Consider the following 115,343-nt stretch of genomic DNA (forward strand, 5'->3'; position numbering starts at 1 on the left):
CGGGTCTTGGTCAGGTTGAGCTTGATGCGGCCATCTTGCGGCACGCGGCGTTCGGCGATGTCCAGGCCGCTCATGACCTTGATGCGCGAGGCGATCCGGTTGCCCAGCTTGATCGGCGCAGTGGCTACGATGCGCAGGATGCCGTCCATTCGCAGGCGCACGCGATAAACCGTTTCGAACGGCTCGAAGTGGATATCCGAGGCGCCGCGCTTGATGGCGTCCACCAGGATCTTGTTCACGAACTTGACGACCGGGGCGTCGTCGTTGGCGTTCGCGTCGATGCCGGTGGTGCCTTCGCCGTCGTCGTCGCCCGTTTCCATTACCAGTTCGTCGAGCCCGCCGTCCTCGAAACCGGGCACGTTGGCGTTCATCGCCGAAAGGGCGCTATCGATCACCCGGCGCAACTGCCCACGCTCGACCAGTACCGGCTCGACCATGTGGTTCGAGTGGAACTTGATCTCGTCGAGCGCGTGCGACTGCATCGGGTCGGCGATGCCGACGAACAGCCGCTTGCCGCGCTTGAACAGGGGAAGTGCCTGGTGCTTCGTGATCAAAGCCTCGGTCACCAGGTCCAGTGGCATCGCGCCCGGCGCCATGGAACCGATGTCCATCAACGGCATGCCGAATTCCGACGAGGCCACCTGAGACAGCTTGCCGCTGTCGACCAGATTGTGGTCAACCAGCCAGGCTGAGAGAGAAACACGTTTCTCGGCGGCATCCTGCACGGCCTTGCGCACGTCCGCCTCTGGCAGCACACCTTCACTGACGAGGCGCCGTGCCATGCCGGTCAAGCCGGCGAGCATGGGCTGATGCATTTGTGATGCCATCTTGAATCCCGAATCCCCGAGGTATGGTCCTGAATCTACTCTAGATTGTGTTCCCGGTCACGCGCAGCGCGGTGAAGGCGCGCGTCATTCGCTTTCCTTCCGCTATCATGCCGCAGCCCTTGGGGCGCATACCGGAACGCCCGGTGTCCCGTTGTATTCCTGCCCGCTCCAGGGGGAGCTAGGTGCTTTTCAACTCGCTGAGTTTCCTGGTCTTTTTTTCGCTGGTTTTCCCGATCTATCTGGCGCTGCGCGGTTGGGGCGCGAAGCGGACGTTTCTGCTCCTGGCGAGTTACGTGTTCTACGCCGCCTGGAATCCTGCCTATGTCTTCATCCTGGCTTTCTCCACGGGATTGGACTGGTGGCTTGCGCGTCGACTCGGTCAAGAAACATCGGAGGGGCGCAGGAAAGCGCTCCTCGTGGTCAGTCTGCTCGCCAATCTGGGCTTGCTGGGGTTCTTCAAGTACGGCGGCTTTGCGTTGCAGACGGCCCAGGACGTCATGAGTGCGTTCGGGGTGTCTTACATGCCGCCGGCCTGGAACATCGTCTTGCCGGTAGGTATTTCTTTCTACACCTTCGCCTCGCTCTCCTACACGATCGATGTTTATCGCCGTGAAATTCCTGGCGATGCGTCGCTGCGCGATTACGCCTTGTTCGTTGCTTTTTTTCCCCATTTGGTGGCGGGCCCGATCGTTCGTGCCCGCGCACTGTTACCCCAGATCGCAACGCCGCGTAACGTAACGCCTGAACACGTGGCCTACGGCATGGTGCTGGTGCTCATCGGGCTGTTCTGCAAGGACGTCCTTGCCGACCGGCTTTTTGCGCCCGTGGTGGATGCGGTCTACGGCACGCCGTCGGCGTTCGGTATCGTCGGTGGCTTGGCTGCGTTCTTCGGTTTTGCGGGCCAGATCTATTTCGATTTTGGCGGTTATTCGCTGTGCGCTATCGGTCTTGCGATGTGCTTTGGTTTCGCGTTCCCCGATAACTTTCGTTTCCCGTATGGGGCAAGAGGTTTCTCGGACTTCTGGCGTCGTTGGCACATATCCTTGTCCACTTGGTTGCGCGACTATCTCTACGTTCCGTTAGGCGGGAATCGCGGCGGCCGGTGGCGGACACATCGCAATCTGTTGATCACGATGCTGCTGGGCGGGTTATGGCATGGCGCGTCCTGGATGTTCGTGATCTGGGGCGCCCTGCATGGGCTGTACCTTGTTGCAGAGAGAGCGCTCAGGTCGCGTTGGACAGGTAGGACGAACGTAGCCTTGGACGCCATGGTGACAATCCTGACGTTCGTTCTGGTGTGCGTGGCCTGGGTGGCTTTTCGCGCACCCAATCTTTCTTCGGCATGGGCCTACCTGGGCACATTCGCACGCTGGAGGGATGGGTATGCGGATGAATGGTTGGCTCTCGCTGCGGCACTGTGCATGTTCGCCTGGCACTGGCGCATGCGCGACCGCTCTCTGGACGAATGGCTGGCAACGCTCGGGACCGGATCGCGCGCCGTCGTTGCTGCAGCATGCATGATCGGCATTTTCCTGGCGTCGGGGGGCGATGAGCGTGCGTTCATCTACTTCCAATTCTGATATTCACCTGGTCCAGCGATACATACCCGGCGGCCGCTGGGTGATCCCCCTGGTGCTGGCAGGGTGCCTGAGCCTGCTCGCGATCGCCGCCGAAGAATGGGCGCTCGCGAGGCGCGGATTCGAGCCAACGATCGTCGACTCGGCGCCCATCTGGGCGCGTGAGCGCGAGCGGGCCAGCAGCCTTGGAGATCGCGCGCTTATCCTGATCGGCGCATCGCGGATGCAACTGGATGTCGATCTCGACACCATGCGCCGGATGACGGGACACGAGCCCGTTCAACTGGCGATCGACGGCAGCTCGTTCGTACCCGTGTTGCAAGATCTCGCGAACGATGAACGGGTGACGGGAACGATCCTCGTCGATTACCAGGATCATGTAGTCGACGATTTGAACAGGGAAGACGGCGCTGTCGCCTATCTTGCCGAATGGCGACGCGTGAACCATCGCCGCGCCATACCCGATTTTGCTACGGTCGAGGCCTGGCTGGACGACTTGCTGCATCGACATCTACGGAGTTTCGCCGACGGGTCCGGGCCATTTAAGTCACTGGCTTTACGGGTCTTCGACTCTACAGCCACGCCCCAGTATCTTGTGACGCTTCCCGATCGCGAGCGCCGCGCGGACTATGGCAAGGTAGCCATGCCTCAGTTTTACTACGCCAGAGTGCTCCGCAATGCGGGGATCACGGAGGTGCCATCTGCGCAGGGGTGGGCGGCTTTCGATGCGGAAGTTGCCGGGCGCATCCGGACACTGCGAATGGCGAATCTTTCGCATTTCGAGCAAAACGCACGGGCGATCGAGCAAATGGTCCGGAAGATCGAGCAGCGGGGAGGTCAGGTGGTCTTTATCATGTTTCCCCGCAGTGGCCTGGTCCGAGAGGCGGACGAGCGGATGTTCCCTCGCCAAAGGTATTGGAACCGATTCATGCAGATCGTCAAGGCTCCTGGGCTCCACTACGAAGACGTCCCTGTATTGGCAGCTTTCGTCTGTCCTGACGGTGCCCATCTGGACATGCGCGACCAGCAGGCCTTCACTCGCGATCTGATGCAGAACTTGTTCAAGGTGAACGATCCTTCTGTATCTGCCACGACATTCCCTTCGACCGACACACCCGACAAAGAACGCCAGGAGCGACTCCGTTGACACGTCTGACTGTGGTTATTCCTGCGAAGAACGAGGCGGCGGCACTCGTTGAGCTTCTGCCACGCGTGCGCTCGGTACTGCCGGACGCGGAGATCATCGTCGTCGATGATGGATCCTCCGACGACACGAAGGGCGTTTGCGCGAACGCGGGTGTCATTTGCCTGTCTTCTCCCTATTCGATGGGTAATGGTGCTGCCATCAAGCGTGGGGCGCGCGCAGCCTCCGGCGAGATCCTTGCGTTCATGGATGGCGACGGTCAGCACGATCCCGCTGACGTATTGCGCCTGCTCGCGCGGCTGGACCAGGGTTTCGACATGGTGGTGGGAGCGAGGGATTGGGGCAGTCAGGCGGGCGTCGGTCGCGGGTTGGCCAACACGCTGTACAACTGGCTCGCTACCCGCATGACCGGTCACGTCGTGGAGGATCTGACGTCCGGCTTCCGCGTTGTGCGTGCGGCGCGTTTTCGGGAATTCCTGCACCTTCTTCCCAACGGCTTTTCGTACCCTACGACCAGCACCATGGCATTCTTTCGCAGCGCCTACGGCGTGGCCTATGAACCGATCAAAGCGGCGCAACGCATCGGCAAGAGCCACATTCGTCCGTTGAAAGATGGCGTGCGCTTCCTGCTCATCATCTTCAAGATTGCGACGCTGTACTCGCCGCTAAAGCTATTTGCTCCGGTGAGCTTTGCGTTCTTTGCTCTGGGCTGCCTCAATTATCTTTACACCTATCTTTCCTACGGACGCCTTACCAATGGAAGCACCTTGATGTGGAGTGCCGCAGTCATCGTGTTCCTCATCGGTCTGGTATCTGAGCAGATCACCGCGCTGACCTATCGCCGTGACGGATGAGCAGGCTCGAAAGCCCCGCCTCGTCGTGCTGGCGTCGACGTATCCGAGGTGGAAGGACGATCACGAACCTTCGTTCGTGCATGAACTCGCGCGCCGCCTGACGGAGTGGTTTGATGTCTTCGTCGTGTGCCCTCACGCTGTCGGGGCGGTGCGTAGCGAGATGATGGACGGCGTGCAGGTCGAACGGTATCGCTACGCGCCGGACTCCTTGGAAACGCTGGTCAATGACGGGGGTATCACGACGAACCTTCGGCGGTCTTCGTGGAAATGGCTACTCGTGCCCACGTTTATCCTGAGCCATTGGATCGTCGCACGGCGTCTCGTGACGTCCGGTGCGGTGGTGCATGCCCATTGGATACTGACGCCAGGCCTTGTTGCTCGCTGTCTGAACGCACCCTACGTGATCACTTCGCACGGCGCCGATCTCTTTGCCCTGCGAGGACGCCTACCGACCGCCATAAAGCGTTGGGTTCTCAGGCGCAGTGCCGGTATGACGGTAGTCAGTCGGGCGATGTTGCCGTTGGCGCAAGCATTGCGCGATGGAAGCCCGGCCTTAGTGGCGCCCATGGGCGTGGATCTTCAGCATGTCTTCACGCCAGACGAGCAGGTGGCTAGGGAGGCGTTCCGGCTGCTGTTCGTTGGTCGCTTGGTCGAAAAGAAAGGGTTGGATGTTCTGCTTCGTGCCCTGCCCATTGTCCTGAGTGTTCGCCCTGAAGTAAGGCTGACAGTGGTCGGGTTCGGGCCTCTCGAAGGAGAACTGAGATCTCAATGCACTCATCTGGGGCTGGACGGTGTCGTAACGTTCGCAGGTGCCAAGCCATCGTCCGCTTTGGTGAATGAATACCGTTCGGCCGCTGCGTTTGTGGCGCCGTTCCGTACGGCCCATTCGGGCGACCAGGAGGGCCTTGGACTGGTTCTCGTGGAAGCGCTCGGTTGCGGCTGTCCAGTCGTCGCTTCGGATCTTCCGGCGGTACGTGACGTGCTGACAGACATGCCAGGAGTAGTCCGCGTGCCGGAAGCAGACGCTCCTGCATTGGCGTCGGGGATTCTGCAGATACTCACCAGCAACGCTCCCGCCGAGGTGCGCCTGGGGCGATCACGCCTCGTGGAGCAATTCGACTGGGACGCGGTCGCCAGGCGTTATGCCGATATCCTGCTTGCCGCACACAGAGACGCGGCCGATGGAAGGGGCTAGCGATGTCGACGGAGCGTCCCGCGAAGGTAGCTCACCGCCACCATGATTCGCACGATACCCGCCCGTAACTTGAACGGAACGAGTCGCCATTGAAGCCACGCGTCGTGCTGCGTCCATGGCTGAAATACGGGCCATAGGAGTTTCGCCAGTACACCACGCCAGGGATGGCGTTGGCCGTCTATCGCCTCGTAACCAAGCGTGCGATATTCGAATGGATAACGCGAGGCGAATATCTGGGACGTCGTTGCCCCGGCTTCGCCCATTTTTCGGCAGACCTGTGCGAGATCGAGCGTGTCACGATGGATGACGCGGGCTCCGGGCGCTATGGTGAAGCGCGCGCCGGCTCTAGCCAGGCGTATGGCGAGATCCCTGTCCTCAAAACCATAGCCCTTGAATGCTTCGTCGAACCCACCGACCGAGTTGAATAGCCTTGCATCGATCATGACGTTCTGGGTCGTGAAATGCGCGACGAACGTACGGCGCGCCAGTCGGTCGCGGCGAACCCGTGCGGCCTGCTGATACGCGTGCCAGAACCCGTCGTCCTGGCCTTCGACGACTCCCATGGAAACGTCGGCTTCCCGGATGGATAGGAGGTGAGCAGCGAGGAAGCGGTCGTCGCTCGGTTCGCAGTCGGCATCGACGAAAAGTAGTAGATCGGCACTGATATTCGTCGCGCCCGCATTGCGAGCGGCCGATCTCCCTAGGTTTTCGGGAAGCCCGATGATTTCGATGCGTCCACCGAATTGTTCAGAAAGGCGCTCGGCCGTGCCGTCGCCGGAGCCATCGTCCACAACATGCACACGGACCGAGAACGGTGACGGGACCGAGCACCGCAGAATCGCCGCCACGGTCTGTCTAGCCCGGTCATAGTCGCGGAAAACCGGGATAATGACGACCACGTGTTTGGGCGCCATGTTCAGAAGGGAATATCCAACGCTCGGGCGATCGGGTATCGCCACATCTTGTCGGCCCAGACGGCCCACGCGCGTATCGGCCCGAAGCGCGGGCAGGTCGCCAGCGCGCGCCGCTGCTCGCGCAGCCTGCGTATCACCTGGGCACGGCTTATGCCCGCGATCTCCACATTCACCGTGATGCGCTCCACATGCAGGGCATTTGTGGACTCAGGGAGGCGCAGTAGAAAATCGAGATCACCAGTGATTTTGTAACTGGCTTCGAAATGGCCGTACCGCTCGAACAAACTGCGGGCGTGCCAAAGTCCGGGATGACACATCGGCATTCGTCTGCCGATCTTGGCAAAATTCCAGGCACCTCCGCCTTCGCCGACGGCGTCTCCGTTAGCGTTCACCCAACGGCAACGGGACGATACGAGATCAAAGGACTTGCCTGCGGTCGCATCCGCCAGCGCCGAAACAGCGTCGGCGTCCGAGAACGCGTCATCGGCACCGAGAAAACACACGTATTGACCGCTAGCGCGGGCGAGAGCCTTGTTCCATGCGTCATAGATACCGTCGTCGGGCTCTGACGCGCCATACGCGATGTGTGGAGCAAAGCGTTCGACGATCGCCATCGTGCCATCGGAGGACATTCCATCGATGACGATCAGTTCCCAGTCACGGCAGGATTGGCTCACGACCGAGGCGAGGCAGCGCTCTATCGTTCGCGCAGCGTTATACGTGGCGACGATGATGCTGAGGACGGGGCGCGAAGCTGGCGATTGATCTGGCATGGCGGCATTATGGCGGCGTCCTGCTGCCTGAGGAAGGCGTGGCAGGTAAGGGGTGTATGTTCGTCGAAGGCTCTGGGGGGTGTACCCCCTCGAAGGGTAGTCCATTGATACCACGGGTTATTTTCGATCACGGGATTTTCGTGACCCAGCGGTTCGGCGGTGTGTCGCGGTATTTCTCGGAGCTGGCGCGCGGCATAGCGCGTGCGGGCGTGGCGGTCGAAATCCACAGCCCGATCTACGTTACGGATGCCGTGAGAGGGCTCGCAGGAGACGGCGTCGCGGTCAAGGGTCGGCATGTCCCCGTGTTCCCGGGTGTCACGTGGCTCGGTCATGGTCTGGCGAAGTTCGGCACGCGACGCGAGAAGGGTGCCGTAGTCCACGAGACCTGGTACCTGGAGCGACATCGTCGCGCACTCGGCGGGGCACCCCGTGCCTTGACCGTGCATGACATGATCTGCGAGCGATTTCCCCGAGACGTAAGAGGCGCCGATGTCCAGGCGCGTCGAAAACGGCAGGCTGTAGAACGTGCCGATCTGATTTTCTGCGTTTCCGAAACGACGCGCGCCGATGCGGCGGACCTCTGGAGCATCGCGGCTGATCGCATGATCGTAACGCCCTTGGCCGCTTCGCTCCCGGTGTATCCGCGATCGAGACCCTCCAAGCCCTTTATTCTGTATGTCGGCCACCGGGCCGGCTACAAGAACTTCGAGCTGCTGCTCCAGGCCTATCAGAGGAGCGCGCGCCTTCGCTCGGACTTCGCATTGGTCTGTTTTGGCGGGCCGCGCTTCGATGACGGGGAGAAGCAGGCTGCGCTCCGCGCGGGTGACGTTCAGCATGTCGCCGGTAGCGATGCCGTTCTGGCGAATCTTTACGCGCGCGCCGATGTACTGGTATGCACGTCCCTGTATGAAGGCTTTGGTCTGCCGCTGCTGGAAGCGATGGCGGCAGGGTGTCCGGTCGTCGCCGTCCGAGGCGGTTCGACCCCGGAGGTGGGCGGACCAGCGGCTCGCTATGTCGGGGGTGCCGACTCGGCCGAACTGGCGTACGCACTCGAGACGCTTCTCTATGACGAATCGGCTTTGATGGACCTCAGCGAGCGTGGACGTGCCCGAAGTCGTTCCTTCTCCTGGGATCGAACGGCAGCTCTCACGGTACATGGCTACATGGAACTTTGGTCATGAGCGCATCGTGGGAAATGTGCTTCCTGCGCTATGGAGTTCCCACACGCTGAGTTTCGTCGATGGATTCCACGTCGACATGATCGCGAGCGATACGGTCGCCTGGCTGCGCTGTTGAGCAGCCAATTCGCGAATCCTCGCATCGATTACCACCACTTCCCGGTCGCGCCATCCGAGGACAAGCTTTCGGGTCTCATCGCGCATCTGCGGGGGAAGAGTTGGCCCGGTGCAGAAATGCCGGTAGCCGGATGATGGTGGGAATGAGGCTGGTCAATGTATAGGCAACGAACGTGCACCAGGGCACAAGCGACGCGTCCCATAAGATAAGTGCGGCAAGTTTCAGTCCGATAGACAATATGGCGAGCAGAACGGCTACGGCCACCTGGAACCTGAGAATGCCGGCTGCGTTGAGAAACGTAGCCAACGCCTGCCCGACGGCTTCGATTGACGACCACGCGACGAATCCGCCGAGTAGTACCCACGACACGGAAAGTGGCTTGTGCAGCCAAATATGGGTTATTGCCGCGAACGCCAGCGAAAAAAACAAGGCGGCCGCCACGGCAAAACCGCCTGCACCGATCACGGACCTGGCGAGCGTTCTGCGTACCCAGCCGAAATCGTAAGCCGCCAGGGCAGTCCGATAGATTGGCCACAGCGGCACCCAAAGCAGCGACAGCGTAAGGGGGATCACCGAAAACAATCGCTGCACGACAGCGTATTCGCCTGCCTCCACGGGACCACGTATGGCTGTGATCAAGGGAAGGTCGATCGTGAACGCCACGGCTCCACCCAGTTGCAGCACGAAAAACAGAAACCCATCGCGGCGTATCCTCTGGCGCACATCCGGCCGCCGAGATGGGGCGGGTCGCTGCGCCATGCCGTGTACGGGGTGGCGCCATAACGAAACGGCATTCAATACAGCGGGTACTGCCGTCGATGAGAGCGCTGCCGCCACCAGCCAGGCCAGTCCTGCATGAAGTAGCGCGGCCGTGATCGTGGCAATCAAGGAGAAAACTTGCCCGAATGCCTGCCAGCGAAAGGCGATGTGGCCCAGGCCGAGGCCCAATTGCGTACGCGTGGCGAGACTCAAGGGCACGCCGCAGGCCACGATCGCGAGAGCAATGAGCGCGGCCGACGTGGCTTGCGTATCAGCGGCCTGTGAAAGCCCGAGCATCCGCCACCAGGGAAGCCATGCCATCGCGACAGCGGCAACGAGCATGATGAGCGCGATGCGAACGAGTACCGATGAAGCTTCGCGGAGGACTATACGGACTTCATCCAGTCGCCCTCGCCCTAGCGCATCGGCGATCATGTTCATGGCACCGTTGCCGATGCCGAAATCCAGAAAGCCGGCAAATGTCATGACCGACACCAATGTCGCCCAGACACCGAATTCGGCAGGTCCCAGTGATCGCATGACAAAGGGCAGGGCAACGAACAGGTTGATCGCCGCTACGCACTTCGCGATAAGCGACCAGCTACCGGTGCGCAATACGGACTGACCACGCGGGCCCAGCCACTGTGACCAGTGCCATCGCCTGGTGCCCATGGTCATGCAGCGTGCTGGCGGAACCAGGCGACTGCATCGTCGATACCTTCGCGTAGGGGTACGACCGGCTTCCATCCCAGGTCAAGGAGTCGCGACGAATCGAGGCGCTTTCGGGGTGTGCCGTCCGGTTTGGTCGTATCCCAGGCGAGCTGACCTTTGAAGCCTGCACCCTGCGCGACTGTCTTTGCCAGATCCGCAATGCTTACTTCGTCGTTACTGCCAATGTTGATGGGTGCGACATCGGAGTAGTGGTTCATGAGGAAGTACGAGGCGTCAGCCATGTCATCCGCGTGCATGAATTCCCGTAGCGGTTTGCCGCTCCCCCACACCGTGACGACGCCTGCCTGGGTATCTGCTGCTTCGACGAAACGACGTATCAGCGCCGGTAGGACGTGGGAATGCTCGGGGTGGAAATTATCGTTCGGGCCGTAAAGGTTTGTCGGCATGGCGCTGATGGCATCGAATCCATGCTGTCGCCGATATGCCTGGCACATTGCCAGGCCCGCGATCTTGGCGATGGCATACGCCTCGTTCGTCGGTTCGAGGGGGCCGGTGAGCAGGTACTCCTCCTTGATCGGCTGGGGGCAATCCCGTGGGTAGATGCATGACGAGCCCAGGAAAAGGAGCTTGCGCACGCCGTGCTTCCATGCCGAGTGGATGACATTCGTCTGGATAGCGAGGTTATCGCGAATGAAATCCGCGGGATAAGTCGCATTGGCAAGGATGCCGCCGACCTTCGCCGCAGCCAGGAACACGTATGCCGGTCTCACCGTTCTGAAGAATGCATCGGTGGCGTCCTGGTCGCGCAAGTCCAGTTCCGCGCTGCTCCGCACGACGATGTCTCTTGCGCCAGCCCGTTGCAGCCGTCTGACAATGGCTGAGCCCGCAAGCCCGCGATGGCCGGCGACATAGATGGGGAGTTCAAGATCCATGCTCGTCATTCGTAGCGCTCCGAGGTGGCAAAGCCAGCCTTCTTGACCAAGGCGTCCCGCCGGGCGTCCTGGAGGTCGTTTGCCATCATTTCGGAGATCAGTTCGGCAAAGGACGTTCTTGGTGACCAGCGCAGTTTGTCTCGCGCCTTGCTTGCATCTCCCAGAAGTGTTTCCACCTCCGCCGGGCGGAAGTAGTGGGGATCCACTTCTACAATTGTCTGGCCCGACTTGATGGCGGAGTCAGGTGGAGCATTCAGCACGCGCGCATGTTCCTGTGTGCCGGTTCCCTGCCATTCGAGCTCCATACCAAGTTCGGCAGCGGCTAGGGTGACGAATTCCCGGACGGAATGCTGTTCGCCGGTGGCGATGACGAAGTCGTCCGGCTGATCCTGCTGCAGCATCAGCCATTGCGCCTCGACGAAGTCGCGGGCGTGGCCCCAGTCGCGACGTGCGTCCAGATTTCCGAGATAGAGCCGATCCTGAAGTCCTGCAAAGATGCGGGTAAGGCCTCGCGTGATCTTTCGCGTGACGAACGTTTCCCCTCGGCGAGGCGACTCATGGTTGAAGAGGATGCCGTTGCAGGCGTACATGCCGTAGGACTCGCGATAGTTGACTACGATCCAGTACGCATAGAGTTTGGCGACACCGTAGGGCGACCGCGGATAGAAAGGTGTTTGCTCGTTCTGCGGTGTCTGAGCGACCTTGCCGTAAAGCTCGGAGGTCGATGCCTGGTAGAGGCGCGTCGTCTTTTCCATGCCCAGGATCCGAATGGCCTCCAGCAGCCGCAAGGTGCCCAGAGCATCCGCGTCAGCCGTGTATTCGGGCGTTTCGAACGACACCTGCACGTGGCTTTGCGCGCCGAGATTGTAGATTTCGGTGGGTTGAACCTGTTGGATGATGCGAATGAGGTTTGTCGCGTCGGTAAGGTCGCCATAGTGCAAGACGAAGCGGCGGTCGCCTTCGTGGGGATCGCGATACAAGTGGTCCACGCGTTCCGTGTTGAACGAAGAGGCACGGCGTTTGATGCCATGCACCTCATAGCCTTTTTCGAGCAGGAACTCCGCCAGGTAAGCGCCGTCCTGACCTGTAATTCCTGAAATAAGTGCTCGTTTCACGACATGTTCCAGATAGGCTTGATTCGTCTGCCGGCTTTGGAGGCCCGGATCAGGCAGAAGTGTAATACGGCAGCTCAATCGTCTCGCATCGGCTGTGCTGTAGGTGCCCTTGTCTCTAGCTGACTTCTGAGGGATGAGATGTCCCTGTCCAGGCGGCCGCCAATGTTCATCTTGTCGAGGGCGTTGAGCTGTCGCTTGGCCTCATCGACATTGCCGCGCGCAATCAACAAGCGGGCGTAATGGATGCGGTAGGCAGGTTCATTCGGTGCAGATGCAACAGCGTTGTCGGCCATTTCGAGTGCCAGCGGGTAGTCATGGAGTATCTGAGCGGCGAAAGCCCCATATGCCGCCTTCAGGCGGGCGCTTGCGCCCGGTTTGCCGAGGGCGGTCCGGAAGGTATCGTTCAGTTCGTCTGCGTCGAAATGGCAAAGATCGTCTTCGATGCAGGAAGCAAGAGCCAGGAGAGAGCTGTCATCCTGGACGGTCACAGGTCGCCGAGATAGCTTGTCTCGCATGCTCGTCCACCAGCTTTGCCGCACGGGCAGGTCCATTCGCCCGTAGAGAAAAACGAGCGCCTGCTCCGGAAGGATCGAGGATCCGGGAAGGGCGGCGGCGCGTTCCAGGGCCTCGCCCGCTTTCGCCACATAAGGCGAATCAGGCTTGTAGTGCGAAGCAATGATGTATGCCCTGCCCAACTCGTATTGGGCGCGAGGTGATGTCGGCCCTCGCGCGGCCAATTCCTCGGCAAGCGATAACGGAGTCCCCCATGCCTGTGCGGTCTGCGCCGAAAGTGCTGCTGCCCATCCTGTCAGTGCAACGCCGATAGCGAGAGGGACCGTTCTCAGGCCGCTATACCCATTTCTGGATAGCCAGGCGAATGCTATTTGCAGGACTTCCGTCACCGCGAGCACGATGCCAATGCTCGCAAAGTAGTTCCGGTGCTCGTAGATGAGCTCCAGAGGAAGCACCGTGCCGGTCAAGGTGTGACAAGCAAAGAACCAAAAGCCCCCGAGGCAGATGAGGGGGGCCTTTTTCCTTATCCACCACAGCATGCTTACGATAACGATGAGTCCAACGGTGCAGAAAAGCGTGCTGGGCGGCGACAGCCATCCCGTGCTTTGCGTGAAATCGTCGTGGTAGAAACTCAGATGGTCGGGCGTGGGGACGAGAATCCAGCCTATGTAGTTGATTACCACCCGGGCCTCACTGAGGAGTCGGGTCTGTAGCGTGAAGTCGCGTGTTCCCCATGTCCGTGCATCGAGAAGGCCGGGGCCGATCCATGCCATGCCCAAAAGGAACGGCAGGCCAAGGCTCAATGCGTAGAACCATACGAGGCGTCGGTCCTTTCCCGGTAAGTCTTGTCGCCACTGGAAGCGGAACACGAAGGCCTCGACGCAAAGGCCGTAGAGCGGCAGCAGGATCGAGGTTTCCTTCGCCATGGTGCCCAGCAGTGCAGGTACGACAATCCAAGCCATGGCCCTGAGAAGGCCAGACTCACCTCGTTGCATGCGCTCCCGCGTGCGGACGTAGCCCAGCAGCCCTATCAGCACGAATAGATTGGCCAGCGACTCCATGCGCTGGACGACATAAAGCACAGCGGTCAGGTTGATAGGAAGAAGCAGCCATGCAAGCGCCGCGGCGGCGGCGATGAACGTGCCTGTCTTTTCCGTATACGTTTCGTTTCGATCAAGGCGAAACAGGGCGGCGAACAGCAGATAGACGAGCAAGCCGTTGATCGCGTGCAAGGCGATGTTCGTTGCCTTCATGGAAGCTGCATTCAGCCCCCCATTCATGAAGTAATCGAGCGCGAACGTCAGCGATGCCAATGGGCGCTTCAGTTCACTGGATGGTGAAGACAAGGCTGCTGCAGCCAACGACCCGATAGAAAGCTCGTGCGGTTGAACCTGGGGGTTGTCGACGATGTTGGGGTAGTCGTCGAAGAAGAAGCCGCCTCCGAGCCCGGGCGCATAGACGGCTACCGTGATGGCGATCAGCGTCGCGATGATGGTGAGTTGTCGCCACTTCGCCTTAGAAACCAAGGCTTCCATCATTTTTCGCTACCGTCGATCTGGCCGCGATCGAGCGCCTGACGAAACGTCTGGATCGCTAGGGTGAGGCGACGATCCGCCCCGCCTTCGGCACGCGAGAGTGATGCCAGGACTTCACGGCATCCCGCGATGTCACCAAGCGAAGCGTCCAGCTGAAAGAGCAGGACGCCGATGCCGTTGTTGCGATCACTATCCAGCCAAGCTTGCTTCACGACGTCGCGAGCTTCAGCGATGCGGCCGGCCTCCGCCATCATACGACCGGTGTTGTAGCGGGTCCGCCAGACGGGTTGATCGCGCGTTGCCTGGCCGCTTCCGTTCAACCAGGTCAGACTGACCATTGCCAGCCGCGCGGAATCCACGGACTTGCATCCCTCGGACACCTTTTGCGCCAGCAGCTCCCAACCGACCATGGCGTATGTCGTGATGCGTCCCTTGGCCCGTTGTTCGAATTCGTCATACAGCGCCTCGGGTGCCGGCTGGGTGTCGACGGCGCAATAGGCGACGAACCGCCATATGGTCGATGTGATGTGTTCGGACGCAGGTTCGGATTTTTCGCCTTGATTGATGTACGAGAGTGCGCCCTCAAGGTCTCCGGCAGCCAGGGCCTCTCCGGTGAAATTTGACAGCAATCGCGGCGAGTCAGCGTTGTAGCTGTACTGAACGGCATAAAAGGTCCGTGCGTCCTTCCATCCTTCGGCTTGGCTCCAGGTTCCAAGGCCATAGATCGCCACGCACGCTATGGCACATGCGATCAAGGCATGGCGTACGCGGGGCTTCTCCGTACGTGACGCCAGGAAGTGGTGGAGAAGGCCAACAAGACCGATGAGCGCAAACAGGGCGGCCCCGTAGTTGCGATGGTCGAAGTAGAGTTCGAGGCCAATCGGGCCCGCTTCCAGCGCATGCGTTACCAGATAACCTGCTACGCCTAAGGCAAGGAGTGGGACACGACGACGCCAGACGACTGCGACCGCAATGGTGAGAATCCATGCTCCCAGGCTGAGGAGCGTCGTTCCTGGGCTGGTAAGCGATGTGGAGACCGGGTAGTTGTCGTGAAAAAGGCCCATGCGTGGGCCTACTGGTAAAAAGGTGGTTTGCAGGTAGCTCCACAGGACACGTGGCTCGGTTAGAAGCCGCTGCGGCAAGGTGAAATCGCGGTTCGCGTAGCCTCCAAGAATCCAATCAGGGCGCAGCAGGGCGAAGGCAATCGCGCAGATCGCGGGGATGCCCACGGTTACGGTGAAGAAGATGTCGATCTGACGGGGGCGCTGTCGTTTTTGAAAAAGCGTGTACTCAAGAACCGCAGCCAATGGCAGGGCAAGCGCGCCCGTCTCTTTTGCCGCTACCGCGAGCAAGGTCAGCGCGGGAACGCCTATCCACAAAGCCAAAGTGGCTGCGCGCGACCCTTGCTGTACGCCACGCCGTGCCGCCATGAATGCGACCAAGGTGGCGAATGTCAGTAAGGTGGCCAGCTGCGCCATACGTTGTATGACGTAGAGCACTGTGCTCACCTGCATGGGCAGCCACAGCCAGGCGACAGCGACGAACGCGGCAAGCCAACCGACATGCTTCGGCTGGATGCCTGCTTGTCGAAATACCTGCACGCCGAGCACGAAGGCGAGCGCGCCACATGCCAGATGGACGGCGAGGTTGGTCGCCTTGAAGGCAAACGTCCCCAGGGCGGGGTCCGACGACGCGTTGGCCAGGAACGTGAGCATGCTCAACGGCCGGCCACCCGGACCGGACCGATTGTCGAACACGACACCTTGCCACGCGAGGTTACCGTCGACCCAGCGCTTCAACGGTTCGAGATTGCCGATATCGTCGAGTAGGAAGGGGCCGTGCAGCCCCGGCGCGTACATCGCAATCGTCAGGCACAGAATGGCGAGGACGATTAGCCATGCGAAGTTGCGCCGAGAAGCGACGCCGAATGCTATTTCAGTGGACAAGTGGACTCCGAGTGGCAAGGCACGTCGGAGTCAGCGATCAGCTGCGACAGGTGCCGGGAAGGAATTTAGCTGCAAGATTGCCAGGTGTGCCGAAGCCCGCCGCGCCGTTGCAGCTCCACGTGATGATGCCACCGGAAGCCGTGGGCGTCAGCGTGAAGTTTTTCCCATCGACCTTGCTCGCGTCGATGTTCCGGAAGGTGACCTCGATCACCCCTTTGTTTTTGATGATGACCTGGCTCACGTAAGTACTGGCACCCGTCTGGTAGCCCGCCTCTGCGGGGGTGCCCGGGAAGGCGCCTCGCGAACCATACGTCTCGGCGACGGCGTATTTCGCCGCGTCAGCGAGAACCAACCCCTCCGATACCTTGGCGCGCCGGGTGTAGTCTTGGTATTGCGGGATGGCGATGGCCGCCAGGATGGCAATGATCGCCACCACGATCATCAGTTCGATGAGCGTGAAACCCTTGATCCCCTTCATGGCCATATGCCCCCCTTAAAGCATGGTCCGGGATAAAAAGAAGGCTCCCGAGGGAGCCTTCTTCGCGACGCTCCAACCTGACGGCTAGCGAGCGATGCCTTGCGCAAGCATTATTACTTGCGGCAGTTGGCCGGGACGAACTTCGAGCCAATCGTGCCGCTGGTGCCGCCGAGACCGGCCGCGCCGTTGCAATCCCACTGGATCGAGCCCTGGGTGGCGGTCGGGGTCAGAATGACCGTCTTGTTGTCGATGTTGGCATCCTTGATGTTCCGGTAGGTCACAGTGATCACGCCGTTAGCGATGCCTACGCTTGAAACAAAGGTGCTCTTCGCCGTCTGATAGCCAGCAGCAGCTTCGTCCTTCGGCCAAGCGCCTTTAGCCTGATACGTTTCCGAAACAGCCAGCTTGGCGGCGTCAGCCAGCACGAGGCCTTCCGACACCTTGGCGCGCTTGGTGTAGTCCTGGTACTGCGGGATGGCGATGGCGGCCAGGATCGCGATGATCGCGACGACGATCATCAGTTCGATGAGCGTAAAGCCCTTCTGCATGGTCTTCATGGATGTTCCTCGAATGGTTAGCTAACCGTGGTGTTTTGACGCCCCCTGAGCCCTAGCACCGGACCTCCTAGGCTGGCCCGGTTCCCCCCTCGTCACACACTGAGGAAAAAACGACCAGGAAGCTCGCCGCGAAAACAAGCACGTTATGTGCCACGTTTCGGGCGGCTTGCCCTGAACAGCAGGCGGGGCAGATTTTCCATACCGGCGGCGGTTACACAATAGCTGTCGTTACAGGAATGCCGAGCGCGTCACGGACGTTGTGCCGATAGTGACAAACCGCGTCACTATGTGACGCGCCTGGGCACTCTTCTTTTGTCGATTCAAGCGGATGCGCGCACCGATCGGTGCTTCCACACCTGCCAGAGCATCCTTGCGCCGTTTACCGCCAGGAGTATTTCCAAGCCTCGATACGGTACGGCGTAGCGCGGTTCGGCCTGTAGCAGGGTGAAGGTCAGCGTTGCGAGGATGCCTATGGCTGCCATCCAGCGAAGCGCCAACGGGCGGTTTCTCGAAAGCAATGCATCAAGGGTGCCTATGAGGGCCAGCAGGGCGATCCATGGGTTGAGCACGTAGCAGATGCCTTCCCACGCATGCAGCACGGCACTGTCCTCGAACAGGGAGTGCGCTGTGGGGAAGACATAGATGTCGCCTTGACCTACGGCGACGTTCCAGCCCCACAGCAGAGCGGGTTTGCTTGCGTACCAACCCATATAGCGCCACGGATCTGCGGAGAGGCGGCGCCATAGCAAGGGCAGCCCTTCGGTCCACCCTGCCTGCATGGCCCGGGATTCCTGGTCGATCGCCGCCATGATGGCTTGTGCCTGGGGATCGTCTCTCTGGATCGCGTCGAACGCGGCCCGGTGGTATTCCGGCCATGCTCCTTGCACCAGGTTGATGGAAACCCTGGCGCTGGCATCCGTCGTTGGAGGCAGCATGGCGTTGCGAACGATCCAGGCGGCAGGGGGAAGTGCGCAAGCCACTAGGAGAGCCAGCCAGAGACGGCGGCGCGGCACGTCTTTCCAAAGCATGAGCGCACCCAGAAGCGGAGCCATGGGCAACACAACCGCGTTTGTTAGTGCGGCGGCCGAGAAGGCGAGACCGGCCATGGCAGCCAGCGGGATCGAACGCCGACGCAAGGACGTGTCGAGCAGCCATAGGGCTAGCGCGATCAAAAAGCCAAGCAGGGTTTCACTGAGGACGTAGCCTGCGAAGCCGACCAGGTGCGGCCAGAAGGCAAGGAGGATGCCGGCCGCGACGGCTGCCGCCATGCCCCCATAGCGGCGCGCGAGCGACATACACAAGCCCACGGTGGCCGTGCCGAGCACGCATTGCGTAAACAGAATGGCATCGTAGACCGCGGGACCGGTACCCCGAAGCGCCATCAATCCAGCCAGGAACGCCGGATAGCCGGGATCGCGGAAGCTGTCGGGAGCTACCATGGTGGCCATGGGGCGAGCTAGCGAAAACGTGCCGTGGTTCAGCAGGTTCCACGCATAGCAGAAGTATTGCCATGCGTCGCCTCGAAGCGGATCGTCGACCACCGCCGTGCGCACGTAAGCATAGCGAAGCACGAATGCGGCAATGCAGATCGCCGCTAGGAAGAGTGCTGAGCCTCGCGGCACTCGCGCAACGGTTTCGCTGGCCAATCGACATTCCCCTTTGCCCGTGCGCTTGCCGGGCGACGCACCAGCTTAGCCGATGGCAGCTACGGCCTCACACCACGGTGCCGCGCGTGGAACGGTCGGCCAGGGTACCTCATGTGCAGACCCGGACAGCCGCCGATTCGCTTACATTAGGCGGAGTTATCCCGTCTCCACTGCCGAGGTGTCGTCTTGTCCAACCGTATTCTGCGTCGGCTTCGCGACAGCGTGCAGCGGTTTCTCCACCTTCAGGAGCGCCTCGACGCGATCGCCGTCCTGCAAGGCAGGGCGCTGGCTCAGGCCAATCGGCGGGAAGCTTTTACCATCCTGGGGGACTACGGCTTCAAAGTGTTCTCCCAGTGGGGAGAAGACGGCATCCTGCAGTTTCTGATCGGCGAGGTGGAGATCGCCAACAAGACCTTCATCGAGTTCGGCGTGGAGGACTTCACGGAGTCGAACTGCCGGTTCCTGATGATGAACGACCAATGGCAGGGATTCGTCATTGATGGATCGGCACGGAATGTGGCGCGAATTCGCAGCTCTTATTATTTCTGGCGGCATGATCTGAATGCCCTCGCGGCGTTCATTACTCGCGACAACATCAACGATCTTCTTGCGCAAAGCGGAATGGATGAAGACCTCGGCATCCTCTCCGTGGACATCGACGGCAGCGATTATCACGTGCTCGACGCGATCGTCGGATACAGGCCGCGCATACTTGTCTGCGAGTACAACCCGCTTTTTCCGTTGGATCGTGCCGTCACGATTCCCTACGCCAGTGATTTCCAAAGAACGCGGGTACACTACTCGAACCTCTATTTCGGAGCGTCACTTCCGGCTTTCCGCGCGCTTGCGGAAGGCAGAGGGTATGCCTTCGTGGGAACGAACGATGCTGGAAACAATGCCTTTTTCGTGCGAGACGACCTGCTGACCGAGCGCCTACGGCGGATGGCCGAGCACCCGGGAATCGCGCCTGCTCGATTTCGCGAATCCAGGACTCGCGACGGAAGCCTGTCTTACCTCTCTCCGCCGAAAGCAAAGGCGCTGATCGCAGGTCTTCCTGTCGTGGACTTGGATACCGGTCAACTGATAGCCCTCTGACAGCACAAGTTTCCTGCCGCGGTCAGGCGTAGCGCGACTTGCAGGCACGGTCGCCTGGCCTTACCGTGCCCGTCCAAAGCACACCCAAGGGAGCCCCACCATGAAACCCCTCTTCGCCGCGCTGGCCCTCGCGCTGGCGTCCGGCCCCGTCCTGGCCGCCGACGCCGATAGCGCCGCCCCGCATCCGTTCTCTATCCGCGACCTGGTCATGATGGATCGCGTGAGCGATCCGCAGTTGTCGCCGGATGGGCGTTACGCCCTGTTCTCGGTGCGATCCACCGATTACGCGGCCAACAAGGGGTCGACTGCCATCTATGTGGTGGACCTCAACAAGCCCCCGCAGCCGGTGGAGGTCGTGGAGAAGGGTTCCTCGCCGCGCTGGGCGCCGGATGGGCAGTCCATCTATTACACCGCGCCGAAGGACGGCACCGCCCAGGTCTGGCATCGTCGTTTCGACGCCGATGCGTCGGGTAAAGGGCTCGCGCTGACCGTTCGCGCTGGCGAGGTGGTGACGGATGCGCCTCTGGACGTCAATGCATTCAAGCTGTCGCCCGACGGTGCGAAGCTGCTGCTGAGCTACGACGTCTTCACCGATTGCGCGGACCTGGCCTGCACCAAGGAGCGCCTGGACGGTCGCGAAAAGGACAAGTCCACCGGTACGGTGTACGACAAGCTGTTCGTTCGTCACTGGGACACCTGGGCCGATGGCCGGCGCTCGCAGCTCTTCGTCGCGGACGCCAATGCACCGTCGCAGCCGGTACTGCTGACCCGCGGCATCGACGGCGATGTGCCGAGCAAGCCCTTTGGCGGCGATGACGAGTTCACCTTCTCGCCCGATGGCAAGACCGTGTATTTCGATGTGCGCATTGCCGGCAAGACCGAGCCGTGGTCCACCAACTTCGACATCTATAGCGTGCCCGCCGATGGCTCGGCGGCACCGACCAATCTCACCGCGGACAACCTCGCGTGGGACGCCAATCCGCTCGTGTCGCCGGACGGCCGCACGCTGTTCTATACGGCGATGAAGGAGCCGGGTTCGGAAGCGGATCGCTTTGCCATCATGGCGATGGATCTGGCGTCGGGAAGCAAGCGCGAAGTGGCGCCGTCGTGGGATCGCACTGCCAGCGCGCTGCAGCTTTCGGCCGATGGCAAGACGCTGTACACCACCACCGACGATAACGGCCAGCATCCGCTGTTCGGCATCGATGTCGCAACGGGCAAAGTCAGCACCCTCGTCACCGATGGTGCGGTCAGCGCCTTCTCCGTCGGCAAGACGAAGATCCTGCTGTCGCGCGACGATCTGAAGCGCCCGGCCGATCTGTACACCGCCGATGCGAAGGGCAAGGGCCTGAAGCAGGTCACGCACTTCAATGCCAAGCGCATCAAGTCCGCGCAGACCGGCGATTTTGAGTTCTTCACCTTCAAGGGCTGGAACAACGAAACGGTACAGGGCTATGTCGTGAAGCCGGTGGGCTTCAAGCGCGGCAAGACCTACCCGGTGGCTTTCATCATTCACGGTGGCCCGCAGGGCGCCATGACCAACAGCTGGAGCTATCGCTGGAATGCGCAGACGTACGCCGGCCAGGGCTTTGCTGTCGTCACCGTCAACTTCCATGGTTCCACGGGCTACGGTCAGGCCTTCACCGAATCCATCTCGGGTGACTGGGGCGGCAAGCCGCTGGAGGATCTGAAGGCCGGCTGGACCGCCGCACTGTCGAAATACAGCTTCCTCGATGGCGATCGTGCCTGCGCGCTCGGCGCCAGCTACGGTGGCTACATGGTCTACTGGATGGCCGGTAACTGGAACCAGCCGTGGAAGTGCTTCGTCGACCACGACGGCGTCTTCGACGCCCGCGCGATGTACTACGACACGGACGAACTCTGGTTCGAGGAAAAGGAAAACGGCGGCACGCAGTTCGACCATCCGGAGAACTACGAGCGCTTCAATCCGATCAATCACGTGAAGGATTGGCGCGTGCCGATGCTCGTCATCCACGGCGGCAAGGACTTCCGCATTCCCGACACGCAGGGCATGGGCGCGTTCACCGCGCTGCAGCGTCGCGGCATCCCCAGCCAGTTCCTGCACTTCCCGGACGAGAACCACTGGGTGCTCAAGCCGCAGAACAGCGTGCAGTGGCATGAGACGGTCAATGCGTGGCTGAAGGAGTGGACGGCTCCGCAGGCTAAGTGATCAAGGCAATCGGTGGTGGCCATGGGGCCACCACCGATTGCAAGTCGCTGGTGTGAAGGTGTGCTTTAGTCTGTGCAGCAGCGGGGGCGATGCGTGAGTCAAGAACTCAAAACCACCGATTCCGCTTCAACGCAATGAATATCCCACCCACAATACAAGCCACCAGACACGTGATCGCCGGATAAGCCCAGGGCTTGTCCAACTCCGGCATGTGCACGAAGTTCATGCCGTACCAACTGGTGATCAAGGTGGGCGCCGCCAGCATGGCGGCCCAGCCTGCAAGCTTCTTCATCACCTCGTTCTGGCCGAAGGTGACCAGGGAGAGGTTGACGCTGATCGCTGCGCCGAGCATTTCGCGCATGGCCGAGATGGACTCGTTGACGCGGAATACGTGGTCGTAGATGTCGCGGAAGTAGGCGCGCAGTTCGTCGTGGATGAGGTGCGGGTGCAGGCGAACCAGCTGTGCCACTACGTCCTGTAGTGGCGCGACCGCCAGGCGCAGCGTCATCAGTTCGCGCTGCATGTCGTACAGGCGCTTGATCGTCTGGCGGTTGTACGTTTCCGCGAAGATGTCGTTTTCGAGCTCGTGCAGCTCTTCTCGGAAGTCGCGGACGATGGGCAGGAAGTTGTCCACGATGAAGTCGAGTACGGCATACAGCGCGTAGCTCGGTCCCATGGCGAGTAATTCGGGGCTCTGTTCGCAACTGCGCCGTGCGGGCGCGTACGAGAGCGAGGCGCCGTGGCGCACCGTCACGAAATAGCGCTGGCCCACGAAAATCTGCGTTTCGCCGAAGGCGATGTTGCCGCCCACGAGCTGACCGGTCTGCGCCACGATGAAGAGGGAGTCGCCATAGGCCTCGATCTTCGTGCGTTGGTGCGCGTGCTGCGCATCCTCGATCGCCAGATCGTGCAGGTTGAACTCTTCCTGCAGCTTCAGCAGCAGGGCCTCGTCGGGCTCGTGCAGGCCCACCCACACGAACACATCCGGTTCCTTCAGCACATCGCTGATGGCGTCGATGGTGATGTCGCCGATGCGTTGGCCGTTCGTCCGGTACGCCACGCAGTTGATGACCATGCCATGGGACGGCTGGGTGGGGGTGCTTTCGGGAAGGGTCGATACGGAGGCCATGGCGGCATGATGCCGGGGCCGGCGTGACGCGGCAATTGCAGGCGTGGGTGAGGCACGTTCACACGATCTTGCTGGGCGGGTTCCTTTCCCCTGAGGCCGCGAGCTCAGTCCGGCGGTAGGCGCGCACCGATGGGCGGAGACGCATATCGGCGCGGCCCCGATGTTTTGCCCCGGGGGCGTCGATATAGCTTTGAGGGGCGGAGGACGCACGGCATCGGAACGGCGGTGCGCCCTTGCGCCAAGGACGCTATTTCAAGGAGAAGAGCATGGCATCTGCGACACCGCTTCCTACGCTTCCATTCGATTACAAGACGTGGAAAGCCGGCACCTCGATCACTCTGCCGCCCCTGTTCGACAAGACCGCCCGGGCGAAATTCGACGCGCTGGACCGCGCCGTCGATGTCTATACGACCAAGGCCACACCGAGCGCGCTCGTGGTACTTCGTGCGGCGCTGCGGGACTGGATGGATCACAAGGACGACAAGGATGGCCCGGGCGCCTGGGCGGAGAGCAAGCGCAACCGCAAGTACCTCATCGCGCATCTGAACGCCGCGATCCATGGCGATACCGATGTCTCCCTCGGCATGCCTGAGATGATGTCGCCCGGCATGATCAACGCGCGGCTCGGCATTCTCTACCTGTTTGCCAATACCACCTGGGACGAGGGCGTCTTCCGTTTCGTCACCAGCGGCGTGCTGGACTTCGCGGGCAAGGGCGATGGCAAGCCGGCCGTTCGCGCCCTGAAGGCGAGCGACTGGTTGGTCAAGCCGGGTCCCGCGCCAACCGACGCGGTTCGCAAGGGGGCTCGCGACCGACTCGTAGCGCACTTGTCATCGCTGCACGACAAGCTCGCCATCGCCATCGAAGCGCAGTTGCCGAAACAGGACGCCGACAAGGATCAGGCGAAGAGCCTTCGGGACATGTGGGACGCCGTGCCGGGCGGCATGCAGGCGGCCTGCCGCTACCTGGTCGATAAGGCTCTCGATCAGATCGCGCCCTTCCTCGCCAACGGCGTCGGTACCGTGGAGGGCCTCATCAAGGCCACGTCCGCGGGCGTGGACCGCTATGTCGTGCATACGAAGGGCAAGGGCGTGTCCATCGTGCCGGGTACGCCGCGCAGTACCGTCGACGGCATCAAGCACGCCATGAATCTCGCCTTGGCATCGGAAACCTACGGCGTACTGCGCAGCGCTGGCGCGCTGACGCTGGAAGGTATCAGTGCGGGTATCGCGGGCACGATCATCGACGTGGCCTTCTCGGTGATCGAGGCGTTCGTTGCGCTCATCTGGCGCGTGCGCGACTTCTACCACCTTCGCGTGTTTCGGAAGGAGGCGAAGCAATACTGGGAAACGCGCGAAGATGCGAGCCCGATCCACGAGCGCCCGGCCGCATTCAACGCGTGGTACCGACGCGTGGCGCTCAAGGTGCCTGCGGTGCCGTGTCTCACGCTCACCAGTGGCATCTGTGGCGACAAGATGCGTCTGCTGCGCATGTTCGACAAGGAAGGCGAAGTCATCACCCCGGCAGCGTTCACGGCCGGCGTGGCCTACCTCGACAACCTCAAGGCATGGGGTGCGAAGTATCTGGCCGATCTCGGCTATGACTTCGGCAGCGAGGATCCCATGATCGCCAAGTTGATCGCGACGCGCTGACGCGCCACGCCGGCATCAGTCGTGTCGGCGGCAGAAGGTCCAGGTCAAAGCGGCCCAGCAGGGAAGGGCGAAAAGGAGCCAGGGAAGGTTCCGCTGGGGGAAGTCGGGCCACAGATGCAGCAACAGCGCGATCGCGCATGCGGCAAACGATATCGCCGTGACGCGGGAGGTGGCACGACTGATCGGGCGTCCCGCGCGGCGAATCCGCCAGATGCCCGGGAGAATCGCAAACGCCAGCGGCGAGAACGCAAGCAGGTTGAAGTTGCCCCAGGCGGAGCGATGGAGTGTCAACGTCCACAGGGCCAGCATCAGCAGCCCCGCGAGGCCTGCAAACAACGCGTACAGCGTGCCTGCCGCCACGAACACGCCACGCGCACCACCACGTCGGGTGAGCGCAGGCAGGGCGAGCGGAACGGCGAACAGAAGGCCAGCGGCGAGCAACGGCCAGCGCAGATCCGGCGCACGATCCGGGGGCGGAGTCAGCTTCGCCGGCACCAGCAAAGTGTCTTCGGCCACCAGGGGGCGGCCATCGACGGAGATGCTGCGCAACTGGTCTTCGAGCGTCATCGGCAGGAAGCTCTCCTTCCAGGCCGTCATGGGCTGATCGGCGTACGGTCCCAGGCCCAGGTCCATGCCAAGCATCAGCAGCGGCTGGTTGCTCATGAGTCGCGCGGTCTGCTCGCGGAACGTCATGCCGCCGGGTTGGTTGATCCACGCGGTGCTCAGCACGCCGCCGAGCGCATCGTCGAGTGCATCGCGCACGCGGGTGGTGCAGTTGTCGACGTAGTAGTCGTAGTGATAGCCCGCGTTCTCGGGGCGAATGTTCCAGAGCAGAAAGCGCCGCAGCCGTTCCTTCTGCGCGTCGTCCAGCGCCAACCGTTGGCGCCGCACGTAGCGGCCTTCGCTGGCGTAGAAATCGATGTCCGACTGCGTGCTCTCGGCATCCATGCGATAGGCCATGATGCCGCGCGCAAAATTCAGCAGGAAACCTTTCTGATCGAAATCGAACACGCCGTAATTGAAAGCGATGGATTCGCCGCTGACGGTGTCGCGCACTTCCAGTGCATCGTGGCCGAAGCGCTCCCAGTAGATGTCGCCGGGCCCGTAGGTCATCAGCGAGATTTCCAGGTTCGCCGCAGGCGCGTCGACGATGCCCGCGCGAACGGCAGGAGCGAGGCACACGGCCAGGACGAGAAGCAGAATTCGACACATGGGTTCGGTCAGGGGTCCGTCTAGGTAACGCACCACTTGTAGGAGCCGCCATGGCGGCGAGGGGAGATTGCCTCGAGGTGGGGTGATGCGAAAGCTTCACCGCTTCGTTGGCCTCTCGCCGCTATAGCGGCTCCCACAGGTGGGTGTATGGGTCAGCCCGAGCCGTTTGCCGGAGCCACGTGAAACTGTTGTACGCGACGGTCGTCCGCTTCCGTGACGCGGAACACGAAGTTGCCCACGGTGATCTCTTCGCCGGCAGCGGGCAGGTGACCGAACTCCGACGTGATCATGCCGCCGACGGTGTCGAACTCCTCGTCGGAGAAGTGCGCGCCAGCGACCTCGTTGAAATCGGCGATCGGCGTGAGCGCGCTTACGGCGAAACCGCCTTCGGGCAGCGGCTGCATCAGCACGGGCTCTTCCTCGTCATCGTGCTCGTCGTCGATCTCGCCGACGATCTGCTCGAGGACGTCCTCGATGGTGATGAGGCCGGCAACGCCGCCGTACTCGTCGACCACCAGGGCCATGTGATTGCGGGTGAGGCGGAACTCCGCGAGCAGCACGTTGAGGCGCATCGACTCGGGGATCAGTACGGCGGGGCGGAGCAGGGCGCGCACGTCGCAGCCATCGCTCTGACCGAAATACTTCAGGAGATCCTTGGCGAGAAGGATGCCGAGGACTTCGTCCTTGTCTTCGCCATGTACGGGAAAGCGGGAGTGCCCCGATTCCACCACGGCGGCAAGGATGTCGGGCAGCGGCGCGTCGGCGGGAAGGCTGACGATCTGGGCGCGAGGCACCATGACGTCGTCGACGCTGAGTTCGGTGACCTTGATCGCACCCTCGACCATGGTCAGGGTGTCGTTCGACAGCAGGCCGTTGGCCTGGGCGGCGCGCAGTTCCTCGATCAGTTCGTCGCGGTTGCGTGGCTCGCCGGAAAACATATGGCCCAGGCGGTCCCACCACGATCGGTGAGCCGGGCCGTTGGTACTACCAGGGTCCTCGTTCATTCTCTTTTGGGTTCGGCCCAAGTGGGCGGAACAAGCAGTCTACTGGAATTCGTGTGACGGTTCAGGTGAGCGATCCGCGTACCCCCGTGGAGATCGCTGTGGGAGCGGGTTCTTGCCGGTGGAGCCAGCCTGCTGGCGAGAGCAAGCTCGCCGGTGGGAGCCAGCCTGCTGGCGATAAGCCAACGGAGCGGTATGGCTGCGAGGCAAGCTCACATCGCCAGCAGGCTGGCTCCCACCGGCTTTTCGCCGCCATGGCGGCTCCCACAGGCGGCCGCTACGGAGCGGCTTCGTACGGATCGGGGATGCCCAGGCCGGCCAGGATGCGGGTTTCCAGGGCCTCCATGGCTTCTGCCTCGGCATCGTCGATGTGGTCGTAGCCGAGAAGGTGCAAGGTGCCGTGCACGGTCATGTGTGCCCAATGGTGGGCGGCCGTCTTGCCCTGCTCGGCGGCTTCGCGAGCCACCACCGGCGCGCAGATGACGAGGTCGCCGATCAGCGGCAGGTTCACCCCGGGCGGCAGGTCGGCGGGGAAGGAAAGCACATTGGTGGCGTAGTCACGGCCACGGTACTGAAGATTGAGGGCCTGCCCCTCGTCGGCATCGACGATACGGATGGCCACCTCGGTAGCCTTGCGTCGGCGGGCGCCCTTGAGCGCGGCCTCCACCCAGCGGCGGAAGCTGGCCGACGCGGGCACGCCTTTTCGCGACGCGGTGGCGTAGCCCACCGCGACATCCACCTGACTCACCGTTCTTCGTCCTGCTTCTGCTCGAAGGCTTCGTAGGCGCGCACGATCTTCGCCACCAGCGGGTGGCGCACCACGTCGCGCGAGGTGAAGAAGGTGAAGCTGATGCCGTCCACGCCGCGCAGCACCTCGATGGCGTGGCGCAGGCCGGAACGCACGTTGCGCGGCAGGTCCACCTGGGAGACGTCGCCCGTGATCACCGCCACCGAGCCGAAGCCGATGCGGGTGAGGAACATCTTCATCTGCTCCACGGTGGTGTTCTGCGCTTCGTCGAGGATCACGTAGGCATCGTTGAGCGTGCGGCCGCGCATGTAGGCCAGCGGTGCGATCTCGATGACGTTGCGCTCGATGAGCTTGGACACCTTCTCGAAGCCGACCATCTCGTACAGTGCGTCGTAGAGCGGGCGCAGATACGGATCGATCTTCTGACTCAGGTCGCCAGGCAGGAAGCCCAGCTTTTCACCTGCTTCCACCGCCGGGCGCACGAGCAGCACGCGCTGCACGCGGTTGGCTTCCAGCGCTTCCACTGCACTGGCAACGGCGAGATAGGTCTTGCCGGTGCCGGCGGGGCCGACGCCAAAGTTGATGTCGTGTGTGGTGATGGCGTGCAGGTAGCGCGCCTGGTTCGGTCCGCGGCCCTTGATGACGCCGCGCTTCACCTTGATCACGACGTCCTGGGCCGACTCCGCCGCCTGTTCGTTCAAGGCGTCGATGCCGGACTCCGCCAGGCGCACGTTGATCGTCTGCCCGTTGAGCGTTTCGTGTTCGGTGGCGTCGTACAGCGCACGCAGCACCTGCTCGCCGGCCTTGGACGATGCTTCGTCGCCAATGACACGGAACAGGCTGCCGCGGTGGTCGATCTCGATACCGAGGCGCAACTCAATCTGGCGGATATGCTCGTCGAGCGGGCCGCAGAGATTGGCGAGGCGAACGTTGTCTTCGGGATCGAGGGCGAAATCGCGCTGGGAAAGTTGGGTCATGGCATTCACGAGGCTAACGCGACCTCATCGTCCATCCGGACGCGGCCGCGCAGCGAGTTGGACATGGCCTCGGTGATCACGACGTCGACGAACTGCCCGATCATCCGTGGATGGCCGGGGAAGTTCACGTAGCGCATGTTCTCGGTGCGGCCGGTCATTTCGTTCGGATTCTTGCGGCTGGGCTTTTCCACCAGCACGCGCTGCACGGTGCCGACCATCGCCTCGTTGATCCGGCGAGCGTTCTCGTTCAATACGGCCTGCAGGCGCGACAGGCGAGCATGCTTCACCTCGGCTGGCGTCTCGTCGGCGAGGTTGGCCGCAGGCGTGCCGGGGCGCGACGAGAAAATGAAGGAGAAGCTCTGGTCGAAGCCGACGTCGTCGATCAGCTTCATGGTCTTTTCGAAATCCTCGTCCGTCTCGCCAGGGAAGCCGACGATGAAGTCCGAGGAAATGCAGATGTCCGGGCGCACTGCGCGCAGCTTGCGGATGCGCTGCTTGAATTCCAGCGCCGTGTAACCGCGCTTCATGGCAGCGAGGATGCGGTCGGAACCGGCCTGCACCGGAAGATGCAGGTAGTTGGCCAGTTGCGGCACGTTCGCATAGGCCTCGATCAGCGAGTCGGAGAACTCCAGCGGATGCGAGGTGGTGAAGCGGATGCGGCCGATGCCTTCGATCTGGGCAATGGCGTGGATCAGCACGGCAAGGTCGGCGGTTTCGCCGTCATGCGTCGGGCCGCGGTAGGCGTTGACGTTCTGGCCGAGCAGGTTGACCTCGCGCACGCCCTGTTCGGCGAGCTGGGCCACTTCGACGATCACGTCGTCGAACGGACGGCTGATTTCCTCGCCGCGGGTGTACGGCACCACGCAGTAAGAGCAGTACTTCGAGCAGCCTTCCATGATCGAGACGAAGGCGGTGGGGCCTTCCGCGCGCGGCTCGGGCAGGCGGTCGAACTTCTCGATCTCGGGGAAGCTGATGTCCACCTGCGCCTTGCCGCTGGCGCGCTGGGCTTCGATCATTTCGGGCAAGCGGTGCAGCGTCTGCGGGCCGAACACGAGGTCGACGTAGGGCGCGCGTTTGATGATGGCGTCGCCTTCCTGCGAGGCCACGCAACCGCCGACGCCGATCAGCACGGGCTTGCCGCCCTGCTTGTGCGCCTTCCAGCGACCCAACTGGCTGAAGACCTTTTCCTGCGCCTTCTCGCGGATCGAGCAGGTATTGACCAGGATGACGTCGGCTTCCGATTCGTCCTGGGTCAGCTCCAGACCATGCGATGCCCGCAGCACGTCGGCCATCTTGGCCGAGTCGTACTCGTTCATCTGGCAGCCGTGGGTCTTGATGAATAGCTTGCCGCTCATGGGCCGGGGCACCGTGTTGCTGGGGGAATACCGAACCGCGTAGTTTACGCCGGGGCCGGCGCCCGTGCCACATCGGCGCGATGGATCAAGGACTTGCGTGAAGGCGGTCACGCTTGGGGTTCTTGGCAGGGCGAGGGGCCTCGGGCACACTCGCGCCCATGGTTCACGACGCGATGCCAGGGGACAGCGCCGGCCATCCCGCCCGCCGGTTCCCACGTGCTCGAACGATGCCTCGACGGGTCGCGGCGTCGTGCGTCCTGCTGCTGGCCTTGGTCGCCGGCCCCGCGACCGCGGGCTCGCTATATCGCTGCGTCGGCAGTACCGGCGAGACGGTATTTTCTGGCAGCACGGCCGGCTATCGGGACTGCAAACGCATTGGCAGCACGCCGCCGGCTCGTCCGGCACGTCCCGCTGCGCCCGCGCCGTCGAAAAGTCCCGTGTTCGAGCCGGTCGAGGAAGCGCCGTCGCTGCGGGGTGTGATCGGGTCCGTGGTATCCGCGCCGTCGTCCGCCGCCTCGTTGGTCGGTGTCACCGGCGGGGTAGTGGGCAACGCTGCCGATGAAGTCGCGCCTCCCTCATTGCCCCCCGTCACCGCGCCCAAGGGCACGTGGGATTACCGGGAGTCGTCCACGGCCGACCTCACTGTGGCCGAGGCGCCGCCGTCGCCCAAGGGATCACGTGTGCTGCGCGGCGCCGTCTACCGGATCACCCGGGCGGATGGCGGTGTGGAATACACCAACATCCCGCCAGGCGGCAGTGGGAAGGGGCAGAGCATCAAGATGCTCTTTACTTATATAGCGACCTGCGCTGCCTGCGACGTCCATTCGAAGATCGACTGGAACAGCGTGGCACTCAATATCTCGTCGTACGGCGAGGCCATTCATGCCGCCAGCAGCGAGTTCGGCGTCGACGAGGCGCTGCTGCGTGCCGTGATCCATGCCGAGAGCGCGTTCAATCCGCGCGCCTTGTCGGTTGCCGGGGCGCAGGGCCTGATGCAGTTGATTCCCGGCACGGCCCGGGACATGGGCGTGCTCGATGCCTTCGACGCCAACCAGAACATTCGCGGCGGCGCGCGCTACCTCGCGCTCTTGCTGCGGAACTTCAACGGAAACGAGCGCCTGGCAGCGGCCGCGTACAACGCCGGTCCGGGCGCGGTGCAGAAGTACAACGGCGTGCCGCCGTACGACGAAACGCAGGTCTACGTCGAGCGAGTGGGCGTGCTGCGCAAGCGTTACGCCGAGACCTTGAAACAACGGCCGAGCACCGGCGTGCCGCTGGCCGCCCGCGGGGCCTGACCGACCCTACGACCGGTGCCAGTGGGCCCTTGCCGGTGGGAGTTCGCTGGTGGGGGCCAGCCTGCTGGCGATGAGGGCTTGCCTCACCGCGACACCGCTTCGTTGGCTTATCGCCACCAGGGTGGCTCCCACCGGTGCCTTGGCTTATCGCCGCCATAGTGTGGCGATGGGGAGCTTGCTGGTGGGAGCCAGCCTGCTGGCGATGGGAGCCTGCCTCACTGCTACACCGCTTCGTGGGCTTCTCGCCGCCATGGCGGCTCCCACAATGGGGCACTGATTACGGCTGCCGCAGTGCCTGCATCGGTGCGCTCGGCGGCCTTTGCGCAGGGGTGACGGTCGCGCTGAAAGGCGCGCCGTAGCGAAGACCGGAGATCTTCACGGGGACCCCCGGCTTCAACGACGCTTCGTGCCGACGAAGGTCCGAGGGATCGAGAATGTCTTCGTCGCCGATGCGCAGCAGCACGTCGCGCTGCTGGATGCCTGCGAGCGCGGCAGGACCACCCGGAGAGACCTCGTTCACGACGACACCGCGGGCCGCGGAAGGCAGGCCGCTATCGGCCGACACCGGCACGGCGCCGTAGTCCGCGCCAATCCAACCGCGCACCACGTGGCCGGTCTGCACGATCTGGTCGAGCACATCGCGGGCGCTCTGCACCGGAATGGCAAAGCCGATGCCTTCCGCGCCCACGGCCTGTCCGATCAGTGAGGTGTTGATGCCGACCAGTTCGCCATGGGCGTTGACCAGCGCACCGCCCGAGTTGCCGAAGTTGATCGCGGCGTCGGTCTGGATGAAATTCTCGAGGCTCGACAGGTTGAGCTGCCGCCCGATGGCGCTGACGATGCCCATCGTCACGGTCTGCCCGATGCCGAAGGGATTGCCGATCGCCAGGACCACGTCGCCCACGCGGGGACGGCTTTCCGCATCGGTCATGTGGATGGCAGGGAGGTTGCCTGCATCCACCTTGAGCACCGCGAGGTCGGTCTCGTCGTCCGAACCCACCACGCGCGCCTTGGCGACCCGGCCGTCGTACAGCAGCAACTGGATGTCGTCCGCGTTGGCGATTACGTGGTTGTTGGTCAGTACGTAGCCATCGTCGCTGACGATCACGCCGGAGCCGAGGTTCTGCTGGCGACGTGTTCGCGCCGGGCCGGTGGGTACGCTGAAGATGCGCTGGAGCACCGGGTCCGAATAGAGCTCGCGCGGCTGCTCGGTGACCAGCTTGTTCGCATAGATGTTGACCACCGACGGCGCGGCCTTGGCCACGGCGTCGGCATAGGAGGCCGGGGCTGAGCCGGGCGCGTTCGCGGGTGCGGTCACCTGACCGCCTGCGGAGGCGGGCGCGAGACGCTGGCGAAGGAAGGCACCGCTGCCCGGCCAGAACAGGCCGATCACGAAGGCGACGGCGAGGCCGAGCACGACAAAGCGGGCGACGAAGGCGAGCGTGCGGGCGGCGTGTTTCATGAAAGAGCGCTGTGGTCCTGTCGTCGTCGCGTCGCCTTGCCCACGAAGCGCAACCTGTTGCCCGCGGTTCGGGCCGTTCCGTGGTGCCCCAGTCCCTACGAGATAGGGGGCGATGTCAGTTTATTGTACGTGGCTGGTGCTGACGTTACACTGACGCGATTTTGCGGAAGCCGATTTCCGAAAGAACCGGCGATGGGGTCCGCACCTCAATGGCATAAGTTCCGGAGAGCCTGATGGCGAACGAAGTCGTCGATCACGGGCGCCGTCGCTTCCTAACCGTTACGACAGCAGTTGTCGGCGGTGCGGGAGTGGTCGCGGCGGTCGTGCCCTTCATCAAGTCGTGGGAACCGAGCGCAAGGGCAAAGGCAGCAGGAGCGCCTGTCACGGTCGATATCAGTGCCATCGAGGCCGGCCAGAAGGTCACCTTCGCGTGGCGCAGCCTTCCGGTCTTCGTCGTCAACCGCACCAAGGACCAGCTGGCCCAGTTGAAGGGCCTCGAGCCCCGTTTGCTGGACCCGCAGTCGTCCGACGCGGCACAGCAGCCGAAGTACGCCACCAACGAGACCCGCTCGATCAAGCCCGAATGGCTGGTCGTCATCGGTCTGTGCACCCATCTGGGCTGCGTGCCCGACTTCGTGCCGGACATCAAGCCCGAGCCGTTCGACGCCAACTGGAAGGGTGGTTTCTACTGCCCCTGCCATAAGTCACGGTACGACCTCTCCGGCCGTGTCTTCAGCGGCGTGCCCGCACCGAAGAACCTGCCCGTGCCGCCGTACCACTTCGTCGACGACACGCACATTCAGATCGGCGTGGATCCGAAGGAGGCAGGCTGATGGCTAAGGTCTTTACCCGCATCGGTGACTGGGTCAACGAGCGTGCCCCGAGCCTGGCGCCGATGTACCGGAAGCACATGACGGAGTACTTCGCGCCGAAGAACTTCAACCTCTGGTACTACTTCGGTTCGCTGGCGCTGCTGGTCCTGGTCAACCAGATCATCACCGGCATCTTCCTCACCATGAACTACAAGACGAGTGCGGCGGAAGCCTTCAACTCGGTCGAGTACATCATGCGCGACGTGGAGTGGGGCTGGCTGATCCGCTACATGCACTCCACCGGTGCGTCGCTGTTCTTCGTGGTGGTTTTCCTGCACATGTTCCGCGGGATCATGTACGGCTCGTTCAAGCGTCCGCGCGAGCTGGTCTGGATCCTCGGCATGCTGATCTTCCTCGTGCTGATGGCCGAGGCGTTCATGGGCTACGTGCTGCCGTGGGGCAACATGTCGTTCTGGGGTGCCAAGGTGATCATCTCGCTGTTCGGCACCATTCCCTACATCGGCGGTTCGCTGGTGGAGTGGATCATGGGCGACTTCCTGCCCGCCGACGCCACGCTCAACCGCTTCTTCGCGCTGCACGTGATCGCGCTGCCGCTGGTGCTGCTGCTCCTGGTGGTGCTGCATCTCGCGGCACTGCATGAAGTGGGTTCGAACAACCCCGATGGCGTCGACGTGAAGCACGGCCCGAAGGGCAACAAGTGGAACCCCGAGAAGCCCATCGATGCCATCCCGTTCCATCCGTACTACACGGTGAAGGACCTGGTGGGCGTCGGCTTCTTCCTCACGATCGCCGCGTTCATCATCTTCTTCGCGCCGACGTTCGGCGGCTGGTTCCTGGAGCACGACAACTTCACGCCGGCCAACAACCTCGTCACGCCGAGCCACATCAAACCGTCGTGGTACTTCACGCCGTTCTACGCGATTCTGCGCATGATCCCGTCGTTCTTCGGTACGGCGATCTGGGGCGTGATCGGCATGTTCGGCGCGATCCTGCTGCTGGCACTGCTGCCTTGGCTCGACAAGGGCGCCGTTCGCTCGGTCCGCTACCGCGGCCTCGGTTTCCGCATTGCCCTGGGCGTGCTCGTGGTGTCCTTCCTTGCCCTGGGCCTGGTCGGTGCGGGCGTCACCGCCGAGCTGATTCCGGTGTGGTTCCCGGGCGCTGACGTCACCACCGTGGAGAACGCCTTCGGCCGACTCATGGTGCTGGGCTACTTCGGGTTCTTCGTATTCGTATGGGTCTATACGCGCTTTGGGTTCGAGAAGACCAAGCCGGTTCCGGAACGGGTGACGATGCATGATTAAGCGCTCTATCTCCGCCATCGCCCTGGCGCTGGGCCTCGCGGTCGCCACGCTTCCCGCCCTGGCCTCCGAAGGTGAGGGGCTCGCGTCGGCCGGCACCAACGTGTCGGATCGCGCGTCCCTGCAGCGCGGCGCCAAGTTGTTCTTCAACTACTGCGTGGGTTGCCACTCGCTGAAGTACGTGCGCTATTCGCGCCTCGCTTCCGACCTCGGCCTGTCCGAGGAAGAGGTGATGACGAACTTCAACTTCACGGGAGCGAAGTTCGGCGAGCCGGTGATCTCGCACATGCCGGCCGAGGACGCCAAGGCCTGGTTCGGCAAGGATCCGCCGGATCTCTCGCTGGAAGCGCGCGCCAAGGGCGTGGACTTCATCTACAACTATCTGAACTCGTTCTACCTCGACCCGAGCCGGCCGGTAGGCTGGAACAACACCGTGTTCCCGAATGCGTCCATGCCCAATCCCCTGTGGGAGTTGCAGGGCCTGCAGACGGCGGTGCACGGCGAGGCGGCGCCGGGGCAGGAAGCGGCGGTGGAAAAGCTGGAAATCTCCACGCCGGGTCGCATGACGCCGGAGGAATTCCACAGCGCCACACGCGACCTCACCACCTTCCTCGAATACACCGCAGAGCCCGCTGCGCTCGAGCGGCAGTCGGTGGGCGTCTGGGTCATCCTGTTCCTGGCTGGCCTGACCTTCCTCCTGTACCTTCTGAAACATGAGTACTGGAAGGACGTTCACGAAAGTCACTGACTGACGTCCCCACGGGGCGGCCCCGGCGGGTCGCCCCGTTTTCGTTGAGGCAGCAGGGAGGGAGATCGAAAGCATGGTCCAGAACGCACGTTCGCGCTCGGCTCTGACGCTGTACACCAGCGCCGACGACATCCATTGCCATCGCACACGTCTCGTACTGGCCGCCAAAGGCGTCGCCTACGACCGGATCATCGTGAAAGCCGATGAGCCGACGCCCGATCTCCTCGAACTGAATCCCTACGGCACCCTGCCGACCCTGGTCGACCGGGACCTCACGCTCTACGACCCGGCCGTGGTCGTCGAGTACCTCGACGAGCGCTATCCGCACCCGCCATTGATGCCGATCGATCCGCTATCCCGGGCGCGTCTGCGTTTGGGCACCTGGCGCATCGAAAACGACTGGCTGCCCGAGATCGAGGCCATCGGCGAGGGTGGCAAGGTCGCGGAGGGTGCCCGTAAGCGCTTGCGCGAGCAGCTGTTGATGTCGGTGCCGCTGTTCAAGGCATCGCGGTTCTTCCTCAACCCGGAAATGAGCCTCATCGACTGCCTGGTGGCGCCAGTGGTGTGGCGCTTGCCGCACTTGGGCGTGGATCTGGGCAAGGAAGGCAAGCCGATCATCGATTACGGCGAGCGCCTGTTCCATAGCCAGGGCTTCGCCCGCAGCCTCACGCCCGAAGAGCGCGATATGCGCCCGGACTTCAATTTCAGCCCGGGTTAGCCCCGCGCAGGCGCGTATCGCTTAAACTCTCCTCTGGCCTTGCCCTGCCGGGGCTCTTGGTGATCCCCGACCAACCGGCGGGTACGACGAGGACGGTTCCATGGATACGAACGAAAATGCGGGCATGACTTCGAATCGCCCCTACCTGCTGCGCGCCATCTACGACTGGATCAGCGACAACGGCCTGACGCCGTACGTGCTGGTGGACGCCGCCAAGCCGGGCGTCAAGGTGCCGGCTCATGTCGTGAAGAACGGTCAGGTGGTGCTCAACCTGGCGATGCGCGCAGTGGGCAATCTCGACCTCGGCAACGACCGGATTGCTTTCCAGGCGCGCTTCTCGGGCGTCAGCCAGTCCATCGTCATCCCGGTGCAGGCCGTGCTGGCGCTCTACGCGCAGGAAAACGGCCAGGGCATGATGTTCCCGGCCGACGAGAACGATGCGCTGCCGTCCAATGGGCCCGAAGCGGCCGACGAGGCCAATGAAGCCAACGAGACGCCGCCGAACGTGGGTGGCGACGACGATCGGCCGAAGCGCGGTGCTCCGCATCTGCGCGTGGTGAAGTAACGACGCGGTGTTTCGGGTGACGGCGAGGCCCTAGTGCAGCCGTCGCCGATCCGCGAGTGACACCACGTTGCCCGAGTGGACCACCGAATCGGTGGCGACCACGGTCTCCAGTTCCGGCGAACCTGACAGCGGCAACGAAAAACTCGCCACGTCGTTGCCCGCCATCCACAGGCGTGCAGGTTGGCGGGATTGCCCGTCCTCGCTCACTTCGAACGCGTAGCAGCGCTCCAGCCGGCGCACGCCATCCACGCCCTGCAGGCGGATAGCGCGCAGGCCGACGCTCTGGTCGAGCAGTTGCAGGCTGTGGCGTTTGCACAGGGCGGTGGCGGCACGCACCGCGACCTCGCGCGCACGCGTCAGCCGGTACCAGCAGGCGACGGTCGCAGCCAGGACGAAGAGCCAGAAGAGATCGGTGAAGGAAGACATGGGGTCAGTGTGTGGCCGAGCAGCGCTTGCCACAAGTCCCGTACGGCGCCGGTCGCTACGCGGCCACGTCGAGCCGCAACGACAGGTCGATGGCGCGCACGTGCTTGGTCAGCGCCCCGCTGGAAATGAAGTCGACGCCGGTCTCCGCGATGGCGCGGATGGTGTCGAGTTCGACGTTGCCGGACACTTCGAGCGGAATACGTCCCGCTGCGAGCGCCACGGCGTCGGTCAGCATGGCGGGCGTGAAGTTGTCCAGCAAGGCGCGGTCGGCGCCCGCGGCGATGGCCTGCGCCAGCTCGTCGAGTGTTTCCACCTCGACGATCAACGGCAGGTTCGGGTGGATGGTACGCGCTGCACGCACCGCGGCGGGGATGCCGCCCGCGGCGATGATGTGGTTTTCCTTGAGCATCATCGCGTCGAACAAGCCGATGCGGTGATTCGTGCCGCCACCGCATCGCACGGCGTATTTCTGAGCCAGGCGCAGGCCAGGAATCGTCTTGCGCGTATCGAGCACGCGGGTGCGCGTACCGGCAATGGCATCCACGTAGCGCGCCGTGACGGTTGCGGTGGCCGAGAGCATCTGCAGGAAATTCAGTGCCGACCGTTCGGCCGTCACCAGAGCCCGTGCCTTGCCGGCCATGCGACAGATGGCGCTGCCAGCGGCAACGCGATCGCCGTCATGCGCGAGCCACTCGATGCGTACATCGGCATCGAGCGTGCGGAAGCAGGCGTCGAACCAGGCGGTGCCACACAGCACGGCGTTCTCGCGGCAGGTGAGTACCGCGGTAGCGGTGGCCTGCGGATCGAGCAGGTCGGCTGTGGCATCGCCAGGACCGATGTCCTCAGCGAACGCACGTGACACATCGGACTGAATCGCTTCGGCCGACGGCAATGCGCTGGCCAGGTCGCGCAAATCGGCAGGACTCATTCGGCTTCCGGCTGGCGGAGGCGTTCCACGATGGCATCCATCGCGCGATCAAAGAGCAGCGTCGAATCGAGCACGCGACCGGTGCCCGCGGCGAAGGCCTGAGCGAGGCCCGCGAGACTGTGGTCTGCGACCTTGAGTCCGCGACGATTGACGAACAGGTAGCGTCCGCTGATCGGGCTGATCCACGACAGCTTGGCGCGATCGGTGGTGCCGTCCGGTGCGGTGAATTCAAGCCACTGGCCGACCTTCAGCTCGCGTGCCTGCGCCAGGAACCGTTCGTCGAAGGCGTCGTCGCTCAGGGCCTCCACTTCGTCGTCGGGCTCGGGCTCGGCGACGGGTTCCTCGATCGCTTGAATGGCTTCCGGCAACGGCATGACGCTGGAGACAATGGTGCCCGATGCGGTTTCCGGTGCTGCCTCGCCCAACTGCTGGCGATAGAACGCATGCAACTGGCCGAGCAATTGCTCGGTGTCCGTCTCCTGGAACGCGACAGCCGCGAGCCCGCGACGAAGCGAGCGCTCGATACCGGGCAGCGTGGCGCGCAGCTCGCGCCGTGCGTTCGCGTCGTGCGCGGGACGTGCGCTGGTAATGAAGTCGTCGATGAAGCGGACGGACTCACGGAACTCGGGCGATTCCTCGCCCTGGCGGAGCAGGGTGAGCACGATGTAGTTCGCCCAGGCACGCGTCAGCACGCCATAGATAAGCGGTGGCAGCGAGGCGCCGCCGATGCGACCGACGATCTCCTGCGCCGCGCGACGGCGGGCCTGCTCGAGCTTCTCGCGACCACGGGTCGATTCCGCAACGCGTTGCTCGGCCAGCTCCGCGCGTTTGCGGCTGATGTCGAGGAAGTCCTGCAGTTCGCCGGCAAGCCGCGTGAAGATGGCAACGTCGTCGTCGAAGTCGTGCAGCAGACGCTCGACGATGGACTTCACCTTGTCGAACAGGCGTCCGTCGCGATCCGCTTCGGTCGACCAGCCCTTCGCGGCATCGGCGAGCGCATCGAGCAACTGGCGTGCCGGGTGCGATTTGTGCGCGAACAGGCGGCGGTCGAGCAGGGCGACCTTGAGATAAGGAATCTGCAGGCGTGCCAGCATGACCTGCATCTCGGCCGGCAGGTTGTGGTCTTCGAGGATGAACTCGAACAGCATGCCGACGAGATCGATCGTGTCCTCGTCCATGCCCGATACGTGGGCCGTCTGCTGGCCGCGCAACTGGCCGATCTGCGCGAGCAGTTGCTCCTTGAGCTGAGCCACGTCGCGCGTGACGTCGGCCTGCGTCGCGAGCGGCGCCGCATTGCTCGGCAGCACCGCGATCTGGCTTTGCAGCAGCGTCAACGCACCGAGCAACTCGGCCGCGCTCGGCAGCGGTCCGGTGGGCATCGGCGTGCCGCTGGCCGAACCACCCATGCCAGGGCTTGCGGTGTCGCCACGCCGCGCAGAAAACAACGCGTGCAGCGACTGCATGAACTCGGCCGCGGCAGCATCGGTTACCGGCACCGCAGGCCCGCCCGGCGTGCCGGGGACGGTATTGGACACGGGGCCGATCGGTGCCGGTGCATCGCTGCGCCGGGTGGGAATCTCGTGGCGCAACTGCGGAAGGACGCCGGCTGCCGCGAGTTCGTTGTTGATGTCGTCGTAGAGCTCGTCGATGCCGGCGAGCACGTAACGATCGAACAGCTTGTAGATGATGAGCTTGACCCGGACCTCGACCATCAACTCGCGCATGGCCTGACGGAAGGCGCTGGCGAGCGACGCCGGTCCGACCGGATTCGTGGCGTCGTCCATCCGTGCGCCGCCGCAGATGACCGACAGGCGCTGGTTCACGGCGAAGAGCGCGCGGGCGAGGCGCTGCTCGTTCTTGCCGATCATGCTCGTGATGGCGAGCGATTCTTCGAGTTCGTTTTCGCCGACGAGGCTGAGCTCGATGTTGGCGAGCGGCCGGCTGACCGTTTCCGTCTCCGGCGCGTGCGTGCGGCCGGCCGAGAAATCGGCGAGGTCGCGGGCCACCTGACCGAGAAAGGTACGCTCCACGATCGCGCGCTTCTTGCGCACTTCGCGCATGCCGTCGAAGAACTGGGTCTGCGCCGCGTTGTTCTCTGCCTTTTCAGCGAGATCGAACAACGCGTCGTCGATGTTCTCGAACATGTTCGAGGCCAGCGCGTGCAGGCGCTTGGTCGCCAGACCGCGGACCGTGACCAGCAGCGCGCCCACGCGCTCGCTGCGCGGATCCAGGCGCTGACTGAGATCGACGACGTTGGATGGCTCGCTCGCGTTGTTCATCGCGCATCCTGGATGAGTACTAGGCCCCCGCCCGAAGGGCCATTGTGCGGGAACCAATGCTTTATAGCGTGACCTGCGTCACGGATTTTGCGCGAGAGCCGGGTTCCCTGGGAAGCCCTGGAGCTGCACGGTGCCGATGCCGGCCTCGGGGAGCATGACCGGAATGCCGTCCTCCACGCGATAGACGACCTGGCCGTCGGTGGTGATCAGCCCTTCGGCGATCGGCTCGGCGACCTTTTCACCCGCCACGGTGTCCAGCGAGCCGGCACGGATGGCGTTGTTGAGTTGATCGCGCTCGGCCGACGTAAGCGGGCGCAGCGGACGCTTGCTGACCGGGCAGCAGAGAATGTCGAGGAGACGCTTGTCCATGGGGCAACGGCCGCAGAGGGCCAACCTGATAAACGGGAATGCCTTTACAATAGCGACTTTTGGGTGCTCCGGCCATGATTTCCAACGGCGGCAACGAAGCGGGCGCGCCACGCGTAGGCGTGGTGATGGGCTCGCGCTCGGACTGGGAAACGATGGAACATGCCTCGGCCACGTTGGCCCGGATGGGCATCGTGCATGAGGTTCGCGTGGTCTCCGCGCACCGCACTCCCGACCTGCTGTTCGACTATGCCGCCACGGCTCGCGATCGCGGTATCCAGGTCATCGTGGCCGGTGCCGGTGGCGCTGCGCATCTCCCGGGCATGCTCGCGGCGAAGACACCGCTGCCGGTGTTCGGCGTGCCGGTGCAGTCCAAGGCCTTGAATGGCATGGATTCCTTACTGTCGATCGCGCAGATGCCGGCCGGCATTCCCGTGGGCACGCTGGCGATCGGCCGTGCAGGGGCGACCAACGCCGCGTTGCTCGCGGCCTCGGTGCTGGCCCTGCACGACAGCGCGGTCGCCGCGGCGCTCGACGCCTTCCGTGCCGAGCAGACCCGTACGGTGCTCGACAACCCGGACCCGCGCGCATGAACCGGACGCTCCCTACGGTAGGCATCCTCGGCGGCGGGCAGCTTGCGCGGATGCTCGCGCTGGCCGCGGCACCGCTGGGCATCCGTACGCTTGCGCTGGACCCGGCCGCGGATGCCTGCGCGGGGCAGGTGGCCGAGTTGATCGCGGCGGGCTGGAACGATGAAGCCGCCTTGGCAGCCCTCGCCAGTCGCGTGGATGCGATCACCTTCGATTTCGAGAACGTCCCGGCCACGACGGCGGAGCGCCTTGCGGACCAGGTAGAGGTCCATCCCAATCCTCGCGCGCTGGCCGTGGCTCAGGACCGCATGGCCGAGAAGACGCTGTTCCGCGAGACGGGCTTGAACACGCCGGAGTTCGCCGCGGTCGATACGCAGGCCGATCTCGTGGCCGCCGTCGAGCGCATCGGTCTTCCCGCCATTCTCAAGACGCGTCGGCTGGGTTACGACGGCAAGGGTCAGTTTCGACTCAAGGTGCCGGCGGATATCGACGCCGCCTGGTCCGCTCTAGGCGAGGCAGCGGCCGAGCATGGGCTGATCCTCGAGGCTTTCGTTCCGTTCGATCGCGAGCTGTCGGTCGTGGCCGTGCGTGCGCGCGACGGCGAGTTCCGTACCTGGCCGTTGACCCGCAACTGGCATGTGGACGGCGTGCTCTCGCTGAGCCTCGCGCCTGCGCCCGATACGTCGGACGAGCTGGAACAGGCCGCGGTCGCGCAGGCCAAGGCGATTGCGGAGCGGCTCGATTATGTCGGCGTGTTCGCGCTCGAGCTGTTCGTCCGAGGCGGAGAGCTGCTCGGTAACGAAATGGCGCCGCGCGTGCACAACTCCGGTCACTGGACCATCGAAGGCGCGCACACCAGCCAGTTCGAAAACCACATTCGTGCGGTGCTGGGTCTGCCGCTGGGCGATACCGGTGTCCGTGGCGCCAGCGCGATGCTCAACTGGATTGGCGACATGCCCGAGGCGACGCCCGTGCTTGCGGTGGCCGACGGCCATTGGCACGACTACGGAAAGGATGCGCGCCCGGGTCGCAAGGTGGGCCATGCCACGATCTGCGCCAGCGATGCGGGCAGCCTGCGTGCGAAGCTGGTGGAGGTGGGTGCGGCGCTGAATCGCGAGGCGCAGGTAGCGCCGGCGATCGAGGTGCTTGGCTAATCACGTGCCAGCTCGATCAGGCGCCGGGCTCAGCCGGCGCCTGATCGAAGACGACCTCAGGCCATGTTCTTGGCAGCGAAGTCCCAATTCACCACGCTCCAGAAGGCTTCGAGATACTTCGGGCGCGCGTTGCGGTAATCGATGTAATAGGCGTGTTCCCACACGTCGGCCGTGAACAGCGGCTTGTCGCTGCCGGTGATCGGCGTGGCCGCGTTGGAGGTATTCACGATCGCCAGCGAGCCATCCGGACGCTGCACCAGCCAGGTCCAGCCCGAGCCGAAGTTGCCGGCGGCCTGCTTGCTGAACTCTTCCTTGAACTTGTCGACCGAGCCGAAGGCCTTGGTCAGGGCGTCTGCCAGCTTGGCCGGCGGCTCGGCAGCCTGCGTCGCCGGGCGCATCGAGTGCCAGTAGAACGTGTGGTTCCAGATCTGCGCGGCATTGTTGAAGATGCCGCCGGACGAGGTCTTGACGATCTCTTCCAGGCTCTTGCCCTCGAACTCCGTGCCCTTGATCAGGTTGTTGAGGTTCGTGACGTAGGTCTGGTGATGCTTGCCGTAGTGAAACTCGAGGGTCTCGGCGGAGATGGCCGGCTCCAGCGCATTCTTTTCATAGGGGAGCGGGGGAAGTTCGAACGCCATTGCGGGACTCCTTAGCGGTTGGCTGGGGGGAAAGGGTGCGGGCAGGAGGCGCGAGGCCCGGCGCTGCTACACTATGCAATCACTCGCATTCTAATGATGAAACCCGAGCTATGGACGTCGCAGACGAGATCAAGGCCATCGTTCAGGCCCACCCGATCGTGCTTTTCATGAAAGGCACACCGGAATATCCCACCTGCGGATTCTCCGATCGCGCGGCGAAGGCCTTGGAGGCGGCGGGTGCCGTGTTCCATTCGGTGAACGTGCTGGCGGATCCTCGGATTCGCGCGGGGCTGCCGCAGCTGTCGAACTGGCCGACGTTCCCGCAGTTGTTCCTGCTGGGCGAGTTCATCGGCGGATGCGACATCGTTGAGGATCTGCATGCGGCGGGCGAGCTGGAGCGCATGGCGGCCGACGTCGCGGGGGCGAATACGTGAGCAGCCTGCCGTCGGCGCACCTGCCGTCCGGCTGGGCGCCGGTCCCGGGCAGTCTCGCGGGGCGCGTGGTCATCGTCACCGGTGCCACCGGTGGCTTGGGCGGCGAGACGGCTAAAGCGGCGGTGCTCGCCGGTGCCACGGTCGTCATCACTGGCCGCAAGGTGCGTGCGCTGGAAAAACGCTACGACGAACTCGTGGCGCTGGGTGGCAGCGAGCCTGTGATCCACCCGCTCGATCTCGAAAGCGCCACGCCCGCCGACTACGCCGCGCTGGCCGAAGGCATCGAGAATGAATTCGGTCGGCTGGACGGCATCGTGCATGCGGCCGCCCATTTCAACGAACTCACGCCGATCGCCATGCACAAGCCGGACGACTGGCTGCGTGCCATGCAAGTCAACGTATCGGCGCCGTTCGCGCTGACCCAGGCGTGCATGCCGCTGCTGACGAAAGCCGACGACAGCGCGGTGATCTTCGTGCTCGACGACCCGGAGCTGCTTTCTCGCGCGCACTGGGGCGGCTACGGCGTATCCAAAGCGGCCGTGGAACGCATGGCCGCCGTGCTGCATGCGGAGAACGGCCGCAACGCCATGCGTGTGCATGCCGTGCTGCCGGCGCCGATGCGTACGGCACTGCGTCGTGCCGCCTACTACGGCGAGAACACGCTGGAACGGCCGCTACCCACGGCCTCGGCGGATGCCATCGTTTATCTGCTTTCCCGTGCCGGTGCGGAAGCGCGCGGTACCGTGCTCGACCTTCGCCACACCCACTGACCCACGTCGCCTGCATGATGCGGGCAAACCACGCTTAGAAGGAGCTCTTCTCCATGGAAACGCAGATGACGACGTTATCCGCGGGCATCCTGCTGTTCCTGATCATGGACCCGCTGGGCAACATTCCGTTGTTCCTCGCCCTGTTGAAGGACGTGCCGCCGCAGCGCCGCCGCAAGGTCATGATTCGCGAGCTGCTGATCGCGCTGGCGGTGCTGGTCGCGTTCCTGCTCGGCGGGCAGTACATCCTGAAGGTGCTGCAGCTGCGCCAGGAGTCGGTGAGCATTGCCGGCGGTATCGTCCTGTTCCTGATCGGCATTCGCATGGTCTTCCCTCCGGTGGAGGGCGGCGTCTTCGGCAAGCCCGGTGAGGGCGAGCCGTTCATCGTGCCGATGGCGATTCCCGGCGTTGCCGGCCCCTCGGCCATGGCGGCCCTGCTGCTGCTCACCAATTCGCAGCCCGGCCGCACGGCGGAGTGGGGTATCGCGCTGTTCCTGGCCTGGCTTGCCACGGCGATCATCCTGCTCAGCTCCACCTTCCTCTTCCGTTGGCTGGGCGAGAGCGTGCTCACGGCCATGGAGCGCCTGATGGGTATGCTCCTGATTGCCCTTTCGGTGCAGATGTTCCTGAGCGGCCTGTCCGCTTACCTGCATATCGCCACCTAGCGTATGCCTAGGCTTGTTGCCGCAAGAACATACGCGACGGTAGGGTTACTGTCATAATTGCCCGCGAGCATGGTCAGGGGATGGGAATGTCCTATTCCCCGGGCATGGGGCAAGCCCCAAGGGGCAACGAGATGTTCGAAGGCGATATGAGAAAACACGACTCCGCACCGGCCCGGCAAGGTAGCCACCGTTCGACGTCAAAGGGAGCCTAAGTCATGTTGAGCATCGATCGCGCGCTGCTGGACCGGATGCCCTGGCTTGCGCAGCATCCGCGCCTGCGCAAACCCCTCGTCGGCATGCTGGAAAGCCTGGCCCACGAAGACCGGTTCAATCGCACACTCGCGTTTGCGGGCCCGGCGCAGGGCTTCGAGTTCTGCGAAAAGACGCTTGACTATCTCGGCGTGAGTTGCCGCGTCACCGAACGCGAACGCGAGAACATTCCGGTGGAGGGACCGCTCATCGTCGTGGCCAATCATCCGTTGGGCATGGTCGACGCCATCGCGCTCATCCAGTTGATCGGCTCGGTACGCCGTGACGTTCGCATCCTCGGTAACGACGTGCTCGCGGCCGTACCCCAGTTGGGCTCGCTGCTGCTGCCCGTGGACGTGTTCGGCAAGGGTGCCACCTCGAAGATGCGCGCGGTGTTCCGCGCCGTCGAGGCCGGCGAAGTGCTGATCATGTTCCCCGCGGGCGAAGTGTCGCGCGTGCGCCCGGGTGGCGTGCGTGACGGCAAGTGGTCCGACGGTTTCGCGCGCATCGCCATGCGTGCCGGTGTGCCGGTGCTTCCCGTGCATATCGCCGCGCGCAATTCGGTCGCCTTCTATGGCCTTTCCATGCTCGCCAAGCCGCTCAGCACCGCCATGCTGCCGCGCGAAGCGACCTCGGGCCGGCAGCGCGTGGGCTTCCGCATTGGCAAGCTGGTCGATGCGGATGAGCTGAAACAGACCAGCGGCGGCTCGTCGGAGCAGGCCGCGAAGCTGATGCGTCGGCATGTCTATCGACTTGCACGCCAGCGCGGTCTCGTGTTCGGCGGCCAGACGCCGCTGGCTCATCCGGAGCCGGTGGAGCGCGTTGTCGCGGAACTCGACAAGGCCGAACTGCTCGCCGAACTCGCCGATGGCAAGAAGATCCTGCTGATGCAGGGCTCGTCCGACAGCTATGCCATGCGCGAGATCGGGCGTCTGCGCGAACTCACGTTCCGCCGCGTGGGCGAGGGCACCGGCAAGCGCCGCGATCTCGACGCCTACGATGCGCTCTACGAACACCTTGTGCTGTGGGACGCGAAAGCTTTGCGCATCGTCGGTGCGTATCGCTTTGGCCATGGCGGTCGCTTGATCGCCGAGCACGGCATGAGCGCCCTGTACACATCCAGCCTGTTCGATTACTCGCCTGCACTGGAATCGCGCCTCGCTCAGGGTCTTGAACTCGGGCGTAGCTTCATCGCGCCTGCGTACTGGCGCTCGCGTGCGCTCGACCAGCTCTGGCAGGGCATCGGCCTGTACCTCCAGCGTCACCGCGAACTGCGTTATTTGTTCGGTCCTGTGAGCATGTCGGTCAGCATGCCGCGTGAAGCACGCGAGTGGATCGCGGCGGCTCACCAGCACTTCTTCGGTGTACAGGGTCTCGCCGCCGCGCGGCAGCCCTTCGTCATTCCGGAGGCCACCATCGATTCGGTGCGCCGCGAACTCGAAGGGCTCGATCCCGCAACCGGGCTGGGCAAGCTGAAGCATCGTCTCGATGCGCTCGGCGTCACGCTGCCGGTGCTCTATCGCCAGTACGTCGATCTCGTGGAACCGGAAGGTGTGCAGTTCCTTGCCTTCGGCGAAGACCCCGATTTCTCCGGCTGCGTGGACGGCCTGGTGATGCTCGACCTGGCCTCGCTCAAGCCGGCCAAGCGTTCGCGCTACCTCGGCAAGGTGTGACCACTTTCGGGCCGGCCGGAATATCTTCCGGCCGGTATCCCGGTGAGGCTGGAAAAATACCTATTTCCTGCTGATAAAAAATCGTCAGATAATCGCTAAACTGTCATTCGGCAGTGCTACGGTACTGCCTCGTTAGGTCACAACATCCCTCGTGGCATTGGCTTGAGGGGTTCAGTGGGTCACTCGGTGTTTTTTCGTCCCGGCAAAGATGCTGGGCGATTCGCTGTGTCTGGAGAAAACGTTTTTTCTTGCGTAGACGTAATAAATATCGATGCAGAGATAATCGCCAATTAATTACGAAAACCATTATTTCAAACGACGGATCGAATGATTTCACGTGGTCAGGAGAGACCGCCATTAACTAGACAAATTTTCAGGAAACCTGTCGATGAACCGCAATTCCCTTTCGGCCGCGATCGCCGTGACCCTTTTCGTGGCCGCAGGCGCCGCACTGGCCCAGGACGCCAGTCCCCAGACCAACGCCACGCAGCCGCAGCGTTCCAACGTGGCGAGCAGCTCGAACACGACGAATGACAACGCCACGCGCCGCGCCACGCAGCAGATGAGCGCAGTGCAGGTGAAGGCCAACTCGCTGGCGTTGGGCGGTGGCCTGATGTCCATCCAGGACGCGCCGAAAGCGGTTTCGACCGTGTCCCGCGAGGCCATCGTCAAGGCGGCGCCGGGTGCCACCTTCGTGCAGGCGATCAATTCGATTCCGGGCGTGGTGTCGTCTACCGACGACTACACCGGCCTCAATGACGGCAACGCCAGTGTCCGTGGCTTTCCGCTCGACGAAATCGGCGTCACGGTCAACGGTGCGCCGATCAACGACAGCGGCAACTACAAGATCTACTCGTCCGAGTACGGCGACACCGAGAACATGGGCGACATCACCGTCCAGCAGGGCTATCCGGACAATGACTCACCGATCGCAGGCGCGGCGGGTGGTTCCATCGCCTGGGTGACCGTCGATCCGTCGCACCAGGCCGGCCTGGACTTCAGCCAGACCCTTGGCGACAACAGCTACCACCGCACGTTCATGCGCCTCAATACGGGCGACCTGGGTCCTGTGCGTTCGTGGCTGTCGTACTCCAATAACGAAACGAACCTGTGGCGCGGCCGCGGCAAGTCGAAGGTGACCAAGGTCGACGGCAAGTCGGTCTGGCAGATCGACGACAAGAACTCGATCTCGTTCTCGTTGCAGTACAACCGCGAGGTCAAGACCAACTACGAGTCACTGACCAAGGCTCAGGCCGCCGCGGACTACAAGCAGAGCTACCTCGGCACCTACACCCGTGGCAGCACCAGCAGCAACTACTACGCGCTGCATCAGAATCCGTTCCGCAACTACCTCGCCAGCCTCGATGGTGAGTTCACCCTCACCGACAGCATGCGCCTGTCCGTGGTGCCGTACTTCCAGTATGGCTACGGCGGTGGCGGCAGCGGCAGCACGGTCACCGAGAACCCGCTGGCCAACGACAACTACTTCAAGTCGGTGAACGTCGACCTCGATGGTGACGGCAAGATCAGCGGCACGAAGCTGGTCAACTCGCTGAGCTATTCGTACACCTACCGTCCCGGCGTGATCGCCAAGCTCAATCAGGATCTGAGCGACAACAACAGCCTGGAATACGGCGTGTGGTACGAGCGGCCGCGTCAGCAGCAGGGTCAGGTACTCGTGCCCGTGGATCCTGCCACCGGCGTGCCCGTCGACACCTGGGGCAAGGACGTGCTGATCCGCTACCCGGATGGCAAGGTGCAGAAGGTGTACGACCAGTACACCACCACCACGAACGAGAAGGCCTTCATCACCGACAACTGGACGCCGAACGACCAGTGGACGTTCTCCGGCAGCCTCGCCTACGTATGGACCAAGCGTGACGGCTATATCGCTGAGTATCCGAATTCCATCGGCTCGATCAGCGCAGCAGGGAAGGTGACCACGACGAATGCGCAGTTCGACGCGTCGCCGACGGCGACCTTCCACAAGTTCACGCCCACGGCGGGCGCGAAATATCAGCTCAATGACGAGAACCAGTTCTATTTCGGTATCGGCAAGACGTTCCGTGCACCGATCAACGGCGCACTGCTGAGCAACGCCCTTTACGGTTACGGCTCGTCGGCCGCTGCCGCGCTGCCGAACAAGCCGGAGACCTCGACCACCGCCGATCTGGGCTGGCGTTTCTATGGCGAACGCATCTCGGCGAACATCGATGCCTATGCGTCGAATCTCAACAACAAGCAGGTTTCGGGCTTCGACCAGACGACCGGGCTGACGGTCTATACACAGTTGCAGAAGGTGCACATGCGCGGCCTCAACGCCGAGAGCAGCTTCAAGCTGGATGACCAGTGGACGGTGTATGCAAACTATTCGTACACGCGTGCCCTGATGCAGGACGACCTCAACTCGCTGGGCGACGGCATCTACAACACGAAGGGCAAGACCCTGCTCAACGTGCCGAAGAACTCGGGTTACGTCGCAGTCGACTACCACAACGGGCCGTTCTGGGCTTCGCTGAGTGCCAAATACCAGGGCGCGATCTGGGGCGACTGGTCGAATACCGAACGCGTGGGCGGGTACGCAACGATCGACCTGGGCACCGGCTGGAATTTCGACGACTTCTCGCCGTGGTTCCGCAAGCCGTACATCAAGGTCAACGTGTTCAACCTGGCCGACCGCAAGGCGCTTACCTATGCGAGCAACGTCTCCGCATTCCTGGCCAGCAACCCGGGCAAGATCAAGGATGCGAACGGAACGACGCTCTACGCCACGGCGCCGTACTACTCGATCCTGCAGGAACGCACCTTCATGGTGACCTTCGGCGCCTCGTTCTTCTGACGAAAACGTAGCGCGCAGGACCTAAGGCCTGAGTCCGGCATGGCGCCGGACTCAGGCCTTTTTGTTTGCGCTTGGTGGGAGCCGGCCTGCCGGCGATGGGTGCTCGCGCCGCACCTGCCCTCTGGCGCGGGATCGCCGCCAGGACGCGGCTCCCACCCGAGTGCCCATGCGAGGTTTCACTCCCTCGCGGGCTCCCACATTGGCTCCCGCAGTTAAAAAGGGCGCGCCACAAATGTCTGCGAGTGAGCCGCGAAACCTCGTGGCATGGCGGGGGACCTTGCGACAGGCCTCAACGTGAAGTCCTGCGATGGTGCGCCGGTGGCTTCTCCGTCTCCGACAGCACTTCCTCTTGGTAAAAATAAATATCTTTAAATAACAATAAGATGAGCCGAAAACCAGTCCGCGTAGGAAAAAGTGGTATTTATGAATCCGGCGTGAAAACGTTACAAATCTGTCATACAATGCCGTTAAAGTTGGCTTAACAACTGTCGCCACCGGGTCCATGGATGTGACCGGGATCACACGAGACGACACAGCCAAGAAGATTGGGGAACGCTCGAACGGAATCCACTGCCCGGCTTAGCCAGGCGCCCTCCGTTCGGCCGAAATTTTTCGTTGCAAGCCACAGGGTCGACCATTGATGAATAGCCGAGTCCGCGCCAAACTTTTGCCGTTTGCGATCGCATCGCTGCTCGCGGCACCTGCCTTCGCGCAGGAGACGTCCTCCACGATCAGCGGTCGCGTCGTTGACGCCAGCGGCCAGCCGGTCGCCAATGCCACCGTCGTCATCGTGCATGAGCCGTCGGGCACCACGAAGACCACCACCACCGACGTCAACGGCCGCTACTCGGCCCAGGGTCTGCGCGTGGGCGGTCCGTTCGACGTGACCGCCACCAAGGACGGCATGCCGTCGGTTCGCCAGGACAATGTCTACCTGCAGCTCGGTAGCGACACAGCCGTGAACCTCAGCGCCTCCGCTGCCAGCGCCGCCGACGCGACCGCGCTGGGCGCCGTCACCGTGTCGGCCGTGTCGGGCCAGTTCACCTCGGAGAACAAGGGTCTCGGCACCAACATCTCGCAGGCTCAGCTCAAGGCGGCACCGTCGCCGAGCCGTAACATCGCGGACATCGCGCGCCTCGATCCGCGCGTGACCGTCGACCACGGTACGGGCGCCATCTCGGCCAACGGCCAGAACACCCGCCTCAACAGCATCAAGGTCGACGGCCTGGGCGTGGGCGACCCGTTCGGTCTGAACTCCACCGGCATGCCGACGGTCGGCTCGCCGGTGTCGATGGACACCATCGACTCGTTCAACATCTCCACCGCCAACTACGACGTCGCTTCCGACACCGTCGGCGCCGACATCAATGCGGTGACGAAGTCCGGTACCAACGAGTTCCATGGCTCGGTGTACTACGGCTTCAAGAACGCCAGCAGCATGGTCGGCAAGGCCGGCTGGCTCGACAACAACCGCGACTACACCGAGTTCGACCGTAACTGGACGGCCGGTGCGACCGTCGGTGGCCCGATCATCAAGGACAAGCTGTTCTTCTTCGCGGGCTACGAGAAGGAAGAAGTCACGGGTCTCAGCTCGGGTGCCGTCAACGGTCTCGATCCGACCCTCAGCCGCTCGACGATCAACAAGGTCTCGCCGGGCGACCTGCAGAGCATCATCAATGCGGCGAACGGTCTCGGCCTGCAGCCGGGCTCGACCGGTGCCAACGCCGGTACGCTGACCGACAAGCGCTACATCGCCAAGCTCGACTGGAACATCACCGACGGCCACCGCATGAACCTTGCGTACTCGCGTACCAAGGAAGTGAAGCCCAATCCGCAGGGCAACGGTACCTCGTCGATCGGCCTGTCCAGCTACTGGTACACCGTCAATTCCGACATCAAGAACTACACCCTGCAGTCGTTCGACGACTGGAGCGACATCTTCTCGTCGGAAACCAAGATCGGCTACAGCGACTACCAGCTCAACCGCTCGGTGCCGTACCAGCAGCCGCAGATCACCGTGCGCCTGAACAATACCGGCTTCGGTACCAGCGCCACCGGTCCGACGATCAACCTCGGCGAAGACCAGTTCAGCCACTACAACTCCGCGTCGGTGAAGAGCCTGAACGCGATGTGGGCGGGCACGCTGTACCTCGACGACCACACCATCAAGGGTGGCTTCGAGTGGGAGCGCAACCGCATCTACAACCTGTTCGGTCGTACCGAGTTCGGTGCGTACACCTTCGGCAACAACGGCCTGAACAACTTCGGTCCGGGCCTGTACAGCAACTACTCGCTGTACCAGCCGGCACCCGGTTACTCGCTCGACGACATCGCTGCGAAGTGGGAGCTGCGTCGTCACACGTTCTTCCTGCAGGACACCTGGCAGGCGACCGATCAGTTGTCGATCCAGTACGGCTTCCGCGTCAACAAGTACCTGACCGACGACAAGCCGCTGTACAACGCTGACTTCCAGCGCACCTTCGGCTTCAGCAACGCCAACACGATCAACGGCAGCAAGCTCGTCGAGCCGCGCCTGTCGTTCAACTACAGCTTCGACAGCGAGTACAAGACGCAGCTGCGTGGTGGCGTTGGCCTGTTCCAGTCCGATCCGCCGACCGTGTGGATGACGAACCCGTACCAGAACAACGGTATCAACATCGTCACCTACTCGTACGACCGTCAGCCGGACGGCATCACGTGTAAGCTCGGTTCGCAGACGCTTCCGTGCCCCCCGTTCAGCTCGAACCCGTTCAAGCAGCCGACCAGCGGCCCGGGTACGGTGCCGCAGCAGGCCGTCGACACCGTCGACAAGAACTTCAAGCTGCCGAGCGTGTGGAAGTCGTCGATCGCGTTCGATCGTGAGCTGCCGTGGCAGGGCATCATCGCCAGCATCGAGTGGCAGCACCTCGACGTGCAGGACGGCATCCTGTACCAGAACCTCAACCTGGGCGCCCCGACGGGCGTCATGCCGGACGGTCGCTACACCTATGCCGGTTGCATTGGTGGCTCCACGCCGGTGGGTGGTGCGACGGGTGCCAACTGCCGCACTAACTTGACGGGTTCCAACACGGGTGGCTCATTCGCCCGTGCTCGCCAGAACGGCCGCTTCGCCCAGGGCGTGACCTACCTGACCAACACCCACAAGGGTGGTGCCGACACCGTGACGCTGTCGTTCTCGAAGCCGATGGCCGACGGTTGGTCCTGGAGCGTCGCCGCGACGGGCGGTCACTCGACCGAAGTGAACCCGGGCACCTCCAGCCAGGCGACCTCGAACTACTCGAACAGCGCCTGGTACAACCCGAACGAAGACGTCGCATCGACGGCGAACACCAACATCTCCAAGCGCCTCAACGCGTCGCTCACCTGGCAGCACAACTTCTTCGGTGACTACGCCACGAGCGTCAGCGTGTTCTACGACGGCCACACCGGCGTGCCGTACAGCTGGATCTTCGGCAACGACTCGAACGGCGACAGCTACTCCAAGGATCTGGCGTACATTCCGAAGCGCGGCGACGGTACGATCTTCCGCAATTCGGGTGGCACGGCCGCGGCCTCGCAGCAGTTGGTCGACCAGTTCTACAACTACATCCAGAACGACAACTACCTGCGCAAGGAACAGGGCAAGGTTGCCAAGCGCAACGGCGCCACGTCGGCCTGGGTCAACCAGATCGACCTGAGCCTGAGCCAGGAAGTGCCCGGCATCTTCAAGGGCAACAAGGGCGAGATCCGTCTCGACATCTACAACTTCCTGAACCTGGTGAACAAGAACCTGGGCCAGCAGTCGTACATCGGCTTCCCGTACACCCGCACCCTCGCCAACTTCGGTGGCGTGGACCCGACCACGGGCAAGTACATCTACAACCTGCCGACCGACGCCAACGGCAACTACCAGCCGGGCCTGAAGGGCATCTACGACGCCCCGACCGACAACAGCGCGACCAAGGTCAACCCGGTCTCCCGCTGGTCGGCCATGCTGACCCTGCGCTACACGTTCTAAGCGAAAGATTCGCTTGCTACACGACCGGCACCCGCGAGGGTGCCGGTTTTTTTGTGCGCCGACTGGGGCGGCCACGTCGCCGAGCCGCGGCTCTTGACCCCCGCCGACCTGTCGCGTGATGCTAGGCGGTCCGCTCCCGGGTGGGGGCGGGGTTCGCCGCTAATTCGCGGTCAGAAGGACAGTAACTCCATGAATGCCATCCACTTCGGGGAGCCGGTCAACGGCAAGACCGTCAGCGCTCGCGTATCGCCGGCCGGCGGCCTCGACATCCTTTCCCGCAACGAAGTCGCGCGTCTGCGCGACGCGAGCGGGTCCGGGCTGCACCAGTTGTTGCGCCGTTGCGCGCTCGCGGTGCTCACCTCGGGCAATCTTTCCGACGATCCGGGCTCGATCTTCGAGCAGTATCCGGACTTCGACATCCAGGTGCTGCAGGAAGACCGCGGCATCAAGATCGAGCTGAAGAACGCGCCCGAGCAGGCGTTCGTCGACGGTCGCATCATTCGCGGCATCAACGAACTGCTGGTCGCCGTGGTGCGCGACATCGTGTACGTGTCCACGCAGTTGGAAACCGGCGCGTTCGATCTCGACGATACCGTCGGCATTACGCATGCGGTGTTCGAGATCCTGCGCAATTCGCGCATTCTGCGCCCGCAGGTCGATCCCAACCTCGTGGTCTGCTGGGGTGGTCACTCCATCTCGCGCGACGAGTACGAATACACCAAGCGTGTGGGTTACCAGCTCGGTCTGCGCAGCCTGGACATCTGCACGGGCTGCGGTCCGGGTGCGATGAAGGGCCCGATGAAGGGCGCGACCATTGCGCACGCGAAGCAGCGCCGCAAGGGCAACCGCTACATCGGCGTGACCGAGCCGGGGATCATCGCGGCGGAATCGCCGAACCCGATCGTCAACAACCTCGTGATCATGCCGGACATCGAGAAGCGTCTCGAGGCGTTCGTTCGCCTCGGCCACGGCATCATCGTGTTCCCGGGCGGTGTGGGCACGGCGGAAGAAATCCTCTACATGCTCGGCATCCTGCTGCTGCCGCAGAACAAGGGCATTCCGTTCCCGCTGATCTTCACCGGTCCGCAGAACTCGGCGTCGTACTTCGAGCAGATCGATCGCTTCCTGCGTCTCGCGCTCGGCGACGAAGTGGCGAGCCACTACAAGATCATCATCGACGATCCCGCTGCCGTGGCGCACGCGATGGTGGCCGGCATCGACAAGGTGCGCAATCACCGTCTGGACAACAAGGACGCCTTCTTCTTCAACTGGGCCCTGGACATCCCGCTGCCGTTCCAGCAGCCATTCCGTCCGACCCACGAAGCGATGGCCGGCCTCGCGTTGCATCGCGGCCGTCCGCGTCACGAGCTTGCAGCCGATCTGCGTCGCGCGTTCTCCGGCATCGTCGCCGGCAACGTGAAGGAAGAGGGCGTCAAGGCGATCGCGGAGCACGGCCCGTTCGTGATCGACGGCGAGACCGAGATCATGTTGGCGCTCGACGATCTGCTGAAGGCCTTCGTGGAGCAGCACCGCATGAAGCTCCCCGGCGGCACCGCTTACGAGCCGTGCTACGTGGTGCGTACGTAAGTCGAGCAGGACGGGACGGGCGATGCATCGCCCGTCCCGATGCTGAATGTGATGCGAGAGCACGTATCTCGCGTCACAAGGTCTAGACGGCCCCGCGGGCGAGGATGCGGCCACCAGCCACTGGCGGAGAGCCTCATGCTTATCACCATCCTTCTCATTGTCCTGATCATTGCCCTCATCGGCGGCCTGCCGACCTGGGGCTATTCCAGCTCCTGGGGTTACGGTCCCAGCGGTGGTATCGGTGTCATTCTCGCGATTGTCCTGATCTGCTGGCTGCTTGGCGTATTCTGAGCGTCCCGCCCCGGGGTGGCACCCATGTGGTGCGACCCCGGGGCCGATGACGCGTAAGCGTCTCTGGAGCCGCCATGCCTCGACCCCACCGTCCCGTGCCCGACACTGACAAAAGCCTTCCCGGCACGTCGCCGCCGCCCTTCGACCATGAACCGATCGAGCGCCCCGGGCCGGATCCGGATACCGACGGCGAGCCCCTGGAGCCTTGATGGCGGGGCGTTCTCGCTGGCCCGGCAGCATCCTGCCCCGTGCGTTCTTCCAGCGCGATCCGCGCGTGGTCGGTCCCGAGTTGCTCAACAAGGTGCTCGCCTGTGCTGACGGGCGTGCGGGGCGCATCGTGGAAGTGGAAGCCTATTGCGGCGCCTTCGACCCCGCTGCGCACACCTATCGCGGTAAGACCAAGCGCAATGCCGTCATGTTCGGTCCGCCCGGGCATATGTATGTCTACTTCACCTACGGGATGCACTGGTGCTGCAACACGGTCTGCGGCGAGGACGGCGAGGGCTCCGGCGTGCTCATTCGCGCGTTGGACCCGTTGGCCGGTATCGAGCGGATGCGCGAAGCGCGGCCCAAGGTGCGCCGCGATCGCGAGCTGTGCAGCGGACCCGCCCGCCTGACCCAGGCCATGGGCATCACGGGTGCGCAGAACGGGATCGATCTCGTGCGGGCTCGGGATGGGTACACTGTCGTCGACGACGGAACCCCCGCTCCGGAGAACGTGCCGGGTTCGGCACGCATCGGTATCCGCGAAGGCACCGATCTCCTCTGGCGCTGGTTCGTTGCCGGCAACCCGAACGTCTCGCGACCCTGAATTCCGCGACGAGCTGAGTGAAGACGTCTTCACGTCTCCATGAGGGGTGCGCCGTTAGGTTGCCACCGCGGCCGAGGACATCCATGAAAAGTGACGACATCGACGAGCTAAGACGCAGCCGTGAGCAGTTCCGGCTGCTGGTCCAGGGTGTCGCGGACTACGCGATCTACATGCTCGATCCCGAAGGAAACGTTTCCAGCTGGAACTCCGGCGCGGAGCGCATCAAGGGCTATCGGCCGGACGAGATCATCGGGCTGCATTACTCGACGTTCTTCGCCCCCGAGGACGTGGAGCGCCGCGAACCGTGGTCGAACCTGGCGGCAGCCAAGGCGTCCGGGCGGCTGGAAACGGAAGGCTGGCGGGTGCGCAAGGACGGCAGCCGTTTCTGGGCTCACGTGGTCCTCGATCGCATCGACGACGACGATGGGCAATTCGTCGGATTCGCCAAGGTGACGCGCGACGTCACCGAGCAGAGGAACACCGCCCTTGCCCTGGAGCAGGCGCGCAATGCGCTGTTCCAATCACAGAAGCTCGAGGCGGTCGGCCAGCTTACGGGCGGCGTGGCACACGACTTCAACAACTTGTTGATGGCGATCCACGGCAATCTGGACCTGCTCACCCAGCGTGACGACCTCCCCGATCGCGCGCGCCCGCTGGTGGCGAATGCGTTGAGTGGCGTGCGTCGTGGCGTGGCGCTGGTGCAGCGCATGCTGGCCTTCGCGCGACGCCAGCAGCTTCATCTCGCCCCCGTGCTGCTGCCCGACCTCGTGCACGGCATGGCCGATCTCGTGCGTACGTCGCTGGGGCCGTCGGTGCTGGTGGAGGCGAGCTTTCCGTTGTCCTTGCCGCCGGTCATGGCGGACGCCAACCAGTTGGAGCTGTGCCTGCTGAACCTCGCGGTGAATGCGCGCGATGCGATGCCGGATGGGGGCACCCTGACCATCTCGGCCCGCGCGGAAAGTGTCCAGGATGGGCGTGCGCTCGGGATCGGCCCGGGGCAGTACGTCCGCCTGTCGCTGGCCGATACCGGCGAAGGCATGGATGAGGCCACGTTGAGCCGGGCCACCGAGCCGTTTTTCACCACCAAGGGCGTCGGCAAGGGGACGGGTCTGGGCCTGTCGATGGTGCACGGCATCGTGCAGCAGTGTGGCGGCGCTCTACGTCTGAGCAGCACGCGCCCGGGCGGCACGACCGTGGACATCTGGCTGCCCGTTGCCGGCGCCCTCGGTCTCGGAGCTGACGCTCCCCCGGCCATCGCGCCATCGACGCATTACGCCGCGCCCATGGATGGGCGGGCGACGTCGATCCTTGTGGTCGACGACGACCCTCTGGTGCTCTCGACCACGGTCGAGATGCTTTGCTTTGCCGGCTACGAAGCCATAGGTGCGTCGTCCGGTGCGCAGGCGCTCAAAATGCTCGATGAATCACCCTCGGTGTCCGTAGTGCTTACCGACCACGCCATGCCCGGCATGACGGGCGTGGAACTGGCCTCGCGGCTGGCGAAGACGCGTCCCGACCTGCATGTCGTCCTGGCCAGTGGCTACGCCGAATTGCCCGACCACACGCCCGGCATCCACGCGCGGCTGCAGAAACCGTACGGGCGGGAGGAACTGCTCGCCGCATTGCGCTTCGCGTGAGAAGCATCCGTGGCAGCGCTGCCAATGCTTGACAGCCCTACGGTACTTGCACAAAATACGTGGCTCCCCGCCCGAATAGCTCAGCCGGTTAGAGCACTTGACTGTTAATCAGGGGGTCGTTGGTTCGAGTCCAACTTCGGGCGCCAGATTGAGAAAGCCGTGCAGCGATGCACGGCTTTTTTCGTTTTAGAACTGGCCCACAGCAGGTCGTCAGCGGCGCGTACCCGCCAGCGCGCAGGCGGTGGCGTCATCGTCCTTGGCGCGTTCTCGCCGAGCAACGCCTGATTTGGGCACCACGATCGAGACCGCCGTGGCGGCGCGGCCGCGAACGCACAGCGTTATCCTCTGGTTGTCGGCCGTCGTGCCGTCCTCGTCGAAGCGCACGGCAAGGCGGTGGCCGCGGTGGGCCGAGAGGGCGGCATCGAGTGCATCCACGCGGTCGAACACCGTGTGTCGTTCCTCGTCGTAGGCGATCCAGCCGCGGGTCCAGTCCACCCAGTCCTGGCACGTATGGCCGTTGGCGCTCGCGCAGGTGCGTGTGGCGTGGTTGCGCCTCACCGCAGCCGTGCGTGCGCGCTCCAGCGTGTCCAGCAGCGCCTCGGCGGAGGCCCCCAGGCGATGGCGCGCCATGGCTTCGGCCAGGCGGGGCAGGGCAATGGCCCCGACCAGGGCGACGATGAGCAGCACCGTCACCAGTTCGATCAACGTGAAACCACGGGGGCGCGGCGGCATGATTCATTCCGTAGTGGCCGGGGCCAAGGGATGATCGCGGCCGGGCCCGACGCCGCCCATCGGGGAGATACATCACGGCGTGTAGGCGTTCGCCGTTTAAACTCGACCTTCGAACCTGCATATAGCCGTCATGACCGATCGCTTCCAGCTCGTTTCACCGTACAAGCCCTCTGGCGACCAGCCGGAGGCCATCCGCCGTCTCACCGAGGGTTTCGAGGCGGGTCTTGCCGCCCAGACCCTGCTCGGCGTCACCGGTTCGGGCAAGACCTTCACGATCGCCAACGTGGTCGAAAAGGTGCAGAAGCCCACCATCGTGCTCGCGCCCAACAAGACGCTGGCGGCGCAGTTGTATGGCGAGTTCAAGGAGTTCTTCCCGCATAACGCGGTGGAATACTTCGTCAGCTATTACGACTACTACCAGCCGGAAGCCTACGTCGTGGCCTCGGATACCTTCATCGAGAAGGATTCGAGCATCAACGACCATATCGAGCAGATGCGTCTGGCAGCGACGAAGGCGCTGCTGTCCCGCCGCGATTCGCTGATCGTGGCGACGGTCTCGGCCATCTACGGCCTCGGCGATCCCGAAGACTACATGAGCCTGCGCCTCATTCTTTCGCGTGGCGAGCACATCGAGCAGCGGGCACTGATCCGCCAGCTCACCGAGCTGCAGTACGTGCGCAACGAGATGGAACTGCGTCGCGGTACCTATCGCGTGCGCGGCGAAGTGGTGGACGTGTTCCCGGCGGAATCGGAATCCGAAGCGCTGCGCATCGAGCTGTTCGACGGCGATGTGGAGAACCTGTCGCTGTTCGACCCGCTGACGGGCGAGGTGCTGCGCAAGGTGCCGCGCTATACGGTGTACCCGAAGACCCATTACGCCAGCACGCGACAGAGCGTGCTGAATGCGATGGAGACGATCAAGATCGAATTGTCCGAGCGCCTCGAACAGCTCTATCGCGACAACAAGCTCGTGGAAGCCCAGCGGCTCGAGCAGCGCACGCGCTTCGATCTGGAAATGATGGCCGAGGTGGGCTTCTGCCAGGGCATCGAAAACTATTCGCGACACATGACCCGCCGCGGTCCCGGCGAGCCGCCGCCCACCTTGTTCGACTATCTGCCGCCGGATGCGTTGATGGTGGTGGACGAATCGCACGTGACCGTGCCGCAGCTCGGTGCCATGTACAAGGGCGATCGTTCACGCAAGGAGACCCTCGTGGAGTTCGGTTTCCGCTTGCCGTCCGCGATGGATAACCGTCCGCTGCGTTTCGAGGAATGGGAGCGTCGTGCACCGCGTGCGATCTACGTATCCGCCACGCCTGCGAAGTACGAACTGGAGCGCTCCGACAGCAACGTCGTGGAGCTGGTGGTGCGCCCGACCGGGTTGATCGATCCGGAAGTGGAGGTGCGTCCCGTGCGCACGCAGGTCGACGACCTGCTCGGCGAGATCCACAAGCGCGTCGCCATGGGCGATCGTGTGCTGGTCACCACGCTGACCAAGCGCATGGCCGAGAACCTCACGGATTACCTGTCCGAGCACGATGTGAAGGTGCGCTACCTGCACGCGGACATCGACACCGTGGAGCGCACCGAGATCATCCGAGACCTGCGTCTCGGCGAATTCGATGTGCTGGTGGGCATCAACCTGCTGCGCGAAGGCCTGGACATGCCCGAGGTCTCGCTGGTGGCGGTGCTCGATGCCGACAAGGAAGGCTTCCTCCGTTCGACCCGTAGCCTGATCCAGACGATCGGTCGAGCCGCCCGTAATGTGCGCGGCAAGGCGATCCTCTACGCCGACGAGATCACCGGCTCGATGAAGGAAGCCATGGAGGAGACGGCCCGCCGTCGCGAAAAGCAGGTGGAATACAACACGGCGCACGGGATCACGCCGAAGACCGTGGTTCGCCGCATTGCAGACATCATGGAAGGCGCACGCGCGGACGTCGGTTCGCGCGGTGGCAAGGGCAAGAAGGGAAGGGACGCGAAGAAGGTAGCCGAGGAAGCGCCGGACTACGGTTCGCTTACCCCGGAGCAGGTCGGCTCCACCATCAAGAAACTCGAGGCGCGCATGTACAAGCACGCGCAGAACCTCGAGTTCGAAGAGGCCGGAAAGCTGCGCGACGAGATCCACCGCCTGCGCGAGCGGGCCCTGCGCTGACGCCAGGGCGCCGGATTTCCGGCCGACCTCTTGCAGGGGCGGGCGGTGGCCGGTAAACTGCGCAGCTCTTCGGGCGGTTAGCTCAGCGGTAGAGCACTACCTTGACATGGTAGGGGTCACAAGTTCGATCCTTGTACCGCCCACCACTTTCCCACAAGCGAAAAGTGGCCTGAAGACAAAGACTAAGGAGCCCGCAAGGCTCCTTTTTTCTTGCCTGGAGCCCGAGCAAGAGGCCGTTCCTGACATGTCACCCAGCACGCGGGCCGTATGCCTGCCTGGGCTACACTGACGTCTTTTGGTGGAGCGTCGCCAGTGGCCTACCTGCTGACCAAGTCCCTGCACATCGTCTTTGTCATCGCCTGGATGGCCACGGTGTTCTACCTGCCGCGGATTCTCGTCAACATCGCGGAGGCTGGCGCGGAGCCTGCCGTGAAGGCGCGTCTCGAGTTGATGGGGCGCCGGCTCTACAAGTTCGGCCACAGCATGTTCGGCCTGGCCTTTCTGTTCGGCCTCGTGCTCTGGCTCTACTTCCACATCAGCGGCGGCTGGCTGCATGCCAAGATCGCGCTGGTCCTCGTGATGCTCGGCTACTTCATCTGGTCCGGCCGGTTGCTGAAGCGCAGCATGGCCGGCGGCAGCCTCCCGCCGTCGCGCACACTGAGGTTGTTCAACGAATTGCCGGTGCTGGTGCTGCTCGCCATCGTCTATCTCGTCGTCGCCAAGCCGTTCTGAGGTCTCGTCCGGCGAGACGGGGATCGGCGATGATGCGAGCCGACGTATTTCGTCCTGGAGGCGCTCGTTGAGCGACGCGCACGACATCGTGCCGGGCCTGATGGTCCTGCACGGCAATCGCCTTGAAGAACTGCGCGATGTGCTGGTTGGCTGGCTGGCGCGCACGCCGTTGCGTCCGCTCGAAGACGAGTGGGTACTGGTGCAATCCAACGGCATTGCGCAGTGGTTTCGCATGGCGCTGGCGCGCGGTCGGGACGAGGGCGGCCTGGGCATCGCCGCGGCAGTGAATGTCGAGCTGCCGGGCCGTTTCCTGTGGGTTGCCTATCGCGCCGTGCTGGGTCGCGACGCCGTGCCGCCCGAATCTCCCTTCGATAAATCACGCCTCGTGTGGCGCTTGATGCGGCTCTTGCCCGCGGTGTCGCACGAGGCGGGTTTCGAGCCGCTCGCGGCATTTCTCGGTGCTGGCGACGACGCTCGCAAATGTCACCAACTGGCCGAGCGACTGGCCGACCTGTACGACCAGTACCAGGTCTACCGCGCTGACTGGCTCGACGATTGGGCCGCGGGGCGCGACGTGATGCGCGACGCGCGCGGTGGCGCACCGGACCTCGATGCGGGCGACCGCTGGCAGGCCGAACTCTGGCGACGCCTCCTGGCCGACGTCGGCGACGCGGATGCCGATGGCCATCGCGCGGCCGTGCACGAGCGCTTTCTCGACGCGGTCGCCCGTGCCGTGGAGCGCCCGGCCGGGCTGCCTCGGCGGATCGTGGTGTTCGGCATGTCGTCGCTTCCGCGGCAGACCCTGGAAGCGCTATCGGCGCTGTCGCGCTGGTCGCAGGTGCTGCTCGTGGTGATGAATCCGTGCCGCCACTACTGGGCCGACATCGTCGACGATCGCGAGCTGCTGCGCGCAGAACGTCGCCGGCAAAGCGCGAAGCCCGGCATGCCGGTGCAACTGTCGGACGAGGAATTGCACCTGCACGCCCACCCGTTGCTGGCGGCGTGGGGCAAGCAGGGACGCGACTATATTCGGCTGCTGGACGAATTCGATCACCCGGACAGTTACCGCGAACGCTTCACCGCGTGGGACCAGCGCATCGACCTGTTCGTCGAGCCGCGCACGGAAACGCTACTGGGCCAGGTGCAGGCGGCGATCCTGGATCTGGAGCCGCTGCCGGCGACGCCACGCACGCTGGACGCCGACGACACCTCCATCGCCTTCCACGTGGCGCACGGTCCCCAGCGCGAGGTAGAGATACTGCACGACCAGTTGCTCGCGCGTTTCGAGGACGCCGCCCGTCGCGGCGCTCCGATCCTGCCGCGCGACGTGATCGTGATGGTGCCTGACATCGAGACCTACGGGCCGCACATCGACGCGGTCTTCGGCCGCGTACCGCGCGACGACGCGCGTTTCATTCCCTACAGCATCGCGGACCGCACGGCGCGCGGCACGGCGCCGATGATCATGGCGCTCGACATGCTGCTGGCGCTGCCCGAATCGCGCTTCGGCATCGGCGACATGGCCGACATGCTGGACGTGCCGGCCGTGCGCCAGCGCTTCGACCTTGGCGAGGACGACCTGCCGCTCCTGCAGCGCTGGATCAACGGCGCAGGGGTTCGCTGGGGCCTCGACGCATCGCAGCGCGCATCGCTGGACCTGCCGCCCCTCGAACAGAACACCTGGACCTTCGGCCTCCGCCGCATGCTCCTCGGCTACGCTGCGGGTCAGGGCGAGGCGTGGGGCGACATCGAGCCCTACGGTGAAATCGGAGGCCTGGATGCGCGCCTCGTCGGGCCGCTGGCGGATCTGCTCGATTCCCTGGGGCATCACTGGCGCGAACTCGCGCAACCGGCGCCGCCGGCCGTGTGGGGCGAGCGCCTGCGTGCATTGCTGCGCGATCTGTTCGCACCGTCCGAGCCCGAGGACCGCATGTTGCACATGCGGCTGCTCGATACGCTGGAAGCGTGGGAGCGCGCCTGCGCCGAGGCCTCGTTCGAACAGCCGCTACCGGTGGACGTCGTGCGCGAGGCGTGGCTCGCACCATTCGACGACAACGGGCTATCCAAACGCTTTCTTGCTGGCGCCGTGAGCTTCGGCACGTTGATGCCGATGCGCGCCATTCCGTTTCGCCTCGTCTGCCTGCTGGGCATGAACGATGGCGCCTATCCGCGCGCGCGGCCGCCGATGGATTTCGACCTGATGGCGCGCGGCGGCGCATGGCGTCCTGGCGATCGCTCGCGTCGAGAGGACGACCGCTATCTGTTCCTGGAAGCGCTGCTTTCCGCGCGCGATGCATTGCACGTCGGCTGGGTGGGCCGCAGTGCGCGGGACAATGCCGAGCTGGCACCGTCCGTCTTGGTCGGCCAATTGCGCGATTACCTCGCTGCGGGCTGGCGCGCAGCGGGCGGTGGCGACGCCTTGCCGGCGCTGACCGTCGAACATCCGCTGCAGCCATTCAGTCGCGCGTACTTCCAGGCGGGCGACCGGCGGTTGTTCACCTATGCCGGCGAGTGGCGCAGTGCACACGATACGCGCGACGAACATCGCGACGCGCCGCTCGAGCCGCTCGTCGTCGAGCGGCCGCTGGCGATCGCCACGCTTCGCCGCTTCCTGCGCCATCCGGTGAGGGAGTTCTTCAACAGTCGCCTCGGTGTCCGCTTCGACGTGGCGGAAGCCGCGGCGGATGACAACGAACCATTCTCGCTGGGCGGGCTCGATCGCTACGGCATGACCGACATCCTCTTGCGCGCCGCCCTGCGCGAGACGGAAAGCGATCCTCTCGCCGCCATCGGTGCCGCCAGTGCGCGCCTGCGCCGCAGCGGTGTGCTGCCCATGGGCGGCTTCGCCGACATGGCCGCGCAGACGCTGGAGGAAGGGGCACTGGCCGTCCATGCGCGCTACGTCGCCGAGCGCGCGCGTTGGCCCGTGGATGCCGGCAAACGAGAACTGAGCGTCGCCATCGATGGCCTGTTCATCGAGGACTGGCTGACGGGCCTCCACGCGGACGACAACGGCAGGCTGGCAGCGCTGCGCGCGTCGCCGACGGCCGTGCTGGACAAGGACGGCCGGCCACTCGCCCATCGCATGGTGGAGCCCTGGGTCGAACATCTCGTGGCGCAGGCGGGCGGATTTGCGGTGGAAACGCGCTACGTCGGTCCGGATGCCACGGTCGTCATACCGCCGCTTCCGCTCGACAGCGCGCACGTCGCTCTCCTGCGCGTGGTACGCATGTGGCGAGAAGGCATGTGCCGTCCGCTGCCTGTCGCGTTGCGCGCGGCGCTGGCGTGGTTGGCCGAGGACGAGGCACGGGCAGAGACCGCGGCGCGGCTGGCCTATGGCCCGGCAGTGCCGGGCAGTCTGGTGCCTGGCGAGGTCGACAAGGATGCGTATCTGCGTCGGGCGTATCCGTCGTTCGGTGCGCTGCTGGCGGCGGGGTTCGTCGACTGGTTGCCAGCTTACGCGGAGTTCCTGGCGGCATTGCAGGTGGAGGCCGCATGAGCACGCCGATGCAGCCACTGCAGCCTGTGACCATGCCATTGCATGGCGTGCGCCTCATCGAGGCGAGCGCAGGCACCGGCAAGACCTGGACCATCGCGGCGCTCTATGTGCGCGCCGTGTTGGGTCACGACATGCCGCAGCCCTTGCTTCCGCCGCAGTTGCTCGTGGTCACGTTCACCGAAGCCGCCACGCAGGAGCTGCGCGAGCGCATCCGTGCACGTCTCGTGGAGGCGGCTCGCGCGTTCCGCGCGTCGGCATCCGACGAGCCGTTCCTGGCCGAGCTGATCGCGACCTATCCCGTCGACGCGCACGCGTCATGTGCCCGACGTCTCGAACTGGCCGCGCAGTGGATGGACGAAGCGGCGATCTTCACCATCCACGGCTGGAGCCAGCGCATGCTCACCCAGCATGCCTTCGGCAGCGGACACGCATTCGCGCTCACGCTGGAACCGGACGAAAGCGAGTTGCTGGCCGATTGCGTTCGCGACTACTGGCGTCAGACGTTCTATCCGTTGCCGCCACGGCAGGCCGAGATGGTGCTGGAAGAATGGCGCTCGCCCGACGACTTGCTGCGTGCGCTGAAACCACTGTTCTACGGCGGCGAAGTCACGCTGCGTGTCGCGGGTGAGGTGCTTGCCGCCGCGACCGATCCGCGCGCATTGATGGCCTCGCGCGAGGCATGGCAAGCCGAGCACGATCGGCTGCTCGCGGAAGCGGCGGAGGCGTGGCGCAGCGATGTCGATCGTATCGAAGCCCTGCTCACCGAGGCGTCCGCGACCAAGGTGTTGAACAACACGCGCTATCGTCCCGATCGCATGCCGGGCTATCTCGCCCCGGTGCGACGTTGGGCGTTCGGCGGTGAGGCGATCGAGGAAGCGCTGCAGCGTTTCACCGCCACGCGCCTGGCGGATGCCGCAGGCAAGGGCAAACAGCGTCCGGAACATCCGGCGTTTGCAGCGTTGGATGCCTGGCAAGCGTGGCATGAGCACAAGGTCGACATTCGCCACGCCTTGCTGGTCGATGCGCTGGCGCGCGTGCGCGAACGGTTTGCTGCGCAGAAGCGGCGGCGCGCACAGATCGGGTTCGACGACCTGCTGCATCGTCTCGACGCTGCTCTGCGCAGCGACGCGGGAGACGCCTTGGCTGAAACCATTCGCCGGCAGTTCCCGCTGGCGTTGATCGACGAGTTTCAGGACACCGATCCCGTTCAGTACCGCATTTTCAGTCGCATCTATGCCGGTGTCCCCGACGTTGGCCTGTTGTTGATCGGCGATCCGAAGCAGGCGATCTACGCCTTCCGCGGTGCCGATATTCATACCTATCTCTCGGCGCGTGCGCAGGCGCTCGCGCCGCACTACAGCCTGGACACGAACTACCGCTCGAGTCACGCCATGATCGAGGCGGTCAATGCCGTCTTCCTGCACGGCGAGCGGCATCCTCGTGGCGCCTTTCATTTTCCGGATCGCGGCTTGCCCTTCGCGGCGGTGAGCGCAAAGGGCAGGGCGGAGCGCTTCGTCGTCGCCAAGGAATCGCAGCCGGCGTTGCGCCTCTGGCTGCTCGACGACGAACGGCCCGTCGGCGTGCGTCATTACCGCGAGCAGATGGCGGACGCGTGCGCCAGCGAGATCGTGCGCCTGCTGGAAGGTGCCACGCGCGGGGACACGGGGTTTGCCGAGGCAGACGGGCACATCGTGCCGCTCCGTCCGGCGGACGTGGCCGTGCTCGTGCGCAGCCGCTCGGAAGCGGCACAGGTGCGAGCGTCGCTGGCTGCCCGTCAGGTTCGCAGCGTGTTTTTGTCCGATCGCGATTCGGTCTGGGAAAGCACGGAGGCGGAGGACGTACTCGCGTGGTTGCGTGCCGCCGCTGCCCCTGCGTCGGACACGGCGATGCGCGCGGCCCTGGCTACACGCACGCTCGACCTTGGCTATACCGAACTCGAACAGCTGAATGTGGACGAGGCCCATTGGGAGCGCCGCGGCGAGGAATTCCTGGCCCTGCGCCAGGTCTGGCAGCATGCCGGCGTGCTTGCGATGCTGCATGCGCTGCTGCATCGCTTCGACCTGCCGGCACGCCTGCTCCCGCGCGCTGGTGGCGAGCGCGCGCTGACCAATGTGCTGCATCTGGCCGAGTTGTTGCAGCACGCGGCTTCCACGCTCGACGGCGAGCAGGCCCTGATTCGCCACGTGGCCGAACGCATCGCCGATACGGCCAGCCACCATGGCGACGACCAGCTCGTGCGCCTGGAAAGCGATGACGATGTGGTCAAAGTGATCACGATCCACAAGTCCAAGGGCCTGGAGTACCCGATCGTATTCCTGCCGTTTGTCTGTGCCAGCGGCGGTCCGCATCCGGGCCAAACCGCTTATCGATATCACGATGGGACGGGAAGCCAACTGGAGCTGGTGAGCAAGTCGAAAGGCGGCGCCGCTTCCGAACAGGCCAAGGACGCGGCGGATCTGGCGGCAATGCAGGAAGACCTGCGCCTGCTCTATGTAGCGATGACGCGTGCACGACACGCTTGCTACGTGGGTGTCGCGCCGGTGTGCCACGGCACCTCGCGTACGCCGCAGGTGCATCGCAGCGCGTTCGGGCATTTGCTCAGCGGTGGCGAGGAGATCGGCAACGGTCGCATCGCGGGCCTGCTGCACGAGCTGGCGCAGGCTACGCCGTCGATCCGCGTGGAATACATGCCGCCCCCTGACGAGCGCCGTTTTGTCGCGCCGGATCGTCCCGAGGCAGCGCGACCCGCACGAGAGGCCATGGCGAGGCGCGCGGACCCCTGGCGCATCGCCAGCTACAGCGGCCTGCGCTATGCGGACGAGGTGTCTGCACCGGAAACCGCGACGGACGACGTCATCGTGGAATACGCCACCGAGCCCGTCGTCGCGGCCCCGGCTGTGGCAGGTATTCACGCCTTCGAGCGGGGCGCAGAGGCGGGTACCTTCCTGCACGATCTTCTCGAATGGATTGCGGAGGAAGGCTTCGCCATCGTAGCCAGTGATTCCGCACGGCTGCGTGACACGGTGGCGCGCCGTTGCGAACGGCGGGGCTGGAGTGCATTCATCGATCTCTTGACGGATTGGCTGTCGATGCTTTTGCGGACGCCGCTGGCGCTGCCGGACGGTGGCCAGCTCGCGCTTGCCTCGCTCGACGATCCCTCGCGCTATCGTGCCGAGCTGGAGTTCCTGTTCGCCTCGCGTGGCGTCGATACGCTCGCCCTGGATCGCATCGTGCGCGAGCACACCTTGGATGGCGAGGCGCGCCCGACGCTGGCCGCGGACATCATCAACGGTATGCTCAAGGGCTTCATCGATCTGATCGTCGAGCACGAAGGACGCTGGTACGTCATCGACTACAAGTCGAACTGGCTTGGCGTGGATGCTCAGGCGTACACGACCGCTGCGATGCGCCGCTCCATTCTGGAAGCGCGCTACGAACTGCAATACGCGTTGTACCTGCTTGCATTGCATCGCCAACTGCGCGCCCGACTCGGTGACGCCTACGACTACGACACGCACATCGGTGGTGCGGTCTATCTCTATCTGCGTGGCGTGGATGGGCACGGGCACGGGGTGCACGTGGAACGGCCGCCTCGGGCGATGATCGAGGCGATGGATCGGTTGTTCGAAGGAGCCTCCGCATGATCGCCGATGGCGTTGCATGGCTCGATCAAGCGCTTGCCGAGGGCCGGATCGAGCGCGTCGATCGGGCCTTTGCCCGTTTCCTGCGCACGCTGGACCCGGCGGTCGATCCGCGTGTTCAGGTGGCTGCCGCACTCCTGAGTCGCGAACTGGGCGAGGGGCATATCTGCATGCCGCTGACGACCTTGCGCGAGCGCGAGCCGGCGCTTGGCGATCCGTCGCTTTTTCTTTCCTCGACGCCGTTGGTGGCCTCAGCCGATGGCGATCCGTCGGCACCCTTGGTGCTCGACCACGATCTGCTCTATATGCGCCGTTTCTGGCGCGACGAATCCCGCGTTGCGCAAGCAATCGTCGGCCGGCTCGGCGTGCAGCCGGTGCATCCGGATCTGCCCGCGGAACTTGAGCGGCTGTTTCCATCCGACGATGTGCGACCGGACTGGCAGAAGATCGCCTGCGCGCTGGCAGCGCGGTCCCGCTTCGCCGTCATCACGGGGGGGCCGGGCACTGGTAAGACGACCACCGTCGTGCGCCTGCTCGGCTTGCTGCAGACCTTGGCGTTACGCGAAGGCGGGAGTCGCCTGCGCATTCGCCTAGCCGCGCCAACCGGTAAGGCGGCGGCACGGCTCAATGCGTCCATCGCCGGGCAGGTAGCGCAGTTGCAGGTCGATCCTGCGGTGAAGCAGGCGATTCCCGCTGAGGTGACCACGTTGCATCGCCTGCTCGGCAGTCGCCCGGATACGCGAGCGTTCCGTCACGATGCAGAGAACCCGTTGCACCTCGACGTACTCGTCATCGACGAGGCATCGATGATCGACCTCGAGATGATGGCTGCGACGCTCGATGCCTTGCCGCCAACGGCACGGCTTGTGCTGCTCGGCGACAAGGATCAGCTTTCATCGGTGGAAGCCGGTGCGGTGCTCGGTGACCTTTGCGCTCGTGCGGACGTCGGCCACTACTCACTCGCGACGCGTGACTGGATTGCGGCAGCCTGCGAGGAAGACGTGTCGGCCTGGACGGATGGCGACAGCGCACGTGCGTTGGATCAGCATGTGGCCATGCTGCGGCACAGTCGCCGCTTCGGCAGCGACAGCGGCATCGGCGCGCTGGCGACGGCGATCAATCAGGGCGATGCGCACGCAGCGCGCGCCGTGTTTGCGTCATTCGCCGACGTGACGCTCGGCGCGCCGTCGCCTGCTGCGATCGCCACCTTGGCCATCGAGGGGCGTGACGGCGCGCCTGGCTATCGGCATTACCTCGACGCCATCGAGAACACACGCCCCTCGGTCGGCGCGAGCGAAGACGAACTGATGCAGTGGGGCCGTGGCGCCTTGCGTGCCTATGCCGGGTTCCAGCTGCTTTGCGCCACGCGCCTCGGCGAGCATGGCGTGCTCGCGCAGAACGCGCGCATCGCACAGGGATTGCTGGATCGTGGCCTGATCGAAGCGACGGGCGGTTGGTACGAAGGGCGCCCTGTCATGTTGACCCGCAACGACTACGCGCTGGGCCTCATGAACGGCGACGTGGGCGTGACGCTATGGGTACCCGATGGCCGCGGCGGCATGGCCTTGCGCGTGGCGTTTTCGGTGATGGACGAACACGGCGGCGAGCGCATTCGTTTCGTGGTGCCGAGCCGGCTGGTGGCGGTGGAGACGGTGTACGCGATGACGGTGCACAAGTCGCAGGGTTCCGAGTTCGAACATACGGCGCTGGCCTTGCCGCCCGAACCGTCGCCGGTGCTGACCCGCGAACTCGTCTATACCGGCGTGACCCGTGCGCGTCGCTGGTTCACGCTGTTGGCCGCGCCGGACATCCTCGGCTACGCCGTGCAGCGGAAAACGCAGCGAGCCTCGGGGCTGCTGCGTCGTTTGCTCTGACTAACGCGTCTAGTCCGCCGCGTAGAAGCGCTTGTACCACTCGGCAAATTTCGCCAGCCCCTCGTCGATCGACGTCGAGGGCGCATAACCGACATCGCGACGCAACGCCGACACATCTGCCCATGTATCCGGCACATCGCCCGGCTGCATGGGCAGCAGGCGCTTCTCTACTGTGCGTCCGAGGTGTTTTTCGAGCGTGGCGATGAAATCGAGTAACTGCACCGGCTCGTCGTTGCCGATGTTGTAGACGCGATACGGCGCGGCCGACGATCCTGCGTTCGGATTGACCGGATCGTAGGAAGGATCTGGCGCAGCAGGATGGTCGAGCGTACGAATCACACCCTCGACGATGTCGTCGATGTAGGTGAAGTCGCGGCTGTGCTGGCCATGGTTGAACACGTCGATCGGTTCGCCGCGCATGATCCGGCTCGCAAAGAGGATCGGCGACATGTCCGGGCGACCCCATGGTCCGTACACGGTGAAGAAGCGCAGGCCCGTCGTCGGCAGACCGAACAGGTGGCTATACGTATGTGCCATCAGCTCGTTCGATTTCTTCGTGGCAGCGTAGAGGCTTACCGGGTGATCCACGGCGTCCTCCACGGCGAAGGGCATCTTGCGATTGGCGCCGTACACGGAGCTGGATGACGCGTAGACCAGGTGGCCCACCGCATGCCGGCGGCATGCCTCCAGCACGTTGACGAACCCGACGAGATTGCTCTGCACGTAGGCATGCGGGTGGGTCAGCGAGTAACGCACCCCCGCCTGCGCCGCGAGATTGACCACGCGCTCGGGCTGGAAGTCGGCGAAGGCGCGGTCGACCGCCGCCTGCTCCGCCAGGTCGGCGCGCAGGTGGGTGTAACTAGGATGGGCCGAGAAGCGCGCGAGGCGGGCTTCTTTCAGTGCCGGATCGTAGTAATCGTTGTGGTTGTCGAAGCCCAGTACGGTGTCCCCGCGGGCGAGCAGGCGCTCGGTAAGGGCCGAGCCGATGAAGCCGGCGCTGCCGGTGACCAGGATGCGCATGAGATGACCTGCGATGTGAGCGGTCTCACAGTGTAACGGAGGCGCCGATTGACACGGCAGCGGCCGTGATCTAGCTTTTGCCCGATATCCACGAGACGAAGGTGGCCCGCGGCAACGCCGGCCGAGTGTGCGACATGCGGACTACGCGCTTCCCAACCTGATCCCACGCCACGTCTTCGTCATCTTTCGAAGGGCGCCTGGCGCCCTTTTTGTTTGTCCGGAACCACGCATCCATGATCCAGATCACGCTACCCGACGGCAGCCAGCGCCCGTTCGAGCATCCCGTCACCGTACAGGACGTCGCCGCCTCGATCGGCGCCGGTCTCGCCAAGGCTACGCTCGCCGGCAAGGTCGACGGCAAGCTCGTCGATGCCAGCTTCCTCATCGACCATGACGCCGCGCTCGAGATCGTCACCGAGAAGAGCCCGGAGGCGCTGGATATCCTGCGCCACTCCACGGCTCATCTTCTCGGCCAGGCCGTGCAGCGCCTGTTCCCCGGCGCGCAGGTCACGATCGGCCCGGTGATCGACAACGGCTTCTATTACGACTTCGCGTACGAACGCCCCTTCACGCCCGACGACCTGGAAGCCATCCAGGCGGAAATGGAGAAGATCGTGAAGGAGCAGATTCCCGTCACGCGCTCGGTGAAGAGCCGCGACGAGGCCATCCGCTTCTTCCGCGACATGGGCGAGGAATACAAGGCGCAGATCATCGAGGGCATTCCGTCCAACGAAGAGCTCTCGCTTTATACCCAGGGCGAGTTCACCGATCTGTGCCGCGGCCCGCACGTGTCCAACACCGGCAAGCTGCGCGCGTTCAAGCTCATGAAGGTGGCCGGTGCCTATTGGCGCGGCGATTCCAACAACGCGATGCTGACCCGCATCTACGGCACCGCCTGGCTGAACGACAAGGATCTCAAGGCCTACCTGCTGCAACTCGAGGAGGCCGAGAAGCGCGACCACCGCCGCATCGGCAAGCAGCTCGATCTGTTCCACCAGCAGGAAGAAGCGCCGGGCATGGTGTTCTGGCACCCGAAGGGCTGGGCCATCTGGCAGGCGGTCGAGCAGTACGTTCGTGGCGTCTATCGCCGCAGCGGCTACCAGGAAGTGCGCGGCCCGCAGATCATGGACGTGAGCCTGTGGAAGAAGTCCGGCCATTGGGACAACTACCAGGAAAACATGTTCTTTACCGAGTCGGAAAAGCGTACCTATGCGCTTAAGCCGATGAACTGCCCGGGCCACGTGCAGATCTTCAACACCAATCTGCACAGCTATCGCGACCTGCCGATCCGCTACGGCGAATTCGGTGGCTGCCATCGCAACGAGCCCTCGGGCGCGCTGCACGGCATCATGCGCGTGCGCGCCTTCACCCAGGACGACGGGCACATCTTCTGCACGCCCGCGCAGATCGAGGGCGAGGTCGCGGCCTTCCACGCGCAGGCCATGAAGGTCTACGACGATTTCGGCTTCAACGACATCGCGATGAAGATCGCGCTGCGTCCGGACAAGCGGATCGGCTCGGACGAGGTTTGGGACAAGGCCGAGCACGCGCTGCGCGCGGCGCTGTCGGCTGCCGGTGTTGCCTGGGAGGAACTGCCGGGTGAGGGTGCCTTCTACGGCCCGAAGATCGAGTACCACATGAAGGACTCCATCGGCCGCGCCTGGCAGGTAGGCACGATGCAGGTCGATTTCATGATGCCCGAGCGCCTGGGGGCCGAGTACGTCGACGAGCACAGCCAGCGCCAGCACCCGGTCATGCTGCATCGGGCCATCGTCGGGTCGATGGAGCGCTTCATCGGCATCCTGATCGAGCACCATGCGGGCTTGCTTCCGACGTGGCTTGCCCCCATTCAGGCGGTGGCGTTCAGCATCACCGACGCTCAGGCCGATTATGTGCGTGAAGTGGTGCAAACCCTTGTCGGACAAGGCTTCAGGGTGGATGCCGATTTGCGCAACGAAAAAGTCGGATATAAAATCCGCGAGCATACGTTGCAGAAGGTTCCCTATCTCATCGTGGTCGGAGACCGCGAAAAGGAAACGGGTACCATTTCCGTACGTACCCGCGGGGGCGAAGACCTCGGCAGCATGCCGGTGGCACAATTCGTCGCACGTTTGGAAGCCGAGACCCGCCGCTAGGCCGCGGGTCCGGTATTGAGATCATTCTTCTGGAGGATAGCGGTATCGCTACGACCGATAACAAGGGCAATCGCAAGAACAACGACATTCGCGTGCCGAAGGTCCGCGTGCTGGGCGCCGAAGGCGAGCAGATGGGCATCATGGACACCCGTGATGCGATTCGTGCCGCCGAAGAGCTTGGCATGGACCTCGTCGAGATCCAGCCGAACGGCGATCCGCCGGTCTGCAAGATCATGGACTACGGCAAGTTCAAGTTCGAAGCCCAGAAGAAGGCTCAGGCCGCCAAGAAGAAGCAGAAGCAGGTCGAAATCAAGGAAGTGAAGTTCCGCCCCGTCACCGACGTGGGCGACTACGACATCAAGCTGCGCAAGATGCGCGAGTTTCTTGAAGAAGGCGACAAGGTCAAGGTCACGATCCGCTTCCGCGGCCGCGAGATGTCCCACCAGGACCTCGGCCAGAACCTGGCCCGCAAGATCCAGACCGACATCGGCGAGGAAGGCGTGGTCGAGCAGTTCCCGCGCCTCGAAGGTCGCCAGATGGTCATGATGATCGGACCGAAGAAGAAGGTCTGATCTCTGAAACTGTGGGAGCCGCTATAGCGGCGAGAAGCCCACGGAGCCATGAAGCGGCGGGGCAGGTTGTCCTCGCCGCTATAGCGGCTCCTACACATAGCCTTAAGATTCGTGTATCATCGCCGGCTCGGTCCGTATGGATGGGCCGATTCACCGTACCCGGCAGGAAGGAAAGTGCAGGCGCTTCAACGCCTTGCCGCCGGATCAGTCAGCAACCGAATACGGAGCATTCCGATGCCCAAGATCAAGACCAACCGGGCGGCCGCGAAGCGTTTTCGCAAGACCGCGTCGGGCAAGTTCAAGGCCGGTCACGCCTTCAAGTCGCACATCCTGACCAAGAAGTCGACCAAGCGTAAGCGCGGCCTGCGCGCTCCCAACCACGTCAAAGCGTGCGACACCAAGGGTGTAGCTCGCATGTTGCCGTATCTCTAAGGGAGGCTTGAACCATGGCTCGTGTTAAGCGTGGCGTTACCGCCCGTCGTCGTCACAAGAAGATCATCGGCCGTGCCAAGGGCTACTACAACGCCCGCCGCAAGGTATTCCGCGTAGCCAACCAGGCCGTCATCAAGGCCGGTCAGTACGCCTACATCGGTCGCAAGCAGCGCAAGCGCCAGTTCCGCGCGCTGTGGATCGTCCGTATCAACGCCGCCGCTCGTCAGTTCGGTCTGTCGTACAGCCGCCTGATCAATGGTCTGGCCAAGGCCAACATCTCGGTCGACCGCAAGGTCCTCGCCGACCTGGCCGTGCATGACATCAAGGCGTTTGGCGCGATCGCAGAGAAGGCCAAGGCCAGTCTGGCTGCGTAATCCGCTTTACCACGCGCGGTAGCAATGCCGCGCGATGATGGATGACGTGGGGAGAAGGCCTTGCCTTCTCCCCATTCTTTTTTCCGGCCCAGGAAAAACCAGGAATTCCGATGGAATCGATCGAGCATATCGACGCATCGCTGCGGGACATCGAAGCCGCCTCCACGCTGGAAGCGCTGGACGCCGTGCGCGTCGCGCTGTTGGGCAAGAACGGTGCGGTCACGGCGGCACTGAAGGCCCTGGGGCAGCTCTCCGGCGACGAGCGCAAGGCACGGGGTGCCGAGGTCAATCGCGTCAAGGAGCGGCTGACCGACGCCATCGCCCAGCGCAAGCAGGCGCTGGAGCAGGCCGAACTGGACCGCCGCCTCGCTTCCGAACGCATCGACGTGACCCTGCCGGGACGCGACGGCGAATACGGCGGCATCCATCCCATTACCCGCGCGTTGGAGCGCATCGCCGACATCTTCGGTCGCCTCGGGTATCAGCGTGCCGACGGTCCCGAGATCGAGGACGACTGGCACAACTTCGAAGCGCTCAACTTCCCGCCGCATCACCCCGCGCGCGCGATGCACGACACCTTCTATTTCGGTGACGGTCGCCTGCTGCGCACGCATACCTCGCCGGTGCAGATCCGTTCGATGCAGGGGCGCCAGCCGCCGATCCGCATCATTGCGCCCGGCAAGGTCTATCGCAGCGACTCCGACCAGACCCACTCGCCCATGTTCCACCAGATCGAAGGGCTGCTCGTGGACGAGACGTCCAGCTTCGCCGATCTCAAGGGCACGCTGGCCGAGTTCGTGCGTGCGTTCTTCGAGCGCGATTTCGAGATGCGCTTCCGCCCGAGCTATTTCCCGTTCACCGAGCCCTCCGCGGAAGTGGACATCCGCTGGGATGCCGAAGATGGCAGCACGCGCTGGCTCGAAGTGCTCGGCTGCGGCATGGTCCACCCGACCGTGCTGAAGAACTGCGGCATCGATCCGGAGCGCTACACGGGCTTCGCCTTCGGCCTCGGTGTGGAGCGTTTCGCGATGCTCCGCTACGGCGTCGGCGACCTGCGCGCCTTCTTCGAGAACGACCTGCGCTTCCTGCGTCAGTTCGCCTGATCCGTCTCGCCGTATGGCCGGCACGAAGCCGGCCATCGATTCCACGTTCAACGAGTGGCTCTCATGAAATTCTCCGAAAACTGGCTGCGCGAACTGGTCACCATCGATGCGGATCGCGCCGCTCTGGTCCACGCGCTGACGATGTCGGGCCTGGAAGTCGAAGAGGTCACCCCGCTGGGTGATGGCCTCGACGGCGTCGTGGTCGCCGAGATCGTCGCCGCCACGAAGCATCCCGAAGCCGATCGCCTGCAGGTGTGCACGGTGGATGCGGGGCAGGGCGCTCCGCTGCAGATCGTATGTGGCGCACCCAACGCCCGCGTCGGCATTCGCGTGCCGCTCGCCATGGTCGGCGCCACGCTTCCCGGTGGCATCCAGATCAAGGCAGCGAAGCTGCGCGGCGTCGAGTCGTTCGGCATGCTGTGTTCGGCGAAGGAGCTCGGCATCGATGCCGATGCGTCCGGCCTGCTCGAGCTGCCCAGCGACGCGCCGATCGGCAAGCCGCTCGCGGCGTACCTCGGTCTGCCGGACGCCAGCATCGAGCTGAAGATCACGCCCAATCGTCCGGACGTGCTCGGCCTGCAAGGGCTGGCGCACGACGTGGCCGCGCTGTTCGGCAGCCGCGTGGAAGCCATCGGCGCGACCGATGCCGCCGTCACGATCGATACCGCGCGTGAGGTCAGGCTCGAAGCCGGCGCCGACGCGCCGCGTTATCTCGGTCGCGTCATCGAGGGCGTGGACGCCAAGGCGCGTTCGCCGCTGTGGCTGGCCGAGCGCCTTCGTCGTGCCGGCATCCGCCCGATCAGCGCCATCGTCGACATCACGCAGTACGTGATGCTCGAACTTGGCCACCCGCTGCATGCCTTCGACAACGACACGCTCAACGGCGCGGTGGTCGTCCGCCATGCCGCCGACGGTGAGCGCCTGAAGCTGCTCGACGGTAACGAAGCGAAGCTGGATACCACGTTCGTCGTGATCGCCGACGAAGCCCATCCCCTGGCCGCCGCCGGCATCATGGGTGGCTTCGATTCGCGGGTGACCGACGCCACGCAGAACATATTCCTCGAAGCCGCGCATTTCGCGCCGTCCGCCATCATGGGGCGTGCGCGCAAGCTCGGCCTGCATACCGATGCCTCGCACCGCTTCGAACGCGGTGTGGACCCCGCCTTGCCGAAACGTGCCATCGAACGGGCGACGCAGTTGCTGCTCGAAATCGCTGGCGGCAAGGCGGGACCGGTCACCGTGGCCGAACGCCCCGAAGACCTCCGTGAGCACGCGCCTGTGATGCTTCGCCATGCGCGTCTGCGCCGCGTGCTGGGCATCGACGTCGCCGCCAGCGAAGTTGCACGCATCTTCGTCGCCCTGGGCATGGGTGTCGTCGAGGTGGCCGATGGCTGGCGCATCACGCCGCCCACCAGCCGCTTCGACATCGAGCGCGAGGAAGACCTCATCGAAGAGGTCGCGCGCATCCACGGCTACGAGCGCATTCCCACCCACGTCCCCGCGGGTGAGATCGCACTGCGTGCGGAACCGGAGGCACGTCTCACCGAGATGGCGCTGCGCGACCAGTTGGCCGCGCGCGGCTACTTCGAGGCGGTGACGCTGTCCTTCGTCAACGCCGACCTGCTGCGCACCTGGGGCGTGGATCGCGATGCGGTCGCCCTGGCCAACCCGCTGTCCGCCGACCTCGCCGTCATGCGCACGTCTCTGTTGCCGGGCTTGGTCGAGGCGCTGCGCCACAATCGCGCGCGTCAGCAGGACCGCGTGCGCCTGTTCGAAGTGGCGCGCAGCTTCCACGCCACGGGCGCGGCCCCCGACGAGATCGGCCGCGTGGCCGTGGTCGCTTCCGGCGGCGCGCGCGCGGAGCAGTGGGGCGAGCCGTCCCGCCCCGTGGACTTCTTCGATCTGAAGGGTGACCTCGACGCGCTGATCGCTCATACCGGTGAACCGTCGCGCTGGTCGGTGGACGCCACTGACCTGCCGTCCTGGCTACATCCCGGTCGCGGCGCCCGCGTGCTGCGCGACGGTCAGGCGGCCGGCTATCTCGGCGCTCTGCATCCGGCGCTTGCCAAGGCGCTGGACCTCGGCCCCGACGTCCACGTCATGGAGCTGGCGCTCGAACCGTTGCTCGCCCGCCGCCTGCCGAGCGCGGGGGCCGTGGCGCGTTTCCCGGCAGTTCGTCGCGACATTGCCGTGGAGCTGCCGGAAGAGGTGTCCTGGGCCGCCGTGGAAGCCGCCGTCCGCGGGGCGCTCGGCGATGTCCTCAAGGAGATTCGCCTGTTCGATCGATATGCCGGAAAAGGGATCGATGAAGGGCGAAAGAGTCTCGCTATGGGCTTGATTTTACAGGACGCTTCACGCACCCTTACCGACGACGATGCCGACGCCCGCGTGGCTGACGCGGTGGGGGCATTGGAGAAGACATGCAAGGCAAGATTGCGAGGATGAGATGGCGCTGACCAAGGCGGAAATGGCCGAGCGGCTTTTCCTCGACGTAGGTCTCAACAAGCGTGAGGCCAAGGAATTCGTGGACGCGTACTTCGAAGTCGTGCGCGAAGCGCTTGAGAGGGGCGAGCAGGTGAAGCTGTCGGGTTTCGGCAACTTCGATCTGCGGCAGAAGAATCAGCGGCCCGGTCGCAATCCCAAGACCGGCGAAGAAATTCCCATCTCTGCCCGGCGGGTGGTCACCTTCCGCCCCGGCCAGAAACTCAAGGTAAGAGTCGAGGGCTATGCTGGATCCAGGGAATAACACCGAACTTCCCGCCATTCCGGCGAAGCGCTACTTCACCATTGGTGAGGTCAGCGAGCTTTGCGGCGTCAAGCCGCATGTCCTTCGCTACTGGGAGCAGGAGTTTCCCGCGCTCAAGCCGGTCAAGCGTCGCGGCAACCGCCGTTACTACCAGCGCCACGACGTCCTCATGATTCGCCAGATCCGCTCGTTGCTGTACGACGAGGGCTTCACCATTACGGGCGCCCGCGCTCGCCTGGAAGGTCCGCAGGCGCGCATGGAAGCCAGCATGTCGCACCAGATCGTCCGCCAGGTTCGCCTGGAACTGGAAGAAGTCCTGACCCTCCTTCGCCGCTGATCGGCTTCCGCTGGTCGCGACGATGCTGTTACAATCGTTCGCTCGTCGGGGTGTAGCGCAGCCTGGTAGCGCACTACGCTGGGGGTGTAGTGGTCGCGAGTTCGAATCTCGCCACCCCGACCATTATTCGAAAAGGCGTCCTTCGGGGCGCCTTTTTTCGTTGCCGATGGCGGTGGCTTCCATCGGACGAGTGCCTCAAGATGTCGTCTCTAACGCGAGCGGTGAAAGGTCGGTGCGACCGCCATCCCGAGCAGCGCCAGCAACGCGACGACGTCGAGCCACGCGAACCAGTTCCCCCAGCGCGCATAGAGCGTCTGCGTTTCGCGCAGCGGCAGGTTGGCCACCCGTTCGGCGTCGTCTTGTTCACTGGATGCTTCGGCAACTACCCGTCCACGGTCGTCGCTGAGCGTGAGTCGGCCGGAGCGAGCGGCGCGCGCGACGGCAAAGCCGCCCTCCACGCCACGCATGATCGCCATGCGACTGTGCAGCCAGCCGTCTTCCACGAAGTCCCACGCGGGCACGAGCAGCAGCTGCGCGTTCCTCTGCCCGTAGGCCTTCGAAAAGTCCTGAAAGTCCATGTCCTTGCAGATCGCCAGGCCGATTCGTGGCGCGCCCGTCAGCATCTGAAACGTGTTGCCTGGTGTGAACCGGCTCTCGAAACCAGGGATCAGGTGATGCTTGTGATGCATCGCAGGCGAAACCGCGCCGGGTTGGAAGACCATCGCCGTGTTGCGCTCCACGCCATGGTCTTCCTGCAGGTTGACGCCGACGTCGACAGTCATGCTGTGCTGCTGCGCGAACTCCGCAAAGGCCGGAATGGATGCGCCAGCAGCGAAGATGCCCTCCGGAAGCACTGCAATCTGCGCGCCTTGATCGACGGCACGACCGAGCGCGGCAAGGTAACGATCCTGACGCGCCTGGCCTTCCGGCGAGTCGATGGCGACCGGCTTGCCGGTCTGATCGAGCGCGATGAGCCCCACGCGAGCCTGAGACGTGGACGGCGCAGCGAGTCGCCAGATGCCGAAACCGAGGACGATGACGAGCAGCAACAACGCGCTCCCCGCCAGGGCGCGCCGCGTTCTTGCGTTCGCCTGAGAGGCGCTCAGCAAGGCCACGGCGGTCGCGACGAAAAGCATCAGCGCGCCGATACCCCAGATACCCGTGATCGCCGCCAACTGGATCACCGCCAGCGCGTCCATCTGCGTGTAAGCGATATCGAAGAAGGTGCCGTGAGGCGATATCAGGCTATTGAAGAACGCCAGCGCCACCCACGTGACCGGGACCGCCAAGGCGGCAGCGACGACGCGTCCACGTCGCAGCAGACGCTTATGCAGGAGCACGCAAAGCGCGAAGATCACGCCGGGCCAGAGCATGGCGAAGACGACGACACCGAAGGGCAGGCCAATGTGGCCGTGCATGTAGGACCACAGATTGCCCGAACCGATCGCCATCGCGAGGAACGCGGAGGCAACAGCCCAGCGCGTTCTTACCCTCGACGCCAGCCAGAGCACCGGCACGGGGGCAAGCCATGTGATCCACCACACGGGATGGGTACCGCTGCCGAGCCACCAGCCGATGGCGGTAAGGGCGGTCGCCATTATCCAGGCCGGCACTACGGAGCGTTCAGGGCGCAAAGGCATCGATCGTTCGTCCCAATGAGGCGAGGTAGAAGGTTCGGAAGCGCTTCTCGTCGAAGCTGAAGCGACCGCCCCGGTACAGCGCGATGAGTCCATGGGCATGCGCCCACAGGTCCATGGCCAGATCCCATTCGTCGAGCTTGCGCATCGCGCCCTGGACCATGCCTTCCGCGATCGCGTCGGCGATGAGGTTCAGCGTAGGCGAGCGGCGAGCACGAAAATCTTCGGGGAAGCGCCTGGCGTCGTCACGGGGCAGTCCGAAGGCGTGGTCGAACAGGTGCGGATGCGCGAGGGCGTAGTCGAGGTACGACTCCAGCATGGCCAGCAGACGGCGGTGCGGGTCCTGCTGGCGCGCGTGGCTCGCCCAGGTGCGCGCCGCGTCTTCGAAGCTGTCGTTCGAGAGCCGCGTCAGCAACGCTTCGCGATTGGGAAAGTGCCGGTAGATCGCCATCGCCGACAGGCCGACATCCGCCGCCACGCGACGCATGGTCACGGCCTCCGCACCGTGGGCATCGAAGAGGGCATGAGCAGCGGCGAGGATGCGTTCGGCAGTGGTGTCAGTTGGCATGTTTACAGTGTATACATGCGTCGCGAGCGAGCGCAATGGCTCCGAATGGTTCAAGCTTTACCAAGCTCCGCCGATAGGGGGTGGACGACTATTCGCGGCTGAGGCCGCTGCCAGGGGGAGATCGCTGCCATGAGCGTCGAAGACGCGCTGCTTTACGAGGATGCGGGGGTCTACAAGACCTTGCTGGAATCCACGCGCGCCATTCCCTGGAAACTCGACTGGGCGACGCTCGGCTTCGCCTACATCGGTCCGCAGATCGAAGACCTGCTTGGCTGGTCGGCGTCGTCATGGACCACCGTGCAGGACTGGGCCGATCGCATCCATCCCGAAGATCGCGAGCGGGTCTTCAATTTCTGCGTGGCGCAGTCGCAAGCCGGCATGGATCACGAGGCCGACTACCGTGCCCTGCGCAAGGATGGCGAATTCGTCTGGATTCGCGACGTGGTGCACGTGGTGCGCAACGACGACGGCACGCCGAACGCGCTGGTCGGCTTCATGTTCGACATCAGCGAACGCAAGCGGACCGAAGAGCGATTGTTGGACATGCAGCGCGAACTGGAAGAGCTGTCCTACAAGGACGGCCTGACCGGTGTGGCGAATCGCCGCCGCTTCGACATGATGATGACCGTGGAGTGGCGCAATGCGCAGCGACTGCGCCAGCCCTTGTCGGTGATCGTGCTCGACATCGATTACTTCAAGCAATACAACGATCACTACGGTCACCTGGAAGGCGACGAATGCCTGAAACGCGTGGCGAAAGCGCTCCAAGGCGTGGTGCGCGGCCAGCGTGATCTGCTCTGCCGCTTCGGCGGCGAGGAGTTCGTGCTGCTGCTGCCGGATACCGACGAAGCCGCCGCGATGGCGCTCGCCTGGCGCTGCCTCGACGCTGTGGACAAGGCACTGATTCCGCACGTCGGCCTGGGTCCGGGCAAGCGCCTCACGCTCAGCGCAGGCGTGCACACGGCCATACCCGGGGAGCACGACGAGACCACGCCCTTCATCGCCGTGGCCGATCGCCGCCTCTATCTCGCCAAGGAGCGAGGCCGCGCGCGGGTGGTATCCGACGGCGGCCTCGTCTAGAGGCCGTGGCGCGCCCTCAGTAGAGAACGCGCGCCCTCAGCGTTCCGTCGATCGCGGCCAGCTCGTTGCGCAGGGCTGCCGCGTGTTCCTCGGTCGTGGTCACGTCGATGACCACGTAACCGACTTGCGGCGACGTCTGCAGGTACTGGCCATCGATGTTCACCGCTGCGCGCGAGAACACGTCGTTGACGCGCGACATCACCCCGGGGATGTTCTGGTGGATGTGCAGCAGGCGCCGGCTCGTCGGGTGGCCGGGCAGGGACACTTCCGGGAAATTCACCGCCGACAAGGTGCTGCCGTTGTCGCTGTAGCGCACCAGCTTCGAGGCAACCTCGATGCCGATGTTCTCCTGCGCCTCGGCCGTGCTGCCGCCTACGTGCGGGGTGAGGATCACGTTGTCCATGCCCACCAGCGGCGAGACGAACGGATCACTGTTGCCTTGCGGCTCGACCGGGAAGACGTCGATCGCAGCGCCGGCCAGATGCTTCGAGCGAAGCGCGGCGGCGAGCGCATCGATGTCCACCACCGTGCCGCGCGATGCGTTCACCAGCATGGCGCCCGGATGCATCCGGGCGAGTTCGGCGGCGCCGATGAGGTTCTTGGTCTGCGGCGTCTCGGGCACGTGCAAGGTCACGACATCCGCGCGTTCCAGCAGATCGTCCAGGCTGGCCGCGGGGCGTGCATTGCCCAGCGACAGCTTGGGTTCGATGTCGTGGAAGATCACGCGCATGCCGAGCGCTTCGGCCAGCACGCCCACCTGGGTGCCGATGTGCCCGTAGCCGACGATGCCGAGCACCTTGTCGCGGACCTCGAAGCTGCCCGCGGCCGATTTGGACCAACCGCCGCGGTGGCATTGCGCATTCTTTTCGGGGATGCGCCGTACCAGCAGGATCGTCTCAGCGATAACCAGCTCGGCGACGCTGCGGGTATTGGAATAGGGGGCGTTGAAGACGGGGACGCCGAGGCGCTCCGCTGCCGCGGCATCGACCTGGTTGGTGCCGATACAGAAGCAGCCCACGGCGATGAGCCGGCGCGCTTCGGCGAGCACTTCGGCGGTCAGGTGCGTGCGCGACCGGATGCCCACGATGTGCGCATCCGCGATCCGCTCGCGGAGTTCTTCCTCGGGCAGCGCTTTTTCGTGGAACTCGATCTGCGAGTACCCGGCCTGGCGGAAGGTGTCGAGGGCGCTTCGGCTGACGCCTTCGAGCAGCAGCACCTTGATGTCTTCCTTCGGATACGACGTACGCTTCATGGCGGCCCTTAAGTCCCAGGGATTGGACGATCACTATGCCAGAACGTGGCGTTCATGTTGCGGCGCACCCAACGGAGTGGCACCCTCGGCCGACATCGAGCGAGAACCCCATGACCGACCGCCTGGCCGAACTGACCCGCCTGTTTCCCGATCTCAAGCTGTCGACCGACCCGGGCGACATGGAGCACCACGGCCGCGACTGGACCCGGCGCTGGCCCCCCTCGCCGCTGGCGATCGCCTGGCCGGCGTCGATCGACGAGGTGCAGGGCATCGTGCGTTGGGCGAACCAGCAGGGCGTGGCGGTCGTGCCGTCGGGTGGCCGCACGGGCCTGTCCGGTGGCGCGGTCGCTGCGAACGGCGAGCTGGTGCTGAGCCTCGATCGCATGAACCGCGTGCTCGACTTCGACCCGATCGACCGCACGCTGACCGTGCAGGCGGGCATGGCACTGGAAGCGGTGCAGAACGCCGCCCGCGAGCACGGGCTGATCTACCCGGTGGATTTCGCCGCGCGCGGTTCCTGCCAGATCGGCGGCAACGTGGCGACCAATGCGGGCGGCATCCGCGTCATCCGCTACGGCAACACGCGGCAATGGATCGCCGGGCTCAAGGTGGTGACCGGTACGGGCGAACTGCTCGACTTGAACCGCGGCCTGATCAAGAACGCCTCGGGCTACGATCTTCGGCACCTGGTGATCGGCTCGGAAGGTACGCTCGGCATCGTGGTCGAAGCGACCCTCGCGCTCACGGCACCTCCGCCGCCGTCGCAGGTCATGTTGCTGGCGATTCCCGCGATGGACGCCTTGATGAAGGTCTTCGCGGAAGCGCGGCACCGGTTGCGCTTGGAGGCATTCGAGTTCTTCACCGACCGCGCGCTGCACCACGTGCTCGCCCACGGTGCGCAACGGCCATTCGACGATGCGTACCCCTTCTACGTGGTGAGCGAGTTCGACGCCGCGGACGCCGAGGCCGAGGCAGCCGGGCTAGCGTTCTTCGAGTTCTGCCTCGCCGAGGGTTGGGTGGTGGATGGCGCCATCGCGTCCAGCGATGCGCAGGCCGCAGCGCTGTGGCGGTTGCGCGAAGGCATCACCGAAAGCCTCGCGCCGCACAAGCCGTACAAGAACGACGTCTCCGTGCGGATCTCCGCGGTACCGGCGTTCATGGCGGAGATGCAGGCCTTGCTGACGCGCGAGTACCCGGACTTCGACGTCGTCTGGTTCGGGCACATCGGTGACGGCAACCTGCACATCAACGTGCTCAAGCCGACGGATATCGACAACGCGTCGTTCGTGGAGCAATGCGAACACGTGACCTCGATGCTGGTGGACACCCTGGCCCGGCACGGCGGCAGCATCTCGGCCGAGCACGGCATCGGTCTGGTGAAGAAGCCCTGGCTGGGCAGCGTGCGCAGCGAGGCCGAGATCGCGCTCATGCGTGGCATCAAGGCCGTGTGGGACCCGAACGGCATCATGAATCCGGGCAAGTTGCTGTAACCGGCGTCCCGGGCGCGGGTCGGCCGCTGGCGTGGCGCGCCCGTGCCCGCTAGCCTTGACGGTCTCCCTCCCCAGGAACCCGCCTCATGGCCCAGGACGCTCCCGACCTCTACCCCGCGATCGAGCCGTACGACAGCGGCATGCTACAGGTCTCGCCGCTGCACACGCTGTACTACGAGCAGAGCGGCAATCCGCAGGGCAAGCCGGTGGTGTTTCTGCACGGTGGCCCGGGCGGTGGCACGAATCCGCGCTGCCGGCGTTTCTTCGATCCGGCGAAGTACCGCATCGTGCTGTTCGACCAGCGCGGTTGCGGCCAGTCCACGCCGCACGCGGAACTCACCGACAACACCACCTGGGATCTCGTCGCCGACATCGAGCGGGTGCGCGAGCACCTCGGCATCGATCGCTGGCAGGTCTTCGGCGGCTCGTGGGGCTCCACGCTGGCGCTGGCCTATGCCGAGACGCATCCCGAACGCACCACGGAACTCGTACTGCGTGGCATCTTCATGCTGCGTCGCTCGGAGCTGGAATGGTTCTACCAGTCAGGCTGCGACCAGCTCTATCCGGACGCCTGGGAAACCTATCTGTCGGCGATTCCGCAGGCGGAGCACGGCGATCTCATCAGTGCCTACCACCGCCGGCTGACCAGTACGGACGCTGCGACGCGCGTAGCAGCGGCAAGGGCGTGGTCGGTGTGGGAGGCGGCGACAAGCTATCTCTATCAAGACCCCGGCCACATCGCATCCAGCGGTGAGGACGAGTTCGCGCTGGCCTTCGCGCGCATCGAATGCCACTACTTCGTCAACGCAGGCTTCTTCGAGGTCGACGGTCAACTGCTGCGCGACGTGCATCGCATCCGGCACATTCCTACCGTGATCGTGCAAGGTCGTTATGACGTGGTGTGTCCGGTGCGCAGCGCGTGGGATCTGCACCGCGCATTCCCCGAAGCCGACCTGCGCATCGTGCAGGACGCGGGGCATTCGGCATTCGAGCCGGGCATCGCGCGCGAACTGGTGAAGGCCACGGATCGCTTCGCGGGGTAAGCCAGACACAGGTGGGAGCTTGCCTGTGGGAACTAGCTGGTGGGAGCCAGCCTGCTGGCGATGGGAGCTTGCCTTGGGGCTACACCGCTCTGTTGGCTTATCGCCACTAGAGTGGCTCCCACCAATGCTTCCAGCCGTGCTCTCACCGCTAGGCCGGCTCCCGTAGAAAAAGGGGGGCCGTAGAGGCCCCCCCCCCCTTAACATCAGAGCAGAATCGTCGGCAGCGCCAGCATGTCCACCACGAAACCGTCGTGGTCGGACGAACCCATGGCCTTCTGCACGCCGGTCGCCTTCGCTGCATCGTCCAGCGTCTGTACCGGTGCGTCGAGGTTACCGCGACCGTACTTCATCTGCAGGAACAGGCCGCGCGCAATCGTGTTCAACAGCGCGTGGTCGAGCACCTGATGCGTCGGTACCTGACGCGGCGCCTGGCCCTGGATGTTGCCGAAGTTCTCCGTGAAGAGGAACGAGTAACGGTCCTGCGTAGGCACGGAATCCACGGCGTTCCACAGCGTGGGCTTCACGATGTTCGTGCCGAGCTTCAGCAGGTTCTGGCTGTCGTCGTACTTGCCGGAGATAAGGCCGACCACGTCGGTGAAGCCATCCGTGAACTGATAGGCGTTGAAGTCGCCCACCACCAACAGCGGCGCGAGGCGGTTCTTCCGGTCGGTCTGGAGGGCCTGCACCTGCGTCGCCAGCGACTTGGCCTGGAGGAAGCGCTTCTGCCGATCGCGCTCCGCCGTGGTGCCCGTCTTGTCGACGTTCTGGCGTGCCTTCGGATGCACCGCAATCACGTTGATGCGCATCCGACCCACGATCGATGGCACTTCCGCCGTCAGCAACAGCGGCGGATGGTCGTGTACGAACGCCGTCTGGCCCTGATCCTGCCAGGTCTCGTCGGCACCAAGCTGACGTACGTCGAGTACGCGCACGCGATCCGTCCGCACCAGGAAGCCGACGTTGATACCGCTGGGATCATGCCCCGGCTGCAGGAACGCTTCGTACTGGACCGGGTAATCGTCGCCGAGCTGCTTCGCGAGTCCCTGCAGCACCTGCAAGCTCTTCACTTCCTCCACCGAGAGGATGTCCGGCAGTTTCAGCACGCCACCGATGTACGCCGAGAGACGTTCGGTCTTCAGCTTCACCTGGTCCGCCGTCGGTTCGGTATCGCCGCCGCTGCAGGTAAAGGTGGTGTTGAATTCCGTGTCGCAGAAGCGCTCGGTGTTGAAGGCACCGACACGCACCGCGTAGAACGGACGCGGATCGACGGCACGCGGCAAGGTCGCCGCTTTCTTGATGGTGAACGAGGTCGGGATGAACGTGTACGCGCCGAACGCGTAGGAGATCACACCTTCCGCGCGGAACGTGGTGCCGGCGTTGAACGGCGTGTTGGGTGCCACGGCACCGAAGTCGGCCGTGTTCATCTTGAACACCTGCGGGTTACCCGACCAGTTCGGCAGGTTCACGCCGTCCGGCACGGGCACCGTGTAACGCACGCCCGGTTCGCGCAGCGAGCGCTTGCCGTTGGCGGTGACGTACACCTCGGCAAACGGTTCGTTGCTGAAACGCAGGTTGCCGGTCGTGATCATGCCGTTGTCGATCGACACGCGCATGCCCACGTAGCACTGGAAGTTCGTGTCGCCGCACGAGAGTGCGTTCGGATCCGATGAAGGCACGTTGTTGCCGAAAACCACAGGCTTCGGCAGACGCGCGCCGTGCATGGTCGTGGTGATCGACGCGTTCTTCAGTTCCGGCAGGTTGAAGTAGTTGTCCACCGTGGCCTCGACGTCCACGAGGTCGCCCGTCTTCACGGTCGGGGCGCTGCTGGTGAAGACATAGATGCCGTTGGAGGTCAGACGATCGTCATCCGCGCGATTGTCCGGCGTCTGCATCGTGAAGCCCGCCGGTCCGACGGCCGTCACCACGTTGCCGTGCGTCGCTACGCGCTTGCCGACCAGCGGCGAGACCTGACCGCGGCCCGTGATCTGCCAGATCTCGGCGGCAATGGGAATCTCGTTGAGGATCGCGCCGATCGCGGAGGACTTCGCGATACGGACATCCCCACCCGTCGCATTCGACAGGTTGACGCGGAACGCCTTGTCCGGGCCCGCGGCCTTCGCACCATGCACGGTGACATTGACCGTGGTGCTGGTGCTGCCGGCCGGAATGGTCAGTGTCGTATCGACGGCATCGTAATCGCCGGCTGCCACGGTCGCCGTGTCGTCGGCGGTCACCGCGTGCACGGAAACGTCCGCCTGTGCCGGCTGGCTCAGCGTGACCGTGAACGGCATCTGCTGGTCGTCGGCGTTGCGCACGCTGACGGTGGCATCGGCGATCGACAGGCTGAGGCCCATCACGGCGCAGGGCGATGCACTCGAACGCGGAGCGGTCGGGGCGACCTTCACCCAATCGGCCGCATTGTTGCCGGTGGACTGCGGCAGGCCTGAGCCGTCAGTCTTGCGGCCGTAGCCCTGATCCTGGTTCGCGCTGCCGAGGCTGGCGAGCGGCGTGCCGAGCTTGTACGCGGAGCCGGCGCTGAGGCCGACCTGGTCGATGATCGTGCCCGAGGCATCGAGCATGGCGAGGCCGCCGTCATCGGTAACGCCGGTGGAATACTTCAGATCCGGCGTCACGCTACCCGAGTAACCGGAGCTGGCACCGTTGGCGAGCAAGAGGAAGCAGCCCGGCGCCACGGTGGTGCCCGCAGGAAGGGTGAAGCGCGTGCCGGTCGTGCCGCTCGCGTTGGAGGCGTTGAGCTTGTAGCCCGACACGTCCAGCGGGGCGCTGCCGGTGTTCTGCAGTTCCACGAATTCATCGTTGCCACCCGCGGGGCCGCGGACGCGGAACTGGGTGATGGATAGATCGGCCGCCTGTAGCGGAAGCACGGCGGAGAGTCCTGCCAGCGCTGCCCACAGGGCGCGCCGTGACGTAGTCGAACGCATTCGAATGTCCCCTCGATCGAGTCGATTGTTGATGTGCGACTCGAAAGCGCCGCGCATCCCCTGCGTGACGTTCCCCCTGTCGAGCCCACCCGCGGAGTGTGCCGCAAATTTATGACAGAGGAATGTGACCGACCCGCCGAGACCCGCGCCGAGGGTAGGGCGCGGGCGGCTTCTCAGCCGGGCGCGAGACGCCCGGTGGCCGTTTCAGGCCGATTTCTGCTTGGTGCCGAAGATCTTGTCACCGGCGTCGCCCAGACCCGGCAGGATGTAGCCGAGTTCGTTGAGCCGGTCGTCGATGGAGGCAACGTAGATCTCGATGTCCGGATGCGCCGCCTCGATGCGCTTGAGGCCTTCCGGCGCTGCGACGAGGAACAGGCCCTTGATCTTCTTCGCGCCCGCCGCCTTCAGCATGTCCACGGTGGCGACCAGGGTGCCGGCGGTCGCCAGCATCGGATCGACGATGATCGCCGTGCGCTCATCCATGCCGCCGCTGAGCTTTTCGTAGTACGCCACCGGTTCCAGGGTTTCCTCATCGCGCTGAAGGCCCACGACGCTGACCTTTGCGGCGGGGATCATTTCCAGCACGCCCGTGAGCATGCCCAGCCCTGCACGCAGAATCGGCACGATGGTGACCTTCTTGCCCTTGATGTGCGTGACTTCGACGGGGCCCGCCCATCCGTCGATCGTCTTGCACTCGGTTTCCATGTCTGCCGTGGCCTCGTAGGTCAGCAGCGCTGCGACTTCGGAGGCAAGCTCGCGGAACTCCTTCGTGCTGATATCGGCGCGGCGCATGAGGCCGAGCTTGTGCTGGATGAGGGGGTGGCGGACTTCGACGATCTTCATGGGCACACTTCGTTCGGCGGTGACGATGCATTGTCGCATTGGCGCGACGCAAACGGCATGCGCTGCGGCGAGGCGTCAGAGCCTCGCCGCAGGTGGCGAAACGCATGGGAAGCGAGGCGTCAGCCCTTGAGGCACGTGCTCATGAACTGCTTGCGTTCGTCGCCCTTGAGGCTCTTTGCCGAGGCGTCCTTGTTGCAGGATTTCATCTTGTCCTGCTGAGAGGTCTTCGCAGGCGCTTCGCCCTTCAAGCAACTGCTCATAAAGGTCTTGCGCTCGTCGCCCTTCTTACCGGCGGCCTGCGTGTTGCATGTGCTCATGCGCTGCTGCTGCGGCGTGAGCTCTTTCTTGGCGGGGGTCTGTGGCGCGGCGACGGTAGCCGCGGCGAAGACGAGGAGGGAGACGGCGGCAAGGACACGAATCTGCGTACGCATGGCGAACCCCTACGTGACGCCGGTGAATCCGGCCGCTGGAGCTTACCGCGATCCGGCGCGTGCTTCTGCGAACCACGCGCCGGGAGAGCCGGGGCCGCTCAGGGCCCCGGCAACCGTATCAGGCGGCCTTGGTCGATTCCGCGCGGCGCGGACCGGCGGTGAGTGCGTGGCGGATCTCTTCGACGATCAGGTCCACTTCGGCGCTGGTCACGCGGAAGTGCGGCGTGAAGCGGAGCGAATTGGCACCGCCGTGGATGACGCCCACGCCGCGCTCGCGCATGTACTCCTCGGTCGAGCCTTCGCCGTAGCACTTGAATTCCGGGGCCAGCTCGCAAGAGAACAACAGGCCGGTGCCCTGCACCTTGGTGATGAGGCCGCCGAGTTCACCCTTCAGAATCTCGATCTTCTTCAGGAACTCCTGCCCGCGCTCACGGATGTTGCGGCGAACCTCGTCGGTCAGCTCGGCCAGCGTCGCCACGGCGACGTCGAGCGCACGCGGGTTCGCAGTCATCGTGTTGCCGTAGATGCCCTTGCGATAGAGACCCGCCACGCGGTCCGTCACTGCCAGCACCGAAAGCGGGTACTGGCCGGCGTTGAGCGCCTTGGAGAAGGTCTCCATGTCCGGCGCTTCGAGTGCTTCGAAACCGGGGTAATCCACGATCGAGAGCACGCCATGCGCGCGCAGGCCGGCCTGGATGGAATCGACCAGCAACAGCGTGCCGTGCTCGCGGGTAAGTTCGCGCGCCGCCGCATAGAACTCCGGTGTCAAGGCGCGACCCGGATCGCCTTCGCCCATCACCGGCTCGAGGAACATCGCCTCGATGAACCAGCCCTGCCGGTCGGCTTCGGCGAACGCGGCCTTCAACTGCGCCACGTTGTACGGCTCGACGGTGATCAGGGTGTCTTCGTTGCGGAAGCTGGCGAGGTGCTGCTGATAGTTGCGACGCGAGGAATCGGAGTAGAGCGCCGGGCGCTCGGTGCGACCGTGGAACGCGCCCTTGACCGCCAGGCGCTTGATCGTGCGGCCCGCGTGGCGTGCGCCCGGATCGGTCATCAAGCGCGCATTGACGTCGGCAATGCGGCCGGCGAGCGTGACCGACTCGGAACCGGAATTGAGGCAGAGGAAATGCGAATAGGGGCTGCCGCCGCGCGTATGACCGAGTTCCTTCCGCAGCGCGTTCGAGAGACGCAGCTGCGAAACGTTAGCGGTCATCACGTTGGCCATGACCTGCGGTCGCGCCATCGCTTCGAGCACGTGCTCCGGATTGTGGCCGAAGCCGAGCATGCCGTAGCCGCCATCGTCGTGGAGCACCGCGCCCTTGAGCGTCACCACCCACGGACCGCGCGCAGAGGCGGGGAGATACGGATTCACGCCGTCGTCGGGATAGAAATTGACGAGACCCGCCTGCACACGCTTGATCTGCTCGGCTTCGTCCAGGCGAAGCAGGTCGGCCATGTCCTCGCGTAGGGCGCGGTGATAGGCCACGGCTTCTTCGATGGCGCGCACCAGCAGCGGGTCGGTGGCGGCGAAGCGGACGATGACGTCGTCGGGCAGGCCCCGGGTGCGCGGCGAACCGCCAAAGTCGCGCAACTCACGCAGAAGACCGATAACGTCCATAGACCCACTCCTCGTACTGGATGACGCGGCACTGGTGCGAAACGATCCCTTAAGAGGCCGCTAAGTATCTATATGTAAAGGGATTATTTTCCCAGCATAGCACGCGGGTTTTGGCCGCGTAACCCCCGGGTGACGCTTGTCACATCCGCACAATGACGCAAACGACTGCCGCCAATGGGTTGCGAACGAATATGTTGCGTCGCAAGGAGGGGACCCATGAACCAAGACACGCAAATCGCACGGCTCCAGAACGTCCGCAAGCGCTACGGCGCGGTGACCGCGCTCGACGGTATCGACCTCGAAGTGCACCGCGGTGAGGTGCTGGCGCTGCTGGGCCCGAACGGCGCCGGCAAGAGCACCAGCATCGCGATGCTGCTGGGACTGCAACGCCCCGACGTCGGATCGGCGACCTTGTTCGACAAGGACCCGCAGGCGATCGAGGCCCGCCGACGCATCGGCGTCATGCTGCAGTCGGCGACCCTGCCGGCCACACTGAAAGTCGGCGAGTTGATCCGCCTCACCGCCAGTTATTACCCGCAGCCCCGGTCGCTCATGGCGTGCGCCGAACTTGCCGGCGTGGTCGATCTGCTCGGTCGGCAGTACGGCGGGCTGTCCGGCGGCCAGCAGCGCCGTGTGCAGTTCGCGATGGCGATGGTCGGGGGCCCGGACATCCTGTTTCTGGACGAGCCCACGGTCGGCATGGATATCGATGCCCGCCAGTCGTTGTGGGCCGCGATCCGGCACATGGTCTCGGAGGGGTGCGCCGTGGTCTTGACTACGCACTACCTCGAAGAGGCGGAGGCGCTCGCCGATCGCGTCTGCGTCGTCGCTGCCGGAAAAGTGGTGTCGCAAGGCACGGTCGATGCGCTGCGAGCGCAGGTGGCCCTGCGCAAGATCCGCTGCGTCACCTCCGTGAGCGAAACCGTCATATCGAGTTGGGAGGGTGTCGCTTCCATCGAAATCCACCACGGCCGCAAGGTCATCGCCACCGCCGACGCCGAAGGCGTCGTGAGAAAGCTGCTCGCTGCCGACTACGCGCTTTCCGAACTCGAAGTGCAGCGCGCCGGCCTCGCCGAAGCGTTCCAGGAAATCACCCGCAGCACCGACACCGCGAAGGAGGCCGCATGACCACGATCGATAGCGTCGCCACGCCCGTCATGACCACGACGCAGGTCATCAACGCCTATATGCAAGAGGCCCGCGCCGAGTGCCTGCGCTACCTGCGCAATCCGGGTTTCCTTCTACCGACCCTACTGTTCCCGTCGGTGTTCTACCTGATGTTCGGCATCTTCCTTGCGCACGCGAACAGTGCGGACGCGCCACGTTATCTGCTGGCGTCGTACGGCACGTTCGGCGTCATGGCACCGGGCTTGTTCGGCTTCGGCGTGTCGCTGGCGCTGGAACGCGACACGGGCCTGCTCACCTTGAAGCGCGCGCTGCCGATGCCGCCCGGCGCGTATCTGCTGGGCAAGATGTGCATGGCGCTCCTGGTCGCGGCCATCGTGGCTGTGCTGCTCCTGTGCATGGCGATCTTCCTGGCGGGCGTGCACCTTCCCGCCTCGCGCATCGGTGCGTTCTTCGTGGTGGAGGTACTGGGCGTGCTGCCGTTCGTCGCGCTCGGCCTGCTGTTGGGCACGCTGGTGAAGGGGCAGGGCGCGCCGGGCATCGTCAACCTCGTCTACCTGCCCATGGCGTTCCTGTCGGGCCTGTGGTTCCCGTTGTCGGTCATGCCGTCGTTCCTGCAATCGATCGCGCCGATCTGGCCGGCCTACCATCTCGACCAGCTGGCGCTCTCCGCGGTGGGCCTCGGCCAGGGGCGGGAAGGGATGCATGTGGCGGCGCTCCTTGGCTACACCGTGGTCTTCGTGACCATCGCCGCGCGTCGCCTGCGCCGCTACGGTTGAAGTAGCATGACTGCACGTCTCTCCACGGATACACCCATGTCGCTCTCGTGGTTCAAGCCGACCCCGGACTCGCTCTGGAACCGCTTCCGCGACCGACCGAGGCAGCGCATCTCTGGTCTGCTCAACCTGGTGTGGGCGGTGTATGTCTTCGGGGACCTCATCTTCGCCAATGAGCTGGGCCCTGGGTGGGGCCTGGCCACGGCCTTATCGTTTCCGATCTTCCTGCTGCTCTACGCGGCGGCGTATATCCGTCCGCTTCGTCACGTAACCTGGTATGCCGGTGCGGTGGCGTTGCTTTCGTATGCCACGTTGAAGTTCAACCACACCGGCGGCGCGTCGTACATCATCTACGCCTGCGCCATGCTCGGATTCGAAGGCCAGCCTAAGAAATGCTTCGTCGGCATGGCCACCGTCGTTGGCGGCTTCGTCGCCGTGACGTATCTCATGATGGACTGGTCTCTCGCCGTCGTTGCCATGATGTCCTTCATCGCCCTGTCGGTGGGAACGGTGAACGTGGTGTATCGCTTCAACGCGCAGCGCGACGTGGAACTCAAACTCTCTCACGATGAGGTCCGGCGTCTGGCCGCGACGGCGGAGCGCGAGCGCATAGGCCGCGATCTTCACGATCTGCTGGGTCATACGCTTTCCCTGATTACGTTGAAGCTCGAATTGTCGCGCCGCCTGTTCGATCGCGACGCCGACGCCGCCCGTCGCGAAATCGAGGAAGCGGAGCAGGTCGCGCGACACGCACTGGCCGAGGTACGTTCGGCCGTCACCGGCATACGCGCCTCCGGTGTCGTGGCCGAACTGGCTTCCGCGCGTCTGCTCCTGACTGCCTCGATGATCGATTTCGTCTACCGCGCAGACGTACCCGAGCTTCCGCCGCGGGTCGACAACGAGCTTGCCCTCGTGCTGCGCGAAGCCGTGACGAACATTCATCGCCACGCTGGTGCCACGTTTGCCGAGGCGACCGTCAGCATGGACGATCGCGCTTGCACGATGACCATCGTGGACAATGGCCGCGGCCTCGCGAACGGTGAGGGCAACGGCATCTGCGGCATGCGTGAACGTGTGCGTACCCTCGGCGGCACGCTGGCCTTCGAGTCCGCGGCGCAGAAGGGCACCGTCGTGCGCATCCATGTGCCGCTCGTACCCGCCGACCGGCTCCCGCCCGTTGATACGCGGCAGGACGAGTCGCTGCCTTCCGAACGCGACAGGCTGGCCTCGTGATCCGTATTCCGTCGCCGCACAGGGACTCACTTCTTGGAGTGCTCCGCTCGCCGGTCTATCTGCGCTGGCAGGCCGGCCTGCAGGTGTTCTGGCTGATCGCGCTGATCCAGGCACCGCTTGCCTTAAGGGGCTTCCAGTGGGACTGGATGGCGCCGACGCTCGCTTCCCTTCCCGTTTATCTCGTGTGCTACGTCGCGGTGTACACGGCACCCGTGGCCCGCCTTCCGTTCAATGCGATCGCCATTAGCGCGCTCGGTTTCGTCCTGTGGCCCGTCAACCCGCTCGCGCTTGGGTATGTGGTCATCGGTGTCACCTTGCTGGCTTACTCGAATCGTCCGCGCCTGTGGTTGGGTGGCGTCGCGGTCGCCACACTCGTGACGCTTGTCTGGCGATATGCCTTCGACGTGCCGCTGGTGCACGTGGCCGTCGTTTTCGGTGCGGGGCTGGCGGCGGGCTTCAGCAATTATCTTTACGTACGCGGCGCACGCCGCGACGCTGAGCTGCGCCTGTCGCAGTCGGAAGTGCGGCGGCTCGCCACGCTGGCGGAACGCGAGCGCATCGGACGCGATCTGCACGATCTGCTGGGTCACACGCTGTCGCTCATCACCTTGAAATCCGAACTGGCGAAGCGGCTTGCCCTGGACGATCCATCGCGGGCACGGCAAGAAATGGAAGAAGTGGAGCGCGTCGCCCGGCATACGCTGGCGGAAGTGCGTAGCGCGGTCACCGGCCTGCGGGCCGGCGATCTTTCCAGCGAACTGGTGTCGGCCCGCTTGATGCTGGAATCGTCCGGTATCGCTTTCACCGCGGAACTGCCCGCCGAACTCGAGCTGCCAGAGCAGACCGAAGCCACGCTGTGCCTCGTGCTGCGCGAGGCTGTCACCAACATCCACCGTCATTCGCGCGCCACGGAGGCGCGCGTTGTCATCGCCCGGAACGGGCAGGAGTTTTCGATGCGTATCACGGACAACGGCTGCGGCGGTCTCGCGGCGCACGGTAATGGCGTTTCCGGCATGCGTGAGCGCATGCGCCAGATCGGCGGCCGCCTCGCCATCGATTCCCCTGCACGACACGGCACGGCTTTGGAGATCGGGGTGCCTTTCGCGGCGACTCATCGCATGGAGCGCCGCGCATGATCCGCGTGCTGCTGGCAGAGGACCAGGCCATGGTGCGCGGCGCGCTGTCTGCGCTGCTCAACCTCGAATCGGACATCGAGGTCCTGGGATCGGCTGCTGACGGTGAAACCGCGTGGCGCGAGCTGCAACGGCTGAAGCCCGATGTGCTGGTGACCGACATCGAAATGCCCGGCCTCACCGGTCTGGAGCTCGCCCAGCGGATACGCCGCCACGAGATGCCGATCAAGGTCATCATCGTGACCACGTTTGCGCGCCCAGGCTTTTTGCGCCGTGCGTTGGATGCCGGCGTCGGTGGGTATCTGTTGAAGGATGCTCCCGCGGAAAACCTCGCCGAGGCACTGCGCACGGTGCATCGCGGCGGTCGTGCCATCGATCCGCAGCTCGCGCTCGAAGCCTGGTCGGACGCCGACCCGCTCAACGATCGCGAACGCCAGGTGCTGCGTCTGGCGGGCGAGGGTCAGTCCGCCAGCGATATCGGCGCTCAGTTGAATCTCTCGCACGGCACCGTCCGCAACTACCTTTCCGAGGCCATCGGCAAACTCGGTGCGGCGAATCGCATCGAGGCCTATCGTCTCGCCAGGCAGAAGGGCTGGCTCTAGTCCCCAAGCGACACCGGAGGCGCCGTCGCCTCCGGTGCCGGGGATCGGCGATAATCCGCCATCCACCGCTTTCCCCGGCCGTACCGTGAAGAAATCCGATTTCGACTTCGACCTGCCGCCCGAGCTGATTGCGCAGGCGCCGCTGGCTCGCCGTTCCGCGAGCCGGCTGCTGGTGCTCGACGTTGACGCGCAGAGCAAGCAGGACCGTCAGTTCAGCGACCTGCCGGAGATGCTGCAACCGGGCGATCTCCTGATCTTCAACGACACGCGTGTGCTGCCCGCACGACTCTACGGCCGCAAGGAATCCGGCGGTGCCGTGGAAATCCTCATCGAGCGCGTTACGGGTGCGCACGAGGCGCGCGCGCAACTGGGCGTGAGCAAGAAGCCCAAGGAAGGCGGGCGCATCGAACTCGCTGACGGCAGCATGGTGACGGTGCTGGGTCGCGAGGGCGAGTTCTTCCTGCTCCGCTTCGATATCGACGAGCCGCTGGAACGTCTTTTGTCGCGCCTCGGCGAAATGCCGCTGCCGCCGTACATCGAACGCGGTGCCGGCGAAGCCGACAAGGAGCGTTATCAGACCGTGTTCGCGCGCGAGCCCGGCGCCGTCGCAGCGCCGACAGCCGGCCTGCACTTCGACGAGGAATTGCTCGAACGCCTGCGCGCACGCGGAGTGGAAACGGGTTACGTCACCTTGCACGTGGGCGCAGGCACGTTCCAGCCGATGCGCGCGGACGACGTCCGCGACCACGTCATGCATCGCGAGTGGCTCAACGTCGGCGCGGCGCTTGTCGAGAAGATCCGCGCGACACGTGCCGCCGGAGGTCGCGTCGTTGCCGTGGGAACCACCGTGGTGCGCGCACTGGAAAGCGCCACGGTCGAGGGCGTGCTGCGCCCCTTTGCCGGCGAAACCCAGATCTTCATCTTCCCCGGCTACAAGATCACGAGCATCGACGCACTGATCACCAACTTCCACCTGCCGCAATCCACGCTGCTGATGTTGGTCTCGGCGCTGGCAGGCAAGGAGGCCATCCTCGACGCCTACCGCCACGCCGTGCAACAACGCTACCGTTTCTTCTCCTATGGCGACGCGATGCTGATCCTTCCGCCGAAGCAGAACGTTTCCGCAAATCCCTAGCGGCGATCTTCTGGGAGCCGCCATGGCGGAGAGGGGAAGCTTGCCGGTGGGAGTCAGCCTGCTGGCGATGGGAACTTGCCTCATGGCTACACCGCTTCGTTGGCATATCGCCACTAGAGTGGCTCCCACCTATCTTCATAGCCTTTCGGAAGCTGCCGGTGGGAGCCAGCCTGCTGGCGATGGGAACCTGCCTCATGGCTTCGTCGCTTCGTTGGCTTCTCGCCGCTATAGCGGCTCCCACATGCGGCAGGCATGTTGGCTTATCGCCGCCATGGCGACTACCGAGACCTACGAAGCAGACCCTCATAGGACTACCGCGAGGCAAGACCAGCGCGGACTGCCCGAATGTCCGCGAAGAACCTAAAGTTTCCGCGTCACCTGCCGATTAGGGGCACTTGAAGAGCCGGGCCGCGGCACCCGAGAGTGTTCCCGCGCGCCCTTGAACCAGGACGGTTAGGAGTACCAGGACTAATGAGGGTTACAGGGGAGAGCCGTTGGCGCACAACGGTCTGCGCGCTCGCGTCGCTGCTTGCATTAGGTGTCGGCGGCGCGGCGATGGCGCAGCAGAGCACGCTCGACAAGCAGGAACAGTTGCGTCGCGCTCAGCAGCTTGATGAGAAGGAGGAGGCGCGCCGTGACGCGCCCTTCCAGCCCGGACAACCCGCACCGGCCGAGCGGCTCGATGCGCCGTTGCCGAAGGACACCCCTTGCTTTCCGCTGCAGAGCCTTCGCCTCGAAGGCGCCCGCGTGGCGGATTTCGCCTGGGCGCAGCGCTATCTCGATCGCTTCGTCGGCCAGTGCGTGGGCCGGAACGGGCTGGAAGCCTTGCAGCGCCGTCTGTCCAACCTGGTGATCGCGCGCGGCTTCGTCACCACCCGCGTGGGCGTGCCGGCGCAGGACATTTCCAACGGTCAACTGCGCATGCTGCTGGTGCCCGGCATCCTGCGCCGTATCCGCTTCGCCGCCGGCTCGCCGGAACTCGACTGGCGTACGGCCTTCCCGATCCGCGAAGGCGATCTGCTCAATCTCCATGCGATCGAGCAGGGGCTCGAGCAGCTCAAGCGCGTGCCGTCGCAAGACGTGACGATGGACATCGCGCCCGCCGAGAAAGTGGGCGAGTCCGATGTGGTGCTGACCGTTCACACCACGCGTCGTTGGCACGTGGTGGTGGATACGAGCGACGCTGGCCTCAAGGGGACGGGGCGCAACCAGGGCAACCTCAACGTCTCGTACGACAACCCGCTCGGGCTCAACGACCTGTTCTCGATCGGCGCGGGCCACGCCTTGTTCACGCACGCTGACGGTGGCAGCACGTTCAGCGAGAACGCGACATACAGCATCCCCTGGGGCTGGTGGACCTTCAGCGGGTCGATCTCCACCTACCGCTACCGGCAGTGGATCGAAGGTTTCCAGAGTCGATTCCGTTCCACCGGCACGTCCACGTCGAGCGACATCACCGTGCAGCGTCTGTTGACCCGCGGCACGTCGAGCAAGACTTCGCTGGAAATGCGGCTGGCCGGACGCAGCGCGCACAGCTACATCCAGGGCGTGGAAGTCGGCATCCAGCGCCAACGTGTCGCCAGTGCGGAGCTGGCCCTGGTGCATCGCCACTACATCGGTCAGGCGCAGCTCGACGCGCGCCTGGGCTACCAGCGCGGCACGCCATGGTTCGGCAGCCAGTGGAACGGTTACGACCCATCCATTGGATTTCCGACCAATCGCTACGGGCTGACCACGCTCGATCTGTCGCTGAGCCAGCCTTTGAAGCTGGGTACGCACCAGGCGATCTGGGACAGCAGCCTGCGCGTGCAGCGCTCCACCGACCATCTTCCCGCCGCCGAACTCATCACGATCGGCGGGCGCTACTCGGTGCGCGGCTATGACGGCGAGCAGACGCTCGCTGGCGAACGCGGCGCCTACCTGCGCAACACGCTCACGTTGCCGCTGGGCGTGTTGGCGCCTTACCTCGGCGTGGACGTCGGTCGCGTCTCCGGACCATCCACGCAGGCAGGGCATCGCCAGTTGACCGGCGGCGTCATCGGCTTGCGTGGCAGCTACAGCGGCTTGAGCTGGGATCTCTTTGCGGGGCGGCGGATCCATGCGCCGCGCGGCTTCGACACCGCACACCCGACCACGGGCTTCCAGTTGATCTACCAGTACTGAATACGGGCAGGGGTACCGGCGCGGTGCCCGACAAAGGGACAAGGTCATGACGATCAAGGCAACGATGGGCCACCGGTACGGTGCGGTAGCGATCTCGACAGTGCGCTCGCTGGCCCTTGCGGTCGCGCTCGCGACGCTGGGCATTCCCGTGGTGTCGTGGGCACAGCAGGTGCCGGACGCGGCGGCGGGAGCGCATCGCCCGACGATGGATTCGGCGGCCAATGGCGTGCCGGTGGTCGATATCGTCGCGCCGAACGCGGAGGGCGTATCGCACAACAAATACCAGCGCTTCGACGTCGACCAGCGCGGCGTGATCCTCAACAACAGCGCCAACATCGTGCGTACCCAGCTCGGCGGCTATGTCGCCGGCAACGACAACCTCAAGGGTGGCGAAGCGTCGCTGATCCTCAACGAGGTGACGTCTGCGTTGCCGAGCAGCCTGCGCGGCTACATCGAGGTGGGCGGCAAGGCTGCGCCGGTCGTGATCGCCAACCCCTATGGCATCACCTGCGACGGTTGCGGCGTCATCAACAGCCAGCGCTTCACGCTGACAACGGGCACGCCCGTCTTTGGTGGCAGCGGCAGCCTGGACGCCTTCCACGTTACCGGCGGCAGCATCGCCATCGGCAGCGGCGGCCTCGACGGTTCAGTCGCGGATCGCACCGATCTGATCGCGCGCGCCGTGCAGTTGAACGGTCAGCTGTGGGCGAAGGATCTGTCCGTCGTCGCGGGTAGCAATGACGTCAATTACGCCGATGCCGGTGTGCGCGTGAACGCTACGGACGCTGCCCACCCGGCGGTCGCGATCGACGTGGCCGCACTCGGTGGTATGTACGCGGAGAAGATCCGTCTTGTCGGCACGGAAGCAGGTGTCGGCGTGGTCAGCAGCGGCGCGATCGCTGCGCAGGCCGGTGACCTGACGCTGAGCAACGCCGGTGAAGTGCGTTTGGGCGGCACGACCGTGGCGCTCGGCAATGCCTCGCTCGATGCCAGCGGTCCGGTGACCGTCGACGGCACGTTCGGCACGCAGAATGGCGCGGCGTCCCTGACCAGCGGCAGCACACTCACCGTTCCCGGCCGCGTGATTGCGGGCGGTTCGCTCACGGTGAATGCCGCGGGCGACGTGGTCTCGTCCGGCCGGTTTAGTGCGGGAGGGAATCTTGCGGTCTATGCCGCAGGCGCCGTGCGCAATGCAGGACTCATCTACTCCGATCAGGCGTTCGACCTGCGTGCGAATGCGCTGCACAACGAAGGCACGATCTACGGGCTTGGCGGCGGCTCGATTCTCGCCAACGGTCTCTTCGATGCCACGGCGGCGAGCACGCTGCATGCTGGCGGCGCGTTGGCGATTGACGCGGGTGGCGTCGCCACGAACGGCATCGTGGATGCAGGCGGTGCATTGACGCTGTCCAGCCGTAGCGATGCCAACTTGGCGGGTGCGGTACAGGGCGCCGGCAGCGTCGCCGTACGCGCGACGAACCAATTGAACAACGGCGCGACGATCGTCTCGGGCGGTCGCCTCGATCTGCAGGCCGCCCGGGTCAGCAACCTCGCTTCGGGCATCGTGTCCTCGGGCAGCGATCTGGTGGTGAACGCGGCAGGCGACGCCTTCAACCAGGGCACGCTCTACGCCGCCGGTGGCGTGGTGGTCAATGCAGCGTCGCTCACACAAGCGGCAGCGGCTCAGCTCCATGGCGTCGCCAGTGCGCAGGTGACGTTGGCCGGGAACCTGGTCAATAGCGGCACGCTCGTCGGTGGCGGTGGGCTTGCGGTGAACGCGCGCTCCATCGCCAGCGATGGCGAGTTGGGCACGCAGCAGGGCGATGCGGCGCTCGTTAGCGGCTCGGATATCACCCTCACCGGCACGACGGTAGTCGACGGCAGCTTGAGCCTGCGGGCGCCGGGCACCGTCACGCAGCAGGGCCAGCTCACGACCGCGAACCTCGACGCCGAGGTCGGTTCGCTCGCAAACAACGGCGAAACATATGCGCGCGGCGATGCACGACTGCATGCCTCGCACGACCTATCCAACACGGGTTCGTTGTATGCCGACGGGCAGCTCACGCTCGGTGCGGACGGCACGCTGACCAACAGCGGCACGCTTCACGCAGGCACGGAACTCGCGCTCCACGCCGCGTCGATCGACAGCTCCAAGCAGATCGACGCGACCCGCGACGTCACCCTCGACGCGCAGACGATGCGTCTTGCTGGCAACGTGCAGGGCGGTCGCGATGTGGCGTTGACCGTGGCGGGTGGCGTAGATAACGCGGCAGCCGTCGTTGCGGGGCGTGACGTTACCGTACAGGCAGGCTCGCTGACGAACAGCGGTGCGATCTCGGCGACACATGACCTCGCCCTCGATGTTCAGGGCGACGTCGACAACGCCGGTCAGCTGTACGCGGGTCACGGACTCGACATCAGCGCCCATGCACTGACCGTCGGCACTGCTGGGGCGGTCAGTGCCGTGGATACCGCGACGCTGACACTTCAGGACGCGCTCCGCAATGCCGGCAGTGTGGTGGGTGTGCAGTCGCTGGCCGTCGATGCGCAGAGTATCGATTCCACCGGCTCGGTGGGCAGCAGCATGGGCAGCGCGGCGCTGACGACGCGCGGTGATCTTCACCTTGGCGGCGTGGCGTCAGCTGCAAGCGCGTTCTCCGCTCATGCAGCGGGCAACGTACTTCTCGACGGTACGCTCACGGGCACGTCGTTGGATCTGGCTGCACAATCGATGACGCTCGCTGGCGCGATCCATGCCACCGGCGACGCCGTACTCGACGCTGCGCAGAGCATCGCCCTCGGTGGCGATGCCTATGCCGATGGTGCGCTGACGGTTCATGCGGCCAGCATCGACCAGTCCGGTACGACGCACGCCGGTGGCGACCTTGCACTGAAGGCGGCGAGCATCGTCACGCACGGTACGCTCGACGCCGGCAACGATCTGCTGTTGACCGTCGACGCCGCGTCGCTGGCAGGTCGCCTGCAGGCAGCGCGCGATGTGCATGTCCAGGCGAGCGGCACGATGACGCAGGCCGCGACCGTGGTTGCGGCACGCGATGTCACGCTGGGTACGGCGCACTTCGATGGCGCCAAGGAGGCCGCGGTCAGCGCGGGGCGCAACCTCACGCTCACCGCATCGCAGGACGTCGTCAATGCGGGTGTGCTCTATGCGGGCAATCTGCTCGCATTGAACGCCGCCAGCTTTACTCAGACGAGCGACGGACAGGTTCATGCGGCCGATCATGTATCGCTGGATGTGTCGGGTGCGCTCGACAGCGCAGGCGCCATCATCGGTGGCAACGGTCTCGCGATCAATGCGGGTAGCCTGAGCAGCACGGCGCAGCTGGGCAGCACGGCCGGCGACGTGTCGATCGCGACGACACTGGGCGATCTCTCGCTGGTGGGTACCACGGTCTCGGCAGGTCGACTGGATGCGACATCCGCAGCTGCGTTTGCTCAGTCGGGTGCGCTGAGTACTGCCGCCGCGACACTGACCGCCGCCACGGACATGACCCTGGCCGGCGACGTGTCGGCCAACGGCGCGGTGGGGTTGAACGCGGGGCGCGACCTTCACAACACCGGCAGCGTCTACACGTCCGGCACGTTGAGCCTGCAGTCGACGGGCAATCTCGATAATCGCGGCAGCCTGGCGTCGGAGCAGGGCCTTACCGTCGATGCGGGCGCGTTGACGCAGGCCACGAACGGCGCCTTGCAGACGAACGGCAATCTGGCCGTCACGGCCGGCAGTATCGACAGCAAGGGCACGCTGGCGAGCGCACATGACGTCTCGGTGGCCGCGCAGGACGACGTCAGCCTGTCCGGAACCACGCAGGCCGGCGGTGCGCTGGGCATCGCCACGACCGGTGCGGTGAACAACGCCGGCAAACTGCTGGCCTCGACCTCGCTGGCGGTAACGGCGGCGAACATTAGCAACACCGGTGCACTGTCGACCGACGGCACGCTCGACCTCCACGCCACCGATGCGCTGGACAACCAAGGCACCGCTTACGCGGGCCGCAAGATCACTCTCGGAGCGAACGGCCTCACGCAGGGCGCCTCGGCCGAACTCACGGGCGCGGACGATATCGCCATCGACGTGGTCGGTGCGGTGAACAACGCCGGCAAGATCGTCGCCGCGAAATCGCTCGACGTGAAGGGCGGCAGCGTATCCAGCACCGGCACGCTCGGCACGCAGCAGGGCGACCTGGATCTTCAGGCGCGCCGGGGCGATCTCGTGCTGGGCGGCACGGTCGTGTCGGCAGCGGCATTGAATGGATCGGCCTCAGGCGCGATCCGCCAGAGCGGCCAGTTGTCCGCCAACGCGCTGGGCTTGCATGCCGACGGTGACCTCAATGCGCAGGGCGACATCAGCGCGCTCACGGCATCCCTCACCAGCGGCGCCACGCTGACGCAGAACGGCACACTGTCCGCGAACACGATCACGCTCGATGGCGCCGCTGTGAGCAACGGCGGCAAGACATTGTCGTCGGGCGATCTCACCGTGCATGGCGGCACGGTCGACGCCTCCGGTGTACTGGCGGCAGGCGTGAAGGCCGACGGTACGCTCGACAGCGTCGGCGACCTTCGCGTGTCCGCCGATGGCGCGTTGACCGCGCACGGCAGCCTGCTTGCCGGCCACATGCTCGACACGAGGGCGAATGCGCTCGACCTGTCGTATGGCACGCAGCGGGCCGGGACCGATGCCACGTTCGTGGCGCGCGCAGGCAACATCGACCATACGGCCGGCGATCTCGCCGTCGGCGGCGCGTTGACCGCGCAGGCCTCCGGAACGCTGCTGAATCGCGGTGTGGATGGTCGCGCTGCGCGGATGCAGGCAAACACACTGCTGCTCAGCGCCGCGTCGATCGACAATGGCCACGGCCAGTTGCTGCAAACGGGCAACGCGGCGTGGGCGCTGACCACCGGCACGCTGGACAACACCGGCGGCACGATCGCCACGAACGGCAACGATCTGACCGTGCATGGCACGCGCGTCGTCAATCGCGGCGGCGGCATTCAACTGGCCGGCACGGGGCTGCTCGACGTCAAGGCCGACCAGGACATCGACAACACCCAGGGCACCCTCGCAGGCAATGGCGCGACCCGCGTCACCGCGACGACCAACCTGCTCAATGATGGCGGTCTGATCAACGCGCATGGCGCCACTACGATCGCCGCCGCATCGCTCAGCAATACGGCGAACGGCGCGATATCGGGCAGCGCGCTTGGCGTGACCGTCGGCAACGGAGTGAACAACGCGGGTGGCCTGCTCCAGGCCACGGCAGGCGACCTCACGCTGTCTGCGGCCGGTCTGTCCAATGCCGGCGGCACGATCCAGTCCGCACCTGCTGCCGTGACGCTTGGCGTCAACGGTACGCTCGACAACGCGACAGGCACCATCGCGGCCGGCACGCTGGCCAAGCTCACGGCGGCCCAGGTGAACAACGCCGGTACCGTCACGGCCGGCCAGCTCAGTGTGCAGGCAACCAACACGATCGCCAACGTCGGCGGTCGTCTGCAGAGCCGCGGCGCGCTCGACCTTCGCGGCACCAACGGCATCAACAACAACGCGGGCAGCATCGAGGCGAACGGTGCCACCACGCTGACCTCGGCATCCGTCTCCAACGTCGGCGGGCGCATCGCGAACGCCAGCGGCGTATCGACCCAGGTCACCTCAGGTGGCGGCATCGACAACCGTGGCGGCACGCTCGGCGGCCAGGGCGACGTCACCCTTTCCGGTACGTCGATCTCGAATGCCCAGGGCGGCACGCTCGTGGCGGCGGGAAGCATGACGCTCGGCACCGGCCAGTTGGACAACAGCAACGGCACGGTCTACGCCGGCAACACCTTCAACTTCGTCAATGCCGGCGCATCGGCAATCAACGCGGGCGGCAAGATCACCGCGGGGCAGCAGCTCAACCTCACGCTGGCGAGCCTGAACAACAGTGGCGGCACCGTGCAGGCCGGCATCGATGGTGTGGGTGGTGTCGGCAACGTCATGCTCGATATCCGCAGCCTCGTCGGCCAGGGCACCATCGTCGCCAACAACACGCTCGGCATGCACCTGGTGGGCGACTACGTCCAGGCAGCAGGATCGAGCATCAAGGCCAGCGGAGGCTTCAGCCTCGCGGTGGACGGGCAGTTCGTCAACAACGGCAGCATCCAGGCCGTGAACGGGCTGACGATCAGCGCGGCGAACATCACCAACAACGCGGGTGCGCTGCTCAACTCCGCCAATACGCAGCTCAACACGGGCGGCACGATCACCAACGCCGGCAGCATCCAGGGCAATACGGTCGGCATGACGGCCGGTGCGGTGAACAACACCGGCACGATCATGGGCGGCAACGTCACGATCCAGGCCGGTAGCGTGGTCAACGGTGCCGACTTCGGCCAGGCGACCGGCAACGCGGCTTATCAGAGCGGGACGATCGCCGCGACGGGCAGCGTGGACATCTACACGAGCTACCTGCTCAACCGCGACGCGCAGATCTTCAGCCTCGGCAACATCAACGTCGCGGGGGCGCGCCGTAACGGCCAGGGTTTGTTCGATACACGCGCGGGTCAGATCGACAATATCTCCGGTTCGATCCAGGCGCAGGGGAGCATCCTGCTCGCTGCGAACCAGATCAATAACGTACGCCGTGTGTTGAACACGACCGACCACGTGCTGACGGCCGAGGAATCGGCCGCTTCGCAGCCCTTGCCGGTTTCGGACTATAAGCACTCGGTCAACAAGGTGCAGGAGTACGAGACCTACACCGAGTACCACACCATCCAAGAGACCGTGGTCAATGCGGCCAGCGCGCAGTCGCAGATCCTGGCCGGCGGAAACATCTCGCTCTACGGTTCGGTGACGAACAGCACCTCCACCATCGCGGCCAACGGCTTTCTCGCCGTGAACCAGCAGGGCGCCGGTGGCGGGACCGGCATGGTGCTCGGTAACGAAAACGTCGCCAACCAGTCGCTCGCAGCGGGCCGCACCATTCAACAGGTGGCCGTGACCCATCACATTCGTTGCGGATGGGATCCCAGCCTGTGCGACCCGGAAGACGAAAAGGAGTACTACACCTACCGACCCAACACGGATCCCTCGACCTACCTGCACGACAACTACACCGCACTCGGCGCGGTGATGACGGGCTCCGGTGGTGTCGCCATCAGCGGTGTGAACGTCTCCAACGGCGGTGTCACGCCGGATGGCCGTTCGGTTGGTAACACGCGCCTGGACCCCAATGCGCAGGCCATCGGCCTCGCATCGTTGAACAAGGGCAGCGCGCAGGGTGCGGCGGGTCTGCCGGTCGGTGCGCAAGTCGATCCGGCAACCGGCCACGCGCCGCAGGTGCTTGGTGGCGCAGGACAACCGTTGGCCGGCGTGACGCTTCCCACGGGGGGTATCTACAGTGTTCGCGGTGCGAGCGGCAGTGACAGCGTAGCCGTCGATGGGCCGTCCGCAGGCGGCCAGATTACCGCCGCCAGTGCCGGCGAACGCACGGCCGTCGGCAATGTCGGCGCGGATCAGCTCTCCGCACTGGCGGGCGGTGTCTCGGCGCGCAACGTCGGCCTGATGGGTAATGCGTACCTCACCGCATTGCTGGGCCATCCGCCTAGCGGCAACTACCTCATCGAAACCAATTCGCGCTTCGTCGACTACAGCCAGTTCATCAGCAGCGACTACCTGCTGGACAAGCTAGGCGTCGACCCGGCACGCACGATGATGCGTCTCGGCGACGGCTTCTATGAGCAGCAGCTGGTGACCCAGCAGGTGACGCAGCTCACTGGCCGCACCTATCTCTCCGACTATTCGAGCGGGTTGCAGGAATACCAGTCGCTGATGAACAACGCCACGCACGTGGCGCAGGCGATGAACCTGAGCGTGGGCGTGGCACTGACGGCGGAACAGGTCAGCGCACTCACCCAGGACATGGTCTGGATGGTGCAGCAGAACGTGGACGGCCACGAGGTGCTGGTTCCGGTGGTCTACCTGGCGAACGGCACCCTGGCCCTCACGGCGCAAGGCGCGGTGATCGCGGGCAAGGACGTGAGCATCGAGGCGTCGGGCACTCTGTCCAACGGTGGCTTGATCCGCGGCGAAAACAGCACGCTGCTCACCGCGCAGGATCTGCTCAACAGCGGTCGCATTTCCAGCGGCGGCCTCACGGCGATCAGCGCTACCGGGAATGTAACCAACCTCAACGGTCGCATCGACGGTGCTGGCGTCAGCGTGATCGCGGGAGGCGATATTCGCTCCGAGAACGTGGGCGGACTGATCGGTCGCGGCATGGATGGTGCAAGCATCACCGCCACGCAAGGCCTGCAGATCAGCGCAGGACATAACCTTTCGCTCGATCACACGGCGGTTACCGCAGGCGGCGACGCGCTGCTGACGGCGGGCCATGACCTGAGCTTGGCCGGGCAGGGCGTGTCGGCGGGCGGAAGCCTGGCGCTGGCCGCGGGGCACGATCTGTCGATCGCGTCGAGCGTGACCACGACCCACCCGTACGCGTGGAGCAACACGCTCACCGGCACCACGGCCAACGGGCTCACGCTCAGTGCCGGAAAGGACCTGTCGCTGGTCGCCGGCAACGACATGACCCTGTCCGCCACCACCTTGAAGGCGGGCGGCAACGCCGCCTTGCAGGCAGGCAACGACCTCACCCTGGGGGCGGTGCAGAGCGGCACGCGCTGGTCGACCCAGACGACCGCGGGCGCCATCGACGCAGGCGGTTCGTTGTCGCTGCAAGCGGGGCACGACCTCGCCGTGCAAGCCGGCACGCTGAAAGCCGGCGGCGACATGGCCCTGCTGGCAGGCCACGACCTGTCGCTGACTGCGACCAGCAACGGCACGTCGACCAAGGTCACCCACGATGTGACCACCCTCGACGCAGGCGGCAACCTTGCGGTGGCCGCGGGAAACAACGCGCTGCTCGAAGGCACGCAGATCAAGGCAGGCGGCACGGCGGCGCTCCAGGCCGGCAACGATCTCGACCTCACCACGGTAACCGACAGCACGACGAAGACGGCGAGCTGGAAGGAGGGGAAGAAGCGCGTTACGGAGACGACGACGGATGAGACCGTTCGCGGCGTGACGATCGACGCCGGTACGGGGGTGCAGATCGCCGCCGGTCACGACGCCACCCTGGATGCGACGACCGTCGCCACCAAGACCGGCGACATCACCTTGGCCGCGGGACACGACCTCACGCTTGGCGCTGAGGACGAAACGCATACCGTCGTCACGGACACCAAGAAAAAGAAAAGCGGCCTCTTCAGCAGCAAGACGACCACGACCCACGACACCAGCGAGCAGACGTTGGCCGTCGGCACGTCGCTCAGTGGCGACAACATCCACATGGTGGCCGGAAACGACCTCACTGCCATGGGTGCGACGGTCCAGGCAACCGGCGGCATCGCCGTGGCGGCAGGCCACGACGTGAACCTGCTAGCGACGACGGACACCTATAACGAGACCCACGACAAGACCGTCAAGAAGTCTGGCTTCACGCTCAACCGCGGCGGCGGCATCGTCCAGGCAGGCAAGAAGACGGTGACGAACGACGACACCGCACAGCATGTCGCCAATGGCACCCTGCTCAGTGGCGATTCGATCTCTGTCGCTGCAGGCCACGACGTGCTCGGCGAAGGCGCGAAGATCGCCGGTACACACGATGTAGTGGTGGCAGCGGGTAACAACCTGACCCTCACCACGGCCGTCGACATCTACGACGACAGCCATAGCAAGACGGTCACCAAGACGGGCTACTCCAAGAGCGGGATGAACGAGCTTTACGGGCAGGCGAAGGACAGCCGCTCGGATAGCTCGCACCAGGTGACCCACACGGGAAGCGTCGTCGGTTCCACCGATGGACAGGTAACGTTGACGGCGGGTGGTGACCTCCACCTGACGGGCACGGACGTCATCAGTAAGACCAGCACGACGATCGTCGGCAAGAACGTCACGATCGACGCTGGGCTGGACACGCTGGATACGACGCAGTCGCAGAAGCATAGCGAGGGGGGCATCACCGGAGGATTGGGCGGAGCCGCCTACGAGTTCGCCATGGGCGCACGGGACTCAGTGAGGCAGGCCAGCAGCAGCGACGATGACCGCTTGAAGGCGCTCTATGCCGTGAAGGCCGCCTATCAGGTGCATGACGCCCTTGCAGCAACAGGCAACTTCGGCAGTGTGACCGATGCTCAGAGTGCGGCGGGAGCGGCAGGCATCAACATCCAGGTCGGGATTGGTGGAAGCAGCGCGAGCAGCAAGACCACGACGCATGACAGTACGTCCTATGGCGGTCACATCACTAGCGGTGGCAACGTCACCATCGGCGCGACGGGCGGCGACCTGACCATCATCGGCGGCGAGGTTACGGGCAAGAACGTTGCCCTTGCCGCGACCAACGACATCAATCTCCTTAGCCAGTCGGAAGAGCACAGCCTCAAGAACGACTCGAAGAACTCGGCCGGTAGCATTGGCGTCAGCTTCGGCTCGGACGGCTTTGGCATCTACGCATCCGCCAGCGTCGGTAGTGGCAAGGCTCACGGCAACGGAAGCACGCACGCCGAAACAACGATCAACGCGGACGATAAGCTTACGATCGTCAGCGGCCACGACACCACCATTGAAGGCGCCCAGCTGAAGGGCAATCAGGTAGCGGCCGACATCGGCAACAACCTGACCATCCGCAGCGAGCAGGACACCGACGACTACGCCAGCAAGACCATGCAGGCTGGCGGCAAGCTCATGGTCGGCATCACCCAGAGCGGGTTTGTCAGCGGTAGCGCCTACTACGCTGCAAGCAAGATCGACAGCCACTACACCAGCGTCAACGAAGTCAGCGGCATCAAGGCGGGTGATGGTGGCTTTCAGATCGACGTTGGTGGCACGACCCACCTAGTGGGTGGACAGATCGCCAGCGCGGCCGATGCCTCCAAGAACGTGCTCAGCACGGGCGATCTGGTCTGGGAGGATCTGCACAATGAGTCGAAGTACAACGCCAGCCAAGTCAGCTTTAGTGGCGGCAGCACGATGTCAAGCAATGTTGCCGGAGCCATTGGCGCGGCGATATCCATGGCTACGCCGCACAAAGGGAACAGCAGCAGCGACACTCATTCGGGCATTGCTGAGGGCACCATCATTGTTCGGAATGATCCGGGCAAGGAGCTCAGCAGCTTAGATCGAAATCCGACGCTTGATGACGAAGCGTTGAAGAATAGTTACGACCCCAAAAAGGTGTCCGAGCAGCAGGAGTTGGCTACGCAGGCTGGCTATGTCGGAATGCGCACCGTCGGAGCTATTGCGGAGTACATGCAGTACAACGCAACGACGGACGAGCAGCGTGCGGCGTGGGCGGACGGGAGTCGAAACAAGGTAATTCTTCACGGTGTCGTCGGCGCGGCGATGGCGTCGCTTGGAGGCGGCAATGCGCTGCAGGGTGCTCTCGGAGCGGGGGGCGCCGAAGCCGCCTCGAAGGCCATGCAAGATTATTTGGCTACGACGGACGCGACGCCAGAAGAGAAGAAGACCTATATGGAGCTCGGCGCCGCCGCCATCGGCGGCGCCATCGGCGGCTCGCGTGGTGCCGCTGCCGCCCTGGACGGTGAACTGAACAATCGCCAGCTTCACCCCGACGAAACCGCGTGGATCAAACAGCACGCGACGGACTTCGCGCGGCAGGAGTGCGGCGGATGCGATCCGTCGCAAGAGCAAGTCGAAACTGCCACGGCACGGCTCGGTCAGCAGGCATCCAAGGACGTCGACTTCATCTGGAAGAGTGTTCTTGGCTCGGGGGACGATTCCGCAGCGCAGGCATACCTTGCGTCGACTGATGCAACGTTTATGAACGATCTCGGCAAGCAGCAGACGATGTTCACTGCTGAACGAGGGCAATTCTTTGCCCCAGCGCAAAACGCGCCTGACGCTGACCTGGACTTTATTGGGAAATATGTTCGCCCAGGGGCCACTCGCGACCTCACCACCGGGATGGCTCAGGAGTCGGAGAAATTCGCTTCCACCATTGGAGGGGCAATCAAGGATGATCCCTTTGGAGTGGGTAAGAACGTAGTGATCGGCTTGGGTTCCGCAATTGGCGGTGTGTTTGCGCACCCGATAGATACCTACTACGGACTGAAGGACGGATTCGTTTCGGGCGCTCAGAATATGGGCGAGGGCGCTGCCGTAAGTTTTAACCAGTCCCTTCAAGATCGGATGCAGCTGATCTATGGGCAGGACGTAAGCGGTGCGATCCAGACGGTGACGGCATTGCAAGTTACCGCCGCCCTGGGAAATGCTGTTGGTGCTGGCAAGATTGTTGGTGCTGGCGTGAAGGTCGCGGGTAAGGCTGTCGAGGCCACAGCAGAGAAGGTTGCGGTGTCTCTTGAGAAGGAGGCAGCGAAGTCGGCAGTCGACGACGCGTCGAAGATATTGGCGTCGACAGGGGACGTCGCGCCGTCAGCCGAGGCATCCGGAAGTATTGGTGCGACCAAGGGCGCGTTAAAGGGCGAGCCGGAGGTGCCTCCGAAGAATGCATCGCTGGACCAAGTGCGTGCAATCACAAGGCAGAACGAAGCGGCTGAGCTGCTCGCTGATTCGGGCTTTGATGTCGAGCAACTCCCAAATACGCGCAAGAGCGTAAGTCCTGATCTCAAGATCAACGGAATCGAGGCGGACGTGGCGTCTCCCACAACGTCCAGTCCGTACTCGGTGCGTCTGACTATTCAGAACAAAGTTGAAAGGCAAGCGGACACTGTCGTGATCAATCTCGCCGACTCACCGCTAGTGCCGGAGGATATTCAGAAGGTTGTAGAGTCCAATCCTGTAGAGGGGCTGAAGCGTGTTTATGTTATAAAAAACGGAAAGATCACGGTCATTGAGGGTTCCTGATGTCTCTTGATTTCTCACTTGAGATCGAAGAGGGGGTCGATATCCCTTCACTATTTCGGTTGGGCGAATCTCTTGGTGGTGAGATCCGCGATAGACACTTATGGTTCCCACAATCGTGGATGACATTATTCATCAGGGACAACCGTGGAAATCCTGCACCGGGAGTAGAAGATCCGGCGCTTAGTTGGCGGGTTGGCGCACGTTGCGTTGCTGTTATGCATCCGCAGAACTATGACGCTTGCTGGTATGAACTTGAACGATTCATAAGGTCACTCGCCGGACGTTTCAGCCAGCGATTCGTCCTATCGTTCGAGTATTCCTCCATCTACGCGATACGAGATGAGAGTGGGCTGCACTTTCTGAAGTCGGGTCTTGCCTCATGACTTCGGTCGAATCGGGTCCGGCATTTGGCCGGATCATCTTTGCTGAGTCGTACAGAGGCAAATGACTGATTCGATTTCAGAATTTGAGCATAGATTGATTCGAATCGCGCTGCGCGGTGAAGAGCCATCGACTCACGGTCTTGGACCGCAGATACCGCATCTCAAGATCGTGTGGTCTGCATCCGGGGCAAATGCTGAAGGATTCTAGTTATGACTCACATCGTGGTTGAAACCGCCGAAGACCTCGCTGTTTTGCTGGACAGACTGATCGAAGAATTGGCAGATCGCCCGTCTTGACGGGCTATGGTTGAGGAAGCAGCCGGGTAGGTGATTAAGCCGATCGCGGCTTCTTTGAGTTGACGCAGTGCCGGCGGAGGCAATCTCGCGGTGGCCGCCGGAAACAACGCGCTGCTCGAAGGCACGCAGATCAAGGCAGGCGGCACGGCGGCGCTCCAGGCCGGCAACGATCTCGACCTCACCACGGTAACCGACAGCACGACGAAGACGGCGAGCTGGAAGGAGGGGAAGAAGCGCGTTACGGAGACGACGACGGATGAGACCGTTCGCGGCGTGACGATCGACGCCGGTACGGGGGTGCAGATCGCCGCCGGTCACGACGCCACCCTGGATGCGACGACCGTCGCCACCAAGACCGGCGACATCACCTTGGCCGCGGGACACGACCTCACGCTTGGCGCTGAGGACGAAACGCATACCGTCGTCACGGACACCAAGAAAAAGAAAAGCGGCCTCTTCAGCAGCAAGACGACCACGACCCACGACACCAGCGAGCAGACGTTGGCCGTCGGCACGTCGCTCAGTGGCGACAACATCCACATGGTGGCCGGAAACGACCTCACTGCCATGGGTGCGACGGTCCAGGCAACCGGCGGCATCGCCGTGGCGGCAGGCCACGACGTGAACCTGCTAGCGACGACGGACACCTATAACGAGACCCACGACAAGACCGTCAAGAAGTCTGGCTTCACGCTCAACCGCGGCGGCGGCATCGTCCAGGCAGGCAAGAAGACGGTGACGAACGACGACACCGCACAGCATGTCGCCAATGGCACCCTGCTCAGTGGCGATTCGATCTCTGTCGCTGCAGGCCACGACGTGCTCGGCGAAGGCGCGAAGATCGCCGGTACACACGATGTAGTGGTGGCAGCGGGTAACAACCTGACCCTCACCACGGCCGTCGACATCTACGACGACAGCCATAGCAAGACGGTCACCAAGACGGGCTACTCCAAGAGCGGGATGAACGAGCTTTACGGGCAGGCGAAGGACAGCCGCTCGGATAGCTCG

Annotated in this window: 83 protein-coding genes and 3 tRNA genes (2 of these 86 running past the window's edge); 54 read left to right on the forward strand and 32 right to left on the reverse strand. The window is 64.2% G+C overall.

Going from position 1 to position 115,343, the window contains the following annotated elements; translation table 11 throughout:
* Positions 1–827 carry the beginning of a type IV-A pilus assembly ATPase PilB gene (gene pilB / locus IM816_RS04690; RefSeq protein ID WP_250339971.1) on the reverse strand. The gene continues 901 nt to the left of window position 1, outside the view, so only the first 827 of its 1,728 coding nucleotides appear in the window; the start codon lies at positions 825–827; its stop codon lies beyond the left edge, outside the window.
* A 182-nt stretch (positions 828–1,009) separates the two neighbouring features.
* Between pilB and IM816_RS04695 the strand changes: the two genes are divergently transcribed.
* From IM816_RS04695 to IM816_RS04710, 4 genes are all read left to right on the forward strand, one after another.
* Positions 1,010–2,407, forward strand: coding sequence for an MBOAT family O-acyltransferase (locus IM816_RS04695; RefSeq protein ID WP_250339972.1), 1,398 nt, complete (start codon positions 1,010–1,012; stop codon positions 2,405–2,407).
* Entirely contained in the window at positions 2,376–3,551 is a 1,176-nt protein-coding gene (locus IM816_RS04700; RefSeq protein ID WP_250339973.1) for a hypothetical protein, read from the forward strand. Before IM816_RS04695 ends, IM816_RS04700 begins: the two co-directional genes overlap by 32 nt.
* On the forward strand, positions 3,548–4,402 hold the full coding sequence (locus IM816_RS04705) for a glycosyltransferase family 2 protein (RefSeq protein WP_250339974.1): 855 nt from the start codon (positions 3,548–3,550) through the stop codon (positions 4,400–4,402). The genes IM816_RS04700 and IM816_RS04705 overlap by 4 nt, the downstream gene beginning before the upstream one ends.
* Positions 4,403–4,478: 76 nt before the next feature.
* Positions 4,479–5,597: a glycosyltransferase gene (locus IM816_RS04710; protein ID WP_250339975.1), complete on the forward strand. Its 1,119-nt coding sequence runs from the start codon at positions 4,479–4,481 to the stop codon at positions 5,595–5,597.
* Here the strand turns inward: IM816_RS04710 and IM816_RS04715 are convergent.
* Together IM816_RS04715 and IM816_RS04720 are read right to left on the reverse strand one after the other, a co-directional pair.
* Positions 5,594–6,580 (reverse strand): glycosyltransferase family 2 protein, encoded by a 987-nt coding sequence (locus IM816_RS04715; RefSeq protein ID WP_250339976.1) that lies wholly within the window; start codon positions 6,578–6,580, stop codon positions 5,594–5,596. The two genes, IM816_RS04710 and IM816_RS04715, sit on opposite strands and share 4 nt — an antisense overlap.
* Positions 6,514–7,284: a glycosyltransferase family 2 protein gene (locus IM816_RS04720; RefSeq protein WP_250339977.1), complete on the reverse strand. Its 771-nt coding sequence runs from the start codon at positions 7,282–7,284 to the stop codon at positions 6,514–6,516. The genes IM816_RS04715 and IM816_RS04720 overlap by 67 nt, the downstream gene beginning before the upstream one ends.
* Positions 7,285–7,340: 56 nt before the next feature.
* Between IM816_RS04720 and IM816_RS04725 the strand changes: the two genes are divergently transcribed.
* On the forward strand, positions 7,341–8,465 hold the full coding sequence (locus tag IM816_RS04725; protein ID WP_250339978.1) for a glycosyltransferase family 4 protein: 1,125 nt from the start codon (positions 7,341–7,343) through the stop codon (positions 8,463–8,465).
* Positions 8,466–8,655: 190 nt separating this feature from the next.
* Here the strand turns inward: IM816_RS04725 and IM816_RS04730 are convergent, their stop codons facing one another.
* From IM816_RS04730 to IM816_RS04765, 8 genes are all read right to left on the reverse strand, one after another.
* Entirely contained in the window at positions 8,656–10,017 is a 1,362-nt protein-coding gene (locus IM816_RS04730; RefSeq protein ID WP_250339979.1) for a lipopolysaccharide biosynthesis protein, read from the reverse strand.
* Positions 10,014–10,943 carry a GDP-L-fucose synthase family protein gene (locus tag IM816_RS04735; protein WP_250339980.1) on the reverse strand — a complete coding sequence of 310 codons (930 nt, stop codon included), beginning with the start codon at positions 10,941–10,943 and terminating at the stop codon, positions 10,014–10,016. The genes IM816_RS04730 and IM816_RS04735 overlap by 4 nt, the downstream gene beginning before the upstream one ends.
* A gap of 5 nt (positions 10,944–10,948) precedes the next feature.
* Entirely contained in the window at positions 10,949–12,058 is a 1,110-nt protein-coding gene (gene gmd, locus IM816_RS04740) for a GDP-mannose 4,6-dehydratase (protein WP_250339981.1), read from the reverse strand.
* A gap of 74 nt (positions 12,059–12,132) precedes the next feature.
* Positions 12,133–14,109: a tetratricopeptide repeat protein gene (locus tag IM816_RS04745; RefSeq protein ID WP_345779961.1), complete on the reverse strand. Its 1,977-nt coding sequence runs from the start codon at positions 14,107–14,109 to the stop codon at positions 12,133–12,135.
* Positions 14,106–16,052 (reverse strand): hypothetical protein, encoded by a 1,947-nt coding sequence (locus tag IM816_RS04750; protein WP_250339982.1) that lies wholly within the window; start codon positions 16,050–16,052, stop codon positions 14,106–14,108. Before IM816_RS04750 ends, IM816_RS04745 begins: the two co-directional genes overlap by 4 nt.
* Positions 16,053–16,089: 37 nt before the next feature.
* Entirely contained in the window at positions 16,090–16,530 is a 441-nt protein-coding gene (locus IM816_RS04755) for a pilin (RefSeq protein ID WP_250339983.1), read from the reverse strand.
* A gap of 113 nt (positions 16,531–16,643) precedes the next feature.
* On the reverse strand, positions 16,644–17,087 hold the full coding sequence (locus IM816_RS04760) for a pilin (RefSeq protein ID WP_250339984.1): 444 nt from the start codon (positions 17,085–17,087) through the stop codon (positions 16,644–16,646).
* Positions 17,088–17,407: 320 nt separating this feature from the next.
* Entirely contained in the window at positions 17,408–18,658 is a 1,251-nt protein-coding gene (locus IM816_RS04765) for a glycosyltransferase family 39 protein (protein ID WP_250339985.1), read from the reverse strand.
* A gap of 261 nt (positions 18,659–18,919) precedes the next feature.
* Here IM816_RS04765 and IM816_RS04770 point away from each other — a divergent pair, with 261 nt between their 5' ends.
* Both IM816_RS04770 and IM816_RS04775 read left to right on the forward strand, forming a co-directional pair.
* A complete protein-coding gene (locus tag IM816_RS04770; protein WP_250339986.1) occupies positions 18,920–19,828 on the forward strand; it encodes a hypothetical protein in 909 nt (302 codons plus the stop codon).
* Positions 19,829–19,928: 100 nt separating this feature from the next.
* On the forward strand, positions 19,929–22,019 hold the full coding sequence (locus IM816_RS04775) for an alpha/beta hydrolase family protein (protein ID WP_250339987.1): 2,091 nt from the start codon (positions 19,929–19,931) through the stop codon (positions 22,017–22,019).
* A gap of 106 nt (positions 22,020–22,125) precedes the next feature.
* Here IM816_RS04775 and IM816_RS04780 read toward each other — a convergent pair whose 3' ends face one another.
* Positions 22,126–23,148: a magnesium and cobalt transport protein CorA gene (locus tag IM816_RS04780; protein WP_250339988.1), complete on the reverse strand. Its 1,023-nt coding sequence runs from the start codon at positions 23,146–23,148 to the stop codon at positions 22,126–22,128.
* A 266-nt stretch (positions 23,149–23,414) separates the two neighbouring features.
* Between IM816_RS04780 and IM816_RS04785 the strand changes: the two genes are divergently transcribed.
* Positions 23,415–24,800: a hypothetical protein gene (locus tag IM816_RS04785; protein WP_250339989.1), complete on the forward strand. Its 1,386-nt coding sequence runs from the start codon at positions 23,415–23,417 to the stop codon at positions 24,798–24,800.
* Between the two features lie 15 nt (positions 24,801–24,815).
* Here IM816_RS04785 and IM816_RS04790 read toward each other — a convergent pair whose 3' ends face one another.
* The 5 genes from IM816_RS04790 to miaB all read right to left on the reverse strand — a co-directional run bounded on the left by IM816_RS04790 (position 24,816) and on the right by miaB (position 30,093).
* A complete protein-coding gene (locus IM816_RS04790; protein ID WP_250339990.1) occupies positions 24,816–26,012 on the reverse strand; it encodes a lipoprotein N-acyltransferase Lnb domain-containing protein in 1,197 nt (398 codons plus the stop codon).
* Between the two features lie 152 nt (positions 26,013–26,164).
* On the reverse strand, positions 26,165–27,016 hold the full coding sequence (locus IM816_RS04795) for a CorC family transporter (RefSeq protein WP_072322939.1): 852 nt from the start codon (positions 27,014–27,016) through the stop codon (positions 26,165–26,167).
* Positions 27,017–27,290: 274 nt separating this feature from the next.
* A complete protein-coding gene (gene ybeY, locus IM816_RS04800) occupies positions 27,291–27,761 on the reverse strand; it encodes an rRNA maturation RNase YbeY (protein WP_250339991.1) in 471 nt (156 codons plus the stop codon).
* A complete protein-coding gene (locus IM816_RS04805) occupies positions 27,758–28,738 on the reverse strand; it encodes a PhoH family protein (RefSeq protein WP_072322941.1) in 981 nt (326 codons plus the stop codon). Before IM816_RS04805 ends, ybeY begins: the two co-directional genes overlap by 4 nt.
* A gap of 5 nt (positions 28,739–28,743) precedes the next feature.
* Positions 28,744–30,093, reverse strand: a complete 1,350-nt coding sequence (gene miaB / locus IM816_RS04810) for a tRNA (N6-isopentenyl adenosine(37)-C2)-methylthiotransferase MiaB (RefSeq protein ID WP_250339992.1) — start codon at positions 30,091–30,093, stop codon at positions 28,744–28,746.
* A gap of 227 nt (positions 30,094–30,320) precedes the next feature.
* Between miaB and IM816_RS04815 the strand changes: the two genes are divergently transcribed.
* Positions 30,321–31,388, forward strand: coding sequence for a lytic transglycosylase domain-containing protein (locus tag IM816_RS04815; protein ID WP_250339993.1), 1,068 nt, complete (start codon positions 30,321–30,323; stop codon positions 31,386–31,388).
* Positions 31,389–31,665: 277 nt separating this feature from the next.
* On the opposite strand, the gene IM816_RS04820 is transcribed toward IM816_RS04815, so the two are convergent.
* A complete protein-coding gene (locus IM816_RS04820; protein ID WP_250339994.1) occupies positions 31,666–32,850 on the reverse strand; it encodes a S1C family serine protease in 1,185 nt (394 codons plus the stop codon).
* Positions 32,851–33,083: 233 nt separating this feature from the next.
* Here IM816_RS04820 and petA point away from each other — a divergent pair, with 233 nt between their 5' ends.
* From petA to IM816_RS04845, 5 genes are all read left to right on the forward strand, one after another.
* The gene (gene petA, locus IM816_RS04825) at positions 33,084–33,683 is read left to right on the forward strand and encodes a ubiquinol-cytochrome c reductase iron-sulfur subunit (protein ID WP_072322945.1); all 600 of its coding nucleotides are present in this window, start codon (positions 33,084–33,086) and stop codon (positions 33,681–33,683) included.
* The gene (locus IM816_RS04830; protein ID WP_072322946.1) at positions 33,683–34,984 is read left to right on the forward strand and encodes a cytochrome b; all 1,302 of its coding nucleotides are present in this window, start codon (positions 33,683–33,685) and stop codon (positions 34,982–34,984) included. The genes petA and IM816_RS04830 overlap by 1 nt, the downstream gene beginning before the upstream one ends.
* A complete protein-coding gene (locus IM816_RS04835) occupies positions 34,977–35,729 on the forward strand; it encodes a cytochrome c1 (RefSeq protein ID WP_072322947.1) in 753 nt (250 codons plus the stop codon). Before IM816_RS04830 ends, IM816_RS04835 begins: the two co-directional genes overlap by 8 nt.
* A 73-nt stretch (positions 35,730–35,802) precedes the next feature.
* On the forward strand, positions 35,803–36,447 hold the full coding sequence (locus IM816_RS04840) for a glutathione S-transferase N-terminal domain-containing protein (RefSeq protein WP_250339995.1): 645 nt from the start codon (positions 35,803–35,805) through the stop codon (positions 36,445–36,447).
* Positions 36,448–36,571: 124 nt separating this feature from the next.
* A complete protein-coding gene (locus IM816_RS04845) occupies positions 36,572–37,012 on the forward strand; it encodes a ClpXP protease specificity-enhancing factor (RefSeq protein ID WP_083527481.1) in 441 nt (146 codons plus the stop codon).
* A gap of 30 nt (positions 37,013–37,042) precedes the next feature.
* Here IM816_RS04845 and IM816_RS04850 read toward each other — a convergent pair whose 3' ends face one another.
* From IM816_RS04850 to IM816_RS04865, 4 genes are all read right to left on the reverse strand, one after another.
* Positions 37,043–37,438 (reverse strand): DUF3301 domain-containing protein, encoded by a 396-nt coding sequence (locus IM816_RS04850; RefSeq protein WP_250339996.1) that lies wholly within the window; start codon positions 37,436–37,438, stop codon positions 37,043–37,045.
* A gap of 55 nt (positions 37,439–37,493) precedes the next feature.
* Positions 37,494–38,366: a carboxylating nicotinate-nucleotide diphosphorylase gene (nadC, locus tag IM816_RS04855; RefSeq protein WP_250339997.1), complete on the reverse strand. Its 873-nt coding sequence runs from the start codon at positions 38,364–38,366 to the stop codon at positions 37,494–37,496.
* Positions 38,363–40,645, reverse strand: coding sequence for a DUF1631 domain-containing protein (locus tag IM816_RS04860; protein WP_250339998.1), 2,283 nt, complete (start codon positions 40,643–40,645; stop codon positions 38,363–38,365). The genes nadC and IM816_RS04860 overlap by 4 nt, the downstream gene beginning before the upstream one ends.
* 78 nt (positions 40,646–40,723) lie before the next feature.
* The gene (locus tag IM816_RS04865) at positions 40,724–41,014 is read right to left on the reverse strand and encodes a Trm112 family protein (RefSeq protein WP_250339999.1); all 291 of its coding nucleotides are present in this window, start codon (positions 41,012–41,014) and stop codon (positions 40,724–40,726) included.
* A gap of 74 nt (positions 41,015–41,088) precedes the next feature.
* Between IM816_RS04865 and purE the strand changes: the two genes are divergently transcribed.
* A complete protein-coding gene (gene purE / locus IM816_RS04870) occupies positions 41,089–41,604 on the forward strand; it encodes a 5-(carboxyamino)imidazole ribonucleotide mutase (protein WP_072322954.1) in 516 nt (171 codons plus the stop codon).
* The gene (locus IM816_RS04875; protein WP_250340000.1) at positions 41,601–42,755 is read left to right on the forward strand and encodes a 5-(carboxyamino)imidazole ribonucleotide synthase; all 1,155 of its coding nucleotides are present in this window, start codon (positions 41,601–41,603) and stop codon (positions 42,753–42,755) included. Before purE ends, IM816_RS04875 begins: the two co-directional genes overlap by 4 nt.
* Before the next feature lie 56 nt (positions 42,756–42,811).
* Here the strand turns inward: IM816_RS04875 and IM816_RS04880 are convergent, their stop codons facing one another.
* Positions 42,812–43,393, reverse strand: coding sequence for a superoxide dismutase (locus tag IM816_RS04880; RefSeq protein ID WP_250340001.1), 582 nt, complete (start codon positions 43,391–43,393; stop codon positions 42,812–42,814).
* 110 nt (positions 43,394–43,503) lie between these two features.
* Between IM816_RS04880 and grxD the strand changes: the two genes are divergently transcribed.
* The 11 genes from grxD to IM816_RS04935 all read left to right on the forward strand — a co-directional run bounded on the left by grxD (position 43,504) and on the right by IM816_RS04935 (position 58,489).
* Complete coding sequence (grxD, locus tag IM816_RS04885) at positions 43,504–43,827, forward strand: Grx4 family monothiol glutaredoxin (protein ID WP_072322957.1); 324 nt, start codon at positions 43,504–43,506, stop codon at positions 43,825–43,827.
* Positions 43,824–44,597, forward strand: a complete 774-nt coding sequence (locus IM816_RS04890) for an SDR family NAD(P)-dependent oxidoreductase (RefSeq protein WP_250340002.1) — start codon at positions 43,824–43,826, stop codon at positions 44,595–44,597. Before grxD ends, IM816_RS04890 begins: the two co-directional genes overlap by 4 nt.
* Before the next feature lie 53 nt (positions 44,598–44,650).
* The gene (locus IM816_RS04895; RefSeq protein WP_304441869.1) at positions 44,651–45,259 is read left to right on the forward strand and encodes a YhgN family NAAT transporter; all 609 of its coding nucleotides are present in this window, start codon (positions 44,651–44,653) and stop codon (positions 45,257–45,259) included.
* A gap of 215 nt (positions 45,260–45,474) precedes the next feature.
* Positions 45,475–47,181: a bifunctional ornithine lipid synthase OlsF gene (gene olsF / locus IM816_RS04900; RefSeq protein WP_250340003.1), complete on the forward strand. Its 1,707-nt coding sequence runs from the start codon at positions 45,475–45,477 to the stop codon at positions 47,179–47,181.
* Between the two features lie 388 nt (positions 47,182–47,569).
* Complete coding sequence (locus IM816_RS04905; protein WP_250340004.1) at positions 47,570–50,020, forward strand: TonB-dependent receptor; 2,451 nt, start codon at positions 47,570–47,572, stop codon at positions 50,018–50,020.
* Between the two features lie 640 nt (positions 50,021–50,660).
* Positions 50,661–54,017, forward strand: coding sequence for a TonB-dependent receptor (locus IM816_RS04910; protein ID WP_250340005.1), 3,357 nt, complete (start codon positions 50,661–50,663; stop codon positions 54,015–54,017).
* 189 nt (positions 54,018–54,206) lie between these two features.
* On the forward strand, positions 54,207–55,604 hold the full coding sequence (ppnN, locus tag IM816_RS04915; protein WP_072322962.1) for a nucleotide 5'-monophosphate nucleosidase PpnN: 1,398 nt from the start codon (positions 54,207–54,209) through the stop codon (positions 55,602–55,604).
* A 135-nt stretch (positions 55,605–55,739) separates the two neighbouring features.
* Positions 55,740–55,895 (forward strand): DUF3309 family protein, encoded by a 156-nt coding sequence (locus IM816_RS04920; protein ID WP_072322963.1) that lies wholly within the window; start codon positions 55,740–55,742, stop codon positions 55,893–55,895.
* Positions 55,896–56,103: 208 nt separating this feature from the next.
* Positions 56,104–56,706: a DNA-3-methyladenine glycosylase gene (locus tag IM816_RS04925; RefSeq protein WP_250340006.1), complete on the forward strand. Its 603-nt coding sequence runs from the start codon at positions 56,104–56,106 to the stop codon at positions 56,704–56,706.
* An 83-nt stretch (positions 56,707–56,789) separates the two neighbouring features.
* Positions 56,790–58,343, forward strand: coding sequence for a PAS domain-containing sensor histidine kinase (locus IM816_RS04930; RefSeq protein WP_250340007.1), 1,554 nt, complete (start codon positions 56,790–56,792; stop codon positions 58,341–58,343).
* Between the two features lie 69 nt (positions 58,344–58,412).
* Positions 58,413–58,489, forward strand: a tRNA-Asn gene (locus IM816_RS04935).
* Between the two features lie 64 nt (positions 58,490–58,553).
* Here IM816_RS04935 and IM816_RS04940 read toward each other — a convergent pair.
* A complete protein-coding gene (locus tag IM816_RS04940) occupies positions 58,554–59,075 on the reverse strand; it encodes a GspH/FimT family pseudopilin (RefSeq protein ID WP_250340008.1) in 522 nt (173 codons plus the stop codon).
* Between the two features lie 130 nt (positions 59,076–59,205).
* Between IM816_RS04940 and uvrB the strand changes: the two genes are divergently transcribed.
* The 6 genes from uvrB (at position 59,206) to recD (ending at position 70,976) form a co-directional block, all read left to right on the forward strand.
* Positions 59,206–61,230: an excinuclease ABC subunit UvrB gene (gene uvrB, locus IM816_RS04945; RefSeq protein ID WP_072322967.1), complete on the forward strand. Its 2,025-nt coding sequence runs from the start codon at positions 59,206–59,208 to the stop codon at positions 61,228–61,230.
* A gap of 71 nt (positions 61,231–61,301) precedes the next feature.
* Positions 61,302–61,376 (forward strand) — tRNA-Val (locus IM816_RS04950).
* A gap of 121 nt (positions 61,377–61,497) precedes the next feature.
* Positions 61,498–61,962, forward strand: coding sequence for a CopD family protein (locus IM816_RS04955; protein WP_425602612.1), 465 nt, complete (start codon positions 61,498–61,500; stop codon positions 61,960–61,962).
* Between the two features lie 67 nt (positions 61,963–62,029).
* Complete coding sequence (gene recC / locus IM816_RS04960) at positions 62,030–65,461, forward strand: exodeoxyribonuclease V subunit gamma (protein WP_250340009.1); 3,432 nt, start codon at positions 62,030–62,032, stop codon at positions 65,459–65,461.
* Positions 65,458–69,105 (forward strand): exodeoxyribonuclease V subunit beta, encoded by a 3,648-nt coding sequence (recB, locus tag IM816_RS04965; protein ID WP_250340010.1) that lies wholly within the window; start codon positions 65,458–65,460, stop codon positions 69,103–69,105. Before recC ends, recB begins: the two co-directional genes overlap by 4 nt.
* Positions 69,102–70,976, forward strand: coding sequence for an exodeoxyribonuclease V subunit alpha (recD, locus tag IM816_RS04970; RefSeq protein WP_250340011.1), 1,875 nt, complete (start codon positions 69,102–69,104; stop codon positions 70,974–70,976). The genes recB and recD overlap by 4 nt, the downstream gene beginning before the upstream one ends.
* 9 nt (positions 70,977–70,985) lie before the next feature.
* Here recD and IM816_RS04975 read toward each other — a convergent pair whose 3' ends face one another.
* The gene (locus IM816_RS04975) at positions 70,986–71,996 is read right to left on the reverse strand and encodes an NAD-dependent epimerase (RefSeq protein ID WP_250340012.1); all 1,011 of its coding nucleotides are present in this window, start codon (positions 71,994–71,996) and stop codon (positions 70,986–70,988) included.
* A gap of 233 nt (positions 71,997–72,229) precedes the next feature.
* On the opposite strand from IM816_RS04975, the gene thrS reads away from it, so the two are divergent.
* From thrS to IM816_RS05020, 9 genes are all read left to right on the forward strand, one after another.
* Complete coding sequence (gene thrS / locus IM816_RS04980) at positions 72,230–74,131, forward strand: threonine--tRNA ligase (RefSeq protein ID WP_250340013.1); 1,902 nt, start codon at positions 72,230–72,232, stop codon at positions 74,129–74,131.
* Positions 74,132–74,160: 29 nt separating this feature from the next.
* Positions 74,161–74,703 (forward strand): translation initiation factor IF-3, encoded by a 543-nt coding sequence (gene infC, locus IM816_RS04985; protein WP_177257422.1) that lies wholly within the window; start codon positions 74,161–74,163, stop codon positions 74,701–74,703.
* A gap of 234 nt (positions 74,704–74,937) precedes the next feature.
* On the forward strand, positions 74,938–75,135 hold the full coding sequence (gene rpmI / locus IM816_RS04990) for a 50S ribosomal protein L35 (protein ID WP_036114929.1): 198 nt from the start codon (positions 74,938–74,940) through the stop codon (positions 75,133–75,135).
* Positions 75,136–75,149: 14 nt separating this feature from the next.
* The gene (gene rplT, locus IM816_RS04995; RefSeq protein ID WP_072322974.1) at positions 75,150–75,509 is read left to right on the forward strand and encodes a 50S ribosomal protein L20; all 360 of its coding nucleotides are present in this window, start codon (positions 75,150–75,152) and stop codon (positions 75,507–75,509) included.
* A 110-nt stretch (positions 75,510–75,619) separates the two neighbouring features.
* Positions 75,620–76,612 carry a phenylalanine--tRNA ligase subunit alpha gene (pheS, locus tag IM816_RS05000; RefSeq protein WP_250340014.1) on the forward strand — a complete coding sequence of 331 codons (993 nt, stop codon included), beginning with the start codon at positions 75,620–75,622 and terminating at the stop codon, positions 76,610–76,612.
* A 63-nt stretch (positions 76,613–76,675) separates the two neighbouring features.
* Complete coding sequence (gene pheT, locus IM816_RS05005; protein WP_250340015.1) at positions 76,676–79,057, forward strand: phenylalanine--tRNA ligase subunit beta; 2,382 nt, start codon at positions 76,676–76,678, stop codon at positions 79,055–79,057.
* 1 nt (position 79,058) lies between these two features.
* Complete coding sequence (gene ihfA, locus IM816_RS05010) at positions 79,059–79,358, forward strand: integration host factor subunit alpha (RefSeq protein ID WP_036114917.1); 300 nt, start codon at positions 79,059–79,061, stop codon at positions 79,356–79,358.
* Positions 79,339–79,695: a MerR family transcriptional regulator gene (locus IM816_RS05015; RefSeq protein WP_036114913.1), complete on the forward strand. Its 357-nt coding sequence runs from the start codon at positions 79,339–79,341 to the stop codon at positions 79,693–79,695. The genes ihfA and IM816_RS05015 overlap by 20 nt, the downstream gene beginning before the upstream one ends.
* 46 nt (positions 79,696–79,741) lie before the next feature.
* A tRNA-Pro gene (locus IM816_RS05020) sits at positions 79,742–79,818 on the forward strand.
* Between the two features lie 86 nt (positions 79,819–79,904).
* Here IM816_RS05020 and IM816_RS05025 read toward each other — a convergent pair.
* Together IM816_RS05025 and IM816_RS05030 are read right to left on the reverse strand one after the other, a co-directional pair.
* A complete protein-coding gene (locus tag IM816_RS05025) occupies positions 79,905–81,293 on the reverse strand; it encodes a nitrilase-related carbon-nitrogen hydrolase (RefSeq protein WP_250340016.1) in 1,389 nt (462 codons plus the stop codon).
* A 25-nt stretch (positions 81,294–81,318) separates the two neighbouring features.
* A complete protein-coding gene (locus IM816_RS05030; RefSeq protein ID WP_250340017.1) occupies positions 81,319–81,900 on the reverse strand; it encodes a TetR/AcrR family transcriptional regulator in 582 nt (193 codons plus the stop codon).
* A 129-nt stretch (positions 81,901–82,029) separates the two neighbouring features.
* Between IM816_RS05030 and IM816_RS05035 the strand changes: the two genes are divergently transcribed.
* A complete protein-coding gene (locus IM816_RS05035; protein WP_072322979.1) occupies positions 82,030–82,980 on the forward strand; it encodes a GGDEF domain-containing protein in 951 nt (316 codons plus the stop codon).
* Positions 82,981–82,996: 16 nt separating this feature from the next.
* Here the strand turns inward: IM816_RS05035 and serA are convergent, their stop codons facing one another.
* A complete protein-coding gene (gene serA / locus IM816_RS05040; RefSeq protein ID WP_250340018.1) occupies positions 82,997–84,232 on the reverse strand; it encodes a phosphoglycerate dehydrogenase in 1,236 nt (411 codons plus the stop codon).
* A gap of 110 nt (positions 84,233–84,342) precedes the next feature.
* On the opposite strand from serA, the gene IM816_RS05045 reads away from it, so the two are divergent.
* Complete coding sequence (locus IM816_RS05045) at positions 84,343–85,722, forward strand: FAD-binding oxidoreductase (RefSeq protein WP_250340019.1); 1,380 nt, start codon at positions 84,343–84,345, stop codon at positions 85,720–85,722.
* An 86-nt stretch (positions 85,723–85,808) separates the two neighbouring features.
* Positions 85,809–86,765 carry a prolyl aminopeptidase gene (gene pip / locus IM816_RS05050; RefSeq protein WP_250340020.1) on the forward strand — a complete coding sequence of 319 codons (957 nt, stop codon included), beginning with the start codon at positions 85,809–85,811 and terminating at the stop codon, positions 86,763–86,765.
* Between the two features lie 203 nt (positions 86,766–86,968).
* Here the strand turns inward: pip and IM816_RS05055 are convergent, their stop codons facing one another.
* From IM816_RS05055 to IM816_RS05070, 4 genes are all read right to left on the reverse strand, one after another.
* Positions 86,969–89,707 (reverse strand): lamin tail domain-containing protein, encoded by a 2,739-nt coding sequence (locus tag IM816_RS05055; RefSeq protein WP_250340021.1) that lies wholly within the window; start codon positions 89,705–89,707, stop codon positions 86,969–86,971.
* A 204-nt stretch (positions 89,708–89,911) separates the two neighbouring features.
* A complete protein-coding gene (upp, locus tag IM816_RS05060) occupies positions 89,912–90,550 on the reverse strand; it encodes a uracil phosphoribosyltransferase (RefSeq protein WP_072322984.1) in 639 nt (212 codons plus the stop codon).
* A gap of 119 nt (positions 90,551–90,669) precedes the next feature.
* Positions 90,670–90,981 (reverse strand): PsiF family protein, encoded by a 312-nt coding sequence (locus IM816_RS05065; RefSeq protein WP_250340022.1) that lies wholly within the window; start codon positions 90,979–90,981, stop codon positions 90,670–90,672.
* A gap of 118 nt (positions 90,982–91,099) precedes the next feature.
* The gene (locus tag IM816_RS05070) at positions 91,100–92,599 is read right to left on the reverse strand and encodes an aminotransferase class III-fold pyridoxal phosphate-dependent enzyme (RefSeq protein WP_250340023.1); all 1,500 of its coding nucleotides are present in this window, start codon (positions 92,597–92,599) and stop codon (positions 91,100–91,102) included.
* A gap of 216 nt (positions 92,600–92,815) precedes the next feature.
* Between IM816_RS05070 and IM816_RS05075 the strand changes: the two genes are divergently transcribed.
* The 9 genes from IM816_RS05075 to IM816_RS18790 all read left to right on the forward strand — a co-directional run.
* The gene (locus IM816_RS05075; RefSeq protein ID WP_250340024.1) at positions 92,816–93,727 is read left to right on the forward strand and encodes an ABC transporter ATP-binding protein; all 912 of its coding nucleotides are present in this window, start codon (positions 92,816–92,818) and stop codon (positions 93,725–93,727) included.
* Positions 93,724–94,503 (forward strand): ABC transporter permease, encoded by a 780-nt coding sequence (locus IM816_RS05080; RefSeq protein WP_250340025.1) that lies wholly within the window; start codon positions 93,724–93,726, stop codon positions 94,501–94,503. Before IM816_RS05075 ends, IM816_RS05080 begins: the two co-directional genes overlap by 4 nt.
* A gap of 6 nt (positions 94,504–94,509) precedes the next feature.
* A complete protein-coding gene (locus IM816_RS05085; protein WP_250340026.1) occupies positions 94,510–95,733 on the forward strand; it encodes a sensor histidine kinase in 1,224 nt (407 codons plus the stop codon).
* 38 nt (positions 95,734–95,771) lie between these two features.
* Entirely contained in the window at positions 95,772–96,869 is a 1,098-nt protein-coding gene (locus IM816_RS05090) for a sensor histidine kinase (protein WP_250340027.1), read from the forward strand.
* On the forward strand, positions 96,866–97,468 hold the full coding sequence (locus tag IM816_RS05095) for a response regulator transcription factor (protein ID WP_072322991.1): 603 nt from the start codon (positions 96,866–96,868) through the stop codon (positions 97,466–97,468). The genes IM816_RS05090 and IM816_RS05095 overlap by 4 nt, the downstream gene beginning before the upstream one ends.
* A gap of 85 nt (positions 97,469–97,553) precedes the next feature.
* Entirely contained in the window at positions 97,554–98,603 is a 1,050-nt protein-coding gene (queA, locus tag IM816_RS05100) for a tRNA preQ1(34) S-adenosylmethionine ribosyltransferase-isomerase QueA (protein WP_250340028.1), read from the forward strand.
* Positions 98,604–99,158: 555 nt separating this feature from the next.
* Positions 99,159–100,766, forward strand: coding sequence for a ShlB/FhaC/HecB family hemolysin secretion/activation protein (locus tag IM816_RS05105; protein ID WP_250340029.1), 1,608 nt, complete (start codon positions 99,159–99,161; stop codon positions 100,764–100,766).
* A 46-nt stretch (positions 100,767–100,812) separates the two neighbouring features.
* Positions 100,813–113,652: a hemagglutinin repeat-containing protein gene (locus IM816_RS05110; RefSeq protein ID WP_250340030.1), complete on the forward strand. Its 12,840-nt coding sequence runs from the start codon at positions 100,813–100,815 to the stop codon at positions 113,650–113,652.
* Positions 113,653–114,422: 770 nt separating this feature from the next.
* Positions 114,423–115,343 carry the beginning of a hemagglutinin repeat-containing protein gene (locus IM816_RS18790; RefSeq protein ID WP_250340031.1) on the forward strand. The gene runs 2,775 nt beyond the window's last position, so only the first 921 of its 3,696 coding nucleotides appear in the window; it begins with the start codon at positions 114,423–114,425; the stop codon falls past the right edge of the window.

It is taken from the genome of Luteibacter flocculans, assembly GCF_023612255.1.
Lineage (GTDB): Bacteria > Pseudomonadota > Gammaproteobacteria > Xanthomonadales > Rhodanobacteraceae > Luteibacter > Luteibacter flocculans.

Bases quoted from the DNA above. Each gene is read 5' to 3' on its own strand.
- IM816_RS05055 (WP_250340021.1), bottom strand. From the start codon at position 89,707: ATGCGTTCGACTACGTCACGGCGCGCCCTGTGGGCAGCGCTGGCAGGA.
- pip (WP_250340020.1), top strand. From the start codon at position 85,809: ATGGCCCAGGACGCTCCCGACCTCTACCCCGCGATCGAGCCGTACGAC.
- IM816_RS05070 (WP_250340023.1), bottom strand. From the start codon at position 92,599: ATGGACGTTATCGGTCTTCTGCGTGAGTTGCGCGACTTTGGCGGTTCG.
- petA (WP_072322945.1), top strand. From the start codon at position 33,084: ATGGCGAACGAAGTCGTCGATCACGGGCGCCGTCGCTTCCTAACCGTT.
- IM816_RS04775 (WP_250339987.1), top strand. From the start codon at position 19,929: ATGAAACCCCTCTTCGCCGCGCTGGCCCTCGCGCTGGCGTCCGGCCCC.
- upp (WP_072322984.1), bottom strand. From the start codon at position 90,550: ATGAAGATCGTCGAAGTCCGCCACCCCCTCATCCAGCACAAGCTCGGC.
- IM816_RS04820 (WP_250339994.1), bottom strand. From the start codon at position 32,850: ATGAAACACGCCGCCCGCACGCTCGCCTTCGTCGCCCGCTTTGTCGTG.
- IM816_RS05105 (WP_250340029.1), top strand. From the start codon at position 99,159: ATGGCGCAGCAGAGCACGCTCGACAAGCAGGAACAGTTGCGTCGCGCT.
- serA (WP_250340018.1), bottom strand. From the start codon at position 84,232: ATGAAGCGTACGTCGTATCCGAAGGAAGACATCAAGGTGCTGCTGCTC.
- recB (WP_250340010.1), top strand. From the start codon at position 65,458: ATGAGCACGCCGATGCAGCCACTGCAGCCTGTGACCATGCCATTGCAT.
- IM816_RS04835 (WP_072322947.1), top strand. From the start codon at position 34,977: ATGATTAAGCGCTCTATCTCCGCCATCGCCCTGGCGCTGGGCCTCGCG.
- IM816_RS04760 (WP_250339984.1), bottom strand. From the start codon at position 17,087: ATGAAGACCATGCAGAAGGGCTTTACGCTCATCGAACTGATGATCGTC.
- IM816_RS04880 (WP_250340001.1), bottom strand. From the start codon at position 43,393: ATGGCGTTCGAACTTCCCCCGCTCCCCTATGAAAAGAATGCGCTGGAG.
- IM816_RS04725 (WP_250339978.1), top strand. From the start codon at position 7,341: ATGTTCGTCGAAGGCTCTGGGGGGTGTACCCCCTCGAAGGGTAGTCCA.
- IM816_RS04830 (WP_072322946.1), top strand. From the start codon at position 33,683: ATGGCTAAGGTCTTTACCCGCATCGGTGACTGGGTCAACGAGCGTGCC.
- IM816_RS04815 (WP_250339993.1), top strand. From the start codon at position 30,321: ATGCCTCGACGGGTCGCGGCGTCGTGCGTCCTGCTGCTGGCCTTGGTC.
- IM816_RS04780 (WP_250339988.1), bottom strand. From the start codon at position 23,148: ATGGCCTCCGTATCGACCCTTCCCGAAAGCACCCCCACCCAGCCGTCC.
- IM816_RS04940 (WP_250340008.1), bottom strand. From the start codon at position 59,075: ATGCCGCCGCGCCCCCGTGGTTTCACGTTGATCGAACTGGTGACGGTG.
- IM816_RS04795 (WP_072322939.1), bottom strand. From the start codon at position 27,016: ATGAACGAGGACCCTGGTAGTACCAACGGCCCGGCTCACCGATCGTGG.
- IM816_RS04930 (WP_250340007.1), top strand. From the start codon at position 56,790: ATGAAAAGTGACGACATCGACGAGCTAAGACGCAGCCGTGAGCAGTTC.
- IM816_RS04755 (WP_250339983.1), bottom strand. From the start codon at position 16,530: ATGAAGGGGATCAAGGGTTTCACGCTCATCGAACTGATGATCGTGGTG.
- olsF (WP_250340003.1), top strand. From the start codon at position 45,475: ATGTTGAGCATCGATCGCGCGCTGCTGGACCGGATGCCCTGGCTTGCG.
- IM816_RS05015 (WP_036114913.1), top strand. From the start codon at position 79,339: ATGCTGGATCCAGGGAATAACACCGAACTTCCCGCCATTCCGGCGAAG.
- IM816_RS04910 (WP_250340005.1), top strand. From the start codon at position 50,661: ATGAATAGCCGAGTCCGCGCCAAACTTTTGCCGTTTGCGATCGCATCG.
- IM816_RS05065 (WP_250340022.1), bottom strand. From the start codon at position 90,981: ATGCGTACGCAGATTCGTGTCCTTGCCGCCGTCTCCCTCCTCGTCTTC.
- IM816_RS04730 (WP_250339979.1), bottom strand. From the start codon at position 10,017: ATGACCATGGGCACCAGGCGATGGCACTGGTCACAGTGGCTGGGCCCG.
- IM816_RS05095 (WP_072322991.1), top strand. From the start codon at position 96,866: ATGATCCGCGTGCTGCTGGCAGAGGACCAGGCCATGGTGCGCGGCGCG.
- IM816_RS04850 (WP_250339996.1), bottom strand. From the start codon at position 37,438: ATGTCTTCCTTCACCGATCTCTTCTGGCTCTTCGTCCTGGCTGCGACC.
- IM816_RS04735 (WP_250339980.1), bottom strand. From the start codon at position 10,943: ATGGATCTTGAACTCCCCATCTATGTCGCCGGCCATCGCGGGCTTGCG.
- IM816_RS04875 (WP_250340000.1), top strand. From the start codon at position 41,601: ATGAACCGGACGCTCCCTACGGTAGGCATCCTCGGCGGCGGGCAGCTT.
- IM816_RS05030 (WP_250340017.1), bottom strand. From the start codon at position 81,900: ATGCCAACTGACACCACTGCCGAACGCATCCTCGCCGCTGCTCATGCC.
- IM816_RS05075 (WP_250340024.1), top strand. From the start codon at position 92,816: ATGAACCAAGACACGCAAATCGCACGGCTCCAGAACGTCCGCAAGCGC.
- IM816_RS04720 (WP_250339977.1), bottom strand. From the start codon at position 7,284: ATGCCAGATCAATCGCCAGCTTCGCGCCCCGTCCTCAGCATCATCGTC.
- IM816_RS05085 (WP_250340026.1), top strand. From the start codon at position 94,510: ATGACTGCACGTCTCTCCACGGATACACCCATGTCGCTCTCGTGGTTC.
- IM816_RS04745 (WP_345779961.1), bottom strand. From the start codon at position 14,109: ATGATGGAAGCCTTGGTTTCTAAGGCGAAGTGGCGACAACTCACCATC.
- IM816_RS04920 (WP_072322963.1), top strand. From the start codon at position 55,740: ATGCTTATCACCATCCTTCTCATTGTCCTGATCATTGCCCTCATCGGC.
- IM816_RS04700 (WP_250339973.1), top strand. From the start codon at position 2,376: ATGAGCGTGCGTTCATCTACTTCCAATTCTGATATTCACCTGGTCCAG.
- thrS (WP_250340013.1), top strand. From the start codon at position 72,230: ATGATCCAGATCACGCTACCCGACGGCAGCCAGCGCCCGTTCGAGCAT.
- pheS (WP_250340014.1), top strand. From the start codon at position 75,620: ATGGAATCGATCGAGCATATCGACGCATCGCTGCGGGACATCGAAGCC.
- grxD (WP_072322957.1), top strand. From the start codon at position 43,504: ATGGACGTCGCAGACGAGATCAAGGCCATCGTTCAGGCCCACCCGATC.
- IM816_RS04975 (WP_250340012.1), bottom strand. From the start codon at position 71,996: ATGCGCATCCTGGTCACCGGCAGCGCCGGCTTCATCGGCTCGGCCCTT.
- IM816_RS04925 (WP_250340006.1), top strand. From the start codon at position 56,104: ATGGCGGGGCGTTCTCGCTGGCCCGGCAGCATCCTGCCCCGTGCGTTC.
- miaB (WP_250339992.1), bottom strand. From the start codon at position 30,093: ATGAGCGGCAAGCTATTCATCAAGACCCACGGCTGCCAGATGAACGAG.
- IM816_RS04905 (WP_250340004.1), top strand. From the start codon at position 47,570: ATGAACCGCAATTCCCTTTCGGCCGCGATCGCCGTGACCCTTTTCGTG.
- IM816_RS05045 (WP_250340019.1), top strand. From the start codon at position 84,343: ATGACCGACCGCCTGGCCGAACTGACCCGCCTGTTTCCCGATCTCAAG.
- IM816_RS04840 (WP_250339995.1), top strand. From the start codon at position 35,803: ATGGTCCAGAACGCACGTTCGCGCTCGGCTCTGACGCTGTACACCAGC.
- IM816_RS04805 (WP_072322941.1), bottom strand. From the start codon at position 28,738: ATGACCCAACTTTCCCAGCGCGATTTCGCCCTCGATCCCGAAGACAAC.
- nadC (WP_250339997.1), bottom strand. From the start codon at position 38,366: ATGAGTCCTGCCGATTTGCGCGACCTGGCCAGCGCATTGCCGTCGGCC.
- uvrB (WP_072322967.1), top strand. From the start codon at position 59,206: ATGACCGATCGCTTCCAGCTCGTTTCACCGTACAAGCCCTCTGGCGAC.
- IM816_RS05080 (WP_250340025.1), top strand. From the start codon at position 93,724: ATGACCACGATCGATAGCGTCGCCACGCCCGTCATGACCACGACGCAG.
- IM816_RS04785 (WP_250339989.1), top strand. From the start codon at position 23,415: ATGGCATCTGCGACACCGCTTCCTACGCTTCCATTCGATTACAAGACG.
- rpmI (WP_036114929.1), top strand. From the start codon at position 74,938: ATGCCCAAGATCAAGACCAACCGGGCGGCCGCGAAGCGTTTTCGCAAG.
- IM816_RS05025 (WP_250340016.1), bottom strand. From the start codon at position 81,293: ATGGCGACCGCCCTTACCGCCATCGGCTGGTGGCTCGGCAGCGGTACC.
- IM816_RS04865 (WP_250339999.1), bottom strand. From the start codon at position 41,014: ATGGACAAGCGTCTCCTCGACATTCTCTGCTGCCCGGTCAGCAAGCGT.
- pheT (WP_250340015.1), top strand. From the start codon at position 76,676: ATGAAATTCTCCGAAAACTGGCTGCGCGAACTGGTCACCATCGATGCG.
- rplT (WP_072322974.1), top strand. From the start codon at position 75,150: ATGGCTCGTGTTAAGCGTGGCGTTACCGCCCGTCGTCGTCACAAGAAG.
- purE (WP_072322954.1), top strand. From the start codon at position 41,089: ATGATTTCCAACGGCGGCAACGAAGCGGGCGCGCCACGCGTAGGCGTG.
- recD (WP_250340011.1), top strand. From the start codon at position 69,102: ATGATCGCCGATGGCGTTGCATGGCTCGATCAAGCGCTTGCCGAGGGC.
- IM816_RS04845 (WP_083527481.1), top strand. From the start codon at position 36,572: ATGACTTCGAATCGCCCCTACCTGCTGCGCGCCATCTACGACTGGATC.
- IM816_RS05035 (WP_072322979.1), top strand. From the start codon at position 82,030: ATGAGCGTCGAAGACGCGCTGCTTTACGAGGATGCGGGGGTCTACAAG.
- ihfA (WP_036114917.1), top strand. From the start codon at position 79,059: ATGGCGCTGACCAAGGCGGAAATGGCCGAGCGGCTTTTCCTCGACGTA.
- IM816_RS04790 (WP_250339990.1), bottom strand. From the start codon at position 26,012: ATGTGTCGAATTCTGCTTCTCGTCCTGGCCGTGTGCCTCGCTCCTGCC.
- ppnN (WP_072322962.1), top strand. From the start codon at position 54,207: ATGAATGCCATCCACTTCGGGGAGCCGGTCAACGGCAAGACCGTCAGC.
- IM816_RS04895 (WP_304441869.1), top strand. From the start codon at position 44,651: ATGGAAACGCAGATGACGACGTTATCCGCGGGCATCCTGCTGTTCCTG.
- IM816_RS04955 (WP_425602612.1), top strand. From the start codon at position 61,498: ATGCCTGCCTGGGCTACACTGACGTCTTTTGGTGGAGCGTCGCCAGTG.
- IM816_RS04860 (WP_250339998.1), bottom strand. From the start codon at position 40,645: ATGAACAACGCGAGCGAGCCATCCAACGTCGTCGATCTCAGTCAGCGC.
- IM816_RS05110 (WP_250340030.1), top strand. From the start codon at position 100,813: ATGACGATCAAGGCAACGATGGGCCACCGGTACGGTGCGGTAGCGATC.